Annotated in this window: 96 protein-coding genes, 2 tRNA genes, 1 pseudogene and 1 riboswitch; of the genes and pseudogenes, 48 read left to right on the forward strand and 51 right to left on the reverse strand. The window is 69.3% G+C overall.

Annotated elements, in window-relative coordinates:
• Positions 1 to 851: 851 nt before the first annotated feature.
• From AB0C16_RS28410 to AB0C16_RS28420, 3 genes are read left to right on the forward strand one after another with little or no spacing between them, the layout of a single operon-like run.
• Complete coding sequence (locus AB0C16_RS28410) at positions 852 to 1325, forward strand: replication initiator (RefSeq protein ID WP_357687226.1); 474 nt, start codon at positions 852 to 854, stop codon at positions 1323 to 1325.
• Positions 1322 to 1507, forward strand: a complete 186-nt coding sequence (locus tag AB0C16_RS28415; protein WP_357687056.1) for a helix-turn-helix domain-containing protein — start codon at positions 1322 to 1324, stop codon at positions 1505 to 1507. The genes AB0C16_RS28410 and AB0C16_RS28415 overlap by 4 nt, the downstream gene beginning before the upstream one ends.
• On the forward strand, positions 1504 to 2766 hold the full coding sequence (locus tag AB0C16_RS28420) for a site-specific integrase (RefSeq protein WP_357687058.1): 1263 nt from the start codon (positions 1504 to 1506) through the stop codon (positions 2764 to 2766). Before AB0C16_RS28415 ends, AB0C16_RS28420 begins: the two co-directional genes overlap by 4 nt.
• 509 nt (positions 2767 to 3275) lie before the next feature.
• On the opposite strand, the gene AB0C16_RS28425 is transcribed toward AB0C16_RS28420, so the two are convergent.
• The 3 genes from AB0C16_RS28425 to AB0C16_RS28435 form a co-directional block, all read right to left on the reverse strand.
• Positions 3276 to 4172, reverse strand: a complete 897-nt coding sequence (locus tag AB0C16_RS28425) for a hypothetical protein (RefSeq protein ID WP_357687060.1) — start codon at positions 4170 to 4172, stop codon at positions 3276 to 3278.
• Complete coding sequence (locus AB0C16_RS28430) at positions 4169 to 4642, reverse strand: hypothetical protein (protein ID WP_357687062.1); 474 nt, start codon at positions 4640 to 4642, stop codon at positions 4169 to 4171. The genes AB0C16_RS28425 and AB0C16_RS28430 overlap by 4 nt, the downstream gene beginning before the upstream one ends.
• A 392-nt stretch (positions 4643 to 5034) precedes the next feature.
• A complete protein-coding gene (locus AB0C16_RS28435) occupies positions 5035 to 5253 on the reverse strand; it encodes a hypothetical protein (protein ID WP_357687064.1) in 219 nt (72 codons plus the stop codon).
• Positions 5254 to 5453: 200 nt separating this feature from the next.
• Between AB0C16_RS28435 and AB0C16_RS28440 the strand changes: the two genes are divergently transcribed.
• From AB0C16_RS28440 to AB0C16_RS28455, 4 genes are all read left to right on the forward strand, one after another.
• Positions 5454 to 6104, forward strand: a complete 651-nt coding sequence (locus tag AB0C16_RS28440; RefSeq protein ID WP_357687066.1) for an XRE family transcriptional regulator — start codon at positions 5454 to 5456, stop codon at positions 6102 to 6104.
• On the forward strand, positions 6101 to 6592 hold the full coding sequence (locus AB0C16_RS28445; protein WP_357687068.1) for an NUDIX domain-containing protein: 492 nt from the start codon (positions 6101 to 6103) through the stop codon (positions 6590 to 6592). The genes AB0C16_RS28440 and AB0C16_RS28445 overlap by 4 nt, the downstream gene beginning before the upstream one ends.
• Before the next feature lie 10 nt (positions 6593 to 6602).
• Positions 6603 to 6833 carry a hypothetical protein gene (locus tag AB0C16_RS28450; RefSeq protein ID WP_357687070.1) on the forward strand — a complete coding sequence of 77 codons (231 nt, stop codon included), beginning with the start codon at positions 6603 to 6605 and terminating at the stop codon, positions 6831 to 6833.
• A gap of 69 nt (positions 6834 to 6902) precedes the next feature.
• Complete coding sequence (locus AB0C16_RS28455; RefSeq protein ID WP_357687072.1) at positions 6903 to 7520, forward strand: DUF1801 domain-containing protein; 618 nt, start codon at positions 6903 to 6905, stop codon at positions 7518 to 7520.
• Positions 7521 to 7634: 114 nt separating this feature from the next.
• On the opposite strand, the gene AB0C16_RS28460 is transcribed toward AB0C16_RS28455, so the two are convergent.
• Positions 7635 to 7802, reverse strand: a complete 168-nt coding sequence (locus AB0C16_RS28460; RefSeq protein ID WP_357687074.1) for a hypothetical protein — start codon at positions 7800 to 7802, stop codon at positions 7635 to 7637.
• Positions 7803 to 8221: 419 nt separating this feature from the next.
• Between AB0C16_RS28460 and AB0C16_RS28465 the strand changes: the two genes are divergently transcribed.
• A complete protein-coding gene (locus AB0C16_RS28465) occupies positions 8222 to 8497 on the forward strand; it encodes a hypothetical protein (RefSeq protein WP_357687075.1) in 276 nt (91 codons plus the stop codon).
• Positions 8498 to 8541: 44 nt separating this feature from the next.
• On the opposite strand, the gene AB0C16_RS28470 is transcribed toward AB0C16_RS28465, so the two are convergent.
• From AB0C16_RS28470 to AB0C16_RS28480, 3 genes are all read right to left on the reverse strand, one after another.
• A complete protein-coding gene (locus AB0C16_RS28470; protein WP_357687077.1) occupies positions 8542 to 8958 on the reverse strand; it encodes a DUF6292 family protein in 417 nt (138 codons plus the stop codon).
• A gap of 178 nt (positions 8959 to 9136) precedes the next feature.
• The gene (locus tag AB0C16_RS28475; RefSeq protein WP_357687079.1) at positions 9137 to 9598 is read right to left on the reverse strand and encodes a hypothetical protein; all 462 of its coding nucleotides are present in this window, start codon (positions 9596 to 9598) and stop codon (positions 9137 to 9139) included.
• A gap of 124 nt (positions 9599 to 9722) precedes the next feature.
• Positions 9723 to 9941: a hypothetical protein gene (locus AB0C16_RS28480; protein ID WP_357687081.1), complete on the reverse strand. Its 219-nt coding sequence runs from the start codon at positions 9939 to 9941 to the stop codon at positions 9723 to 9725.
• Positions 9942 to 10265: 324 nt separating this feature from the next.
• Here AB0C16_RS28480 and AB0C16_RS28485 point away from each other — a divergent pair, with 324 nt between their 5' ends.
• The 6 genes and pseudogenes from AB0C16_RS28485 to AB0C16_RS28510 all read left to right on the forward strand — a co-directional run bounded on the left by AB0C16_RS28485 (position 10266) and on the right by AB0C16_RS28510 (position 14590).
• Positions 10266 to 11111 (forward strand): GntR family transcriptional regulator, encoded by an 846-nt coding sequence (locus AB0C16_RS28485; protein ID WP_357687083.1) that lies wholly within the window; start codon positions 10266 to 10268, stop codon positions 11109 to 11111.
• 108 nt (positions 11112 to 11219) lie between these two features.
• A complete protein-coding gene (locus tag AB0C16_RS28490; protein WP_357687085.1) occupies positions 11220 to 12014 on the forward strand; it encodes a GNAT family N-acetyltransferase in 795 nt (264 codons plus the stop codon).
• Between the two features lie 428 nt (positions 12015 to 12442).
• The gene (locus AB0C16_RS28495; protein WP_357687087.1) at positions 12443 to 13213 is read left to right on the forward strand and encodes a TNT domain-containing protein; all 771 of its coding nucleotides are present in this window, start codon (positions 12443 to 12445) and stop codon (positions 13211 to 13213) included.
• A 224-nt stretch (positions 13214 to 13437) separates the two neighbouring features.
• Positions 13438 to 13533 (forward strand): annotated as a pseudogene (locus AB0C16_RS28500) (CDP-alcohol phosphatidyltransferase family protein); the annotation flags it as partial.
• A gap of 25 nt (positions 13534 to 13558) precedes the next feature.
• Complete coding sequence (locus tag AB0C16_RS28505) at positions 13559 to 14404, forward strand: NUDIX domain-containing protein (protein WP_357687089.1); 846 nt, start codon at positions 13559 to 13561, stop codon at positions 14402 to 14404.
• Positions 14405 to 14503: 99 nt separating this feature from the next.
• Positions 14504 to 14590: transfer RNA gene (locus AB0C16_RS28510), tRNA-Ser, on the forward strand.
• A gap of 1 nt (position 14591) precedes the next feature.
• Here the strand turns inward: AB0C16_RS28510 and AB0C16_RS28515 are convergent.
• On the reverse strand, positions 14592 to 16820 hold the full coding sequence (locus AB0C16_RS28515; protein WP_357687091.1) for an AAA family ATPase: 2229 nt from the start codon (positions 16818 to 16820) through the stop codon (positions 14592 to 14594).
• A 114-nt stretch (positions 16821 to 16934) separates the two neighbouring features.
• Here AB0C16_RS28515 and AB0C16_RS28520 point away from each other — a divergent pair, with 114 nt between their 5' ends.
• Together AB0C16_RS28520 and AB0C16_RS28525 are read left to right on the forward strand one after the other, a co-directional pair.
• A complete protein-coding gene (locus AB0C16_RS28520; RefSeq protein ID WP_357687093.1) occupies positions 16935 to 17891 on the forward strand; it encodes an NAD(P)H-quinone oxidoreductase in 957 nt (318 codons plus the stop codon).
• 5 nt (positions 17892 to 17896) lie between these two features.
• A complete protein-coding gene (locus AB0C16_RS28525) occupies positions 17897 to 18400 on the forward strand; it encodes a bacterial proteasome activator family protein (protein WP_357687095.1) in 504 nt (167 codons plus the stop codon).
• Here the strand turns inward: AB0C16_RS28525 and AB0C16_RS28530 are convergent.
• Positions 18391 to 19197, reverse strand: a complete 807-nt coding sequence (locus AB0C16_RS28530) for an HAD family hydrolase (RefSeq protein ID WP_357687097.1) — start codon at positions 19195 to 19197, stop codon at positions 18391 to 18393. The two genes, AB0C16_RS28525 and AB0C16_RS28530, sit on opposite strands and share 10 nt — an antisense overlap.
• A 221-nt stretch (positions 19198 to 19418) precedes the next feature.
• Between AB0C16_RS28530 and AB0C16_RS28535 the strand changes: the two genes are divergently transcribed.
• Both AB0C16_RS28535 and AB0C16_RS28540 read left to right on the forward strand, forming a co-directional pair.
• Positions 19419 to 19622, forward strand: coding sequence for a cold-shock protein (locus tag AB0C16_RS28535; protein ID WP_043619750.1), 204 nt, complete (start codon positions 19419 to 19421; stop codon positions 19620 to 19622).
• A 167-nt stretch (positions 19623 to 19789) separates the two neighbouring features.
• Positions 19790 to 21154, forward strand: a complete 1365-nt coding sequence (locus AB0C16_RS28540; protein ID WP_357687099.1) for a hypothetical protein — start codon at positions 19790 to 19792, stop codon at positions 21152 to 21154.
• On the opposite strand, the gene serS is transcribed toward AB0C16_RS28540, so the two are convergent.
• The 4 genes from serS to AB0C16_RS28560 are packed head-to-tail and all read right to left on the reverse strand — an operon-like array spanning position 21118 to position 24990.
• Positions 21118 to 22380 carry a serine--tRNA ligase gene (gene serS / locus AB0C16_RS28545; RefSeq protein WP_357687101.1) on the reverse strand — a complete coding sequence of 421 codons (1263 nt, stop codon included), beginning with the start codon at positions 22378 to 22380 and terminating at the stop codon, positions 21118 to 21120. The two genes, AB0C16_RS28540 and serS, sit on opposite strands and share 37 nt — an antisense overlap.
• Before the next feature lie 38 nt (positions 22381 to 22418).
• Positions 22419 to 23342, reverse strand: coding sequence for a prephenate dehydratase (pheA, locus tag AB0C16_RS28550; RefSeq protein ID WP_357687103.1), 924 nt, complete (start codon positions 23340 to 23342; stop codon positions 22419 to 22421).
• A 2-nt stretch (positions 23343 to 23344) separates the two neighbouring features.
• Complete coding sequence (locus tag AB0C16_RS28555) at positions 23345 to 23773, reverse strand: DUF4446 family protein (RefSeq protein WP_357687105.1); 429 nt, start codon at positions 23771 to 23773, stop codon at positions 23345 to 23347.
• Positions 23774 to 23790: 17 nt separating this feature from the next.
• Positions 23791 to 24990 carry a glycosyltransferase 87 family protein gene (locus AB0C16_RS28560; protein WP_357687107.1) on the reverse strand — a complete coding sequence of 400 codons (1200 nt, stop codon included), beginning with the start codon at positions 24988 to 24990 and terminating at the stop codon, positions 23791 to 23793.
• Positions 24991 to 25048: 58 nt separating this feature from the next.
• Here AB0C16_RS28560 and AB0C16_RS28565 point away from each other — a divergent pair, with 58 nt between their 5' ends.
• Positions 25049 to 27673: a hypothetical protein gene (locus tag AB0C16_RS28565; protein WP_357687109.1), complete on the forward strand. Its 2625-nt coding sequence runs from the start codon at positions 25049 to 25051 to the stop codon at positions 27671 to 27673.
• On the opposite strand, the gene mptB is transcribed toward AB0C16_RS28565, so the two are convergent.
• The 3 genes from mptB to AB0C16_RS28580 all read right to left on the reverse strand — a co-directional run bounded on the left by mptB (position 27555) and on the right by AB0C16_RS28580 (position 30330).
• A complete protein-coding gene (gene mptB, locus AB0C16_RS28570) occupies positions 27555 to 29075 on the reverse strand; it encodes a polyprenol phosphomannose-dependent alpha 1,6 mannosyltransferase MptB (protein WP_357687111.1) in 1521 nt (506 codons plus the stop codon). The genes AB0C16_RS28565 and mptB overlap by 119 nt on opposite strands.
• A gap of 123 nt (positions 29076 to 29198) precedes the next feature.
• Positions 29199 to 29921, reverse strand: a complete 723-nt coding sequence (locus AB0C16_RS28575) for a glycosyltransferase (RefSeq protein ID WP_357687113.1) — start codon at positions 29919 to 29921, stop codon at positions 29199 to 29201.
• A gap of 61 nt (positions 29922 to 29982) precedes the next feature.
• Entirely contained in the window at positions 29983 to 30330 is a 348-nt protein-coding gene (locus AB0C16_RS28580) for an STAS domain-containing protein (RefSeq protein WP_189127379.1), read from the reverse strand.
• Between the two features lie 224 nt (positions 30331 to 30554).
• Between AB0C16_RS28580 and AB0C16_RS28585 the strand changes: the two genes are divergently transcribed.
• On the forward strand, positions 30555 to 30959 hold the full coding sequence (locus tag AB0C16_RS28585; protein ID WP_357687115.1) for a hypothetical protein: 405 nt from the start codon (positions 30555 to 30557) through the stop codon (positions 30957 to 30959).
• 59 nt (positions 30960 to 31018) lie between these two features.
• Here the strand turns inward: AB0C16_RS28585 and AB0C16_RS28590 are convergent, their stop codons facing one another.
• Both AB0C16_RS28590 and AB0C16_RS28595 read right to left on the reverse strand, forming a co-directional pair.
• The gene (locus AB0C16_RS28590; protein WP_357687117.1) at positions 31019 to 32134 is read right to left on the reverse strand and encodes a HAMP domain-containing sensor histidine kinase; all 1116 of its coding nucleotides are present in this window, start codon (positions 32132 to 32134) and stop codon (positions 31019 to 31021) included.
• Between the two features lie 67 nt (positions 32135 to 32201).
• Complete coding sequence (locus AB0C16_RS28595) at positions 32202 to 32900, reverse strand: response regulator transcription factor (RefSeq protein ID WP_357687119.1); 699 nt, start codon at positions 32898 to 32900, stop codon at positions 32202 to 32204.
• 94 nt (positions 32901 to 32994) lie between these two features.
• Here AB0C16_RS28595 and AB0C16_RS28600 point away from each other — a divergent pair, with 94 nt between their 5' ends.
• From AB0C16_RS28600 to yidC, 3 genes are read left to right on the forward strand one after another with little or no spacing between them, the layout of a single operon-like run.
• A complete protein-coding gene (locus AB0C16_RS28600; protein ID WP_357687121.1) occupies positions 32995 to 33168 on the forward strand; it encodes a hypothetical protein in 174 nt (57 codons plus the stop codon).
• A gap of 1 nt (position 33169) precedes the next feature.
• Positions 33170 to 33391, forward strand: coding sequence for a DUF6412 domain-containing protein (locus AB0C16_RS28605; protein ID WP_357687123.1), 222 nt, complete (start codon positions 33170 to 33172; stop codon positions 33389 to 33391).
• A 48-nt stretch (positions 33392 to 33439) separates the two neighbouring features.
• Complete coding sequence (yidC, locus tag AB0C16_RS28610; RefSeq protein WP_357687125.1) at positions 33440 to 34087, forward strand: membrane protein insertase YidC; 648 nt, start codon at positions 33440 to 33442, stop codon at positions 34085 to 34087.
• Here the strand turns inward: yidC and AB0C16_RS28615 are convergent.
• Entirely contained in the window at positions 34071 to 34589 is a 519-nt protein-coding gene (locus AB0C16_RS28615; protein WP_357687228.1) for an ATP-binding protein, read from the reverse strand. The genes yidC and AB0C16_RS28615 overlap by 17 nt on opposite strands.
• 56 nt (positions 34590 to 34645) lie before the next feature.
• On the reverse strand, positions 34646 to 36523 hold the full coding sequence (locus AB0C16_RS28620) for a PAS domain S-box protein (RefSeq protein ID WP_357687127.1): 1878 nt from the start codon (positions 36521 to 36523) through the stop codon (positions 34646 to 34648).
• A gap of 85 nt (positions 36524 to 36608) precedes the next feature.
• Between AB0C16_RS28620 and AB0C16_RS28625 the strand changes: the two genes are divergently transcribed.
• Positions 36609 to 37169, forward strand: a complete 561-nt coding sequence (locus AB0C16_RS28625) for a methylated-DNA--[protein]-cysteine S-methyltransferase (protein WP_357687129.1) — start codon at positions 36609 to 36611, stop codon at positions 37167 to 37169.
• On the opposite strand, the gene AB0C16_RS28630 is transcribed toward AB0C16_RS28625, so the two are convergent.
• From AB0C16_RS28630 to AB0C16_RS28650, 5 genes are all read right to left on the reverse strand, one after another.
• Positions 37147 to 38481 (reverse strand): cytosine permease, encoded by a 1335-nt coding sequence (locus AB0C16_RS28630; protein WP_357687131.1) that lies wholly within the window; start codon positions 38479 to 38481, stop codon positions 37147 to 37149. The genes AB0C16_RS28625 and AB0C16_RS28630 overlap by 23 nt on opposite strands.
• Positions 38472 to 38585, reverse strand: a riboswitch (TPP riboswitch). It overlaps the preceding gene by 10 nt.
• Positions 38586 to 38720: 135 nt before the next feature.
• Positions 38721 to 41033 carry an excinuclease ABC subunit UvrA gene (locus AB0C16_RS28635; protein WP_357687133.1) on the reverse strand — a complete coding sequence of 771 codons (2313 nt, stop codon included), beginning with the start codon at positions 41031 to 41033 and terminating at the stop codon, positions 38721 to 38723.
• Positions 41034 to 41134: 101 nt separating this feature from the next.
• On the reverse strand, positions 41135 to 41404 hold the full coding sequence (locus AB0C16_RS28640; protein ID WP_357687135.1) for a hypothetical protein: 270 nt from the start codon (positions 41402 to 41404) through the stop codon (positions 41135 to 41137).
• Between the two features lie 147 nt (positions 41405 to 41551).
• A complete protein-coding gene (locus tag AB0C16_RS28645) occupies positions 41552 to 41875 on the reverse strand; it encodes a rhodanese-like domain-containing protein (RefSeq protein WP_357687137.1) in 324 nt (107 codons plus the stop codon).
• Positions 41872 to 42306 carry a helix-turn-helix domain-containing protein gene (locus AB0C16_RS28650; RefSeq protein ID WP_357687139.1) on the reverse strand — a complete coding sequence of 145 codons (435 nt, stop codon included), beginning with the start codon at positions 42304 to 42306 and terminating at the stop codon, positions 41872 to 41874. The genes AB0C16_RS28645 and AB0C16_RS28650 overlap by 4 nt, the downstream gene beginning before the upstream one ends.
• A 77-nt stretch (positions 42307 to 42383) precedes the next feature.
• Between AB0C16_RS28650 and AB0C16_RS28655 the strand changes: the two genes are divergently transcribed.
• Entirely contained in the window at positions 42384 to 43808 is a 1425-nt protein-coding gene (locus tag AB0C16_RS28655; RefSeq protein WP_357687141.1) for an MFS transporter, read from the forward strand.
• Here AB0C16_RS28655 and AB0C16_RS28660 read toward each other — a convergent pair whose 3' ends face one another.
• Both AB0C16_RS28660 and AB0C16_RS28665 read right to left on the reverse strand, forming a co-directional pair.
• On the reverse strand, positions 43809 to 44687 hold the full coding sequence (locus tag AB0C16_RS28660; RefSeq protein WP_357687143.1) for a DNA-formamidopyrimidine glycosylase family protein: 879 nt from the start codon (positions 44685 to 44687) through the stop codon (positions 43809 to 43811).
• A 51-nt stretch (positions 44688 to 44738) separates the two neighbouring features.
• A complete protein-coding gene (locus AB0C16_RS28665) occupies positions 44739 to 45344 on the reverse strand; it encodes a transcriptional regulator (RefSeq protein ID WP_357687145.1) in 606 nt (201 codons plus the stop codon).
• Between the two features lie 23 nt (positions 45345 to 45367).
• On the opposite strand from AB0C16_RS28665, the gene AB0C16_RS28670 reads away from it, so the two are divergent.
• Complete coding sequence (locus AB0C16_RS28670; RefSeq protein ID WP_357687146.1) at positions 45368 to 46027, forward strand: GPP34 family phosphoprotein; 660 nt, start codon at positions 45368 to 45370, stop codon at positions 46025 to 46027.
• Between the two features lie 25 nt (positions 46028 to 46052).
• Here AB0C16_RS28670 and AB0C16_RS28675 read toward each other — a convergent pair whose 3' ends face one another.
• The gene (locus AB0C16_RS28675) at positions 46053 to 47069 is read right to left on the reverse strand and encodes an LCP family protein (RefSeq protein ID WP_357687148.1); all 1017 of its coding nucleotides are present in this window, start codon (positions 47067 to 47069) and stop codon (positions 46053 to 46055) included.
• Between the two features lie 515 nt (positions 47070 to 47584).
• Here AB0C16_RS28675 and AB0C16_RS28680 point away from each other — a divergent pair.
• Positions 47585 to 48931, forward strand: coding sequence for a hemolysin family protein (locus AB0C16_RS28680; protein ID WP_357687150.1), 1347 nt, complete (start codon positions 47585 to 47587; stop codon positions 48929 to 48931).
• Positions 48928 to 49944, forward strand: coding sequence for a hemolysin family protein (locus AB0C16_RS28685; protein ID WP_357687152.1), 1017 nt, complete (start codon positions 48928 to 48930; stop codon positions 49942 to 49944). Before AB0C16_RS28680 ends, AB0C16_RS28685 begins: the two co-directional genes overlap by 4 nt.
• A gap of 222 nt (positions 49945 to 50166) precedes the next feature.
• Here the strand turns inward: AB0C16_RS28685 and AB0C16_RS28690 are convergent.
• A tRNA-Leu gene (locus AB0C16_RS28690) sits at positions 50167 to 50249 on the reverse strand.
• A gap of 199 nt (positions 50250 to 50448) precedes the next feature.
• On the opposite strand from AB0C16_RS28690, the gene AB0C16_RS28695 reads away from it, so the two are divergent.
• From AB0C16_RS28695 to pknB, 7 genes are all read left to right on the forward strand, one after another.
• Positions 50449 to 51189 carry a DUF3662 and FHA domain-containing protein gene (locus AB0C16_RS28695; RefSeq protein ID WP_357687154.1) on the forward strand — a complete coding sequence of 247 codons (741 nt, stop codon included), beginning with the start codon at positions 50449 to 50451 and terminating at the stop codon, positions 51187 to 51189.
• 17 nt (positions 51190 to 51206) lie between these two features.
• Complete coding sequence (locus AB0C16_RS28700) at positions 51207 to 51677, forward strand: FHA domain-containing protein (protein WP_357687156.1); 471 nt, start codon at positions 51207 to 51209, stop codon at positions 51675 to 51677.
• The gene (locus AB0C16_RS28705) at positions 51674 to 52948 is read left to right on the forward strand and encodes a Stp1/IreP family PP2C-type Ser/Thr phosphatase (RefSeq protein WP_357687158.1); all 1275 of its coding nucleotides are present in this window, start codon (positions 51674 to 51676) and stop codon (positions 52946 to 52948) included. Before AB0C16_RS28700 ends, AB0C16_RS28705 begins: the two co-directional genes overlap by 4 nt.
• On the forward strand, positions 52949 to 54343 hold the full coding sequence (locus AB0C16_RS28710; RefSeq protein ID WP_357687160.1) for an FtsW/RodA/SpoVE family cell cycle protein: 1395 nt from the start codon (positions 52949 to 52951) through the stop codon (positions 54341 to 54343).
• On the forward strand, positions 54340 to 55800 hold the full coding sequence (locus tag AB0C16_RS28715; RefSeq protein WP_357687162.1) for a penicillin-binding protein 2: 1461 nt from the start codon (positions 54340 to 54342) through the stop codon (positions 55798 to 55800). Before AB0C16_RS28710 ends, AB0C16_RS28715 begins: the two co-directional genes overlap by 4 nt.
• A gap of 21 nt (positions 55801 to 55821) precedes the next feature.
• Positions 55822 to 57222, forward strand: a complete 1401-nt coding sequence (locus AB0C16_RS28720) for a serine/threonine-protein kinase (protein ID WP_357687164.1) — start codon at positions 55822 to 55824, stop codon at positions 57220 to 57222.
• 83 nt (positions 57223 to 57305) lie between these two features.
• On the forward strand, positions 57306 to 59147 hold the full coding sequence (pknB, locus tag AB0C16_RS28725) for a Stk1 family PASTA domain-containing Ser/Thr kinase (protein WP_357687166.1): 1842 nt from the start codon (positions 57306 to 57308) through the stop codon (positions 59145 to 59147).
• A 152-nt stretch (positions 59148 to 59299) separates the two neighbouring features.
• On the opposite strand, the gene AB0C16_RS28730 is transcribed toward pknB, so the two are convergent.
• The 3 genes from AB0C16_RS28730 to AB0C16_RS28740 are packed head-to-tail and all read right to left on the reverse strand — an operon-like array spanning position 59300 to position 60670.
• On the reverse strand, positions 59300 to 59872 hold the full coding sequence (locus AB0C16_RS28730; RefSeq protein WP_357687168.1) for a gamma-glutamyl-gamma-aminobutyrate hydrolase family protein: 573 nt from the start codon (positions 59870 to 59872) through the stop codon (positions 59300 to 59302).
• Positions 59869 to 60027, reverse strand: a complete 159-nt coding sequence (locus tag AB0C16_RS28735) for a hypothetical protein (protein ID WP_357687170.1) — start codon at positions 60025 to 60027, stop codon at positions 59869 to 59871. Before AB0C16_RS28735 ends, AB0C16_RS28730 begins: the two co-directional genes overlap by 4 nt.
• A 1-nt stretch (position 60028) precedes the next feature.
• Positions 60029 to 60670: a class E sortase gene (locus AB0C16_RS28740; RefSeq protein WP_357687172.1), complete on the reverse strand. Its 642-nt coding sequence runs from the start codon at positions 60668 to 60670 to the stop codon at positions 60029 to 60031.
• A 144-nt stretch (positions 60671 to 60814) separates the two neighbouring features.
• Here AB0C16_RS28740 and AB0C16_RS28745 point away from each other — a divergent pair, with 144 nt between their 5' ends.
• Positions 60815 to 61060, forward strand: coding sequence for a cell division protein CrgA (locus tag AB0C16_RS28745; RefSeq protein ID WP_357687174.1), 246 nt, complete (start codon positions 60815 to 60817; stop codon positions 61058 to 61060).
• Between the two features lie 33 nt (positions 61061 to 61093).
• On the opposite strand, the gene AB0C16_RS28750 is transcribed toward AB0C16_RS28745, so the two are convergent.
• Complete coding sequence (locus AB0C16_RS28750) at positions 61094 to 61975, reverse strand: rhomboid family intramembrane serine protease (protein ID WP_357687176.1); 882 nt, start codon at positions 61973 to 61975, stop codon at positions 61094 to 61096.
• Between the two features lie 77 nt (positions 61976 to 62052).
• On the reverse strand, positions 62053 to 62577 hold the full coding sequence (locus AB0C16_RS28755; RefSeq protein ID WP_357687230.1) for a peptidylprolyl isomerase: 525 nt from the start codon (positions 62575 to 62577) through the stop codon (positions 62053 to 62055).
• Between the two features lie 233 nt (positions 62578 to 62810).
• Between AB0C16_RS28755 and AB0C16_RS28760 the strand changes: the two genes are divergently transcribed.
• From AB0C16_RS28760 to AB0C16_RS28775, 4 genes are all read left to right on the forward strand, one after another.
• Positions 62811 to 63248 (forward strand): hypothetical protein, encoded by a 438-nt coding sequence (locus AB0C16_RS28760; RefSeq protein ID WP_357687178.1) that lies wholly within the window; start codon positions 62811 to 62813, stop codon positions 63246 to 63248.
• A gap of 239 nt (positions 63249 to 63487) precedes the next feature.
• Positions 63488 to 64039, forward strand: coding sequence for an RNA polymerase sigma factor (locus AB0C16_RS28765; protein WP_357687180.1), 552 nt, complete (start codon positions 63488 to 63490; stop codon positions 64037 to 64039).
• Positions 64036 to 64647 carry a hypothetical protein gene (locus AB0C16_RS28770; protein WP_357687182.1) on the forward strand — a complete coding sequence of 204 codons (612 nt, stop codon included), beginning with the start codon at positions 64036 to 64038 and terminating at the stop codon, positions 64645 to 64647. The genes AB0C16_RS28765 and AB0C16_RS28770 overlap by 4 nt, the downstream gene beginning before the upstream one ends.
• Before the next feature lie 123 nt (positions 64648 to 64770).
• Entirely contained in the window at positions 64771 to 65154 is a 384-nt protein-coding gene (locus tag AB0C16_RS28775; RefSeq protein ID WP_357687184.1) for a Rieske (2Fe-2S) protein, read from the forward strand.
• A gap of 118 nt (positions 65155 to 65272) precedes the next feature.
• Here the strand turns inward: AB0C16_RS28775 and AB0C16_RS28780 are convergent, their stop codons facing one another.
• The gene (locus AB0C16_RS28780) at positions 65273 to 66079 is read right to left on the reverse strand and encodes an MBL fold metallo-hydrolase (protein ID WP_357687186.1); all 807 of its coding nucleotides are present in this window, start codon (positions 66077 to 66079) and stop codon (positions 65273 to 65275) included.
• Between the two features lie 134 nt (positions 66080 to 66213).
• Between AB0C16_RS28780 and AB0C16_RS28785 the strand changes: the two genes are divergently transcribed.
• Complete coding sequence (locus tag AB0C16_RS28785; protein WP_357687188.1) at positions 66214 to 66804, forward strand: dihydrofolate reductase family protein; 591 nt, start codon at positions 66214 to 66216, stop codon at positions 66802 to 66804.
• On the opposite strand, the gene AB0C16_RS28790 is transcribed toward AB0C16_RS28785, so the two are convergent.
• The 10 genes from AB0C16_RS28790 to AB0C16_RS28835 all read right to left on the reverse strand — a co-directional run bounded on the left by AB0C16_RS28790 (position 66783) and on the right by AB0C16_RS28835 (position 71943).
• Positions 66783 to 67118, reverse strand: a complete 336-nt coding sequence (locus AB0C16_RS28790) for a gas vesicle protein K (RefSeq protein WP_357687189.1) — start codon at positions 67116 to 67118, stop codon at positions 66783 to 66785. The genes AB0C16_RS28785 and AB0C16_RS28790 overlap by 22 nt on opposite strands.
• Positions 67099 to 67341, reverse strand: coding sequence for a gas vesicle protein (locus AB0C16_RS28795; RefSeq protein ID WP_357687191.1), 243 nt, complete (start codon positions 67339 to 67341; stop codon positions 67099 to 67101). The genes AB0C16_RS28790 and AB0C16_RS28795 overlap by 20 nt, the downstream gene beginning before the upstream one ends.
• Positions 67328 to 68113, reverse strand: a complete 786-nt coding sequence (locus AB0C16_RS28800; RefSeq protein ID WP_357687193.1) for a GvpL/GvpF family gas vesicle protein — start codon at positions 68111 to 68113, stop codon at positions 67328 to 67330. The genes AB0C16_RS28795 and AB0C16_RS28800 overlap by 14 nt, the downstream gene beginning before the upstream one ends.
• Entirely contained in the window at positions 68103 to 68492 is a 390-nt protein-coding gene (locus AB0C16_RS28805; protein ID WP_357687231.1) for a gas vesicle protein, read from the reverse strand. Before AB0C16_RS28805 ends, AB0C16_RS28800 begins: the two co-directional genes overlap by 11 nt.
• Before the next feature lie 8 nt (positions 68493 to 68500).
• A complete protein-coding gene (locus AB0C16_RS28810; protein ID WP_357687195.1) occupies positions 68501 to 68920 on the reverse strand; it encodes a gas vesicle protein in 420 nt (139 codons plus the stop codon).
• A gap of 43 nt (positions 68921 to 68963) precedes the next feature.
• Positions 68964 to 69188, reverse strand: coding sequence for a gas vesicle protein GvpG (locus tag AB0C16_RS28815; RefSeq protein ID WP_357687197.1), 225 nt, complete (start codon positions 69186 to 69188; stop codon positions 68964 to 68966).
• A 29-nt stretch (positions 69189 to 69217) separates the two neighbouring features.
• A complete protein-coding gene (locus AB0C16_RS28820; RefSeq protein WP_357687198.1) occupies positions 69218 to 70021 on the reverse strand; it encodes a GvpL/GvpF family gas vesicle protein in 804 nt (267 codons plus the stop codon).
• A gap of 1 nt (position 70022) precedes the next feature.
• A complete protein-coding gene (gene gvpJ, locus AB0C16_RS28825; protein WP_357687233.1) occupies positions 70023 to 70430 on the reverse strand; it encodes a gas vesicle protein GvpJ in 408 nt (135 codons plus the stop codon).
• Positions 70431 to 70483: 53 nt separating this feature from the next.
• Entirely contained in the window at positions 70484 to 71701 is a 1218-nt protein-coding gene (locus AB0C16_RS28830) for an SRPBCC family protein (RefSeq protein ID WP_357687200.1), read from the reverse strand.
• Positions 71702 to 71793: 92 nt separating this feature from the next.
• A complete protein-coding gene (locus AB0C16_RS28835; protein WP_357687202.1) occupies positions 71794 to 71943 on the reverse strand; it encodes a hypothetical protein in 150 nt (49 codons plus the stop codon).
• A gap of 82 nt (positions 71944 to 72025) precedes the next feature.
• Here AB0C16_RS28835 and AB0C16_RS28840 point away from each other — a divergent pair, with 82 nt between their 5' ends.
• A complete protein-coding gene (locus AB0C16_RS28840; protein WP_357687204.1) occupies positions 72026 to 72493 on the forward strand; it encodes a hypothetical protein in 468 nt (155 codons plus the stop codon).
• Positions 72494 to 72582: 89 nt separating this feature from the next.
• Here AB0C16_RS28840 and AB0C16_RS28845 read toward each other — a convergent pair whose 3' ends face one another.
• From AB0C16_RS28845 to AB0C16_RS28855, 3 genes are read right to left on the reverse strand one after another with little or no spacing between them, the layout of a single operon-like run.
• Complete coding sequence (locus tag AB0C16_RS28845; RefSeq protein ID WP_357687206.1) at positions 72583 to 74121, reverse strand: ParB N-terminal domain-containing protein; 1539 nt, start codon at positions 74119 to 74121, stop codon at positions 72583 to 72585.
• A 34-nt stretch (positions 74122 to 74155) separates the two neighbouring features.
• Complete coding sequence (locus AB0C16_RS28850; protein ID WP_357687207.1) at positions 74156 to 75265, reverse strand: NlpC/P60 family protein; 1110 nt, start codon at positions 75263 to 75265, stop codon at positions 74156 to 74158.
• Complete coding sequence (locus AB0C16_RS28855) at positions 75262 to 75570, reverse strand: hypothetical protein (RefSeq protein WP_357687209.1); 309 nt, start codon at positions 75568 to 75570, stop codon at positions 75262 to 75264. Before AB0C16_RS28855 ends, AB0C16_RS28850 begins: the two co-directional genes overlap by 4 nt.
• A gap of 123 nt (positions 75571 to 75693) precedes the next feature.
• Here AB0C16_RS28855 and AB0C16_RS28860 point away from each other — a divergent pair, with 123 nt between their 5' ends.
• Complete coding sequence (locus tag AB0C16_RS28860) at positions 75694 to 76059, forward strand: YciI family protein (protein ID WP_357687210.1); 366 nt, start codon at positions 75694 to 75696, stop codon at positions 76057 to 76059.
• Positions 76056 to 76595, forward strand: coding sequence for a GNAT family N-acetyltransferase (locus tag AB0C16_RS28865; RefSeq protein WP_357687212.1), 540 nt, complete (start codon positions 76056 to 76058; stop codon positions 76593 to 76595). Before AB0C16_RS28860 ends, AB0C16_RS28865 begins: the two co-directional genes overlap by 4 nt.
• Before the next feature lie 22 nt (positions 76596 to 76617).
• Here AB0C16_RS28865 and AB0C16_RS28870 read toward each other — a convergent pair whose 3' ends face one another.
• On the reverse strand, positions 76618 to 78405 hold the full coding sequence (locus tag AB0C16_RS28870) for an NAD(P)/FAD-dependent oxidoreductase (RefSeq protein ID WP_357687214.1): 1788 nt from the start codon (positions 78403 to 78405) through the stop codon (positions 76618 to 76620).
• Positions 78406 to 78547: 142 nt separating this feature from the next.
• Between AB0C16_RS28870 and AB0C16_RS28875 the strand changes: the two genes are divergently transcribed.
• Positions 78548 to 78697: a hypothetical protein gene (locus AB0C16_RS28875; RefSeq protein WP_357687216.1), complete on the forward strand. Its 150-nt coding sequence runs from the start codon at positions 78548 to 78550 to the stop codon at positions 78695 to 78697.
• A gap of 10 nt (positions 78698 to 78707) precedes the next feature.
• Here the strand turns inward: AB0C16_RS28875 and AB0C16_RS28880 are convergent, their stop codons facing one another.
• Positions 78708 to 79628 carry a hypothetical protein gene (locus AB0C16_RS28880; RefSeq protein ID WP_357687218.1) on the reverse strand — a complete coding sequence of 307 codons (921 nt, stop codon included), beginning with the start codon at positions 79626 to 79628 and terminating at the stop codon, positions 78708 to 78710.
• 231 nt (positions 79629 to 79859) lie between these two features.
• On the opposite strand from AB0C16_RS28880, the gene AB0C16_RS28885 reads away from it, so the two are divergent.
• Complete coding sequence (locus AB0C16_RS28885) at positions 79860 to 81818, forward strand: C1 family peptidase (RefSeq protein ID WP_357687220.1); 1959 nt, start codon at positions 79860 to 79862, stop codon at positions 81816 to 81818.
• Between the two features lie 222 nt (positions 81819 to 82040).
• On the opposite strand, the gene AB0C16_RS28890 is transcribed toward AB0C16_RS28885, so the two are convergent.
• The gene (locus tag AB0C16_RS28890) at positions 82041 to 82892 is read right to left on the reverse strand and encodes a DUF72 domain-containing protein (protein ID WP_357687222.1); all 852 of its coding nucleotides are present in this window, start codon (positions 82890 to 82892) and stop codon (positions 82041 to 82043) included.
• Between the two features lie 834 nt (positions 82893 to 83726).
• Here AB0C16_RS28890 and AB0C16_RS28895 point away from each other — a divergent pair.
• Together AB0C16_RS28895 and fmdA are read left to right on the forward strand one after the other, a co-directional pair.
• Positions 83727 to 84392: an AmiS/UreI family transporter gene (locus tag AB0C16_RS28895; RefSeq protein ID WP_357687235.1), complete on the forward strand. Its 666-nt coding sequence runs from the start codon at positions 83727 to 83729 to the stop codon at positions 84390 to 84392.
• A gap of 70 nt (positions 84393 to 84462) precedes the next feature.
• Positions 84463 to 85710 carry a formamidase gene (gene fmdA / locus AB0C16_RS28900; RefSeq protein ID WP_357687224.1) on the forward strand — a complete coding sequence of 416 codons (1248 nt, stop codon included), beginning with the start codon at positions 84463 to 84465 and terminating at the stop codon, positions 85708 to 85710.
• Positions 85711 to 86214: the final 504 nt, after the last annotated feature.

Raw genomic sequence — 86214 nt, forward strand, 5'->3', positions numbered from 1 at the left:
TCGCCCGCCTCATCGTGCCGGCCGCCAGCGCCGTCGAGCATGTCCTGGCCTGGTCCAGATTCCGGCAAGCCCACCAAACCCGCGCTCTTATCAGCCACTACCGCCGACGAGGCGACTTGTTACCACGCGATCTACGGATGTAGTACCGGGCGCGTCCGTCAGCTCGTTCACCACAGCGACGGCGGCCGCCTCCTCGACGCCCGTCGCGTTATCCGCCATGCCGTCCAACTCGCCTTCCGGTTCGCTCGCCTGCTTGCCGATTACTTCAAAGGCTCACCTGCCTGCGTCAGCGCCCTTTCGGGTCCGGGCACCAGACCCGGTATCCGGTCAGTTATCCGCCTGGGCGGCCGACGAAGGAGCCGACCCCTTGCATGCCCGCGGTTTCCTGTCGCCTTTCGGCCACCGGCGTTTGCTTCTCAGGCATCCTGTCCCGCCATGGATCTAGTGGTCCTACCCGGTTGTGAACAGGCCGGGACCATGACGGGGTTTCCACGTTCCGCACGCATGAGCCGCGGCCGGATTGGGTGCCCTCTTTACCCCGGGGACGGTGATGCTCTCCGGCCACCACAACCTCCATGACCGGCACCCGCCGCTTCCCATCGGCAATCCCTCCCCCGCTCCTCGTCCCATCTCGCGGGGGTGTACTTGACGAGGCATCATCGAGGGTTCACTCACGTTCACCCGCCCGGCCTTCCCCTCGCCCTTCGGCCACAGATGGAGTGCGGCCTTCCGAACTTCTTCCCTGAGCTTCGTACCCCACCGATACCAGCGGCGACGCACGTCAGGGCGGAGACGGGCCATGAGCACAAGCCCGGGGTTACACCTTCGCTATCACGCGAACCTCCTTCGACATAACCCACTCATCGCGTGCGACCTCGTGTCGCACCATCGCCAAGTACGCCACCAAAGCGGCCGAGTGCGTTGGCACCCTCGACCGCCGCATCAATCCCCTGGACAACCTCGACGCCTACAACCTCCGCGACCACCCCAAACGGCTCATCACCGAATGCATGAGCCTGGGCGCCATCGACGAACTCAAAGAGCTCCGGCTCGCCGAGTGGGCCCACATGCTCGGCTTCCGGGGCCACTTCTCCACGAGGTCTCGCAACTACTCGACCACCCTCGGCGCACTCCGGGCGGCCCGCGAACACCACGCCCGCGACGACGACATCACCACCGGCCGCCTCCCCCTCTTCGAGGAGGACGCCGTCCTCGTCATCAGCGAATGGCAGTACGCAGGCAAGGGTCACTCCGCAGGAGACCAACTCCTCGCCGCCGCTCTCACGGGAACCGTTCCTCCGCGAGTAATGGAGGTGGGCACTTGATCAGCGGGATCGGCGGAGACCGGATGTGGGACGTACACCGGCTCTCCGACTTCCTGGGCGTGCCAGTTGCCACGATCTACCAGTGGCGCTACCTCGGCAAAGGGCCGAGAGGCTGCAAGATCGGGCGTCACGTGCGCTACTTCGCGGAGGACGTCTACGCCTGGGTGCGTGAGCAGTCATGACGGTCTACGACAGGTGGCACAAGTCCAGGCCGCGCCCCGGAGACTCCAAGTGTCCCGAGCACCAGCGCGTGCCGTCGTCGGATCACGGCAAGGGCGAGCGCTGGCAGGTTCGATGGCGTGATGACCACGGCGAGCAGCGGAAGAGGAACTTCGACAAGAAGAGCGCCGCCGACGCTTTCGATGCGAAGGTCAAGAACGAGCTGGCCGTGGGAACGTACGTCGACCCCAGTGCCGGCAAGGCCCTCTTCCGCGTGTGCGCCGAGGAGTGGCTGAACGCGGCGCCCTTCGACGAGGCCGTTCACGATCAGGTCGCCATGCGGCTGCGTAACCACATCTATCCGGTGCTCGGGAACCGTGAGATGCGTGTGCTCGCCAACCGGCCCTCGATGATTCAGGCGTGGATTCGCGGGCTACAGGGCGAGCTCGCGCCGTCGTACATCAAAGTGCTGCTCGCGCATGTGTCGGCCGTGTTCTCCGCCGCTGTGGATGACGGCCTCGTCGCCAAGAACCCATGCAAGGCGTCTGTGGTGAAGCCGCCCGCGATATCGCGCGAGAAGGTGAAGCCCTGGACGTACGAGATGGTGAACGGCATGCGCGCCGCCCTCGGTGAGCGGTACGCCGCGATGGTGGACGTCGGCGCGGGCCTCGGGCTTCGGCAAGGCGAGATCATCGGTCTGGCCGTGGACGATGTCGATTTCCTGCGCCGCGTCGTCCACGTACGGCGGCAGGTGAAGTTGATCCGCGGGCGGCGAGTGTTCGCTCCCCCGAAGGGCGGCAAGACGCGGGACGTACCGCTCCCGGACTCCGTAGCCCTTCGACTGTCGGCCCACTTCGCTGCCTTCCCGGCCGTCGATGTCGCGTTGCCCTGGATGGCGCTGGCCGGCAAGCCCGTGACGCACCGGCTGATCTTCTTCTCGCCCAATGACAACGCGATCCACTGCACGTACTTCAATCAGGGACAGTGGCGACTCGCCCTCGTGCGCGCGGGCATCGTGCCCGCACCTCCCAAGGGTGAGATGCCGGAATCGCACCGCGAGCACGGGATGCACGCGCTGCGGCACTTCTACGCTTCCGTGCTCCTCGATGGCGGCGAGAGCATCAAGGCGCTCAGCGAATACCTCGGCCACCATGACCCCGGCTTCACGCTGCGGACGTACACGCACCTGATGCCGTCGAGTGAAGACCGGACGCGGAAGGCCGTCGATCGAGTCTTCGGGGCACAGGTGCCGTGTGCCCTTGGTGTGCCCGCATCCGGCTGAGCAGCGCCCGGACCGCAGGTCAGGGACGCGCGAATCAACTACCAGCACTTCAGCAAGGGCGGCGGCTGAGACCAGGGGCGATGTCACCGCTCTGGGCCTGACCTGCCAACTGCACAAGGGAGCGTGCGCCCTGAAGCGACCGTACGTGGCGCCGATTCGCAACATCCCACACGGCCCCCACGGATGCGGAACAACGGAGGTACCACAGTCACTCAGTTAGTCACGCACCCCCGCCAGCGAGCTGCCAGCGGGGAACGGGGTCCGGCGGTCGCCCGGGGTTTGCAGCGTCCGGACTCGGGCCCGCTATCACTCGGCACGGGCCCTGCATCCTGGCCAGAGGACACGACTACCCCGCCGGGGATTGGTGGCCCCGCCCGAGCCTGGGGGGCAGGGCCGGTCCGGCAACTTCAGGGGGTGAACTGCCGGACGTCCTGGGGTGCCGCCTATTGCAGCGGACAGGCGTCAGCGACGTGCCGGTTCAGGCAGCAGAACACGCCGTTTAGGTCCCTCTACTCCCGGACGATTTCGCGAGCGTAGACCAGCCAGCAGCGGCCCGCCTCGGCAGCGCGGGCACGCACCTCACGCGTCTCCTCGGGTCCGTGCATGGCCTTGTAGACGCGGAACAGCGTCCACAGCGCGGCGAGTCCGGCGACCGCCTCGCGGGGCGCGGTCCTCCAGGCGGGCACCGTGGACAGCAACTCGTCCACCTGGGCGGGGCTGTGGCCAGCCTGGATGAGGCGGGGCGCGAACAGCGCGCAGTCGATCCATGCCGCACCTCGGACGGCGAAGGACCAGTCCAGGACGTGGACGCGGCCTCTCGCGACGAGCAAGTTGCCCGCGGACAGGTCGTAGTGCAGCAGCGTGTCGCCGCGCAGTTGCTCGACCGAGAACTGCTCCAGCGCCGCGGCGTACAGCTCCCGATCGTCCAGAGCGCCACCTTCGAGGAGGTGACGGGCCTTGGCCTGGAGCGAGGCCACGTTGTGCGAGACGGGCATGGCGCCGTTCGGACCGGGCGTGAGCAGCCTGCCGAGCAGCGCCAGAGTGTCGAGCACCGCGGGCAGGTCCGGCGAGCCGGGCAACAGGTCAGCGTGGCGGCTGTTGTCGTTGACGAACTCGAACACCATTACGTGCCAGCCGTCCACGGTGCCGCGCCACAGCATGCGCGGGGCCGGCACCTCCTCCGGAAGGGCACGGTTGGCCCATTCCTCCCGTAGGTGCAACGCCGCAGCGCTGCTGCCCATCTGGACGGCCTTGAGGAACACGCTGCCGGTCTCGGTGTGCAGCCGGGCGGCCAGGCCGGGCATGATGCCACTGGTCGCGGTCTCCGCTTTCAGCACCGGGCCGCACTGCTGTTGCACGGTGTCGCGGACGGTCTCGGGGAGGTCTTCCCAGTGGGGGCGGGTCATCGCGATATGCCTCCGTTCGGCGTCGGGTCGTCGTAGCAGCCCTGGTGGCACTGGCTGCATTCGGCGGGCAGCAGCCACAGGTCGGTGTCCAGTGGCATGCCCGACGAGCGGATGGCTTGCACGGTCGCGCCGAGCCGTTCCAGGCGTGCCGCGTGGCTGATCTCGCCGGGCTGGTCCGGGGCGTGGTGGATGAATCGGCCTGCCACCTTCTGGCAGAAGTCGGCGTAGGCGGCGGTGTGCAGGATGTACGCGTGCCAACCTATGTCCACCTGCGGGGACGGGGCGAGTGCCGCGCCAGGGTTGAGCGCGCACGCGTACAGGAAGGCGAGCGCCTGTTCCATGGTCCGCTCGGCGTGCTCGATGGTCATGTTGTGGTCGCGGGCGATGTCGGCGGCGAGCCGGTCGAACAGGTCAGGGCTGATCAGGTTGCGGGCGATGACGGGCTCGGCGCCCGCCGTCTTGGTGGTCATGTGCACTCCCTTGGGGGTTACCACGTGCTGGCACTTGCTGAGGGCTGGACATCTCCTCCTCTGGTCCGGCTGGTTGGATGGCCCCGCACGACGCGCCCTCGCCCTCGTGTGCGGGACCACCCGGCTTACGGTGGCCACGTGTAGGCCCCTGGCGCTGTGCACGAGGGACGTCTGACGGGCGAGCGCCGAAGCCGGCGACGGCGCATCGGGTCGTTCGATCAGCGACTCGACCCCGGCGGCACGCATCCCCTGCGATACCTGCCGCCGGAGTCGAGCAGTCCACTGGCCGGTCACCGGGTCGTGGTGGATCTCCCAATCCGGATAGGTGGTGCGCAGCGCGGCCACCTGCCGGACGGCTAGGCGGGCGTCGCACTCGACCGGCAGAGGCCCAGTCAAAGCACCCCCCGTGACCGTTCCAGAAGACCGTCCTGGACGCGGAGCCGACTGGCCAGATCGGCGGTGTCGTCGGCGGCGACGGTCTGCGCCAGACCGGCGCCAATCTCGTCGTCACGGAGTCGCCGGTGGCGGGTCGCGTAGCAGCATCCAGCGTTGCTACGCCAGATCGTCCACTCGTCGTAGGCGGCACGCAGGTTGGCGAAGACGCTGCTCATGGACGCAGGATCTAACCGACCGGGCAGACATCGCTGCGACACCACTGGACATCTGCGGACACCTTCCAGTCAACTAGATGGCATCTGATGTCCTACGGCAGGATGCGGCCATGGTGAACGAACGCCTACGCCGGACCATGCTCCGCGCAGGGCTCGACCCCCAACAACTAGCTGACGCGGCACAGGTCAGTGTGAAGTCCGTGGAGCGATGGCTACACGGCACGTCCGTCCCGTACCCGAAGACCCGCTATCGGGTGGCGGCCATCCTCGAAGAGGACGAGTCGTACCTGTGGCCGGAAGCCATCGACAAGGCGTCGCTCGTCGGGGCGGAACTCGTCGGCAGCTACCCGCGTCGTAACGACGTGCCCCGCCATCTGTGGACGGAGACGCTTCGCAACGCCGAACGCAACGTCGACCTGCTCGCGTTCGCCGGGCTGTTCCTGACGGAGGAACACCCTGACTGGATTCCGACGCTCGCCGCGAAGGCGAAGGCGGGTGTCCGGGTGCGGCTGCTGCTGGGCGACCCGCACGGCCAGCAGTTGGCGTCGCGCGACACCGAGCACCAGATCGGCGGCGGCGTCGCCGGCCGGGTCGCCGCGGTACTCGCCTACTACGGACAGCGCATGCCGCCCTCGGTGCAGGTGCGGCTGCACGACACCCCGCTGTACAACAGCGTCTACCGGTTCGACGACGAGATGCTCGTCAACGTCCACGTGTACGGGCTCCTAGCTGCGTATACGCCGACCTTGCACTTACGCCGCCTGGACGGGGCATGGTTCAACACCTACTTGGAATCGTTCGAGCGGGTGTGGGCATCGGCCCGGCCGTGGGAACGAGGTGGCGCAACGTGAAAAGGAGCCGGCGCATCGACCACTGGCGGGACTCGGACGCGCCGAAGCCGACCAGCCGTAAAGCCTCAGCGAGCGTGTTCGTCCTAGACGAGCAGGGGCGGGTGCTGATGCTTCGGCGCACCGACAACGACCTGTGGACCATCCCCACTGGGGGCGTGAAGAAGGGCGAGACGGTCGCTCAGGCCGCGGTGCGAGAGTGCCAGGAGGAGACGGGGCTCAACGTGGCGGTGACCGGCCTCGTCGGCGTGTTCTCCACACCAGACCACGTGATCGTCTACATGCACGGCGACAAGGTGGACGAGGTGCGGCAGCCCATCAACGTGTGCTTGCGTGCCCGCGTCGTCGGCGGCGGCATCCGCCCGGAGCCGGCGGAGGCGCGAGAGGTGCGGTGGGTCGAGCCCGACCAACTCGACGACTACAGGATTCATCCCGCGATCCGGTTGCGGATAGACCACGGACTCGAGGATGAGGAGCCGTACATCGGCTAGCGTCAGCGCCATGGCCGTCGTCTTCTGGGTGCTGCTCGGGATCGCCGTCGCGCTCTGGATCGCCGCCAGTGCCACCACCACCGGACGCCCGGTCTGGCCGTTCGCCCCATGTCTCCGCTGTGAGGGCAAGGGACGGTGGAAGATGGCCGATCGGTCCAGCTTCTCCAAGGGGCGGCACAAGCACGTCTACTGCTCCGTGTGTAGATCAATGGGGGTACAGGTTCGCCTGTGCTGGCGATGACCGGCGCGAGCTACGAGTCGGCGGCTCGGCGTGGCAACTCGTTCACCGGCGCCTCGTGGTGGTTGGGGTATGGCTGAGCTCTTCCCCTTCCACGGCATTCATCCACTCCCGGTCCGCTCGGCCTGCGCACGGGTGTCCGGTGTGGCGGCGTTACGGCCGTCCAATTTGACGGTTCACGCTGTCATGTGTCCCCATGTGCCCTACGAACTCATTGTCGTACTGGCGTGGGAGCATGACTTCATGGCGACATCAAAACAGCCGGTGACGGTCCCGACTGACGCCAGCGTCGACGACTTCCTGGACGCGGTCCCCGACGAACGCCGGCGGGCCGACGCGGAGCGCCTCTGCACGATTCTGCGCGAGGTGACCGGCGAGCCCGCAGTGATGTGGGGCCCGAGCATCGTCGGCTTCGGCAGTTACCGCTACACCTACGAAAGCGGGCGCACGGGCGACTGGCCCCTGGCGGGCTTCTCGCCGCGGAAGCAGCATCTCGTCGTATACCTGGTGGGTGGGTTCGAGGAACGACACGCATCGGTGCTCACCCGGCTGGGCCCACACAAAACCGGAAAGGGATGCCTCTACCTGAAACGGCTCGACGACGTCGACGAGAGCGCGCTGCGCGAGCTCATCGACCGCACGGCCCGGGTGCACAAGGGCGTCGACCGAGCCAGCAAACGCCAACGATAACCGCTACCCGTCCCGGAGTTATGAACTTCCCGGCATGGCCCGCTTGCTGGCCGTGCGCGGCCGGCGGCCTGTTCTTCGTACGCCGCACCGACCGCGGCAAGACAACCCCGAAGATCACAGAATGATCGTCAGGCTTATGGTGAGCGGCCCTGGCAGGCGCATCAGCCAACCGAGGAATCCGACTCCGATGGCCGAAATCGCCGCGGCGAACGAGAGCAGCAGGGCCGCCATGCCGAGCGCCGCGGGAGACCGGGGCGAACCCTCACTGGTCGCGTGGCTCATGACGGACGCTCCCAGGAAAGAGGCGGTGATGCGGAGACCGCTCCTGGTGTGGTGTGGCGACACCTGGGAGCGAGGAGTGGGGGTCTCGGCGCCGAGATCCTCACTGTGCTGCCGCATCGCACTCACCTGCCCGGCCTTGAGGCACACCTCATGCGCTTCGATAGGCGGACGCTACCGCCAGGTATGCGGTTCGTACATATGAGTCACCAATGAGGAGTGCACAATGTAGTTGTACCGTAAGTAGTTGGTATGAATGGGAAGTGGGTATGATTGGCACGATGGTTGACAATTAGTCACTGCGAATGCATGCTTTGTGCGCACCTGCGACACCACTGATGCTCCAGTCCCCGCAGAAGCCGCATTATCGCATCACGCACTCTGACCTGATCAAATCAGTTGTCGGAACGAAGGATTCCCTCATGACCGCCTCGACCGACACGTCCCCGGCCGCGAGTTCGCCAGACCCCCGGAAAGACGTTTCGCCGCAAGGACGGCGGGTGACCGTCAATCTCACATCACGCGCCAACGACGCCCTCGACAGAGCCGCGGATCTGACCGGACTGTCGAGGACCGACACCATCAATCGCGCACTTCAGGTCTACGCCTATATCGAGGAGATCGTTAACGCCCAAGGGGGGACCCTCTACGTCCGCGAGGCCAACCAGACCGAGCTGGTGCAGTTGCGATTCGTCTAGCCCGGGTGGGGCCCATTCCTCCCTTCACCCGGGCCGAACGCCGGCTACCAGATCATGGTGCGGAGCTTGTCGTCCAAGCCGTCACGCACGTCGGCGCACGAGCGATACTTCACGTGTTCTGCGACCGTCCTCGCCTTCAGTCGCCAGGCCACCTCGTTTCCACTAGGGAGAATCCCCCCTCCCAGACCCGCGGCCGCACTCAGGCGTGTCCTGACGCCCTGGCATCCCGATTCGAAAATGCCGTGACGCCACCCCGTCTCTTCGTCCCACACCAACGCGAGTGGTTGGTGCGCACCGTCGCGGATGATCACCGTCGCGTCTCTCGGGTCGGCCGGGTCGAGCCAGCTCCGATCGATCCGCACGCCTTGGCCGGAGAGCTCTCCGACGACCTGGCTGACGTAGCCGTGAGTGAGATCGACCCACGGGTCCGGGTGGTGCATTGCAATGAGGTTGTCGCCCACAACGACATCCCTTCTGTTTGCTTAGGACGATTATGCACCAAATCACGTCGAGTAGCTTTTTTGTCCGACTTGTATCAGCAAAAGCGAGGTGCTGTAATGGCGCGCCCGCTGACTTACGGCAGTCCGCAGAGGCGCGGGATCAGGCCGGCATAGGGGCCGACGAGGCTTTTCTTTCAGGTCAAGGCGAGGGCTCCGGCAAGACCGGGGTCGTGCCGTCGGCGGAAGGCCTGTAGAGGCTACGCAAGAGCAATACGGTGTTCGCGGAGAAGACGACAATGAAAACGGCCGTCGCGAGCATCGCGAGAAGTGGGCCCGGGACCCGGCAGGCCCAGCCCAGCAGGGCGAGCATCATCGAGGGGATCGTGGCCGCGAGCGAAACCGTCAGGACGGTCACGCCGATCGCCGCCGGAGAGCGCGAATCCCCCTCCGACGCCACTCGGCTGATCAGCGTGACGCCCAGCACGGAGAGCGAGACATGCACGCCGGTCCGACTCCGCACCGCGTTCAGGTCCGCGTGGGCCGAGGCGGTCTCCTCCGTCAGGTCGACGCTCGGCAGCGGAGCCTGAGCCCGCAGGGCCGTCCGCTGTCCCTTGGAGGTGCTCTCGGACGGCCGGATGGTCTTCGCGCTCGCACCGCCCATCCGCCTGGAGGCTGAGCGTGACACCTCGGCGGCCGGTCTCCCTTGGCGCCTCTTCGGCATGTCCCCTCCTTCCGATGTCCGCCGGCATCCGCCACATGCGGGCGGGTGCCGGGGCGCCGACACTTCAGGAATGATTCATTCCGTCACGAGCGTAGTAGCCGGTCACCCACTCGCTCGCCTTGGTCGCCAGGTCGCCGGATGGCTCGAAAGGCGCCGCGAGCCGGCCCGTCCGATCGAAGCCGGCGGCACGGTCGCGCTTCCGGACGCCGACCACGGAGAGCACGAAGGCTCCGAGGGCCGCGCCCACGAGCAGAGCCACCACCAGCGCCAGGATCATGATCATTGGACTGCTCCTCGTTCTCGTCTCGGGGTTGTCCAGGTCGCTTCGTGTGCCGAGTTTCTGGAGTGACTTGACTCCATCGACGGGGGTGCTGGGCTAAGCTCACCCATACCTCTCCTGGGGCTTGTCAGACCAGCGCCTACATGCCCAATGGTCTGCGACATAGGCTTTTGGCCAACTTGTAGAACCATGGGTCTCATACCAACCTTTCGCCGCTACCTGTCGTTTTACCTGCGGACGAAGGGAATGAAACAAAAAACTGGGACTGTCTGACCTACCCATAAAGTAAGGGCAAGGCATATCATAGGCCTCGGACTGGTCGTCAGTATGGTTGGTATCTTTGCGGAGGCGCAGATGGGTGGACCGAAATACCGGGAGATCGCCGAAGACCTCCAGCGAAGGATCAAGAGCGCGGAGTGGTCGACCGACACACCGCTGCCCACCGAAGCCGAATTGATGGAGCATTACGCTGCGTCCCGAAACACCATTCGAGACGCAGTCAAATGGCTCACCAACCGCGGACTGCTGCTCACACGATCCGGTCGTGGCACCTATGTGGTCGGCAAGATCGAGCCATTCGTGGTGACCATGTCGGCCGACGACGCCCAGAGCGGTCCGGGCGGCGGTGAAGGCGCCGCCTACCGCGCGGAAGTCAAGGTAAGCGGCCGGGACGCGGCGGACAGCCCTCCTCGCGTGGAGATCCAGCAGGCCGATCTCGACAAGGCGCGCCTTCTCGGGATCGACGAGCGGTCGTTGGTGGTGAGCCGGCATCAGCAACGGCGCATCGACGGAAAGCCTTGGTCCCTGCAGACCTCGTTCTATCCGTACGACTTCGTGCAACGTGGGGCCGACGCGCTGGTCAACGCCGCCGACCTCACACAGGGCGTGGTGAGATACCTCGAGGACACACTCGGACTGGTACAGGTCGGGTACGAGGACCACATCACCGCACGGCCGCCGGACGACGAGGAAATCAAGTTCTTCCGGCTCTCGGACAATGCGAGCGTGGCCGTGATGCAGGTCAACCGGGTCGCCTTCGACGAAAGCGGACGGCCAATGCGTTTGACCGTCACGACCTATCCCGCCGACCGGAACGAACTCATGTACAAGATGAGTACCCATGTGCCGAAAAGCGCACTGACCGGCGGATCGGTCGACGGGGCAAGCTCCTAGCTTCCACGCTCGAATTCATCGGTACGGCATGTCGAGTTTCCCGCTGCACACCTTCCGGCCCCCGAGGTTCGATGTGCGCACCTTCGAAACACAATCTCAGGGGTTTGAATGGACGACATCTTCTACATCAGGCGAGCCGAGCCACACGATGTGGAGAACATCATCGGGCTCATCGACCGCACGGCGAGCTGGCTGCGGACGAAGAAGACAGATCAATGGGCCACGCCGTGGCCGTCGCGCGAGGGCAGAGACCAGCGTGTCCGCGACGGCGTCCTGAGCGGCAAGACCTTCGTGGTGTGCCGCTCGAAACGTTGGCCGCTCTCTCGCGGGCTGATGGCGACCATCACGCTCGACTACGAGCCCGATCGCAAGGTCTGGTGTTCCGACGACGACAGCGAGCCGGCGCTCTACGTCCATCGCCTGGTGGTCGGCCGCGCGCACGCGGGCAAGGGCATCGGCTCCGACCTGCTCCACTGGGCGGCTCGAAGCGCCCATGGCGCGTGGGGCGCGACGATGCTGCGGATAGACGTATGGACGACCAATTATGCGCTGCACGATTACTACCGTGGCGAGGGATTCGCCTATATCGGCGACTCTGACGGCGCGGTGGAGGACGGCCGTAAGTCAGGCGCCCTTTTCGAGCGCGGCACCACCGTGAGCCTGGCGGTCGACACGCCACGACTGAGGATCATCCCCCCGAAGGACGGCACCCCTCTCCTGCGCAGTGTTGTCTCCGGCATTGAGCGGCCGTCTCGTAAGGGCGACGCGGCGAGAAACGCTCCGTACGCCGTTCAGCGCGACATTTCGCCCAGCTTTGCCGCTCGCGCGACCGGGTGGGCCCGGCGCGAATTCGGCAGATTCACGGCTCGCGGGCTCACCGCGAAAGGCCGCCCGGGTCTGTAGCCCGGCCATCGCATACGACCGGGTGAGCGGTCCGGCCATCGCATACGACCGGGTGAGCGGTCCGGGCCGTCGATGCCACGCGTGAAGCGTAGCCAGGCGGGTTCCGCCCCCGTCAATCCCCCCGCCCAACCCCCCTGCCGAGTCCCCCGAAGGGCCTCCATCGCGCCTTCTCCATTATTCGCCGCCGAATTGAAGAAATCGCCACATACCGCCTTTCTTCATCTTTCGACTGGCCGCGAGGCGCAGCTTTTTGACGCTCTGGCGAATTCCTTGCGCTGCGTATGAAGAATGGCCGGGTACGCACGGATCCAGCGCATCCAGAGCATTCACGCGAAGAGACGGTGATTACCGCTCGGCATCTTCCGTGATTTGCGAATTGATGCGGATATGTCCGATCGCACTCCGTGTGAGTTCTTTCAGGAGAGTCCGTGCATCCCTTTTCACGGCGAGCGCCGCTGGTCGCCGCCTTCGCCATCGCCGCCGCGTCCTTCTCCGGCGTCCCGGCCCAGGCCGCCACGTACACCCCCGTCCCCAATCCGCCCACGCTCACCACGCAGGACGCGAAAACGCGCCACGCCAAGGCCGGCCCCTCGATCGTCCGCCACACGAGGACGGCCCGAGAGCCTGTCACCGCGATCTGCGGCCCGCCCTACGTGCTCGGCGACCCGAACCTCGGCCCGAAGTATCTCCCGCGCACCAGCTGGCTCGGCTCGATCCTGCGCGGCTACGTCCGCTACGGAGGTCTCCCCCCGACGACGTTCCTCGACCGCTACCGGACCGTCGACGGGTGGCGCTACCCGCAGGACTTCGGCTTCGCCCATGCCGGGGGGTACTCCAACGCCAAAGCACTCATTTCCACCGTGACCCTTGCCAAGGGTCTGAAGCTCGACCGTTTCGGTGGCGAGAACGGCGCCTTCCTCGCTCCGTACGGCACGCCGTTCGTGAAGCGGGCTCTGCCACCGAGCAGTCTCAACACGTTCAGCGGCGATCCCCAGCATCTGTGCAGCTACCACGCATACCAGGTGGAGATTCCGTTCCAGGTCGACGCCGGCCCGGCCGCCTCGGCCTTCCAGCAGCGAGGTGTGGGGCAGCAGTACCACACCCTCGTCAAGTACATCGAAGGGTCGGTGGGCAACGACAAGGGAGAACTGCCGATCAGCTGGCTCATCGACCACGGCTACCTCAAGCGCCTGAACTGAGCGGGACGGACTCGGATCAGATCTGATCGCCCTCCTGGCTGCGTCGGCGGCCAGGAGGGCGTCGTCCACAGCCCGTGAGTACGCGGCGGCGACACCTCCTAACCACGCCGGGCTCCCTCCGCCGCTCAGGCCGTTGGTCCTCGAGTCGTAGAAGACGCGGATGCAGGCCGCCTTGAGCGTCTTCCGCGTGTGGAGCGGTAAGCGCATCACCTGCCGACCGAGCATTCCGCCGCGTCCGCGACTGGCTGCGCGCGCACCGGGTGCGCGCACACCTGGTCAGCGGCATCGAGTTCCAGATGGCGGTGTTCATCGTCATACCGGGCCGGAGGCTGAGAGAATCTGCCCATGGCTGCCAAGGACGGCGACGGCTGGACCGAATGCGAGCAAGGGCACCGGCACTGGGGGCTGCACGGTGCCTCCGGGCTGCTGGCCGTGCACCATGACGAGTCCGGCGTCCCGTACGTGCTGATGCAGAAGCGATCCTGGTGGAGTCACCACGGCGGCACCTGGGGGTTGCCGGGCGGCGCGCGTGACAGTCACGAGGACGCCGTGGCCAGCGCGCTGCGCGAGGCCCGCGAGGAGGCCGCGCTCGGAGGTGACGGCCTGCGGGTGCAGGGCGTCTACCTCGACGATCACGGCGGGTGGACGTTCGAGACGGTGATCGCCGAGTCGTCCGAGCTGCTGGCCGCCGTGCCCGCCAACGGCGAGAGCGCCGAGATGCGGTGGCTGCCGCTGCCCGAGATCAGCGGGAGGAAGCTGCATCCGGGGTTCGCCGCGACCTGGGACAGGATCCAGCCCGAGCTCCAGCCGGAGACCCTGGTGCTCGACGTGGCCAACATCATCGGCGCACGGGCCGAGCACGGCTGGTGGAACGATCGGCTGGGCGCCGCGACGCGGCTGCTCAACGAGGTCTCGGTGCTCCGGCTCGCCCACCCGGTGCTCGCGCAGTGGTATCCCCGGATCGTGGCCGTCGTGGAGGGTGCCGCCAGGGAGGCGCCGGCCGTGACCGGGGTGCAGGTCGTGGCCGCGACGGGCAGCGGCGACGACGCGATCGTCGACGTCGTACGGCAGGCGCGGCCGTGGGAGCGGGTGCTGGTCGTGACGGCGGACCGGGGGCTGAAGGAGCGCGTCACCGAGCTGGGGGCGCGGACCACCGGCCCGAAGTGGCTGCTGTCACAGCTCGGCGGCTAGTCCAAGACCACGTTCGGCCCCCCGCACCCGACGCCGAGATCCACCGCCGCCCGAACGTACCCCCACTGCCACCACAGCCGCTATGGTGGTGTGCGCACTGGAGGGTTCGCATAGTGGACGAGTGCAGCCGCCTTGAAAGCGGCCAGGTCAGCGATGGCCTCGTGGGTTCGAATCCCACACCCTCCGCTTACCCCCGGCTTCCCGCGAAGCCGTCGCCGACACACGCCGCCAGTTGCAGATAGGCCTCGCGGGTGGCCTCCTGCAGACGTTCGAGGTCGATCTCGGCGCCCTCCTCCAGATGCGGGTCGTACGGCACGCGGATCACCGCACGGCACCTGGCGGCGAAATGGGCCTCCAGCTTCTTGATGTCCACCGCCGACTTCGAACGCGGCCTGACGCTGCAAAGCACCACGGTCGCTTCGCTGACCAGGTCACCGTAGTGGTGGGCCTCCAGCCAGTCGAGGGTCGCCGAGGCCGCGCGGGCGCCGTCCACCGACGGCGAGCTGACCAGCACGATCTGGTCGGCCAGGCCGAGCACGCCGCCCATGGCCGAGTGAAGCAGCCCGGTGCCGCAGTCGGTGATGCAGATCGAGTAGAAGTTCTCCAGCACCTGGGAGATCGACTGGTAGTCGACGCCGCTGAAGGCCTCCGACACCGACGGGTCCCGGTCGGAGGCGAGCACCTCCAGCCGCGAAGGCGCCTGGGAGGTGAAGGCCCGGATGTCGACGTACCTCTTGACCTGGTCGCGCTCGTTCAGCAGGTCACGCACGGTCGCCGAGGTCTCCAGGACCAGCTTGTCGGAGAGCGTGCCCCGGTCGGGGTTGGCGTCGATCGCGATGACCCGGTCTCCGCGCACCTGGGCGAGCGTCGCGCCCAGTCCGACCGTGGTCGTGGTCTTGCCCACCCCGCCCTTGAGGCTCAGCACGGCCACGCGGTGGTGGCCGGTGGCGACCGGGGTGCGAGCCCTGGTCAGCAGCTCGCGGCGGCGACGGACCTCCGGCGCCTCACCGGGCTTGATCCAGCCGCCCGACGCCTTGTAGATCACGCGCCGCCAGCCATTGGCGGGGGCGTTTCGGCGGCCGCGGAGCAGCGTCTCGGGGTCGAGACTCTCGGCGGTCGGCCTGCCGGTCACGGGCGGGCGCGGCGGCGCGCTGAACACCGGCACCGGGGCGGGACGCCGGTGCCGCTCGGGCACCGGCGGCTCCGGCCGGGGCTGGCCGTAGGTCCGCGGCTCGTCGAAGCTGGGTGACTCCTGCTGGTCGAGGGGCCGGGCCCGGCGCGAGGCCCTCGTGGATCTCGGCTGGTCGGCGAGCCGGCCGGTGGCCTGGTCAGCGGCCTGGTCAGCGACGGACCGCCGGTCCGGGGACCTGGCCGGCTCGGCGGAGCGCGACCGGTCGGCCGGTGACGGATCGACGGCCTGAGACCGGTCGGACGGCGACAGGTCGAAGGGCAGCGGCCGATCGAACGGCTGACCGGCGGGCCGGTCGGCAGGCTGGTCGAAGGGCCGGTCAGCGGGCCGGTCAGTGGATTGATCGAAGGGGCGGTCAGTGGGCCGGCCGAAGGGGTGGTCGGCGGGCTGGTCGGTGGGTTGGTCGACGGTCCGGTCCGCCGGGGGCGACAGGTCGAACGACCGCGACCGGCCGAAGGCCGGCGGCTGGTCCAGGGGCCCCGGCCGGGCCGGGGAACCCGGCTCGCCGGATGACGGGGCCGCTTCCTGCGAGGAGCCGCCGGATCGCGACCCGCCATAACCGCCGGGCTCGTCGAAGGAGCGCGGCCGCTCGGACGTGTCCTCGGGATCGGAGGTCCGGGACGACTCGGGTGAGGGCGCATCGAAGGCGCCGCGCCGGGGCTCGCCGGCCGGACGCCTGTCATCGAGCGTCTCCGGCGACTGCGGCCACTCGGGCGGCTCCGGCCACTTCGTCTCGTCCATCTTGCCGGGGCCGGCGGCCATCTTGCCGGGGCCGGGGCCGGCGGCGGAAGCGGGGTCGGTGAAGGAGATCGTGTAGGTGTCGGTGTCGTCGGGCCGGGGCAGCGGCTTGAGCGGGGCGAGGAACGCGTCGTCCGGCCTGCCCAGGCTCAGCGGCGGCCCCCCGGGCGCGGTGTCGTCCTTCGAGCCGGCCGTCTCCAGCCACTCGGCGGCCTCGCTCTCCCCGTCGGGAAGCGTCTCCGCAGCCTGCGAGCCGTAGACGGAGTCGACCGCGGCGCGGAACAGCGGCGGGGTCGGCGTGTCCTGCTGGGAGGGCACCGACAGCCATGGATCCTGGGGGTACGGCGATGCGACGGGCTCGTCGGAGGCGGCCGCCGGAGACCCCGGAGCCGGAGCGCTGACCTTGACAGGTGCTTCGTCGGTCTCCTTGATTGCGTCCAGCCAGGCCAGCTGTTCCTCGAGCGATTCTTCGCGATCGTGTCTTGCCACCGTGTTCCCCCTCTGGTGGGTCTAAAGGGGCAGCAAATACCTTGCAGAGTAACGCCATGTGTTCCCATGAACGCGGCCAACCCACAACTTCCTTGCCCGGCTACATTGGGTCGCATGCGAGCCATCGAGATCGCCCAGGCAGGCGGGCCAGAGGTCCTGGAGTGGCGCGAGGTGCCCGATCCGCGCCCTGAGCGGGGCGAAGTCATCATCGACGTGACGGCCGCCGGGGTCAACAGGGCCGACGTCCACCAGCGCAAGGGGTTCTACGATCCGCCGCCGGGCGCCTCTCCCTACCCGGGCCTGGAGGTCTCCGGTGTGGTGGCCGAGACCGGCGCCGACGTCGAGGGTTTCGCCCCGGGTGACGAGGTGTGCGCGCTGCTGAGCGGCGGCGGCTACGCCGAGCGGGTGGCCGTGCCGTGGCAGCAGGTGATGCCGGTGCCCGAGGGTGTGTCGCTGGTGCGGGCGGCGGCGCTGCCCGAGGTGGCGTGCACGGTCTGGTCCAACGTGTTCATGCTCGCGCGGCTGCGCCGGGGCGAGACGCTGCTGGCGCACGGCGGGGCGAGCGGCATCGGGACGTTCGCGGTGCAGCTGGCCAAGGCGCTCGGCTCGCGGGTGATCACGACCGTCGGGTCGGCGGCCAAGGCGGAGCGTCTCAGGGAGCTGGGCGCCGACGAGGTGATCAACTACCGCGAGGAGGACTTCGCCGACAAGGCGCGTGCCGATGTGATCCTCGACATCATGGGCGCCAAATACCTGTCCGGCAACATCCGGGCGCTCAACAGCGGCGGACGGCTCGTGATCATCGGGCTGCAGGGCGGGCGCAAGGCCGAGATCGACCTCGGCGCCCTCCTCGCCAAGCGGGCCGCCGTCCACGGCACCACGCTGCGCGCCCGGCCGGCCGACGAGAAGGGCGCGATCGCCCGCAGCGTCGTCGACAACGTGTGGCCGCTGGTCAGCGCGGGTGCGGTGCGCCCGGTGGTCTACGCCGAAGTACCCATGTCCGAGGCGGCCGAAGCCCACCGTATGTTGGATTCCGGCGAACACATCGGCAAGATCCTGCTAGTACGGTGAGAGTTATGAATGCAGAGGACAACAACACCCCCCATATCGTGGTGGTCGGTCCTGACTTCCAAGGCAAGGGCGAAGACGAGCGATCGGTGGCAAACCTGGTCGAGCAGCCCGCCAAGGTGATGCGCATCGGCAGCATGATCAGGCAGCTCCTCGAGGAGGTCCGCGCGGCTCCCCTCGACGAGGCCAGCCGTAAGCGCCTGAGGGAGATCCACGAGTCCTCCATCAAGGAGCTCGAGGACGGCCTGGCGCCCGAGCTGGTCGACGAGTTGGAACGCCTGTCGCTGCCGTTCACCGACGACAACGGCGCCCCGCCCAGCGAGGCCGAGTTGCGCGTCGCTCACGCGCAGTTGGTCGGATGGCTCGAAGGGCTGTTCCACGGCATCCAGACCACGCTGTTCGCGCAGCAGATGGCGGCCCGTGCCCAGCTTGAGCAGATGCGCAGGGCGCTGCCCGGCGTGCCCCATGACGACCAGCCACGGCCACCCGGCGGCTCCGGCCCCTACCTGTAGAGCTTCTCGAGCACCCGGGCGACGCCGTCGTCGTTGTTGGCCGCCGTCACGTGATCGACCGCGGCCAGCACCTTCGGATGCGCGTTCGCGACCGCGTAGGACGTCCCTGCCCACGCCAGCATGGGCAGGTCGTTCGGCATGTCCCCGAATGCGATCACCTGTGACGACCTGATCTCGTGCCGCTCCGCCAGCACGGCGAGGGCCGTGGCCTTGGTCACGCCGTGGGCGCTCATCTCGATCAGGCTCCTGCCGCTGGAGTGCGTGGTGGTCACCAGGTGGCCCACGAGGTCGTCCACGGTGGCGTGCAGCCTGTCGGGATCCATCCGCGGGTGCAGGGCCAGCAGCTTGACGCACGGCTGCGCGGTCAGTGTCGTCACTCCCACGCGCAGCCCGCCGACGGCCTTGCTGTCCCAGCCGCCGAGCGGGAAATCCGACTCATGCGCAAATCCGCCTTCGTACTCGACCGAAAAGGCCAGTTCGGGCACGTTCGCTCTTAGCTGAGAGACGACTTCCTCGAGCACCGGAGCGGAGATGACGTGAGATTCAACTATCTCCTCGGTATGCAGGTCATAGGTCAGCGCTCCGTTCGCGCAGATGGCCAGGCCACGGTGGCGTACGGCGCCGGCGACGCCGCTCATCCACCGGGGCGGACGCCCGGTCACGAAGACGAGCGCGGCACCGGAGTCCTCGACCATGGCGAACGCCGCGGCCGTGCGGGGAGAGACGGTTCCGTCCGTGCGCAAGGCGGTGCCGTCCAGGTCGGTGGCCACCAGACGTGGCGTGGGAGAGCTCTGCATAACAGGTTCTAGTTTGCCTGGAGATGCCGCTGACCAGAAATCTTCGTAGGGAGGGGAACACCAACCCGCCAGAATGGTGTTAGATGAATGGCGTTGTATTAGCTGATCCCGTAGTGAAAACCAGCATGAGTTGTCTGAGCCACCCCGGGTGCTTGCTGTACGACACACCGGGATTCGCGAGGTGCGGGTCCCATAGATTCACATCCTGAGGGAGAGCTTTTATGGCTCAGGGAACCGTCAAGTGGTTCAACGCCGAGAAGGGCTTCGGCTTCATCGCCCCGGACGGCGGTGCGCCGGACGTGTTCGTGCACTTCTCCGAGATCGTCGGCAACGGCTACCGCAGCCTTGAAGACGGCCAGCGGGTCGAGTTCGAGATCACGCAGGGCCAGAAGGGGCCGCAGGCCTCCCAGGTCCGTGCCATCTGACCTGTAGCAGCGAGACAGACCGGGGTTCGCTTCCAGCGGACTCCGGTCTTTCGCGTTCGGGGCGATGACGGATCGGTCACAGGTGTGGCTCGACTCACACCCGGCCGAACCAGCGGCCCCTTCCGGTCATCGACCCATACATGAGGCATGCGTGGTTATGTCACCCCGTGACGGTGGTCGCGGTCATCGTCCTCCTACTCAACGACCACCTGCTCAAGCAGGCCCACCCCGGGTTCGTCACCGGCAAGCTCAGTGACTTCGCCGGGCTGATCGTCGCCCCTCCGCTTCTGGCGCTGCTGCTGTGGCGCCGGGCCGACCTCGCGGCCACCCTGCTGACCGGAGCGCTGTTCACGCTCGTCAAGACGACGGAGACGGGCGCTGAGACCGCCTCCCACCTCTGGACCCTGGTGGCCGGTCCTTCTCGCGTCCTGGCCGATCCCACGGACCTGCTGGCGCTGCCCGCGCTCGGGCTGGCCTGGTGGGTGCGCCGGCGGAGCCTGCGGGCGGACTCCGGGCGGTGGCGGGCGCTGGTCACGACACCACTGGCCGTGCTCGCCGTGGCGGCCACGTCAGCCGCGTCACCGCCGCCCAGCGCCGACTCCGTCCAGGCGGATGACCGGCGCATCGTCGTCCACCTGGACGACGCGTACGAGAGCGACACCGGGGTGAGGGGCCTGGTCTCCGAGGACGGCGGGGTCACGTGGTCCGAGTGGTACCTGAGGCGGGATCGGCCGCCACAGAGCGCCGCCTGCGTGCCGAGGCAGGCACAGCGCTGCTACCACGTCCTCGACGGAAGGGCCGTGGCCGAATCGGACGACGGCGGCACGACCTGGCACGAGTCGTGGAAACCAGCCGCGGACCGGCCTGACCCGGAGGCCGGTCAGCGCCCCGACGACCGTCCGCGCCCCCGTGCGCTCGCCGTACAGGCCAGGTCCGGGGGGCACGTGGTGGTGGTCGCCAACGGCGTCGACGGGATCCTCGTCCGGGACGTCTCGGGCGCGTGGCGGCAGGCGGGCTGGCCTCAGTTCGTGTCGGGCGTCGTGCCGCCCGAACCCATGGATCCGGTGCGAGAGGAACGCCGGATCGCGTTCTTCTTCGCGATCACCGTGCTGCTGGGCGCCATGGGCGTCGGGCTGAGGCAGTTGCGGACGCCTTACACGATCTTCGCCATGGTCGGCCTGGGCGGGTTGCTCTACACGGTGCTGGAAGCGCTGGACGACGGGCCGGGGTTCGCCCCCGGGAAGTTGCTCCTCGGCGGCTCGGTGACGCTGATCGGGATCCTCATGTGCGTCGTGCTGGCCGCGGCGGGGCGCACCCGGCCCACCGCGGCGCTCGTCGGCCTGGGAGCCGCTCCGCTCGTCTACGGCAGCGTCTACGGGCCCTTCCACGGCTGGACGCAGGGTGTGCCCGACTCGTACGGCGTGGCCGTCGCCGCGGCCGTCGTGCTGACCGCGGGCGTCGTGGCCGCGGGCGGCGCGCTCATCAGGCGCGACGCCTACTTGGCCGGCTCCAGCACGTCGAGGCCCACATAGGGACGCAGCGCCTCGGGCACCACGACCGAGCCGTCGGCCCGCTGGTGGTTTTCCAGGATCGCGACGATCCACCGGGTGGTCGCCAGCGTGCCGTTGAGCGTGGCCAGGTGCTGGGGCCTGCCGTCCTTGTCGCGGTAGCGGACACCCAGCCTGCGGGCCTGGAACTCCGTGCAGTTGGAGGTCGAGGTCAGCTCGCGGTAGCGGCCCTGGGTCGGGATCCACGCCTCGCAGTCGAACTTGCGGGCCGCCGACATGCCGAGGTCACCCGCCGCCGTGTCGATGACACGGTAGGGCACCTCGATCTTGGCCAGCATCTCCTTCTCCCACGCCAGCAGCCGCTGGTGCTCCTCGCGGGCCTCCTCAGGGCGTACGTAGGAGAACATCTCCACCTTGTCGAACTGGTGGACGCGGATGATGCCCCGGGTGTCCTTGCCGTAGGAGCCGGCCTCGCGCCGGAAGCACGACGACCAGCCCGCGTAGCGCAGCGGCAGCTCGCCGCCGCCGAGGATCTCCTGGGCGTGGTAGCCCGCCAGCGACACCTCGGAGGTGCCCACCAGGTAGAGGTCGTCCTCGGGCAGGCGGTAGATCTCCTTGTCGTGGGCCACGTGGAAGCCCGTGCCCTGCATGGTCTCGGGCTTGACCAGCACCGGAGTGATCATCGGCACGAACCCGGTGGCGATCGCCTGCTGCATGGCCATGTTGAGCAGGCCGAGCTGCAGGCGGGCGCCGACGCCCTTGAGGAAGAAGAACCGCGAGCCGGACACCTTGGCGCCCCGCTCCATGTCGATGGCGTCGAGCCGCTCCCCGATCTCCAGGTGGTCTTTCGGCTCGAAGTCGAACTCGCGCGGCTTCCCATGGGTCTCGAGCACGACGTAGTCGTCCTCGCCGCCGTGGGGCGCGTCCTCGTCGACGATGTTGGGCACCGACTGCAGGACCTCGTCGAGCTCGGCGGCCAGCTTCTCGGCCTCCGTCTCGGCGCCCTTGACCTGGCCGGCGAGCTCCTTGGCCCGCTGCAGCAGCGCGGCCTTCTCCTCTCCCTGCGCCCTGGAGACCGACTTGCCGAGGCTCTTCTGCTCGGCGCGCTGCGACTCGAATCGGGTCAGCGCGGCGCGACGGCGCTCGTCGAGGTCGAGCAGCGTGTCGACGACGGAGTCGTCCTCACCGCGGGCACGCTGCGACGCCCGTAGCCGGTCGGGGTCCTCACGAAGGGTACGCAGGTCAATCACAAGGAAAGGCTACCGGCGCGCGGTGGCCGCCCGCTCCTCTATTGGACCCGCCCAGCGCGGATTCGGGCGAGCCACCGGCCCGCCTCGGCGAACTCGGCGTCGGCGGTGCCCCGCTTGATCTGCGGCGCCACCCCGTCGGCACGTGGGTAGCTGCCCAGGAAACGCACCTCGCCGCAGATGCGGTGCAGCCCGGCGATGGCCTCACCGACGCGGGCGTCGGCGACGTGCCCCTCGAAGTCGAAGTGGAAGAAATAGCGGCCGATGCCGTCGCCGGTGGGCCGCGACTCGATGCGGCTCAGGTTGACGCCCCGCACCGAGAACTCCGTCAGCATCTCCAGCAGCGCGCCCGGGTGGTCGTCGGCCAGGAACACGACGAGCGTGGTGCGGTCGGAACCGGTCGGCTCGGGCAGCGCGCCCGGCCGGCTCACCCTGACGAACCTGGTCACGGTGTCGGACCGGTCGCCGATGTCACCGGCGAGCTCCACCAGCCCGTAGTGCTCGCCCGCGATGCGGGCGGCGATCGCCGCGTCGTACGGCGAACCGGGCAGCGCGACCTCCTGGGCCGCGGCCGCCGTGGAGGGCGCGGACACCACGACCGCGTCGGGCAACTCGCGGGCGACGTAGGCGCGGCACTGGGTGATGGCCGCGGGATGCGTGTAGACCCGCTTGATGTGCGGGAGCTCCGTGCCGGGCCTGGCCAGCAGCGAGAATCGCACCGGAAGCAGCAGCTCGGCCGTGATCAGCAGCGGCTCGCCCCACGCGAACTCGTCGAGGGTGGTCGTGATCGCGCCCTCGAGCGAGTTTTCCAGCGGGACGACCGCACCGTCGGCCTCGCCACTCCGCGCGGCGTTGAGCGCCGCGGTGACGTTCGCGCAGGGCAGGCGTTCGGCGTCGGGCTCCAGGAGCCTGAGGGCCTCTTCGGTGAAGGTGCCCTCCGGTCCGAGATAGGCGAGTCTGGGCATGGTTACAGAGTATCCGCAGGTTGGCGAGGTACGCGCGACTTCGTGATGACCGGTCCCAACCCGAGACGGGCGGCTCGCACCGCCTCCTCCTCTTCCGGCGACAGCGGCTGCTCGCCGCGCCCGCCCACCACCGCGCGCACATAGGTGCGGGTCTCGGAACGCCCGTTGATCGAGGTCAGTACGATGCCGTCGCCCAACGAGTTGATCATCGCGACCGAGAAGGAGAGCCTCCCGGTCATCTCCTCGAGCGCGTCGTAACGGCACACGGCCACGTCGCGGATGGCCTTGAGATCGCCCTTGCCGTCGCTCACCTGCCTGGCCAGCAGCAGCCGGCAGTGGTCGGCCGCGCCCCTCGCCTCCCGCAGCGCCAGGCAACCGGCGGTCACGCCCGCGATCCCGGCCAGGGCGGCCAGCCATACGGTAATCAGCACGACACCGAGGGTAGTGGCTAGACCGTGACCGGAGCCGCCGTTTCCGCACGTCGTGCGGGCAGCCAGGACGCCAGCAGCCAGACCAGCGCCAGCGCGCCCAGCCCGTAGGCGTTCTGCACGATCTTGCCCAGGATCGGGCTGACGAGCGGGATCTCCGCCGCCTTCAACGCCACCCCCCACCACGGGATCGGCAGCACGTAGTAGAGCCACACCCCGGCCGCCACCCGCAGCCTGACCGGGTCGCGCCCGTCTCCCACGATCGCGCCGAGCACCACGACCACCCAGGCCAGGTGGTGGATCCAGGCGACCGGCGACAGCAGCACCGCCATCAGCCCGACCAGCCCGACCGCCGCGACCGGATCCTTCGCCCGGGCCGCGCCGCGGAAGCCGTACCAGCCGACGAGCGCGACGAGCGCCAGCCAGAGCACCGACGTCAGCGCGTCGGGAAGGTACAGGCGGATCAGCATGCCACGGATGGACTGGTTGGTGGTGGCGGCGTTGGCGCCCAGCCGTTCGGGGTCGAGCAGCGCCGAGAACCAGAAGTCGGCGGCGTCCTGCGGGATCACCGCGAACGGCACCAGCGTGAGCAGCGCCGCCGTGAACGCCGCCATGAAGAACGTCCGCCACTGCCGCGTCACCAGCAGGTAGATCAGGAAGACGCCCGGGGTGAGCTTCACCGCGGTCGCCAGCCCGATCAGGAACCCCCGCGGCCACCACGGCCGCCTCGCCACGCAGTCGGCCAGGCACAGCGCCACGAGCAGGATGTCCACCTGCCCGAACCGCACCTGATCGCGGATCGGCATGAGATAGGCACACGCCACCATCAGGAACGCGAACACCCACGGCGCGTGCCTGCCCAGCACCTTGCGGAAGGAGTAGGCCACGGCGACGCCGAGCGCCACGTAGATCCCGGCCGTCCACACCCACTGGGCCGCCTCCCACGACAGCATGGCGAGCAGCGCGGCCAGCAACGCCGCGATCGGCGGATAGGTGAACGGGAGCAGTTGCGGCGCGGGTGTGAAGAACTCGTAGACGGCGCGGCCCTCGAGGATCATCTGCCCGCCGGTGCGATAGACGTCGAGGTCGACCAGGCGTTGATCGTCGGGGTTCGTCAGCCAGTGGCGCACGAGGGGCGTCACCGCCACGGCGATGACCAGCACCGCGACCGCCCACGCCCACCATTGCCGCCGGATCGACGGCTCGTCGCCACCTGTCACGGTCTGGCACGTTACCGTGGCTCTGATTTACCGGAGCACGACACTGGGGGTCCCGCACATGCCGCACGTCACCTTCCGTGCGCCCTCCAGTCCCGTACGGCTCGCCGTCCCGCGACGCGCAGCCCACCCGGCCTCCTGGGCCCTCACCGCCCTTCTGGGCATCATCCTGACCGTCCTCCTGCCCCCGGCCACCGCCCACGCCACCCCCTTCACGGGCACCACCCTCACGGGCACCACCCTCACGAACCCCAGAGCCTCGCTTCCCGACCACCGGGCGGCGCTCGCCGCACCACCGGCCCACGACCGGGCGGCACGCGCCGCAGGTTCGGCGGCAAGGCTCGGCACCCCGGCCGCCTTCGGCGAGCGCGCGGTGGCGGACGTCGACGCGCTGGGCGACGGGCAGGAGGCGGCCCATCGCAGGCTTGGGACCGACGGGCAGGAGGCGGCCCATCGCAGGCTTGGGACCGACGGGCAGGCGGCGGCCCATCGCAGGCTTGGGACCGACGGGCAGGAGGTGGCCCATCGCAGGCTTGGGACCGAGGGGCAGGAGGCGGCCGAGGGGCGGGTGGCGCTCGTCGGGGTGCCGGGGCTCGAGTGGAGCGACCTCGACCAGGCGCGTACGCCGAACCTGTGGAAGCTCGTCGCCCAGGGCGCGTCCGCGTCCCTTTCGACGCGGGCCGTGCCGCCTCCGGACCGTGGCGTCACCTGCCCGACCTCCGGCTGGCTCACCGTCTCGGCGGGCCAGCGGGCAGGCACGGCGGGCAGAGGCTGCCTGCCCCGGCCGGCCCCCCGGTCCGTCGGAGAGGGCGCCATCGTGCCGGGGTGGGCGGAGCTGGCCGCCTACCAGTCGCGGACGGGCTACGACGCCCGGGTGGGCACCCTCGGGCAGTTGGTCGTCGATGCCGGCGGGAAGGTGGCCGCCATCGGCGCGGGCGCTGCGCTGGCCGCCGCCGACAAGACCGGAAATGTCGCCAGATACGCCGACAACCCGGAGTCCCTGCCCGACCTCACCCCATACCACCTGATCGTCCTCGATGCCCCCGAACTGGCCACCGCCTGGGCCGGCCGGCCGCTGGACGAGTATGGCGTGCCCACCTCGATGCCGGCGGCGACCAGGCAGGCGGCCGTAGCCGAGGCGGACCGCCGGATCGGCGCCCTGCTCGGCCGCCTGCCCGCCGGCACCACCGTCCTGGTGGCGGGCATCTCCGACGTGACCCCGAACGCCCACCTCCACGTCGCCCTGGCCACCGGCCCCTCCCCGAGCGGTGAGCCGTACCGGCACGGGCACCTCACCGCGACCTCCACCCGCCAGGACGCCCTGGTCACGATCACCGACCTGACCGCGACCGCGATCGCGGCGCTCGGGCTCGAGGTGCCGCGCGAGGTCGTCGGGCGTGCCTGGCAGGACAACGGCCCCGCGCCGGCCACGCCCGCCGAGACGGTCAAGGAACTGGCGGACGGCGATCTGGCCAGTCAGGTGCTGCGTGAGGTGCGCGGGCCGTTCTTCGCCGTCTTCGTCACGGTGCAGCTCCTCTTCTACCTCTTCGCCGCCCTGGCCCTGCGCCGCCGCCGCGGCTCTGCGTCGCCGCCCGTCCAGGACTCCGCGAGCTCCTCCCGGCTGCTGGCCACCGTGCAGGTCGTGGCCGTGGTCAGCGGCGCCATCGCCGTCTCCACGTTCCTGGCGCAGCTCGTGCCGTGGTGGGGCCTGCCGGCCCCGATGCTCGCGCTGATCGTGACGATCCTCGTGATCGCCGGGCTGATCAGCGCCCTGGCGTTCGCCGGCCCGTGGCGCACGCATGTGCTGGGCCCCCTCACCGTGGTCGCGGGCGTGACCTCGGTGGCGCTGCTCCTCGACGTGATGACCGGCTCGACGTTGCAGGTGAACGCCGTGACCGGCTACGAGCCCGTCACCGGAGGCAGGTTCTACGGCTTCAGCAACATCGCCTTCGCCGTCTACGCCACCGGGACCATCCTCGCGCTCGCGGGGGTGGCTCAGTGGTTGCTCGGCAGGGGCGCTCCCAGGCTCGTCGCGGTGCTGGTCTGCGGGGTCTACGGCGCGCTGGCGGTCTTCGTCGACGGCTGGCCGTCGTGGGGCGCGGACTTCGGTGGCGTGCCCGCCTTCGTGGTCGGGCTGGCCGTCTTCCTGATCATGCTCAGCGGCCGCCGAGTCTCCCTGGTCAAGCTGCTGCTGGTCGCCGTGGCCGGCGCCGTGCTCATCGGCGGGATCGCCGTCTCCGACTGGCTGCGCCCCGCCACTCAGCGGACCCACCTGGGCAACTTCGTCCAGCAGATCATCGACGGCCAGGCCTGGACCGTCATCGGGCGTAAGTTCGGCGCGATGATCGGCGTGACTGTGGGGAACTGGTCACTGACCCTCCTCTCACTCGTCGCCCTCGCCTTCCTCTTCCTGGTGCTCGACCGCCCGTCTCGCTGGGGCGCCTCGGCGCTCGGCCAGGCCTACGCCGTCGCGCCCACGCTCCGGGCAGGTCTGCTGGGCGCCCTCACCTGCGCCTTCATCGGCTTCCTCATCAACGACTCGGGAATCGCCATTCCGGCCATGGCCCTCACGGTGGCGGTGCCGCTGGCACTGGCGGCCTCCGTACGCGCCCTCCAGCTCGCCAAGCCCACCCCACCAGGCCAATCGTCAGCCCCAACAGCAACCACGGAACGACCTGAGCCCTGACGACGGTTCTGAGCCACTCGAGGTCCTGCGGCTGCCCGACGACCCGCGCCGGAAGGTAGGCGAGGGACAGCACGAGTAAGTGCAAGGCGAGAAACCCGTCCAGGGCCGAGGCCGCCACCAGCGCGAGCATCGCGAACGCCAGCCCGTCGTACCAGGGCAGGACGTAGGGCGTCGCGAACACGTACGCGCAGACCAGCACGGCCGCCACGACCTCGGCGGAGAGACCGCCCTGCACCCCACCGGCGGACGGCGCCGACGGTGTCGCGCCCGGAGCGCGCGAGGCCAGGCGGAACAGTGACCAGGCCACCAGGGCGAGCACCAGCAGCGAGCCGACCTGGATCTCGCCACGGTAGGCCCTGCCCACACCCACCAGCTCCTGCAGCCAGCCCTGCACCAGCTTCCAGAACGAGGCGTGCGAGATGGACTTGCTGGTGCGGGTCACCGGGGCGACAGCGTCGGCGCCGACGACGGCGTAGCCGACCACCACCACCGCCACGGCGGCTCCGGCCATCAGCGCCAGCTGGACCGGCCGGCGGCGCAGCTCCCAGGCGGGCCCGAGCGCGACCAGCCCGGCGTTGAGCTTGATGGCCACGCCCAGCCCCAGGAGAACCCCCGAGCCGAGCGGGCGGCTCCTGGCGAGGAGCGCGGCCACCATGCACGCGATGGCCAGCGTGTCGATGTGCATGCCGGCGACCAGTTGGTAGAGCAGGAGCGGGTTGGCCGTCCACAGCAGGGCCGCGCGCAGCCGTCTGGCGGGATCGTCGCGGGTGAAGCGGTCGATCAGCAAGCCGGTCACGATGAACGCGGCGGCGTTGAACAGGGCCAGGACGAAGATGGTGAGCCTGACCGAGTCGCCGCCGCCCCAGCTCGCCAGGCCCTGGACGGCGGTCGCCACGGGGCCGTAGACGCTCGGCTCCTCGCGCCACGGCGCCTCGACCGCGTCGGCGATCGGGTCGCCACTGAGATCGACCGCGCCATGGGTGTAGGGGTCGACACCGAGAACCACCATGCGCCCGTAGGCGGCGTAGTTGAGATGGTCGCCCGACCCCGACGGCGGCAGGAACGCGAGCAGGGCGGCGACGACACACCCCACCAGCACGAGAACCCGCGCGGCCGGCATCCCGGCGGGGGGCGGCAGGCGGCGGATGGCGAGGAGAGCCGCGAGCAGGCCCAGCCCGCCGAGAAGGAGGGCCACCGCGGCCAGGACGACCACGAGATAGGGGCTGGGGTGGAGGACCAGAGAGTAGGGCGGGTGCCAGGCGGGGCCGCCGAGTGCGGGGACGAAGGCGGACGGACCGAGCAGGCCGAGGCTGATCGTCAGCAGGATCGAGCCGCAGATCGCCGCCATGGCCAGCCTCGGGAGCAGGGTGGACGGCTGGCCGCTCCGCGTCTCCGAAGTCACCCGCAAATTCCAGCACACTCACCACAGCGCTCACGCCCGCCGTCCCCAACCTGTGGATAACTCCGGACGCGGGCACCGTGTGGAGAGGTCAGGGCGGCTTTTGCCTGGTTTGCCTGCCGCGCATCAGCGCTTGGGGCGGAGTTTGTTGAGGTTTTGGGTGATTACCGGCTCTCGGGCGGCCAGAGCGAGAGCCACATCGCGCAGTTGCCGGGCGCGATGGAGCTGGGCACGCCAGTCGGTGCCCGTCGCTCGATGACTCATCTCCACCTCGACCTCCACCACGCGGTAGCCCTTGCGCAGGAGGTCGATGGTCAGGCCGGTCTCCACGCCGAAGCCGTGAGCCAGGGGGCGGGCCGCCTCGAAGGCGTCGCGGGTCAGGCAGCGCTGGCCGTTGAGGGGCTGCGTCGCCGCGAACCCCGTGGCGCGGCGGATGCCGTCACGCGAGAGCCTGACGACCATGCCGTGACCGCCGAGCTTGACCCGGGTGGCGAAGACGGCGACGGTCATGTCGGCCCTGCCCTCGCGCACCGGCTCGATCAGGGCGGCCGCCGCCCCGGCGGTCTCCCCGAGGTCGGCGTCGAGGAAGACTAAGTGGCGCGGGACGTCGCCATCGAGCAACCGCACGGCCTCGGCCCCCGACTCCATGGCGGCCGCCTTGCCGCGGTTGCGGCTGTGGCGCACGACCCTGGCTCCGGCCGCCCGTGCCACCTTGCCCGTCTGGTCGGTCGAGCCGTCGTCGACCACCACGACAAGGTCGACGCCCGGCAGGGCGAGGGCCGCCGTGACGGTGGCCCCGATGCGATCCGCTTCGTCCTTGGCCGGGACGATCACCGCTGTGTCGCTCACCACACCTCGCTTGTCAGGCGAACCGCCCGGCCGGCCGGGCGCACGCCATGTCGGGTCGCCGTCATGAGCCCTCGGCGATGAGGAACTCCTGCGGCACCTCGTCGTGCACGGTGAAGACCGAGTCGAGGCCGGTGACCTGCAGGATCTTGCGTACGGCGGGGCGAGGGGCGGCGACGTCGAGGGCGCCTCCCTGCTCCTTCATGCGTTTGAGCGCGGACAGCAGGACGTTCATCCCCGTGGAATCGCAGAAATCCACGGCGGACATGTCGATGACCACGCGGCTGGGCCCCTCCTGCAGCAGCCGAGTGAACTCGGACTGCAGGTGAGGTGCCGTATAGAGGTCGATTTCGCCGGTGATCGCAACGAGTGCATGCCCGGCATGTGATCGAGTCGAGACCTTGAGCTCCACAGGGGCAGGCTAGCGGCGCCGAGGCTTCCGGTCACGTTGTCACGCCGAGAGGGGAACCACAGCTTTTTGTCATCCGTTTAGGCTCCGCGGCAACGCAGAGTACGCGAAACTTGACGTTGTGACACCGGCATGGCCGGAAGTGGGGCGGCCCGGCACCTCCGCATCCGGTCACCACCTCACCGCGAAGGAGGGGCTGGGGCCGAGATCCACGGGCCCGAGTATCAATGAATACAGAACGCCATCCGGAAGATCCTCAGCGCCGACGACTCCGCGAACACCTGGAGACCATCTTCATCCGCACCGACAAGGCCGCCTCGTGGCACGACGAAGCGGATCGCCTGCGTGGCCTGGTCAACCACGAGGGTTACGTGCCCGTCCGCACCAAGCTCGCGGCCGAGGACCTCGACTTCCTCGCGGGCGCGCGAGAGGACCTGCTCGCGTTCTCGGAGCTGGGGCTGCGCCTGCTCGACCTGCACCAGCCGCGCGACGCGGGGGGCATCACCAGCGACGCCGCCCATCCGATCCTGCGCTGCCGGAGCTGCATGTGGCGGTGGCCTTGCCCGACATTTCGGGCAATGTCCGAGTCGTTCGGCTCAGCGCCCGACACCATCCTCCCGGAGTCCGCCTGAAGCACCGGCACCCGCCCGCCGCACCGGGCAGTCCAAGAGCGGCCCGACGGCCGGCCACATCAGCCGACCGGCCCGCCGACCAGGGGGAGGCGGATCTCGAAACGGCACCCGGGACCATCGTTGACCACGTCGATCATCCCGTCGTGGGCCTCGACGATGCCCTGGGCGATCGCCAGCCCGAGCCCCGCCCCTCCGTCCTTGGTCGGGGTCCGCGCGGCCTCCCCCCGGAAGGCGACGTCGAAGACCCGCGACAGATCGTCATCGGGTATCCCACCACAACTGTCCGAAACCGACAGGCAAGCCATCCCGGCGTCGACCGCCGCCCGCAGCACCACCGTGCGGTCCGACGGCGTGTGCCTGATGGCGTTGACCACGAGGTTGCCCAGAGCCCGCCCCAGAGCTCCCGCGTCGGCCTCCACCGGCACGGCCTCGGTGGCGTCCGCGGTCAGGCGCACACCTTTCGCCCTGGCCAGCGGCTCGGCCCCGGCGAGCGTGTCGGCCACCAGGTCGGCCAGGCCGATCCGGGTCCGGGAGAGGCGCAGCGCCCCGGCGTGGATCCGCGACAGCTCGAACAGGTCGTCCACCATCGCCGACAGGCGCTCCACCTCCAGCTTGATCTGCGCGTGGTAGCGGCCGACCGTCTCGGGATCGGCCACCACCCCGTCCTCCAGCGCCTCCGCCATGGCGCGCATCCCGGCCAGCGGGGTGCGCAGGTCGTGGCTCACCCAGGCCACCAGCTCGCGCCGGGCGCCTTCCAGCGCGCGTTCGCGGGCGTTCGCCTCCTGCAGGGTGTTGGCGATGGTCTGCAGCTCGGCGGGCAGCCCCCGCGGCGCGACGAAGGGCAGGTCGCGTACGGCGGCGACCAGCCGCCTGCTCTCGCCCACGACCCGCCGGGCCAGCACGAACGCGACTCCCAGGCCCACCAGCCCGCCGACCACGACGACGCTGAGCACGATGTCCCTGACCGAGCCGTCGATGATCATCTTCAGCGTGATCGCCACGACGCCCGCCAGGGTCGCCACGATCGAGACCACCATCACGACGCCGAGCATCATCGCGATGGAACGAGTGCGCAGCCGCCACATCACCCCGACGCCGAGCAGAGCCACGAGCAGCCCCAGCCCGGCGGTGACCGCCACGATCACGCCCAGGTCGTTGACCACCGTGGCACTCACCTCCAAGCCGTGGGCGCCCACCCCGGTCAGGCCGCCCACCGAGACGCCCGGTCGGCGATCAGCCTGTTCATGCCCCCGTCTCCAAGGGTTCGTACCTGTACCCCACACCCCATACCGTGACGATCCTGCGCGGCTCGGTCGGGTCCGGCTCGATCTTCTCCCTCAACCGCCTGACGTGGACGGTCACCGTGGAGGAGTCGCCGAACGACCAGCCCCACACCTGGTCGAGCAGGGCGGACCGGCTGAACGCCTGGCGGGGGTTGCGCATCAGGTAGGCCAGCAGGTCGAACTCCCGCGCGGTCAGCATCACCTCGTCGCCGCGCAGCCGCACCTCGTGAGCTCCCACGTCGACCAGCAGGTCACCGTCACGCAGCACGCCCGTGCCGCCCGTGACGGACGCGCCGCGCGCCCGTCGGAGCACCGACTGCACCCGCAGCGCCAGCTCGCGCGGGCTGAACGGCTTGGTCACGTAGTCGTCGGCGCCCGTCTCCAGGCCGACCACGCGGTCGATCTCCTCCCCCAGGGCGGTCAGCATGATCACCGGCACCGGCCAGCGCTCCCTGAGCTTCTTGCAGACCTGCAGGCCGTCGATCTTGGGCAGCATCAGGTCGAGCACCATCAGGTCGGGCGGCCGGGCCAGCGCGCGCCGCAGCGCCTCGGCGCCGTCGCCCACGCACTCGACCTCGTGCCCGTCGCGCTCCAGGTATCGCGCCACCACCTCCGACACGGTCGGATCATCGTCGACCACCAGGATGCGCGTATTCACAGCCTCACGGTACGGCGGGGCGAGGCCGAACCGACACCCACGTCATCGGTTCGTAAGCCTCGCGGATCATGCCCGCAGGACGTACGGTGGGCTCATGAGTCGAGTCATCATGCTCGTGCTGGGCGCTTTGCTGGCGCTCTTCGTGCTGTTCAACTTCATCCTGCCCATGGTGCTGGGCCTGCTGAAGATCGCGCTGATCATCGGGGTGGTCGGCCTGCTGGTCTTCATCGCGGTCACCATGGTGGGCAAGTCCTCTTCGTCGCGCTGACATGACGCTTTTCCTGCTCGACCCGTGGCTCATCGGCGTCACCATGATGGCGATCATGCTGCTGGCCGTCTGGGCGGCCAGGGTGCTGCCCGTCGCCCGTCGTGAGGCGCCGGGCTTCCCGCTGGTCTACTCCCGGCGCACCGCCTTCCAGCGCCAGCGTGACCCAGACGCGGCCGGACGCCCGCGTCCACGAGCACCCTCACCGAGCCCCGCTTCCCGGTAAGCGGGGCTCGTTCGCGAGCCCTGATCCATCTTCCTGATCGAAGGGCTCATGATCGATTCTCTTGTCGCGTTCGTCATCGGCATCGCCGGGGGCGACGCCGCTCTCGCCATCGTGCTGTTCACACTGGCCGTACGTCTCCTCCTGCTGCCGCCGGCCGTCAGGCAGGCGCGCCACGCGCGGGTCAGGGAGCGGCTGGCGCCGAAACTCCGCGAGCTGCGCGAGCGGTTCGCGCGCGACCCGCGGCGGCTGAGCGAGGAGGCGTCCGCGCTCTACGCGAAGGAGGGCACCTCGCCGTTCGCCGGGATTCTTCCGGGGCTGGCGCAGTTGCCGTTCACGTGGTTGATGTACCGGGTCGCCACGCATCCCACCGCGCTGGCGGGGCACGATCTGCTGGGCGCGCCGCTGGGGCAACAGGCGGCCGGCCTGATCGCTAATTACGGTCTGATCAGTTGGCCGGTTTCGGTCTTTGCTGCGGTCATCGTGCTGATGGCGCTGGTGGCCTGGCTGTCCGCACGGACGATACGGGCCTCGATGCCGGAAGGGCAGCCGGAGCCGCTGCGCAAGGTCATGCCGCTCCTGCCGTTCGGCTCGGTTCTGGCCGCCGCGGTGCTGCCGCTGGCCGCGGGGCTCTACCTGCTCGTCTCCACGGCGTGGACCGCGGGCGAGCGCGCGGTGCTGGCTAACCGGCCTCTCTGAGGGCGTGGACCTGCCCGTTCAGCGTGCCGTCGGGAGCGGGCAGGATCGCCCACACCGTCGTCGTGTCACCCTCGTGGCGAACCCCCCAGCTCTCCGCGACGTACTCGACGATGCCCAGCCCCCTGCCTCCCAGCGAGGACAGGGTGGGGCGGCCGGCGCGTGGTTCGGTGGCCGCGCCTCCATCGCTCACCGCTACCTCGATGTGGTCCTCGTTTCGCAGCCAGGCCACCTTGACCATGCCTGACGGCAACGGATGCGCGTGCCGCAGCGCGTTGCTGAGAAGCTCGCTGACCACCAGAACGGCATCGTCTATGGCGGAACTGAAAACCCCGCAATCCCGCAGGTCAGTGCTCAGACGCTGGCGGGCAACGGCGACACTGGACGGCGCGTACGGCAGCAACACCACGCTTGACACACCCACCTCCCCGTCTCCCAGTGCCCCCCGCGGGAACACTCCCCGGTACGACCGAAATGCCCCGTTCCTTGGCCCCAGAAACCGCATCCCGATCACAGCTTGTACACATTGGACGATAGATGAGCGCAACCGTGACCACCTCGTTACCGCATCGGTGTGTCGGTTCCGATAGTGGAAGCGGCTGCCAGGACGAGGCGCATCCGGGTGCCTCCTCCGAAGCGGGGATGGGCACTCACATCGCCGCCCTGGGCCCTCGCGAGGCTGCGCACGATGTAGAGGCCGAGGCCGACGCCGCCGAACCTCCTGCGGTCGCCGCTGTCGACCTGGACGAAGCGTTCGAAGACCCGATCGCGGTCGTCCGGGGCGATGCCGACCCCTTCGTCGTCGACGACCACGACCACCGAGTCGTCCTCGGGCCAGGCCTCGACGCTGATCAGCCCGCCCTTGGGTGAGTACTTGAACGCGTTCTCCAGCAGCTGGCCGAGCACGATGTCGGTGGCCAGCGCGTCGCCCATGACGGGCGGCAGCCCGTCTGGGATGACCACATCCACCCGGTGCTTGTCGGACAGCACGGGCAGGCCCAGCGTGGCGGCGTGGATGCGTTCGGCCAGGTCGAAGGATTCGATCCGCACCGGCACCTCGTCGGCGCCCGCCCTGGAGCCGAGCAGCAGGTGATCCATCAGCTGGCCCAGCGAACGGGCCCGCTCGGCGATCGTGTGCACGGCGGAGCGGCGCTCGGGGTCGCTCATTTTGTCCCAGCGCGAGTCGAGCGTGCTGGCGAAGCCCCGCACGATCGTGATCGGGGTGCGCAGCTCGTGGCTGGTGGTGGCCAGGAAGAGGTCCTTGGCCTCCTCCAGCTCCTTGGCCCTGGTCACGTCGCGGAAGTCGATGACGACCTCGCCGGTCTCCTCGATCTCCGCGCTGACCACGTCGAGCCAGCGCCCGGTCTCCAGCTGGAAGGTCATCTTCTCGCCCGGCTCGGGCAACGGGAAGGGCAGCGGCCCGCCCAGCACGGCGTCGGCGGGCAGCGCGGTGAGCTCGGCCGCGGCGGGGTTCCACTGGGTCACCAGGCCCGCGCGGTCGAGCACGGCGATGCCGTCGGCGCTCGCGTCGAACACCGCCCGCTCGTGCGCCCGCTGGCGGACCGCCTCCTGGTAGGCCATGGTCTTGCCCACGGCGATGCCGGCATGCCCGGCGAGAAGTTCGAGCAGCTCCAGCTCCAGATGCCCCGGCTTGCGCTTGGCGAACAGCGCGTAGAGCGCGCCGTAGGGGCGGCCGCCGACCGCGGCGAGGCCGAGGGCGATCGTGTGCAGCCCGTTGAGCCGGGCCCACACCAGGTCGCCGAGCCCGTTCGACTCCAGCAGGACCGTCTTGCCGGTGCGCAGCAGCCTGTCGACCAGGCTCGTGCGGAGATCGGCGGTCGCGTCCCTGAGCGAGTCGGGCAGTTGGTGCGCGCTCACCAGGCGCAGCCGCTCGCCCTCGATGAGCACGAACCCGCCGGCGTCGGCGCCGGTCAGCTCGGTCAGGCTGGCCGCGATCCGGTCGAGCACGGCCGGCAGCTCCAGCTCGGCGTTGATGTCGCCGACCACGTCGGTGAGCCGGCGCACCAGCCTGGCCCGGCGCGCCATGCGCTCGCGCGCCGCCTCGTCGGCCTCCGTCAGGTGGTGGACGCACACGTAGCCCGCCACCGAGCTGCCCATGAGCAGCGCGCTCGTGTCGACCCTGAGATCGACCACGCTGCCGTCGCGGCGTAACCGCTTGGTGCGGAGCGTCACCTGGCCGCCCGTGCGCACGTGTTCGAGCACCGCGTTGTGCTCGGCGGTCAGCTCCCCCGGCACGATCGGCGCCCTGCGGCCCAGCAACTCGCCGGCCGTCCAGCCGAAGAGCCGCTCCGCCGCCGGGTTCCAGGCCAGCACGGTCTGGTCCCGGTCGAGCGCGATGATCGCATTGGGCGAGCTGTGGAGCGCCGCGCGCGCTATCTCGTCGTCACTCCCGGCCCAGTCGTCACCCACGCCTCCCATAGTGCCTGCGGTGCGGTGCTTCCGTCGGGCGATCCGTCCGATACGCTGCGGTCACGGCCTCTCCGGGCGGGAAGTAGGTGAGGGAATGCCGGGCGGCGACATCGACGCACTGCTCAGGGTCACCTCCACCACCTACCGCGGGGAGGCGCCGCCCGACATCGCGTTCGGCACCTACGACGGGGCCGTGGGCAGGCTGGTCCTCGCGGTGTCCGGCAAGGGCATCGTGGCCTGCAGCTTCGACGACGAAAACCTCGTGTTCGAGCGGGTGATCAAGCACGTCGGCACGTTCATCGGGCCCGATCCGGGGCGGCTCGACCCGGTGCGCAGAGAGCTCGACGCCTACTTCTCCGGCCGGCTGAGAGCCTTCGCCAGCCCGGTCGACCTGGTCCTCGCCACCCCGTTCGCCCGTACGGTGCTGCAGAAGACGATGGCGGTGCCCTACGGCACGACCACGACGCTGGCCGAGATCGGCGAGCGCATCGGCCGCCCGCGCGCGCTGCGCGCGGTCGGCAACGCGGTCGTCTCCAACCCCGTCTGCGTGATCGTGCCGTGCCACCGGGTCGTCCCCGGCGAGGCCGTGCTCGGCGACTACCCCGGAGGCGCGGCCGCCAAGCGCCACCTGCTCACCGTCGAGTCGCGCGCCTGAGACCGCCGCTCGCCAGCGTCACCAGCGCCGCCACCAGCGCCGCGCCGAGCGCGCCGTTCATCCACGGCTCCCTGGTGAAGCCGATCGCCTCGCGCGCCGCCGCCCAGAAGCCGTCCCACTGCTCGACCGTCGGGGTCGAGGTGGTCAGCCAGTAGGCGGCGAAGCCCAGCGCCCAGGGCAACAGCATGGACCACCGGGAAGGGGCGTCCTCCTCGGTGTTCCACCGCCGGGCGCCGCCGAGCAGGAAGTAGTCGACCGCGAGCACCGCGAACATCGGCACGAACACCGCGCCGATCACACCGAGGAACGCGCCGTACGACGCCACGTTGACGACCAGCGCGATGGCCGTGGTCAGCACACCGATCGTGATGGAGATGACCCGCCGGTCGACGCGCGGCATCAGGTTCTGCAGCGACATCGTGGTGGAGTAGACGTTCGCGAACGACTGGTCGGCCTCGCGCAGCACGAGCACGGCGAAGAACAACGCGCCCAGCGGCGCCGCGACGAACGGCCCGAACACCGCGGTGTTGTCGGCGGTCACCGCGGCCGTCCCGGCGATCGCCACCGCGTAGACGCCGAGCCCGAGGCAGGCCACCTGGGCCAGTGTGTAGCCGCCGACCACGCCGGTGAACGCCGCCCGGCTCGACCTGGAGTGCCGGGCGAAGTCGGCGGCGATAGGCACCCAGGAGACCGACAGCGCGATCACGTAGTCGACGGCCGGGGCGAACGCCGTCCACGACCCCCCGGCCTGCGGTGTGGCCTCACCCAGGAAGTCCACCGCGAACCAGATGAGCGAGATGATCACGGCGATCGTGACGTAGCGGCGGAGCAACCGGACCGCGCCGAGCGGCCAGATGCTCAGCGCGGTGGTCAGGATGCCCGCCACGACCACCCACACCGCGTACGGCACGGCGTCGCCGAAGACGGCCATCGCGCCCATGGAGATCACCCAGAGCTCGAAGGCGCCCCAGCCGATCATCTGCACGATGTTGAGCACGGTCGGGATGTAGGACAGCCTGGCCCCGAACAGGCCGCGGAGCAGCACCATCGACGGCCGCCCGGTCTGCGTGCCGGGGATGGCGGCCAGGCCCACCATGGTCGTGCCGATCAGGCTGCCGACGAACGCGGCCACCAGCGCGGCGGTCACGGTCAGCGGTGCGTCGCCGAGGGGGTTGAGCAGGAACAACGCCCCGGAGAAACCCAGCAGGCTGACCGCCAGGTTGGCCCACAGGGCGCCCTGGTCGAGGAGTCCGAGGGTCTTGGGGGGCTCTCCGTCGAGGGTCAGGGGGACTTCGTCGACGACAGAGGACATCGCACTCTCCCTACGCCGGCATTACCCGGACAGGTTCATGCGGTCGGCGACGGCCTCGGTCGCCCTCTCAGCCCGGTGCGCCCCGAGCTCCCGCGTGGGGATGGATCAGCGAACCGAGATCACCCCAGCTCGCGCCCCCATGATGCACCATTCGTCCGAGATCGGCCACCGCCGGGCGAGGCGCGGTCGTGCCACGAGACGAGCCCGCGCGCGTCTCACGATGTCCGCGTGCGCCTCGGTCAGGTGCCGACATAGGCCGCGAGGTGCTCGCCGGTGAGGGTGGAGCGGGCGGCGACGAGGTCGGCGGGTGTGCCCTCGAAGACGATCCGGCCGCCGTCGTGGCCGGCGCCTGGGCCGAGGTCGATGATCCAGTCGGCGTGCGCCATGACCGCCTGGTGATGCTCGATGACGATGACCGACTTGCCGGAGTCGACGAGCCGGTCGAGCAGGCCGAGCAGTTGCTCCACATCGGCGAGGTGGAGGCCGGTGGTCGGCTCGTCGAGGACGTAGACGCCGCCCTTCTCGGTCATGTGGGTGGCCAGCTTGAGCCGCTGCCGCTCGCCGCCGGACAGCGTGGTGAGCGGCTGGCCGAGGCTGAGGTAGCCGAGCCCGACGTCGGCGAGCCGGTTGAGGATGGCGTGCGCGGCCGGCGTGCGCGCCTCGCCGGCCCGGAAGAACTCCTCGGCCTCGGTCACCGACATCGCGAGCACCTCGCTGATGTCGCGGCCGCCGAGGTGGTGGTCCAGCACCGATGCCTGGAACCGCTTCCCCTCGCACTCCTCGCAGGTGGTGGCGACGCCGGCCATCATCGCCAGGTCGGTGTAGATGACGCCGGCGCCGTTGCAGTTGGGGCAGGCGCCCTCGGAGTTGGCGCTGAACAGCGCCGGCTTCACACCGTTGGCCTTCGCGAACGCCTTGCGGATCGGGTCGAGCAGTCCGGTGTACGTCGCCGGGTTGCTCCGTCGCGAGCCGCGGATCGCGCCCTGGTCGATCGACACCACACCCGCGCCGGCGGGGATCGACCCGTGCACGAGCGAGCTCTTGCCGGAGCCGGCCACGCCGGTGACGACGACCAGCACCCCGAGCGGGACGTCGACGTCGACGTCGCGCAGGTTGTGCGCCGCCGCGCCGCGGATCTCCAGCGTGCCGGTGGGCGTCCGCACCGTCTCCTTGAGGGCGGCCCGGTCGTCGAAATGGCGGCCGGTGAGGGTGCCTCCGGCCCGCAGCCCCTCGACGGTGCCCTCGAAGCAGACGGCGCCGCCCGCCGTACCGGCGCCGGGGCCGAGGTCGACGACGTGGTCGGCGATCGCGATCGTCTCCGGCTTGTGCTCGACGACGAGCACCGTGTTGCCCTTGTCCCGCAGCCGCAGCAGCAGGTCGTTCATCCGCTGGATGTCATGGGGGTGCAGGCCCGTGGTGGGCTCGTCGAAGACGTAGGTGACGTCGGTGAGCGAGGAGCCGAGGTGGCGGATCATCTTGGTGCGCTGCGCCTCGCCGCCCGACAGCGTGCCCGACGGCCGGTCGAGCGAGAGGTAGCCCAGACCGATCTCCACGAACGAGTCGAGGGTCTGCTGCAGCGTCGCGAGCAGCGGCGCCACCGACGGTTCGTCGACGCCGCGGACCCATTCGGCCAGGTCGCTGATCTGCATCGCGCAGGCGTCGGCGATGTTGATGCCCCCGATCCGCGAGGCGCGGGCCGCCTCGTTGAGCCGGCTGCCGCCGCACTCGGGGCAGGTGGTGAAGGTGACCGCCCGGTCCACGAACGCCCGGATGTGCGACTGCATCGCCTCCCGGTCCTTGGAGAGGAACGACTTCTGGACCCGCGGGATCAGCCCCTCGTAGGTCAGGTTGATGCCGTCGACCTTGATCTTGGTTGGCTCCTTGTGGAGGAGGTCGTCGAGCTCCTTCTTGGTGAACTTGCGGATCGGCTTGTCCGGGTCGAAGAAGCCGCAGCCGCTGAAGATGCGGCCATACCAGCCGTCGACGCTGTAGCCGGGGATGGTGAGCGCGCCCTCGTTGAGCGACTTGCTGTCGTCGTAGAGCTGGGTCAGGTCGATGTCGGTCACGCTGCCCATGCCCTCGCAGCGCGGGCAGGCGCCGGCGGGCAGGTTGAAGCTGTAGTGGAACGACGGCCCGGCACTCGGCTCGCCGAGCCGGCTGAAGACGATCCGCAGCATCGCGTTGGCGTCGGTGGCGGTGCCGACGGTGGAGCGGGAGTTGGCGCCCATCCGCTCCTGGTCGACGATGATCGCCGTTGTCAGCCCCTCCAGCAGGTCGACCTCCGGCCGCGCCAGCGTCGGCATGAAGCCCTGCACGAAGGCGCTGTAGGTCTCGTTGATCAGCCGCTGCGACTCCGCGGCGATCGTGCCGAACACCAGCGAGCTCTTGCCCGAGCCGGAGACGCCGGTGAACACCGTCAGCCGGCGCTTCGGGATCTCGACGCTGACGTCCTTGAGGTTGTTCTCGCGCGCGCCCTGCACGCGGATCAGATCGTGGCTGTCGGCTACGTGCAGCGCAGGCGACTGCGTCTCCGTCCTCGTGGCCGTGCTCATCGTGTCTCCAACTCTTACGGGGGATCTGTTACGGGGATCTGTTATGGGGATCTGTTGCGCGGGCCGCCTTGGCGGTCTCCGTCGGCGTCGTCTGGCTCGATCTAACCAGCTTCGAGCAGTACGTCTGGTTCTCGTTCGCGGGCACGGTCGTGGCGACACTCCGCTGTCCACCTGATCGGCGGTGTCGGCCGGGGTGACGCCACCGGCGTCGTGCGCGGCTCCGTCACGGTGCCGTCCGTGCGGATCGTGGCCGCGGTCGCCGGACGGCTCAGCGCGGTTCCATGGATCAGGTTGCCCGCGGGTTCGCGGACGACGCAGTCGCGAACGCAGGACGGCTGCCCGGTGGGCTCCTGGACGGAGGTGGTGTCCATGGCGGTCACGCTAGGTGCGGCCAGGGGGCCGGCGCTTCTCGATTCCTGATCGGTCTGCGCCGCCGCGGGTCATCGCCCGCAGGTCGCCTCACAGCCGGATGCGCCCCGAGCTCCAGCGGTAGGTGGGATTGGGCATCAAGCCATCGATCACGCCACGAAGGGAGTCTCCCCCGTCTCGCTGACCATCGGCCGCCCGGCGAACTCCCACGACTGCATCCCGCCACCGACGTTGACCGCCTCGCGCCCGAGCTGGTTGAGCCAGCCCGCCACCTGGAGCGATCGGCCGCCGGACCGGCAGACGACGTAGATCTTCCGGTCTTCGGGCACCTCGGCGACCCGGATCTGGATCTCGGTCATCGGGATGTGCACGGCTTCGGGCGCGTGACCGGACACCCACTCGTCGCGCTCGCGCACGTCGAGCAGGAAGACGTCGGCGGGCAGGTCACGTGCGTCGATCTCGGGAACGGTCATGCGTCCATCATCTCGCGCCTGGCGTCGTAGTCGGCACGGGCCGCGGCGATCTCCTGCTGATGCTCCTCGGTCCAGGTGACCAGGGTCTTGATGGTCTCGTGCAGGGTGCGGCCGAGCGGAGTGAGGGCGTAGTCGACGCGGGGCGGCACCACGGGGTGGACGGTGCGCGTCACCAGGCCGTCGCGTTCGAGGTGACGCAGGGTCACGCTGAGCATGCGCTGGCTGACTCCGTCGATCTCGCGGCGGAGCTCGGTGAAGCGCAGGCTCCGGCAGTCGAGCAGGGCGATGACCAGCAGTGACCACTTGTCGGCGACACGGTCGAGGATCTGCCTGACCTCGCAGTCTTCTCTGGTGTCCCACTGCCTGACGTCGTAATCGTCGTGGACGGTGCTCTCGCAGTAACCGGGTGACTTGAAAGTGCCGTCTTCCATGGGACCTCATGCTGCCGCAGGATGCTGACGGTTACAAGAGATAACCGACATCACGACAAGTAACCGGGGGTTGAACCATGCCTGCGACCGAACGCCTGTCCGGGCGCGCGCTGGGCGCGCTGCTGGTCCTGTGCGGGGCCATCTTTCTCGAAGGCATCGACGTCGCCATGCTGAACGTGGCACTGCCGTCGATCAGGGCCGACCTGGGGCTCTCCACCGGCATGCTGAGCGGCGTGGTCAGCGCGTACGTGCTCGGCTACGGAGGCTTCCTGCTGCTCGGCGGCCGGGCGGCCGACCTGCTGGGGCGGCGCCGGATGTTCCTGCTCTGGCTCGGCGTCTTCCTGGTCTTCTCCGGGCTGGGCGGGTTCGCGACGGAAGGGTGGATGCTGCTGGTCGCCAGGTTCGTGACCGGGGTGGCCGCCGGTTTCATGACGCCCGCCGGGCTCTCGCTGATCACCACGACGTTCGCCGAGGGCAGGCAGCGCAACAAGGCGCTGCTCGTCTACGCGGGCACCGCCGCCGCCGGGTTCGCGCTCGGCCTGGTGATCGGCGGGCTGCTGACGGCGATCGGCTGGCGCTGGGTGTTCTTCGCGCCGGTCATCCTGTCGCTGCTGCTCCTGCTCGTCGCCGTCCCGGTGCTGAGGGAGCCGCCCGCGGACCGCCGTCCCGTGGGCGGCTTCGACCTGTTGGGCGCCGTGTGCGTGACCGGCGCGATGATGCTGCTGGTGTACGGCGTCGTACGGCTGGAGCACCCGGGTGAGGGCCTGGCGCTGACGGCCGGTGCGTTCGCGGGCGGGCTGGCCCTGCTGGCGGCCTTCGTGGTGACCGAGCGGCGGTCGGCCGCGCCGCTGGTCCGCCTGGGCCTGCTCAGGTCGGGCCCGCTGGTGCGGGCGAACCTGGCGGCGATGCTGCTCACCGTCTCGTTCTTCGGCTTCCAGTTCCTCGTCACGCTGTACCTCCAGGAGCTGCGTGGCTGGTCCGCGATCCAGACCGGGCTGGCGCTGATCGCCGCGGCCGCCGACGTGGTGCTGGCGCCCACGCTCACCCCCTGGCTGGTCAACAGGTACGGCAACGCCCGGGTGATCCTGAGCGGGCTGGTCGTCGGGCTGGCGGGCTACGCGTTGTTCCTGGGCGTCGGCCTCGACTGGACGTACGCCGCCATGCTGCCCTCGATGCTGCTGATCGGCACGATGTTCGCGTTCGTCTACGGCCCGCTCACGATCGTCGCGACGGACGGCGTCGCCGAGCACGAGCAGGGCCTGGCCGGGGGGTTGATCAACACGTCCTTCCAGTTCGGCGCCGCGCTCGGGCTGTCGATGGTCACCGCCGTCAACGTGGCCGTGCTGGGCGCCGGCGGCACTCCCGAGGCCGGGCTGCGGGCCATCCGGGCCGCGCTGGTCGTGCCGGTGGCCGCCACGCTGCTCGCCGCGCTCGTCATCGCGTTCGGGCTGCGTGGACGGGTCGCACCGCCGGCCGGGCGGCGGCAGGCCGTCGGGGTGTAGTCACTTCAGCAGGCGGGACAGGCGGCGGTCGGCCAGCGGCTTGCCGCCCGTCTGGCAGGTGGGGCAGTACTGCAGCGAGGAGTCGGCGAAGGAGACCTCGCGGATGGTGTCGCCGCAGACGTCGCAGGGCTGGCCGGTGCGGTTGTGCACACGCAGGCCGGACTTCTTCTCCGCCTTGAGGTCCTTGGCCGCCAGGCCGTGCGCGCGCTCGACCGCGTCGCGCAGCGTGCTGACGATGGCTTCGTACAGGTCGGCGACCTGTGCCTCGGTGAGGGTGGCCGCGATCTTGAACGGCGACATCCTCGCCGCGTGCAGCACCTCGTCGGAGTAGGCGTTGCCGATGCCCGCGATGATCTTCTGGTCGCGCAGCAGGCCCTTGATCTGGGTGCGGTTGCCGCCCACGATGCCCTGCAGGGTCGCCACGGTGAAGGATTCGTCGAGCGGGTCGGGGCCGAGCGCCGCGACGCCAGGCACCTCATCCGGATTTTTCGTGACATAGACCGCGAGGCGCTTCTGCGTCCCGGCCTCGGTCAACTCGAAGCCGGGCGCCAGCCCCTCGTCGTCGGGCGCGAGCCGTACGCGCACCGCGAGAGGCCCCTTCCCCCGGCGGACCGGCTTGGCGCCCGAGAGGTCGTCACGCCAGCGCAGCCACCCGGCACGGGCCAGGTGGAAGACCAGGTGCAGCCCGTCGCAGTCGAGATCGAGGAACTTGCCATGCCTCGACACACCCGTGACGGTCAGCCCGCCGAGCGCGCTGACCGGCGGGTCGAACGTCTTGAGCGCCTGGAACGCGACCACGTCGACGCCCAGGATGGTGCGGCCCACCGCCTGCTCGCGCAGGAACCCGGCCAGTGACTCGACTTCGGGAAGCTCCGGCATGCCACCAGGGTACGGCGCGCACCGCACTGTCCACAGCCTGTGGAAATCTTCCTAAGGCACGTCCCAGAACGCCAGCTCGTGGGCCATGCCCTCCACGAACAGGGCCTCGGCCCGTGCCGGATCCGGATCGGCCTCGTCGATCATCTCGCCGATCCGCCTGGCCAGGGCCGCGAATCCGGGATCGGCGTACGTGTCGACCCAGGCCCGGTATCGCGGCTCAGCAGGCGGGTTCTCCGCCAATATCCGGCCAAGCGTCGAATATCCCCACATGCATGGATAAAGCGCCGCGAGCCCGTCCCCGTAGTCCGCCGCCGACTCCAGCAGGAACGACGTGTAGGCCGCGCACGCCGGCCCCTTGCGGGCCCCCTCCAGATCGGCGCCGAACCCCGCCGACAACGACCGGTGCAGGTCGAGCTCGTCGTGGAAGGTCGCGTGGGCCAGGTCCACGAGATCGCCCAGGTGCGCGGCGGGCGCCTGCCAGGCCAGCCGCGCGAAGACCCGTACGTAGTCGTGCAGGAACAGGTAGTCCTGCTCCAGCCAGGACCGGAAGACCGGCTCGGGCAGATCACCGCGGCCGATGCCGACCACGGTGGGGTGCGCGAGCTGGGCGTCCAGGAGCGGGCGTCCGACGGCGTGCAATCTCTCAGCAATGCTCATGAACGGCACGTTAGTGTCGAAACATGAACGTGACGATCGCGGAGGAACTGCTGCTCCTCGCCTACACCGAGGACGAGGGCAAGCAGCTCATCGGCGCCTCCCAACTCGATCCCGCGCTCGCCGGCGCGATCCTGGCCGAGCTCGCCGTCAACGACAGGATCGAGCTGTCGGGCAAGAAGGTGTCGGTCAAGGACCCCACCCCCCTCGGCGACGAGGAGCTCGACGCCACGCTGGCCCGCATCACGGCGGAGGGCAAGGAGCGCAAGCCCGTCTGGTGGGTCCAGAGGCTCCACTCCACCAAGCTGCGCAGGCGCCTGCTGACCAGGCTCGCCGAGTCGGGCGTGCTGGCCGAGGACCGGGGCAAGGTGCTCGGCGTCTTCCCCACCACGCGCTGGCCGGAGACCGACGGCTCGGTCGAGGCACAGGTCAGGGAGCGGGTCGCCAGTGCACTCGGCGGCGCGGACCCCGACGCCCGCACCGCTGTGCTCATCGCCGTCATGCACGCGGCCAAGCTGGACCGCAAGGCGTTCCCGGGAGCCGACAAGGACCGCGTCAAGGAGATCGCCGAGGGCGCGTGGGCGGGTGACGCCGTCGCCAAGACCATCGCGGCGATCAACTCGGTCATCGTGATCGCCGCGACCTCCGCCGCCGTCTCGGCGGCCGCCACGGGCTCCAGCGGCTGACGTGGTGGCGGACCGCACCGGGGCCTCAGCCCGCGTCGAGGATGTCCTTCGGCACCGGCCTGTCCTCGGCGAGCGCGTCGAAGAGGGCGAGGGCCTTGGTCCGGTCCCACTTGACCGCCGTGCCGCCGTCGACGCTCTCGTTACCGCCGAACGGGACGACCGTGGTCACCGGGCTGTCGCCCATGGCCAGGCCCAGCGAGAGCATGTCGAACGCGCCCGTGCCCTCGTCGACCGCGACCGCCTCGGTGGCGCTCATGGCCAGCGGGATCGAGGTGAAGGGGTTGATCAGGACGCCGGGGCTGGCCGCCTTCTTCACCACGGCGGACAGGAACTGCCGCTGACGCTTGGTGCGTTCGAAGTCGGGCAGCGCGCCGCCCTTGCGGGTGCGTACGTAGCCGAGGGCCTGGTTGCCGGTCAGGACCTGCTTGCCCTTCTTCAGCTTGAGCCCGGCCAAGGGGTCGTCGACGGCGGCGCGGACGTCGATCTCGACCCCGCCGACCGCGTCGACGATGTCCACGAAGCCGGCGAAGCCGATCTCCATGTAGTGGTCGACGTGCACTCCCGTGGCGGTCTCGACGGTCTTGACCAGCAGGCTCGGCCCGCCGATGGCGTAGGCGGCGTTGAGCTTGTGACGGCCTTTGCCCGGGACGGTGACCGCCGAGTCGCGCGGCAGGCTGACCAGCGTGGGCCTGTCGCCGCCGTCGGGGATGTGCAGCAGCATCATCGAGTCGGTGCGCTGACCGGCCGCGCGGCCCGTGGCGAGCTTGCGGCGCTGGGCGGCCGACAGGCCCTTGCGGCTGTCGGAGCCGACGAGCAGCCAGTTGGTGCCCGGGGTGTCGGCGACGCGGCCCTCGTAGTCGTCGAGCACGTTGTCGATGCCGCCCAGCCGGGAGTCGATCCAGAAGAACAGGCCGATGCCCGTGACCAGCAGCAGCACCACGAAGGCCGCGACGATCTTGAGGATCGTGCGGACCGACGGCCGCCGTCGCGGCGGCCTGGGCCCGGAGGGCGAGCGCTCGCCGGGAGACCGCAGCGGCTTCACCGGACTGCTCCCCGAACGCTGGCGACCGTACACGCGCCCGCCGGACCGGGGCGGGTCTCCGGCGGGCGGCATCGCGGACGACCCGGACGAGCCGGACGACCCGGACGACCCGGGCGGTCTGGGCGGTCCGGACGAGCCGGGCGGCACCGGCGCGGACGGGCGCTGGTGCGCGGGGGCGCCACCGGACCGCAGGCCACCGTCCGGCCTCGGGGGCAGCGGACGGCCGTCACCAGGCGAGCGCATGGCCCGCGTCCGCTCGTCCTCAGACACTTCGATCTTCTTCCCCTCGGTTGCCATAAACGCTACGTCGATCCGCCGACCAGTGAAGACCCGTCACCAAGGTTTTCCCATGGAAAAGTACGCACAGCTTGCACATAGCCGCTCCGGAAACATAGACGTGATCCGAGTCGTTACGTTTTGTGGACCAGTTCTAGCGAAAGGATGATCGTGTCCGCCTCGGACCCATGGAGTAGTCGCCCGTGCACGAGCACGGGTTCCCCTGAGAGCTCACCGCGGTGAGCGCTTATCTGGGCCTGGTGGCCCTCTTCCTTCTCACCGCGGCGACCGGCTACTTCGTCGCCCAGGAGTTCGCCTTCGTGGCCGCCGACCGGGCCGTCCTGCGTGAGCAGGCCGCCGCCGGCGACAAGGCCGCGGCCAAGGCCCTCCAGGTCACCTCCCGCCTCTCGTTCATGCTCTCCGGCGCGCAGCTGGGCATCACGGTCACCGCGCTGATCGTCGGCTTCCTGGCCGAGCCCGCGATCGCCACACTCGTACGCCCCCGGCTCGCCGAGGCCGGGCTCTCCGAAGGCGTCATCGCCGGGCTGTCGGTGACCATCGGCGTGTTCGTCGCGACCGTGGTCCAGATGGTCCTGGGCGAGCTGGCGCCCAAGAACCTCGGCATCGCCCGGCCGGAGGCCGTCGCCAAGTTCCTGGCCGGGTCGACGCTGGTCTACCTCGCGGTCGTCGGCCCCGTGGTCCGCCTGTTCGACTCGGCGGCCACCGGGCTGCTCAGGCGCGTGGGCATCGAACCCGTCGAGGAGGTGGAGCACGGCGCGACCCCCGAGGAGCTCTCGCGGATCATCGCCGAGTCCACCCGGGCGGGCGAGCTGCCCCCGCGGCTGTCGGAGCTGCTGGAGCGGGCGCTGGAGTTCGGCGACCGCATCGCCGAGGAGATCATGGTGCCGCGCCCCCGCGTGGTGGCGCTGCGCGACGCCCAGCCGATCTCGGAGCTCATCGACGCCATGCGCGAGTGCGGCCACTCCCGCTACCCCGTGCTCGGCGACGACGGCGACGTCGTGGGCGTGACGGGCGTCCGCGAGCTGCTGGCCGCCGGCCTGGAGGACGGCCGGATCAGGGACGTCACCCGGCCCGCCCCTCTGGTGCCCGACTCGCTGCCGCTGCCGGCGGTGCTCGACCAGATGCGCACCGCCAAGGACGACATCGTCTGCGTCATCGACGAGTACGGCGGCCTGGCCGGCGTGATCACCATCGAGGACCTGGCCGAGGAGCTCGTCGGCGAGCTCGTCGACGAGAACGACCCCGAGCCCGCCGGCGCGGTCGAGCGGCCCGGCGGCGTCTGGGACGTGCCCGGCCGGCTCAGGCTGGACGAGGTCGAGCGGGCCACCGGCATCGCGCTGCCCGAGAGCGACGACTACGACACGCTCGCCGGGCTGGTGCTGGCCAAACTCGGCCGGCTGCCCGACGCGGGCGACACGGTGATCGTGGCCACGACGCCCGAGACCGACCCGTTCGTGGAGGACGACGACGAGCATCTGGCCGAGTTGACCGTGCTCTCCCTCGACCGCCGGGTGCCCGACTGGGTGCGGCTGGCGCCGGTGCAACACGCGGAGGCCACCCGATGACGCTGATCCTGCTCAGCCTCGCGCTGCTGGCCTTCAACGCGCTGTTCGTGGCCGCCGAGTTCGCCTTCGTCTCCTCCCGGCGCCACCGCCTGGAGGAGATGGCGAGCGGCGGCAACCGTATGGTCAGGATCGCCGCGAAGTCGGCGGTGGGCGGCGGCCGGCAGCTGTCGCTCATGCTGGCCGGCGCGCAGCTCGGCATCACGCTCTGCACACTGGGCCTCGGCTACGTCACCGAGCCGGCGATCGAGCACTTCCTGGAGCCGGTCTTCGCCACGCTCGGCGTGCCGGAGCCGCTGCGGGTGCCGATCGCGCTGACCTTCGCGCTGGCGCTGGTGACGTTCCTGCACATGGTGATCGGCGAGATGGCGCCCAAGTCGTGGGCCCTCACCCATCCCGAACAGGCGGCCATGGTGCTGACACTGCCCTTCCGGGGCTTCGTGTGGCTCATGCGCCCGCTGCTGTCCACGCTGAACGGCCTGACCAACCTGATCCTGCGGATATTCGGCGTGCAGCCACGCGACGAGCTGGCCACCACCAGGACCCCGCGGCAGCTGGCCATGCTGGTCGGCGAGTCGGGCCGGATGGGCCTGCTCGACCGGGAGGAGCACGACCTGCTCACCCGGGCGCTGCGGCTGCAGGCGGAGGGCATCGAGCGGCTGATGGTGCCGATCGACCGGGCCGTCATGGTCCCGGCGTCGGCCGGCGCCACCCGCATCAGGGAGGTCGCCCGGGACAGCGGCCACCTGCGGCTGCTCGTCGGCGCTCCCGGCGACGTCCAGGGGGTGCTGCACGTGCGCGACGCGCTGCTCCAGCCCGACCGGACGGCGGGCGAGCTGGCCCGTCCCGTGCCCAGGCTGGCCGGCGCCACGCAGGTGCCGGAGGGTGTGACAGCGCTTCAGGAGGCCCGGGCGCACCTGGCTCTGGTCACCGGACAGGGCGGCGTGGTCGTGGGCATGGTGACCCTCACCGATCTGCTCGGCGAGCTGCTCGACACGCGCACGATGGCGGCCTGAACGAGCGGCGCGCGATAGCGGCCAGAACCCCGGGAATGTGGTCAAAAACACACCGCCCGGCCGATAGTAATCCGAAAGTGGACTGCAACCGGCCGGGCCTACATTCCTCACGAGGGCGTGAGCCGTACACAGGTTCTTGAAAAGAAGAAGCCCCAGCTCTTGCGAACCGGGGCTGTCGTTCGTCAGTGTGGGTCTGCCGAATTCATCGGCCGTACCGCGATGTGGGCGAGGAGGGATTTGAACCCTCACGTCCTTTCGGACACACGGACCTGAACCGTGCGCGTCTGCCGTTCCGCCACCCGCCCTGAGTGGGTGCTGAGAAACAGTAGCACGGAACAGCCGCTGGTACTGAACCCGGATACGATCGCATAAGACACGGGAGCGGAGGAGCTGGGCGCGACAGCCGACGAGCGCCGGGATCACCGCGACGGTGGGACGAGCGGGCACCAGGCATGAGAGCGTCTGGAGGCCGCGATCATATGCACGGAGGAAGGGAGGTACCCGGTGGGAGTCCTTCAGCGCTTCGAGCGAAGGCTCGAAGGCTTGGTTGAGGGGGCCTTTGCGCGGGCGTTCAAATCTGACCTTCAGCCGGTCGAGGTCGCCAGCGCGGTTCAGCGGGAGATGGATGAGCGTGCGGCGATCGTCGCTCAGGGTCGCACGCTCGTGCCCAACGACTTCGTGGTTGAGCTGTCCACGACCGACAGCGAACGGCTTGAGGTCTACGCCGACAGCATCAGCCACGAGCTGGCCAACCTTGCCAGGGAGTACGCCAAGGAGCAGGGCTACTCCTTCGTGGGACCGGTCCGGGTCCGTTTCGAGACCGCCGCCGACCTCGCTGTGGGCTTGTTCCGCATCAGGTCAGGCGTCATCCGCGGCGCGACGGTGGAGCAGGACGAGATTCGCCAGCCGGCGAGCGACCTGCCTCCGTCGAGGCCCAACGCGTTCGGCGGGCGGCCCAGGCTGCTCGTCTCCACCCAGGACGATCCTCAGGGCGACCGCTCCTACGAGCTCACCACCCCGGTGACCTTGCTCGGGCGGGGCACCGACTGCGACCTTCGCCTGGTCGACCCGGGGGTCTCCCGCCATCACGCGGAGCTGCGCGTCGAGGGGCAGCAGGTCCACCTGGTCGACCTGGGATCGACCAACGGCACATTCGTCAACGGCCAGCCGATACGCAGGATCGAGCTCCAGAACGGCACGCGAGTGACTCTGGGGCGCACGACTCTGGTGTTCCGGCGCGATTGAGGGTAGACAAACGGTCCATGTCCGAGCTCACGCTGCTGCTGATCCGGCTCGCCTTCCTGGCGGTGCTGTGGTTCTTCGTCATTGCCGCAGTCGGCGTGATCCGGACTGACTTGTTCGGATCCCGTACGGCTCCCGTCGGCCCACGCAAGAGTGCGAAACCATCCAAACCAGTGGCAAAGCCGAAGAACAAGAAAGGCGAGCCACGCCAGCTTGTCGTGACAGGTGGCCCGCTCCAAGGCACCACCATTAATCTCACGGAGACGCCCATCACCATTGGCCGGGCGAACGACGCCACACTGGTAGTCAGCGATGACTACGCTTCCAGCCGACATGCCCGGCTCTTTCCCCAGGACGGTCAGTGGATCGTGGAAGATCTCGGTTCGACCAACGGCACGTATCTCGACCGCTCGAAAGTCACCCGCCCGACCCCGGTGCCGCTCGGTGTTCCGATCCGCGTCGGCAAGACAGTCATTGAATTGCGCAAATGACCATCGCACTCCGCTACGCCGCCCGCTCGGACGTCGGCCTCCTCCGCGAAGGGAACGAGGACTCGGCGTACGCTAGCGGCCGCCTGCTCGCCGTCGCCGACGGCATGGGCGGGCACGCACACGGCGAGGTGGCGAGCTCCGTCGCCATCGCCGCAATGGCCTCTCTCGAAGAGGCCCAGCAGGGCGGTGACCTGCTCAACGCCATCGAGGCAGCCGTACGCGACGCCAATCGCAAGCTGCACGAGATGGTAGGTCGGGACCCGAGCCTCAAGGGCATGGGCACCACGCTCACCGCCATGCTCTGGAACGGCACCCAGGTGGCCCTGGTGCACGTCGGCGACTCGCGCGCCTACCTGCTCAGACGCGGGGAGCTCTACCAGATCACCCACGACCACACGCTGGTGCAGCAGCTGGTCGACGACGGGCGCATCACCCCCGAAGAGGCCGCGACACATCCGCAGCGCTCGATCCTGCTGCGGGCGCTCGACGGCAGCGGCGAGGTCGACCCCGATCTCACGCTGCGCGAGGCGCAGGTGGGCGACCGCTACCTCCTCTGCTCCGACGGGCTGTCGGGCGTGGTGAGCGCGGAGACGCTGCACGCCACGCTGACCAACATCGACGACCCCGAAGAGGTGGTACGCCAGCTCATCGACCTGGCCAACCGGGGCGGCGGGCCCGACAACATCACCTGCGTGCTGGCCGACGTGCTGGAGATCACCGACGGGCAGCAACCGCCCGCCGACGTGGCCGTCGTCGGCGCGGCGGGCATGAACCGCCTGCGGTCGAGCCCCCAGGACACCTCCCCGGGGCGCGTCGGCACGGTGACCGCGCCCCAGCCGGTGATCACCGACGACGACTACGAGCCGGGCGCCCAGGCGTCCCGGCGGCCGGTCAAGCGCCGTCGGGTGTGGCCCGTGCTGGTCTCCGTGCTGGGCTTCGGGGCCGCCGTGGTGGGCGTCGGCGGCTACTTCGGCTGGCAGTGGACCCAGGAGCAGTTCTTCGTCGGGGCCAGGGGCGACGAGGTCGTCGTGTTCCAGGGGATCCCGCAGGAAGTGGGCCCGTTCCAGTTCTTCTCGGTCGCACAGCACACCGGCAAGCCCTTGTCCAAGCTCTCTCCCCCCGATCAGGCCCTGATCAAGGACGGCATCGAGGTCACGAGCGTCGCTGAAGGCATGACGAGGATCAACGGTTTGAAGTTCACGACTGAACAGAAGGCGACGCCGCCCGCGAGCACGTCACCGTCCCCCACCGCGACGAAGACGCAGCAGTAGATGAGCGAAGTGGCCGCGTCACCCGTCCCCATGCCCGCCAAGCGGCGTGGGGCGCAGTTGGCCATGCTCGCCTTCGCGGTGGCCATCGTCATGGGGGCCTACGCCAATGTGGGCCTGGCCATCGACGGCCAGATCCCCGCGGGCATGCTGACCTACGGCTTGAGCCTGGGCGGGCTGATGCTGGCCGCCTACCTGGTGCTCGCCAAGTTCGCCCCCTGGGCCGATCCCCTGATCCTCCCGCTGGTGACGCTCATCAACGGGTTGGGCCTGGTGATGATCTTCCGGCTCTCCGAGTCGGATTCGCCCTTGCCTTCGGCCAAGCTCGCCTCACCCAGCTCCCAGCTGCTGTGGACGTTCATCGGCGTCCTGCTGTTCAGCCTCACCCTGATCTTCCTGCGCGATCACCGCGCGTTGCAGCGGCTCACCTACACCGCCGGCGCGCTGGGCCTGTTCCTGCTGGTCTCGCCGCTGATCCCGTTCCTCGGGCAGGAGATCAACGGCGCCCGCATCTGGATCGGCATTCCCGGCCTCGGCCAGCTCCAGCCCGCCGAGTTCGCCAAGCTCGCGCTGGTCGTCTTCTTCGCCGGCTATCTGGTGGCCAAGCGCGACGTGCTCGCCCTCGCCGGGCGCCGGCTGCTGTTCATCGACCTGCCGCGGGCCCGCGACCTCGGCCCCGTGCTCATCACCTGGGGCGTCAGCCTGGGCGTCCTGGTCATGCAGAAGGACCTGGGGTCCTCGCTGCTGCTGTTCGGCACGTTCGTCGCGATGCTCTACATCGCCACCCAGCGCAGCTCCTGGGTCATCATCGGCATCCTGCTCTTCGCGGGCGGCGCCGTTCTGGCGGGCATGGTCTTCAATCACGTCCAGCAGCGCTTCGAGGTCTTCCTCAACCCCGGCGATCCGGCGCTCTTCGACGCGGTCGGCGGCAGCGGGCAGCTCATGCAGGGCCTGTTCGCCATGGGCTCCGGCGGGATCCTCGGGACCGGGCTCGGCCAGGGCCACCCCGAGATCATCCCGCTGGCCTTCTCCGACTTCATCTTCGCCGCCACCGGCGAGGAGTTGGGCCTCACCGGGCTGATGGCACTGCTCATGCTCTACGCGCTGCTCGTCGAACGCGGCCTGCGCACCTCGATCGCGGCTCGCGACCCGTTCTCCAAGCTGCTGGCGGCCGGCCTGTCGTTCCTGCTGGCCTGGCAGATCTTCATCATCGTCGGCGGCGTCACCAACCTCATCCCCCTGACCGGCCTGGTCACCCCGTTCATGTCGCAGGGTGGCTCGGCACTGCTGTCCAACTGGATCCTCATCGCGCTCCTGGTACGCATGTCGGACGCGGCGCGGCGGCCCCCGCCCCAGGCGATCCAGAACGAAGGAATGACGCAGGTGTTCCAGCGATGAACAGCCCGATCAAGCGCGCGGCCGTGGCCTGCCTGGTGATGTTCGCGCTGTTGATGATCAACGTGAACTACCTCCAGGCGGTTCGCGCCGAAGGCCTGTCCGAGGACGCCCGCAACACCCGCAACTACTTCGAGCGCTACGCGGTGCAGCGGGGGCGCATCACGGCGGGCGGCAAGGTGATCCTCGCCCAGTCCAAGGAAGCCTCGGGCGACTTCAAGTTCCTCAGGGAATACCCCGACGGCAAGCTCTACGCCCACATCACCGGCTTCTTCTCGCCCGAGAGCGCCTCGGGCATCGAGGCGGCCCGCAACAGCCTGCTCGACGGGTCCAGCCCCGACCTGCTGCTGCGGCGCAGCATCGACCTGTTCACCGGCGAGCCCACCAGGGGCGCCAACGTCGACCTCACGATCAACCCGAAGGCGCAGAAGACCGCCTACGACGCGCTGCGGCAGAGCGGCAAGCGGGGGGCCGTGGTCGCGCTCAACCCCAAGACGGGCGCGATCCTGGCGATGGTGTCGCTGCCCACCTACGACCCCGCCGAGCTGTCGGGCACCGACAAGGGCAAGGTGTTCGGCCGCTACGACGAGCTGGCCAAGGAGAAGTCCCAGCCGCTGCTCAACCGCAACATCGACCGCACCTACCCGCCCGGCTCCACCTTCAAGGTGGTCACGGCCGCGGCGTTCCTGGAGGACGACTCCAGCCGCGGCCCCGACACGGTGGTCGACGCGCCGCAGGTGCTGCGGCTGCCGGGCACCAGCACCACCCTGCCCAACTACGGCGGCGCGGCCTGCGGCGGCGGGCAGGTGCCCTTGATCTACGCTCTGGAGAAGTCCTGCAACACGCCGTTCGGCAGCATCGGCATGGACCTCGGCTACGACAAGATGCGCGAGCAGACCGAGAAGTTCGGCATGGGCCAGCAGCTCGGCATCCCGATGTCGGTGGCCAAGAGCGACTTCGGCCGCAAGGAGGACCAGGCGGCGGTCGCCATGGCCTCCATCGGCCAGCGCAGCAACCAGATGACGCCGCTGCAGATGGCCATGATCGCCGCGGGCATCGCCAACGACGGCACGGTCATGAAGCCGTACCTCGTGAACAAGATCACTGACGCGAAGGGCGACTCGGTCGAGGAGGCCGAGCCCGAGGAGCTGACCGAGGCGGTCAGCTCCGAGACGGCCGGCGAGCTGCGCGAGATGATGGTGAGCGTCGTCGCCAACGGCACCGCCAACCGGGCGCAGGTCCCCGGCGTGCAGGTGGCGGGCAAGACCGGCACCGCGGAGACGGCTGACGGCCAGCCGCCGCACGCGTGGTTCATCTCCTTCGCGCCGGCCGACGACCCGCAGATCGCCCTCGCGGTCCTGGTCGAGTCGGGGGCCGCCAACGTCGGAGCCGAGGCGACGGGCGGCGGCACCGCCGCGCCGATCGCGAGGGCGGTGCTGGAGGCGGTGCTGAACAAGTGATTGACGGTAACGTGCTGAATCATGCGGCTCGGTAACCGCTACCATCTGCTCTCCCGCATCGCCATGGGCGGTATGGGGGAGGTTTGGCGTGCCCGGGACGAGCTGCTCGCCCGCGAGGTGGCCGTCAAGGTGCTGCGCGCCCACATCCACGCCGACCCGACGTTCCGCGAGAGGTTCCGCAACGAGGCGCGGATCACCGCCGCGCTGGCCGACCCCGGCATCGCCCAGATCTTCGACTACGGCGAGCAGGACGACGTGGCCTACCTCGTGATGGAGCTGGTGCACGGCGAGCCGCTGTCGGCCATCCTGGCGCGCAACGGCTCGCTGGGGCCCGAGGTGGCGCTCGACGTGCTCCACCAGACGGCCAGGGCACTGCACGTCGCCCACTCCGCGGGGGTCGTCCACCGCGACATCAAGCCGGGCAATCTCCTCGTCACGCCCGAGGGCACCATCAAGGTGACCGACTTCGGCATCGCCCGCGCCCTGGAGGCTGCGCCGGTGACGCAGACCGGCACGGTCCTCGGCACCGCCCAGTACGTCAGCCCCGAGCAGGCGCAGGGCCTGCCGCTCACGCCCGCCACCGATCTCTACTCCCTGGGCGTGGTGGTCTACGAGTGCCTGGCGGGGCGCACCCCTTTCCGAGCCGACAGCCAGGTGGCCATCGCGCTCCAGCACCTCAACGAGCAGCCGCCGCCGCTGGGCGTCGACGTGCCGGCCCCGGTGCGCGAGCTGGTCATGGTGTTGCTGGCGAAGGAGCCGGCGCAGCGTCCCCAGTCCGCGTCGGAGCTGGCCGACCGGGCCAACGTGCTGCGGGAGTCGCTGGCCGACGCCGGGCAGGGCGCCGAGCTCAGCATGCTGACCGATCCGGGCGGCTTCCCGGTGCGCGAGCGGGACGACAGCTGGCCGGACGACAGCTGGCCGGCCGGTAGCGAGCGCGACCACCGCGGGCCGGACGACGGCGGGCCGACCAGCGACTTCCGGCCGGCGGCCACCATGCTGCAGGCGCCGCGGCCCAGGCGGCGCAGGCATGCCCGGGCGGTGGCGGCGGTCGCCACGGCGGGCTGCGTGGCCGCGGTGGGGTTCAGCGCCATGATGCTGGCGCAGCGCGACACGCCCGCCAAGCCGCCCGATGTCGCCGAGCCCACGCAGACGGTGGTGACACCCAGCCAACGGCCGTCCAAGACGAAGACACAGACTCGCCGAACCCCGGTGGTTACGGTGAAGTCAACGCGGCCGGTACCCTCGCCGTCGGCTACGGTAAGCAAGTCGGCAACGCCTACCAGACAGCCGACGCCGAAACTGACGCCGACACCGACCCCGACGCCCACGCCCACCCCAACGCCCACCAGTACACCGACAACTCCGACACCTAGCGCCTCGCCGGACCCGGGTGAGACAAACCCGCCGAAGGAGGAGACGTGATGCGCCACGGGGTCGATGATGGACACCGGCGGCCCCCCGAGCAGGCCGGTACCCCAGATGAACGGTAAGGGACAGTGCAGGAAATGACTCAGCCTCGGCTACTCGGTGGTCGTTACGAGCTCGACGGTGTCGTCGGGCGCGGCGGCATGGCCGAGGTGTATCGCGCCCGAGACATCCGGCTGGACCGCATAGTCGCGATCAAGACCCTCCGCTCCGACCTCGCACGTGACCACACCTTCCAGGCTCGTTTCCGTCGTGAGGCGCAGTCCGCCGCGTCGCTGAACCACCCTGCCGTGGTCGCGGTCTACGACACGGGCGAGGACGTCTCCGAAGGCGCTCCCGTGCCCTACATCGTGATGGAGTACGTCGACGGCCGGACGCTGCGCGACCTGCTGCGCGCGGACCGGCGGCTGCTGCCGGAGCGCGCGGTCGAGCTGGTCGACGGGATCCTGCGCGCGCTCGACTACAGCCACCGCGGCGGCATCGTGCACCGCGACATCAAGCCGGCCAACGTGATGATCACTCGTGCCGGCGACGTCAAGGTGATGGACTTCGGCATCGCCCGTGCGATGGCCGACTCGGCCGCGACGATGACGCAGACCGCGCAGGTGATAGGCACCGCCCAGTACCTGTCGCCCGAGCAGGCGCGCGGGGAGCGGGTCGACGCCCGCAGCGACATCTACTCGACCGGTTGCGTGCTGTACGAGCTGCTGACCGGCCAGCCGCCGTTCACCGGTGACTCGCCCGTCGCGATCGCCTACCAGCACGTGCGCGAGGAGCCGATCCCGCCGTCGCAGATCGACCGTGAGATCCCCGCCTGGGCCGACGCGATCGTGCTCAAGGCGATGGCCAAGGACCCGGCCCACCGCTACCAGAGCGCCAGCGAGATGCGGGCCGACATCCAGCGGGCCATGTCCGGCATGCCGGTCGACGCCCAGACGATGACGATGACCGGCAACTACGGCCAGGGCACGCGCATGATGACCGCGACCCAGGCGGCGACGGGCCCGGCCACCCAGCGCGGCGGGATCCCGGCCTACGAATACTCCGACGGCGAGGGCGGCGGCCGTGGTGGCCGGCGCCGGGCCAACAGCGGCGGCGACAACCGAGCACTCAAGACGGCGGCGTGGATCATCGTCCCGCTGCTCGTGATCGGCGCGTTCATCGGCATCGGCTACGCGTTCCTCAGCTCCAACGAGACCCCGGCCGCCCAGCCGGTCACCGTTCCGGAGCTGGCGACGCAGACGCTGAGGTCCGCGCAGTCGCAGCTGACGGCGCTCGGCCTGAAGTTCGAGGTCGTCCAGCAGTTCAGCTCCGACGACGACAAGGGCACCGTGATCAAGACCGATCCGGCCGGGGGCACCGAGGTGGCCAAGGACTCGACGGTCAAGTTGTTCGTGTCCAAGGGGCCCGAGCAGGTCAAGGTGCCCGACGGGCTGATCGGGGCGTCGACCGAGGACGCCAACCAGATCCTCGAGGAGCTGGGACTGAGCTCCACGGTCAAGACCAAGGTCTCCAGCAAGCCGCAGGGCAAGGTCATCGAGACCGATCCCAAGGCCGGTGAGCAGATCGAGAAGGGCGGCACCGTCACCCTCTACGTGCCCAAGGAGATGACGGCCGTCCCGAGCGTGATGGGGCTGACCGAGCAGGAGGCCAGCAAGCTGCTCAAGGCCGCCGGCTTCAAGGTCAGGGTCGTTCCGCAGGCCAGCGACGTGGCTCAGGGCACGGTGATCCAGCAGAACCCCGGTGAGGGCGCCAAGCTCAACCCCGGCACGACCGTCACGATCGTGGTCTCCACGGGCCCCGACACGACGCCCACGGAGCAGCCGACGGCCGATCCTGATCCGTCGATCCCCACCGACGAGCCCACCACGGAGGATCCGCCGATCGAGGACAACCCGATCGGCGACGACCTCAGCGGCTGACGAAGGCCCTGGGGCCGCCCTCCGAGATCGGAGGGCGGCCTCGCCGTTTCCTGACTCGCCGTTACCTGAGTCGTGAGACAGCAAAACGCCCCCGCCGCTCGGGGGCAACGGCGGGGACGTTCATTGGTGAGTCGTCCGGCGGGGGCCGGGTGTTACACGATCGCGCGCAGCCAGTTGGCGAGCAGCCGGTGACCGTGCTCCGACAGCACGGACTCGGGGTGGAACTGGATGCCCTCGATGGGCGCCTCACGATGGCGCAGGCCCATGATCACGCCGTCGGGGGTGCGGGCGGTCACGTCGAGCTCGGCGGGCACGGTGTCGGGGCGTACGGCGAGCGAGTGGTAGCGGGTCATCCGCACCGGGGAGGGCAGCGTGGCGAACACGCCTCGGCCGTCGTGGGAGACGGGGCTCGTGCTGCCGTGGACGAGCTCGGGCGCGCGCGAGACGGCGGCTCCGTAGGCGACGGCGATGGCCTGGTGACCCAGGCAGACGCCGAGCAGGGGCAGCCCGTTGCGGGCGGCGTGGCGCACCAGGGGGACGCTGACGCCCGCCGCCTCGGGGGTGCCGGGGCCGGGGCTGATCAGCACGCCGTCGAAGCCGTCGGCGTCGCTCACCCGCACGTCGTCGCGTGGGCGCACGTCGCAGGTGGCGCCCAGCTCGCGCAGGTATTGCACGATCGTGTGGACGAAACTGTCGTGGTTGTCCACGACCAGCACACCGGTCATCCGAGTACGGTCACCTCGTCGAGTGTCACGGCGGGCTCCAGCAGCGGGAACACCGCATACCAGAGTACGGCCACCACGATGGCGACCAGCACGGCGGCCACCAGCAGCTTGACACCCGTGTTGCCCGGCAGCCTGCGCCAGAGCCAGCCGTACATGTCAGTCCTTCCTGAGTTCGAGCCGCTTGAGCACGCCGTGGACGATGAGCCGCTGGGCGGCGGAGTATTCGGGGTGGCAGGTGGACAGCGTGATGACGGCCCGGGTGGGGCGGGCGCCGGGCCTGCCGGGCACCGGCGCGATCACCTCGACCGCGTCGGGTTGCACGATCTCCCGGGTGGTCATCCGGTAGGTGTAGCGGGCCTCACGGGCGTCGACGATGATCTCGTCACCGCGTCTCAGCTCGGCGAGCCGCTTGAACGGCGCGGCGTACGTGGTGCGATGACCCGATACAACGAAATTTCCGATCTGTCCGGGTTGGGCACTGCCGGGGTAGTGGCCGGGGCCCTTCTTGAGATCCTCGGTCCCGACGCCCTCGATGACGGCGTAGCGGTAGTCGTGGCCGAGACGCGGGATCCGCAGCATGGCCACCGCCTTTCCGAGCTGGATCTTCCCCAGGCGCGGCGGGCCGGCGGCACCCGGAGGCGCGCCGGCGGGACGTTCCTCGGTCAACTGACGTTGCAGCAGCACCTGCTGGTCCTCGGTGTAGGCACCGGTGCCCCAGAGCAGGTAGGCGCAGAAAAGCAGGAGTATCAGGCCCGCGGTGATGCTCGACTCCCCCACGGCCCGCAGCATGGCCCTCATCCGATCAAGCGTATGCGGGGTCGATCCGCCGGCCCGGGATCGCCATGTCGTGCGCGTGGCGACTATCCTGGGCCCCGCTACGACTACGCTTACCGAAGAGCCTGTGGACGATCCGGAAGCCCAGGCCCTCAGCAGGAGTTACCAGTGCCCAAGTCCAAGGCTCGCAAGAAGGCGGTCTACACCCCGCCGCAGAAGTCCCAGCAGCTCAAGGTCAGCCCGCGCTGGCTGGCTCCAACGATGGTCGCGGCATGGATCATCGGCGTCCTTTGGATCGCCACCTGGTACGTGGCGCCCCGGGCCCCCTTCATCGGTGACCTCGATGCCTGGAACCTGCTGATCGGGTTTGTTTTTATCGTCTTCGGTGTGGTGCTTTCCACCCGCTGGCGTTAGTTCTTTCCACAGTTTTTCCACAGGCTGGGGATGTCAGCCGGAGCCTCCGACGATGGACGCGGTGCGCACCATCACGAGCAGCCCGAGCACGGCCACCGCTCCCACGATCGTCAGCACCTGCCAGCGGGTCCTGTTGGTCTTGGGGGCGTAGACCAGCGCGGCGGCCAGCAGGGTGCCCACGATCAGTCCGCCGACGTGGCCGGTCCAGCTGATGCGGAGGCCCGAGAACGCGGGCAGCACGAACGTGATCACCAGGTTGAGCACGATGACCACGGCGATGCCCCGCACGTCGAGGTTGAGCCGGCGACCCACCACGAAGACCGCGCCGAACAATCCGAAGACCGCTCCCGAAGCCCCCACCGTCAGGGTGTTGAGCGGGTCGAGCCACAGGTTGAGCACCGAGCCGCCCAGGGCGCTCAACAGGTAGAGGGCCACGAAGCGGCCGTGGCCGAAGGCCCGCTCCAGGTAGGGGCCGATGACGTAGATCGCCCAGCAGTTGAAGAGCAGGTGGATGGTGCTGGCGTGCACGACTGACGCCGTCAGCAGCCGGTGGTATTGGTCCAGATGGGCGACGCCGTTGGGCCACATGCCGAGCGCCACACTGACTGTCTCGCCCAGCAGCAACGACGCGCCGAAGACCAGCACGTTGACGGCCAGGATGGTCCAGGTCGCGTAGGGGGTGTGGACGACCGCGCCGCCGAAGGCGGTCTTCGCCTGCCGGATGCCCTTGTTGCCCTCGGCCACGCACTCGGGGCACTGGAACCCGACGGCGGCGTCACGCATGCAGTCGGGGCAGATGGGCCGGTCGCAGCGCTGGCAACGAACCCAGGTCTCCTTGTCGGGATGCCGGTAACACGTCGGCACCGCCTCTGCGGGCTCTTGGTGCGGAGGGGGGCTAGGCGGCTGGCTGGTCATGACCGCAGCCTATGGCCTGATGGACGGTGCCGCGTGTGCGGCGGAGCTCCGTGCCAGGCCGCCCAGCCCGCTCCCGCTCAGCCCTGGACGCGGTCGATCGTGAGCGACTCGATCACGACGTCCTCGACCGGCCGGTCACCGCGTGCGGTGCGGGTCTTGGCGATCGCGTCGACGACGTCCTGGCCCTCGACGACCTCGCCGAAGATGGTGTGCTTGCCGTTGAGGTGTGGTGTCGGCACGACCGTGATGAAGAACTGCGACCCGTTGGTGCCCTTGCCGAAGCGGATGCCCGCGTTGGCCATGGCCAGCAGGTAGGGCCGGTTGAAGTAGAGATCGGGATGGATCTCGTCGTCGAACTCGTAGCCGGGGCCGCCGATGCCCTGACCGAGCGGGTCACCGCCCTGGATCATGAATCCGGAGATCACCCGGTGGAAGATCGTGCCGTCGTAGTAGCGACCGGTGCTCTTCTCGCCGGTGCCCGGGTGCGTCCACTCGCGGCCGCCCTCGGTCAGCTCAACGAAGTTTCGCACCGTCTTGGGAGCCTGATTAGGAAAGAGCTCCACCTTGATATTGCCACGATTTGTCTGCAGGTTTGCGATCAGCTTCTCAGCCACGAGACAGCTGCCCCCCTCTATGCACAGGGTTGGTTTTGAGGTGTTTTGATGACTATGGCCGTACGGCCTTCTGGGCCATCCTCCCACGGCCCGCCATGATTGAGCCGCCTCGTACCGGGCAGGTCAGGCTCGGGGCCCCACCGACAGGGGAGGTTGTTGTGTCCCTGACACTGAGAAAACGCCGCGTGGTCATAGAGGTTCCCGCCACGTGGGTGGGCCGAATGAAGGCCCAGGCCGTGCAAACCGGTCAACGCATGGCGCCGATGGCGGACCAGGCCAAGTTGGCCACCGCCCAGCGCATCGAGGAAGCCCGCTACTGGGCCGCACCCAGGCTGGAAGACGCCGCACACCGGGTAGAGGATCAGTTCGCCCCCAGGGTCAGCTCGTTGCTGACCACGGCGGCGCACAAGATCGACCCCAGTCCCGCGAAGTCGCGGCGCTGGCCGGTCATGGTCCTGTTCACCGGGGCGGCGCTGGGTGCGATGGGTTACATGTTCTACCGTCGCAACGCTCAGCAGTGGACGGAGCACATGAAGGACTCCGCCTCGGACGCTTCGCGCTGGGTGAGTGAGAAGGCGGGCCGAACCGCCGACTCCACGGAGCAGGCCACCTCCAAGGTGTCCGACAAGGCGGACGAGGCAGCTCGCAAGCTGCCCTGATCCGCCGGCGAAAGTGCGCCTCCGCGTCCGCGGGGGCGCACTTTCGCGTTCCGCGTGTGTCACCGACGCCAATGTGGGTTCGAGTACGACGGGCTCGTGGGCCACGGGCTGCTTGAGTACTGGGCGCCGGGTCCGCACCCGTCGTCCCCCACGTAATCCCTCCGGAGAGCCCGGCGCTTGTAAGCCTTTCGACGGTTCTGACCAAGTAAGGGTGTAGATCGACGAGGGGAGCATGGCCGGTGCGTCGTAAACAGGCGAAGATCGCCACAGATGCCGTGGCGTTCGAGGCCTTCTACCGGCGTCACGTCGACGGGATCACGCGATTCCTGGCCCGCCGGATCGATGATCCGCACACGGTCGCCGACCTGGTGGCGGATGTGTTCCTGGCGGTGTTCGACTCGGCCCACACCTACCGGCCGAGGCTGGGCAGCGAGGTCGCCTGGTTGTACGGCGTGGCCCGCAACACGCTCTCGGCCGAGCGGCGCCGGGCGTTACGGGAGTCACAGCTGACCGACCGCGTGAGCAGGCGACGGCCGCTGGACACCGATGACATCGCCCGGCTGGAGGAGCGGATCGACGCGGAGCAGCCCGCCAGGCGGGCCTTCGAGGCCATGGCCGGACTGCCGGAGGGCGAGCGGGCCGTGCTCGAGCTGGTCGTCATCGACCAGCTGACGGTCACGGAAGCGGCGGCCGCCCTGCGCATCCGGTCGGGGACCGCCATGGTGCGGCTGCACCGCGCTCGCCGGACGCTGAAGGAACTGCCCCTCGTCATGGAAGGAACCACGGGATGAGTTTCGAGGAGCAGTTGCTGATGGATCTGAAAGCCGAGTTCGCCGCGCGTGAGGAACGACGTCGTCGCACGGGTCGCCGCCTGTTCACAGGGGCGGCGGCGGCCACGCTGGCAGCGGCGGCGGCCATCGCGGTACCGCTGCTGACGGCGGGAAGCCCCGCGTACGCGGTGAGCGAGAACACCGACGGCACGATCACCGTGCTGATCAAAGAGTTCAGGGACGCCGACAAGCTGGAGCAGGACCTGAAGGCGATGGGCGTCACCGCTGACGTCACCTATCTCAAGCCCGGAAAGGCCTGCGAGATGGACCGGGGCCGGCTCACCGAGGGCACGATGCCGATGACCGTCCAGAAATGGACGGATTCTGTTCACCACAAGGCCGCGAGCCTGACCGGCGACAGGGTCGACATCGATCCCGACCACATCGGGAAGGACCAGACCCTGGTGATGGAGATCGCCGAGACCGACGACCACACCTCCGACAAGCCACGGGACATGCTGCGATTCCGTGGCCTGCTGATCGCCGGTCCGGTCAAGCCGTGCACGGTCATCGACGCGGACTACGAGCTCCGCGGCGGCCCCGCGCGCCAGTCGCCCGCGGGAAGCTGAACACCGCCCCTCCCACGGGCGCCTTGGCCCGCAACCTGGTCGACCACGTGGTACGGCTGATCGCCCGGTTTCGGTGAACCGGCAGGCGACCTTCATCCGTGTGGAAGGTTGAAGGAGGCAATCATGCTCACACGCCGTGCATTGATCACCCGGAGTGGCGCCGCGGGCGCAGGAGTCGTCTTCCTGTGGACGAGCCCGGCCGAAGCGGAGTCGGAGGCCGCGAAACCGATCCTGGCCAGGACCAAGAACATCCCAGTAGGCGGCGGAAAGATCATCAAGGGTAAGTACGTGATCACCCAGCCGAAGAAGGGCGTCTTCCGGTGCTTCAGCGCCATATGCACCCACCAGGGCTGCGCGGTGGCGAGCGTGAGCCACAACCGGATCAACTGCCCGTGCCACGGCAGCAGGTTCAGCGCCTCCACGGGCAAGGTGATCAACGGTCCGGCCAAGCGGCCGCTCACCCGTAAGCAGATCAAGGTGGCGAAGGGAGTGATCCGGCTGGCATGACCAGGTGGCGGGCACCGGCCTGAGGGTCGGAGTCAAGCAGGTCTGAGGGATCGGGTCGGGCAGGTCTGAGGGAGCGCAGGTCTGAGGGATCGAGGTCAGGCAGGTCTGAGGGATCGGGTCAGCCCGGGAGACCGTCGAGTTGCAGGAAGGCGCGCTCGATGAGCTTCCGGGTGACGTCCTCCGGGTAGGGGAAGCGGCCGATCAGGTCGCGCAACCCCTCCACGTGTGCCCGCCTCGCCAGCTCGGCCGAGGCGACGAGGTCGGCGCGCTGGCTCTCCACGAACGTCCGGCCGACCACGGCGCCATGACCGGGCACGATCACCTGGTCGGGCAGCTCGGCCAGCATCGCGGCGGTCGTGGCGGGCCAGTCCAGCGGGTACGAGTCGCCGAACGCCGGAGGCGCCCCCTCTTCGACCAGGTCACCGACGAACACCACTCCGGCGTCGGGCACCTGCGTGACGACGTCGTTGCTGCTGTGGCCGAGCCCGAAGTGGCGCAGCCGCACGGCCCGGCCGCCGATGTCGAGCGTGGCCCCGGTGGCGAAGGTGTGGTCGGGTGGCACGATCTCCACCTCCTCCACCTCCTCGCGGCGCTCCGGCGGCAGGAAGCCGGTCACGTTGGCCCGCTGCTGCTCGCCGTACAGCTCGATCTCCTCGACGCACCTGACGTGGCCCCAGATCTCGGCGGGACGGAACAGGGCGTTGCCGAAGAAGTGGTCGAAGTGGGAATGGGTGTTGACGACCGTCCAGGGGCTGCTCGTGATCCTCCTGATGGCCTCGATCAGGTCGGCGGCCTCACGGTGGGACATGCGGGTGTCGACGACCAGGCAGTGCCCGTCGCCCACGACCAGGCCCACGTTCAGGTCGAACGACTCGTGCCGGCGGACGTAGACCCGGTCGCCGACCTCCTGCCACTGCTCGTTCATGGCACGAAACCTTACTGATTAGTCGATCACTCCTGAACGAATCCACGCATCCCGTGTCGATCCGGCCAGGGTCCGTTCGTACAGAGGGTGAGCGCCCTCCAGGTGGGCGCCCCGGAACGGAAAGGACCCCGATCATGCGGAAGATCAGCGTGTTCAACAGCGTGACCTTGGACGGCGTCATGCAGGCGCCCGGACGGCCGGACGAGGACCCGCGTGACGGGTTCGAGCACGGCGGCTGGGCGCAGCCGTACAACGACCCGGTCATGGGACAGGTGGCGGGCGAGGGGATGTCCCGGTCGGGCGCCCTGCTGTTCGGGCGGCGGACGTACGAGGACTTCGCCGCCGTGTGGCCGAACCAGCCCGAGCCCAACCCCTTCACGGCGGTGCTCAACCGCATGCGCAAGTACGTGGCGTCGACGACGCTGCGCGAGCCGCTGCCGTGGGTCAACTCCACGCTGCTCAAGGGTGACGCGGTGGAGGCCGTGGCCCGGCTCAAGGAGGAACCGGGCGACGACCTCGTGATCCTGGGCAGCGGGGAACTGATCCGGTCATTGACGCGGCACGACCTGATCGACCAGTACGTGCTGCTGATCCACCCGTTGTCGCTCGGCTCCGGGCGCCGGATGTTCGAGGCCGGCCTCGCTCCGGCCGCGTTCCGGCTCGTCGACTGCAAGCCGACGACCACCGGGGTGCTGATCGCGACCTACCAGGCGGCCGGCGGCTGATCGGCCGCCGGGAGGAGGGTGCCGAGCGGTCCGAGGTCGAGGTTGAGATCCGACGGCGACAGGTCGAACCGCTCGCACAACTCGGTCATGGCCTCCTCCAGGCGCATCAGGGTCAACCCGACCGCTTCGAGTTGCTCGGGGCTCAGGTCGCCCTGGTCCATCCGGCGCACACACTGGCGCTCCACCAACTGACGGACGAGCTCGACGAGGGTGAGCACGAGGCGGCTGAGATCACGCTCCACGGAGTCGGCGTCGGTCTCCAGCCGCCACTCACCCGGCTTCGAGCCGCGCCGCTCACTCCTCGACGCCGTCATGGCGCATCCCTCCGTCGATCGCGTCGGTCTCCCGTACGGACACGAGCAGCGCGCGCAGCGAGATCCGTACGAGATCGATGCCGGAAATGGACAGGACCACATCGCCCGTCACGACCACCCCGCACGCCAGCATGCGGTCCAGCAGGTCGACGAGCGCCACCCGTTCGACGGGCAGGCGGCCCTGGGCGGCGAGGCGCCCGCCCCGCGGCTCAGGGAGCGGCACCGCGCGCCGCCTCACCCTCCAGCGCCGTGAACGAGTAGGGCGCCCAGGGGCCGACCAGCTCCACGGTGACACCGTCGCCGTCGAGGCCGCCGAGCACGCGGGCGAACTCGTCGGCACGATCCTCGTCCACGAGGTAGGCGCCGTTGAGCACCATCTGCTCCTCGCGGCCGGAGAGCTGGGGATCCTGGGCACGATGGAGCCGGCCCTCGACGGCGACGGCCATCAGGGCCTCGTGCACGGCCTCGGCCCGCGCGGCCGCCCGCCGCCACGCCGCCTCCCGGCCGCGCAGGCCCGCCCGGCGGCGTTTCAGGTAGGCCAGCCCCGGCCGGTCGTCCTCCGGACCGCTCTCGTCCGCGGGCGCGCTCTCGTCCGGCTCGGCGTACGCCTTCACCGCCCACTCGGACCGGCCCGCGACGCGGGAGAGCACCGCGACGAACCCGTCATGCCGCTCGTCGAGCAGGTGACGGAGCTGGTCTTCGCCGTGGTAGACGGTCACCAGCCGGACCGGGGCCGTGGGAAGCACCCGCGCGACGGCCTCCACCACCTGGTGGTGGCCGCGGGCGGTCTCCTCCAGCCAGGTCAGATCCTCCATCGAGCGCCGCAGCCGCTCCTCGCCGAACTCGTCCAGCGAGACCAGGCTGTAGAGAGCGACGAGACCCCGGTGCGCGAGAGAGCGCACCGGCAGGCCCGACACGCCGGTCAGGCCCTCCGGACAGGCGTGGTCTTCGTCACGCGTGACCGCGTAGAGGTAGACGCCCTCGTCACTCGGCATGCTCGGCCGCCTCCGGCGAACGCTCGCGGACCCGCCCGCCCCGGCCCTCCCCGCTGCGCAGGGCCAGCGTCTCCTCCAGCGCCGAGAGCCGCCGGCGCAACCTGCGGTTCTCGTCGGCCAGCTCGCGGTCGCCGCCGGTGAGCCACGGATCGTGCTCCCACCAGTCGATCCCCATCTCGCGAGCCGTGTCGACCGAGGCGATCAACAGGCGCAGCTTGATGGTCAGCAGCTCGATGTCGAGCAGGTTGACCCGGATGTCGCCCGCGATCACCACGCCCCGGTCGAGCACGCGTTCCAGGATGTCGCCGAGGTTGGCCGACTCCCGCCCGCCGGGAGTGCCCGGAATGGAGGACTGACGCAGGTAGGGGCTCGACCTCATCGGGGCGGTCACTGGGCGCCCTCGCCGACGTCGCTGCTCCCCCGCTTGTAGCGGCGTACCCGGCGGTAGGCCAGCAGGTCGCCCTCCATGTCGAATTCGGCCTCGTACAGGGCGAGGATGTCTCCGGACGACGGGATCCGCCGGTCTTCGACGATCTCCACCCCGACCAGCCATCCGTCGTCGGTCGGCTCCACCAGGGTGACTCCTTCGGCGTCCTTGCCGGTCAACTTGCTGATCTGGCTCAGCCCGACCGCGCCGGCGTCGGCGGCCGACAGCTCCCGCGACCGCTTTCGCGGCTCCTCGGCGTCCTCTTCCTCAACGTCCGCTTCCTCAACGTCCGCTTCCTCAACGTCCTCTTCCTCAACGTCCTCTTCCTCGACGTGGTCGTCCGTCCTGTCGTCGTGCTTGGTTCCATGCCTGACAGGCACGAAATCACCCCCGCTTCCCCCGAGTGCGGCACCGCTTGGGGCCTCACTGACCGAGCATCCCCCGCAGAATCTCGTCCACCGCCCGGGTCTCCTCCTCCTCGGAGATCCGGCCGGCGGCCCTGGCCTCCTCCACCTCCTCCAGGCGGCGCCGAACCGCCGCCGGGTCGTGGAGCTCGCGTTCGACCTGGTCACGCAGGAGTTCGCCCAGCTTGACAACCCCGTAGACCGGCGCGAGCGGCCAGCCAAACAGCAGCGTCCCCAATCCCATCAGATCTCACTCCTCCCGCTCGTCACCCTTCACTCCGCGGTGGTCGCCACGAAGTCGTACGGCGCCAGCGGGCCGAGGAGACGGAGCTCGACGCGTCCCGCCCATTCGCCGGCCAGCTCGTCCAGGACCTGTTCGAGCTCGGCCTGGCGGCTGCTCTCCATGAGCAGGGCGACGTGCGCGGCGTCGCGCTCATGCGTGGGTTCGCGGATGGCCACCGCCTCGCACAGATGCTCGACCTCGTCGAGCAGTGTGTCGGTGTCCAGCTCGCGCTTGGCCGCGATCATCTGTTCGATGATCTCCCCGAGCCGCATCCGGGCGTTCCGGGTCAGCTCCTCGGGACGGCCGTGGATCTCCTTCCTGAGCCGGGCCGCCTCCTTGTTCGCGTTGAGCACCTCCAGCAGGATCGCCCGCTCGACGTACCTGGCCTTGACCACGTACTCCGCCCGTCCCTCCAGCTCCTCCAGAGCGTCCCGGAACTCGTCGTGGTAGGGGGTCAGCAGCTCCTCGACCACCGCTTCGGGGCTCGTGAGCACCGCGCCGAAGCGCAGCGGCAGCACGGGCACCTCGGCCGCGGTATCGTCCAGCAGCTCCGCGTGCCTCTGGAGATCCTTCGGCCTGCCCAGCGGGCGGTCCACCCGCACGTCACTCACCAGGGCGCCGATCTCGCGATAGGTCAGCAGCTCCACCTGTCCGGGCGGGTCTCCCACCCCCTGGGTGCCCGGGGTCACCTCCACATCGCCGGGTACGATCCCGTACACGTAGGATCCGACGCCGTTGCCGCTCGCGTCGGCATCGGCCTCCTGAGCTTCGGCGGACCGCATGCGTCGAGACACCTCACTCCTCCTCTCGCCGGTGCGCACGGCGTGGCTTGTCTTCACGCTCGGTGGAGGTGCCGGCCACGAGGTCCTCCAGCTTCTCGCCAGCCGCCTCCAACGTCCCCTGCACCGTCTCCTTGCCCTGCTCCACGGCCCGCCCCTGCTTGACGTCCTTGACGAGCTCCGGCAGCCCCTTCTCGCCCGTCTCCGAAAGGTCCAGCCGGTTGACCGCCTCCGCGAAGCGCAGGTAGGTGTCGACGCTGGCCACGACGATCCGCGCGTCGATCGTCAGCACCTCGATGCCGACCAGCGAGACGCGGACGAAGGCGTCGATGACCAGGCCCTTGTCGAGAATGGTGTCGATGACGTCCGCCAGGGCCGTCGCGGAACCACCGCCGGCCGCCGTTCCGCGATTCGCGGGTTGCATGGTCATGTCGTGTCCCCTGGTGATCGCCGGCCGGGTCTTCCACCGGCCGGGTCCTACTCGGCGCGGGTGTTGCGCCGCCGGACCGGGCGTTCCCGCTGGCGAGTGCTTCCCCTCTCGGAGCGGCGCGCGCTCGCGGGCCTCCGCTCGGGCTCCTCTTCTTCCTCTTCCAGTTCCGCCTGTTCCGGCTCTGGCCGTTCCGGCTCTGGCCGTTCCGGCTCTTCCTCTTCTTCCTCGAACCCCTCAGCGGCCTCTTCGCCCTCCGGAGTGGCCGCCTCGGGCTCACGGTCCTCTTCGGGCCGCTCTTCCTCCGTGCCCTCGGCCTCCTTTTCCTCCCGCAGGGCCGTTTCGTGGTCCTTGACGACCTCGCTGTCGCGGATCTCCCCCCGCCAGCCCTCGCCCACCTGGTCCGGGTGCAACAGGAGATGCGACATCACGTGCCGCCTGAAGTGCTTGAGTTCGAGCCGTACCCGTCGCCCCTGGGCCCGCCACAGGTTGCCGGTGCGCTCGAACAGGCCCTGCGGGTGGTACTCCAGCACCACCAGGATCTTGGTGAGATCAGGAGTGGCCTCGTGGAACGTCACAGCCCCGTCGACATGCCCCTTCGGGCCCTCGGATCGCCAGATGATGCGCTGGTCCGGGATCTGCTCGATGATGTGCGCCTTCCAGCTCCGGTGCGACCAGAAGATCTGCGCCTTCCAGCTGAGCTCCTCGTCGGAGTCCTGCTTGACGTTCTCGACCTTCTTCATGAAGGTCGGGAAGTCCTGGAACATGGTCCACTGGTTGTAGACCAGGTGTCGGGGGGCGCCGACGTCGATCGTTTCCACGATGTTGGTGACCTTCTCGTGGCCGCCCTTCCCGCCTTTGCCCCCCTTGCCACTGAACAGCCCTTTCAGCGCGCCTTTGACCCCGCCTTTCAGGGCGCCGCCCACCACGCCGCCGGACCCCGCCGAACCGGCCACCGCGCCGAGCAGGCCCTTCCCGCCGCCCTCGGCGTAGTCGGTCAACCGTCCGGTGAGCCCCTCGATCCTGTCTCCGGCGGAGCTGAGCATCCGCTGGCCCGCCGCCTGGAGCAGGTTCCGAACTTCCTGCTTGAGCCGGTCCGTCGGCAGGCCGGCGGCGAGCCCTTGGCCGACGTCCTGAACCGACCCGGCGACTCCCTGGCCGGTGTCCTTGACCGTCTCGGCCGTTTCCGCGGCCTTCCCGGCCGCTTCCTGACCGGTTCGCCGCACCGCTTCCTTGAGCCGTCCGGCTCCCGCTGTTTCTTCAGCCACCTGCCTCACCTCCGTGAGCGGCCGATCCGTGGGACAACCGCATTTGCCGCTGCGCCGGTCTCCCCCGACTTCCCCCTGAGCGCGACAAAGAATCAAATATCGGCGAAAAGTAGGACAGAATTGGCGCGAGAGAAACCGGTGATTTGCGGCCGCCGGAGCGCTTCGGCGTGGCACACCCCCCATCGCCGCTTGATCGACATAATGAGACGAACGGCCTGTTCAGAACGGGTGTCCTCGTCCACGGCCGCCATCGTCACCGGCGTTTCCGCCGCTCCGCGCGAGCACACCGCCGATGCTTGGGCGTCCGTCCGTCAGGAGGAAGAGATGCGTGCCTTCTTGGGAATGGCACTGGTCGCCGCTCTGGTGATGGGCCCGGGCCAGGCGGCCGGGGCACGCACCGACCCGCCGACCACCGACGATCAGCCTAAGGACGACTGGAAGAAGCTCACCTCGCTGCGGGTCCTCCCGGAGTGGCCTCGCCAGAACGACGTCGTCCGGATCTTCGTGCACTGCCCTACCGAGGCGAACCACGCGATCATCGGCTCCACCGCGTTCACCCTCAAGGGCTCATGGCGGCTCTACCGGGAGGTGGGACTCGGGCTCTCCGACCGCGGGCTCGGCCGCCGCAGCGTCATCATCTCCTACTACGCGCTCCCCGGCCATCACCAGGTCCGGATGAAGTGCGTGAAGGTCACCATCAACCACAAGACCCGCATCCGGAAGATCCGGGTGATCAGCCGGTGCACCGTTCCCCTGACCGTCCGCAGGTTCAGCCTCTCCCGGTTCTTCTGAAGGATCCAGGTCGGCGAGCAGGCCGGGAACGGGGCGGTGCCGGCGCGGTTCCGGCGGCGGCCGCCAACGCGACTCGATCTCCTGCCGGTTCAGTCGCCGCCCGGGCGGCGGGCGGCCCGCTGCGCCATCCAGTCTGGAAGCATGCGCTTGCTCAGATCCCATCCCTCAAGCACGTCGCGGATATTCCGGTAGCCCAGGTAGGGAAGTTCGACCTCCCGGTACGGGATCTCGTCCAGCACACCCTCTGCCGCTCGCAGCCGGTGATTGCCGTCGACGACGAACATCCTCCCCTCGTGTGACACCACGGCGATCGGCCGGCCTTTGTACCCGTCTTTCCGCATGCTCTCCCGGAGGATCACGATGTTCTTCTGGCCGTACTCGCTCGCGGGCGGGTCGGTGGGTTCGAGGTCGTACGGCGAAGCCTTCCGAACATCCTGCGGCGCCGCCTTCGCCGCCTGGGCCGGTGCGGCCTTCGCGGCTTGAGGTGGCACCACGACCGGTGGCGCCGGTTTCCCGGCGGCGGGGCGGCGGGCGCGGAGGATGCGGCGGAGGCGCGTTTCCACGCCCCGGACCAGGGCGTTGCCGAGGAACCGTTCGATTCCGTGCCGGAAGACGGCCAGGCAGCGCTGGGCGATGCCCCGGAGACCGGCGATGACCACCCGGATGTTCAGCAGCGCGACGCCCCCGGCGAAGGCGGCGGCCACGAGGACGGCGGCCATGAGGCCCGCCAGCACCAGGAAGGTCCGTTTGACGACCTCGACGACGGTGGCGGACACGTCATGGAGGTCGGCCAGCGCGTGCAGGGTGGTGGCGAGGCTGGGCAGGTGCCCGGAGTCGTCGCCCTGATGCTGGTAGTCGGTCCAGAAGGCGGTGGCCGCCGTGATGTCGTCCCCGGCGTTGTTCGTGGTGGCGTGCCCGATGGCGTAATGGGCGAGGGGGATGACATCGGTGGTGAGGGAGTGCCCGCAGGCCCGGTAGGCCGCGGCGCACTCGCGCAGCCGGACCTCGTCCTCGGTGGGCCACGGGACACCCAGCATCGCGAAGGCGGTCTCCAGCGCGGGCGGGAGCATCAGCCCGCGGTCCTCGCCGCCGCTGGTCGCGGGGACGGCCACTCCGGCCACGTCTTCCTCACCGCGCCCCGTCCCGCCGGCCGGGAAGGCGGGCGAGCCTGGTGGGGCCTCGACCGCGGAGGGCAGGGTCGAGGTGGCCGTCCCCGCGACCGACGTCGTCCCTGCGAGCGACGTCGGGCCCGCGGCCGACGTCGGGCCCGCGAACGAGGTCGGGCCCGCGAGCGACGTCGGGCCCGCGAGCGACGTCGGGCCCGCGAGCGAGGTCGTCCCTAGGGCCGAGACGGCGACCAACGCGGCGTGCTGGGCGGCGGCGTGGCGGTCGGCCATCGCCTGGAAGCCCGCGCCGCTCGCGCCGAGGTTGGTCCGCAGGTGTCCGCAGGCGTCGCCGAGCAGTTCGTTGACCTGGTCCATGACGATGCCGATGACGCCGATGCCCCAGGGCGAGCGGGTGCCGCCGGCGGTGGCTGCCAGCAGAGCCTCGGTGTGCCGGCCGAACAGCTCGGCCGACTCCCCCAGCCCCCTGGAGGCTCGGACCAGCGACGCCTCATGTACCTGCATCGTCCCCGTCCGTTGGCATGAGGTGTGCGGGCCGTCAGCTGTTTCCCGGCCGGGTGAAGCCCAGCCGTGGGGATCCGTAGTTGCCGTAGTCCGAGATCTTGACCACGGTGGTCGAGTTGGGGGCGTGGATCATCGTCTGCTTCTCCGGATCGAGCACGATGCCGACGTGGTCGGCGGTGCCGTCTCCGTCGTTGTCGAAGAAGATGAGGTCTCCGGCCTGGACGTCGCCATCGGGGATGCGTGGTCCATGCAGCCACTGGTCCTGGGCGACCCGGGGGAGGTCGATCCCGGCCGCCTCGTACGCGCGGAGCGTCAGGCCGGAGCAGTCGAAGCTGTTCGGGCCCTCCGCGCCCCACACGTAGGGGTCGCCGAGTTGCGCGAGCGCGTAGTCGAGGATCTTCTGGGCTTCGGGGTTCTTGGCGAGATCCTTGGCGTTCGCCGGCACCTGGATCTCCTCCGGCCGGTAGGTGCGGCTGCCCGAGCCGCCGCCTCCGCCGTTCTGCGCGCCGTTGCCGTTGTCCCCTGCCAGTTGGGTGGTGCCCCTCTCCTTGAACTTCGGGTCCACGATCCAGTGCAGCTGGGGATTGTTCTTCGGATAGAAGTCCTGGTCACCGGGGGCGGGGATGGCGGTGAAGAACTTGACGTCGCCGGCGTGCTTGTCGATTTCGGTGGTGGCCGCGTCGACGGCGTCGATCGCCCGCTGTTTCGGCCCGGCGGCCCGCCCCAGGGCGTCCTGCACCTGGGATCTGATGAGCGACATCGGGATCGAGGTGTCGGACTTCTTGCGCTGCTCGTCCAGCCAGGTGCGCTTCTCGTCGTAGATCGTCTGGACGTCACGCCTGGCGCTCTCCAACGCGTTACCCGCGGCGTCGATCTTGTCGGCACTGCTGGTCAAGGCATTGCTCAGCTGCGTACCGTACTGGGGATATTTCGCCATATAGGTGGTGAAGTTTTCGGCGGCGCCGCCATTCCAGGCGTCGTCCACCGTGTTGACCGCACGCTTGAGGGCACCGGTGTGGGCGGTCACGTCGGTCGCCAACGTCCGCCAGCGCTTCGAGATCTTCGCGATCTCGCCCTGGTCGGCGGTCAGGTCATCGATGATGCGCCGGATGGGGGCGAGGTAGGTGTCCCAGATATCGCTCACGTCTGCACCCGATTGTCCGGATTGTCTGGGTTATCCGCCCGCTTGATATTCGTGACTACCTGGTGCAGGGCTCCCTCGACGCCTTTGAGGTTCTTCTGGGCGTGCCGGGCCTCGGCGTCGATCTTCTCTTCCAGCTTGCCGACGGCGGCGGCGAGTTTGCCTGACTTGCCGCCGAGTGTTCCGAAACAGGAAAGGCTGACAGCCGGAGGAGCCTCGTCGGCCATGCTCTTGAACTGGTTGGAGATACTCAACGCCCTGTCGGCGCAGCCACTCAGGGCATCAAAGTAGATACCGAAGCCTGCCACCAGAGCCTCATCCTCTACGCCCCATAGACAACAATTGCCCCATTTAAGGTAGCACCCAGCGATCAAGAAAGGAGGAGTATCACGGCGGCGTGGTGCCCGATCGACGACAAGGAGGGATTCCTCATGAAGCAGTACCTGCTCAGCGTCTACCAGCCCGACGGAGACCCTCCGCCGCCCGAGGCCCTGGAGCCGATCATGCGGGAGCTCGACGCCCTGGGCGAGGAGATGAGAGCGGCCGGCGTGTGGGTCTTCTCAGGCGGGCTGCACTCCCCGGGCACGGCCACCGTGCTCCGGCTCCAGGAGGACGAGGTGCTCATGACCGACGGCCCCTACACCGAGGGCAAGGAGCACATCGGCGGCTTCACCGTCATCAGCGTCCCCGACCTGGACGCCGCGCTCGCATGGGGGCGCAAGATGGCCCGGGCGGTGGCACGCCTGCCGATCGAGGTGCGCCCCTTCCAGGGTGAGACCGAGGACCGCCACCCATGATCACCTGGCGGCGGCTGGACGAGCGGGACTTCCCCATGCTGAGAGGGTGGCTCCGGCAGCCGCACGTGGCCCGATGGTGGAACCACGAGACCTCGGCGGAGGCCGTGGAGCGCGACTTCGGCCCCGTGGCCAGGGGCGAGGAGCCGTCCGAGGACCTGCTCGCCCTGGTCGACGGCCGGCCGCTCGGCCTGGTCCAGCGGTCGCGGCTGGCCGACTACCCCGACTACCTGGCCGAGTTGGCGGCCATCGTCGACGTGCCCGAGGGCGCGGTGACCATCGACTACCTGATCGGCGATCCCGAGCAGGCCGGCCGGGGTCTCGGGACGACCATGATCCGCTCGGTCGTCGAGCGCACCTGGTCCGAGCTTCCGGACGCGACCTGCGTGCTGGTGCCCGTGTCGGCGGCCAACCGCCCGTCCTGGCGGGCGCTGGAGAAGGCCGGGCTGCGCCGGATCGGCGTGGGCGACCTGGAGCCGGACAACCCGCTCGACGACCGCGTCCACTACCTCTACCGGGTGGACCGGCCGAGCGGATGACGAGCCGATGACGAGCCGATGATCAGCGGAACTCGAGGCCCTCGAACCCGCCGGACGCGCGCCACCCGTCGAGGTAGCTGAAGTACGCCATCGCTCCGTGCGGGTAGCCGACCATGAGCCGCGCTCGCGGGCCCGGGTCCTGGCCCTCGTTGTTGTAATAGCCCGGCGTGCAGTCGGGCGACCCCAGCAGCATCCCGGGCCCCGACAGCAGCAGCTCGACCCAGGCGTTCTCGGCCTCCTCGGAGACCTCGATCTCGTCGAACCCGTGGTCGAGCGCGTGCCTGACCAGCACGGCGATCGTCCGGCCGGCCTCCGTGAGGTTGTGCGGGATGTTGGAGATGAGGTTGGCGCCCTGCGTCGGCTGCACGATGAAGGCGTTCGGGAAATGACGCACGTGGATGCCGTGCAGGGTCCGCATGCCCTCGGCCCAGTGCTCGGAGAGCTTGACGCCGCCGCGACCGGTCATGTCGTAGCCGGTCCGCCGCGTGTGCTCGGTGCCGACCTCGAAGCCGGAGGCGTAGATGACGCAGTCGACCTCGTATTCTCGGCCGGCGACGACCACGCCGGTCTCGGTGATCCGCTCCACGCCCTTGCCGTCGGTGTCGACCAGGTGCGTGCCGGGGACGTTGAAGGCCTGGAGGTACTCGTCGTGGAAGCAGGGCCGTTTGCACAACTGGCGATACCAGGCCTTCAGCTTCTGGGCGGTCTCGTGATCCTCGACGACGGAGTCGACGCGGGCCCGGATCTCCTCCATCTTCTCGAAGTCGGAGTCCTCGAACGCCTCCAGCATCCTGGCCACGTTCCGGTCCTCGGGCGGTAGCGCCATGATCTTCGAGCGGACCCGCCGGGCGATGTCGGTCCAGCCGTCCATCACCAGGTCCTCCGCGGGCAGGCCGCCCGCCTGGTTGGCGGTGAAGCTCTCCAGCCAGCGCTGCTGCCAGCCCGGCGTGGCGATCTCGGCGAACCACTCGGGATCGGTCGGCCGGTTGTCGCGCACGTCCACAGAGGAGGGCGTGCGCTGGAAGACGTACAGCTCCTCACAGGCCCGCGCCAGATGCGGCACGCACTGTACGGCGGTCGCGCCCGTGCCGATGATGGCGACCCGTCTGCCGGCCAGCCGGTCCATCGGCGCCCCCGACGGATCGCCGCCCGTGTAGTCGTAGTCCCACCGGCTCGTGTGGAACGAGTGCCCCCCGAACGACTCGATTCCCGGGATTCCCGGCAGCTTGGGCACGTGCAGCGGGCCGGTGCCCATGGCGACGAACTGGGCGGTGAACTCGTCGCCCCGGTTGGTGCGGACGATCCAGCGGGATCGGCCCTCGTCCCATTCGAGGTCCCGGACCTCGGTGTGGAACAGCGCGTTGTCGTACAGGCCGAAGTGCTTGCCGATGCGCCGGCAGTGTTCGAGGATCTCGGGCGCGTGCGCGTACTTCTCCGTCGGCATGTGGCCGGTCTCTTCGAGCAGCGGCATGTACACGAACGAGGCCGTGTCGCACTGCGCGCCCGGGTAGCGGTTCCAGTACCAGGTGCCGCCGAAGTCGCCGCCCTTCTCGATGAGGCGAACGTCGCCGACGCCCGCCTCCCTGAGCCGCGCGCCGGTGACCAGCCCGGCGAAACCGCCCCCGATGAACGCGACCGTCACGTGGTCGGTCTTCGGCTCGCGCTCGACCCTGGGGGTGTACGGGTCGTCCAGGTAGTGCGCGAACCGGCCGGTGACCTGGAGGTACTGGTCGTTGCCGTCGGGACGGAGACGCTTGTCGCGTTCCTCGAGGTATTTCCGGCGGAGGGCATCTTTGTCGATGACGGGCATGCGTGCTCCGGAGGTGGTGTCCACGATTGCCGGATGCCGGGCGGCGTCCGCTGCACAGCAATTCCAGAATGTCATTCGGGAATCACATCCGACAAGTGCCGCCCGTTGCTTTCAGGCCATCGTCCTGGGTAGGGGAGCGCACATGACCAGACTCATCGATCGGGTACGCGCGTATCTGGGCAGTTCCCAAGGCAAGGAGGCCGTCGAGAAGGCCAAGCGGATGGCCCACGACCCGCAGAACCAGCAGAAGGCCAAGCGGTTCCTCGACAAGTTCCGCCCGCACCACCACTGACCCGCCGCCGTCAGCGCAGGACCTGTAGCAGCGCCTGGTTCCTGGCCGCGACCGGCTCGGACAGGCGCTGCACCACGCGGCCCGTCCTGTCCAGCACCACCAGGGTGTTGCCGGCGCTGCCGGCCACCCTGACCACCAGCCGCCCGTCGGCCAGGTGGAAGGCGCCGATCTGCCGGCCCTTCACCCCGATCGGCACCTTGCGCCCGGTGACCGTGTCGACCAGCGTCGGCGTGAACCACTCCGGCCACGTCCCGTCGCCGCCGGGGTCACTGGCCCGCAGCGTCCGCACGACCACGTATCTGCCGCCGGGTGACAGGCTCTGCACGTGGCCGGCCAGCGTGACACCCTTGACCTTCGCCGCCTTCCCGGTCTTCACGTCCAGCCGGTAGACGCCCTCGGTGGTGCCGGCATAGCCCGCGAGGTAGCGCCCGTCGGGCGACCAGGCCAGGTGACACACGCCGCGTGTGCTCCCGAGCACGCGCTCGCCCGTGCCGTCGGCGTTGACCGCGCTCACCGACCCCGCCGGATTCCGGCCGACGTGCACGTACGCCACCCGCCGCGAGTCGGGCGACCAGACGGGAGACAGGCAAGGGGTGCCGCCCTGCAACCCCCTGGCCGCGGTGGTGACCTTGGCGCCCTCGCGCACCCGCAGCAGCCCACCGGCGGTGATCCAGGCGACCTTGCGCCCGTCGGGCGAAGCGGCGAACTGCGGGCTGTCGCCCGGCCTGGCCAGCACGGTCGAACCGGCGCCGGGCCCGTACTTCGAAACCGTGTAACCCCGCTGGTGGACGGCGTACACGGCGGCCCCGGAGATCGGCGCCGACACCTCGGCAACCGTGGCGACCCGGGCGGCGGGAACGGCCGCCGCGGCCGGGGCGGCGGCCAGCAGCACGCCGGCGCCGAGCGTCATCGCGGCCAGGGTCTTGTGCATCTCGAGGTTCTCCCAACGCAAAGGTCTGCTACGTGTTCGATGCGCGAGGAGTGCTCGGGGTTTACCGCAACAGAACGAACAGAATTATCTCCTGCGACAGCAGCACCACGGACATACCGGGCCACCCGGGAGCGAGCTCCGCGGGGTTAGGGGAATTCCCGAGCCCGCCCCTGGGGCCACACCGCCACCTGGCCCTCTAGCTTCACAACACCGGCAAAGGCAGGAGGCGGCATGGCCACGACGATTCCCCCTGGAACGGTCCACATCCCGGGCGTCGACACGTTCGACGCGGGCGTGATGCCCGACCCGTTCGACGAGCGCGACCTCATCTACCGGCCGATGCTGGGGACACTCCCCGACCGGCTCGACCAGCGCGACGGCAGGTACGTCATGCTGCAGCAGGGCAACTCCTGCACCGGTCACGCCCTCGCCGCCGTCGTCAACACCCGGCTCGGCGGCTGGCACGTCAGCCCGTACATGCTCTACCACCTGGCCCGGAGGTACGACGAGTTCGACGGCGAGGAGGACGTGGGGTCGTCGCTGCGCGGCGCGCTCAAGGGCTGGTACCACCACGGCGTGCTGCCGGAGCAGGCGTGGCCCGACCTGGTCACGTCACCGGCGCCGGATCTCACCGACGCCGGGGTGCGGGCCGAATGCGGAAAAATCCCCATCGGCGCGTACTACCGTGTCATGCCGCTGCACCTGGACGACATGCAGTCCGCGATCGCGGAGCTCGGCGCCGTGTGCGCCTCCGGCCTGGTGCACGAGGGGTGGATCACGCCCGAGGTCGAGCAGCACGACGGTGACAAGATCCACGTCATCCGCCGCCGCGACGGCCACCAGCCACTGGGCGGCCACGCGTACGCGCTGGTCGGCTACAACGACGTCGGCTTCCTCGTGCAGAACTCCTGGGGCACCTCCTGGGGCAAGGGCGGCTACGCCACGCTCCCGTACGAGGACTGGCAGGAGACCGCCTACGACGCCTGGGCCGCCCGGCGCGGAGTGCCCGGCACCCCGCTCGCGTCCGGCGCCCGGATCACCGGAGGGGCCGGCGGCGAGCGTACGGTGTCGGCGCCGGGCCCGGACCCGCTCCTGCTCTCCAAGCACGTCGTGAACCTCGGCAACGACGGCCGCCTCTCGACCGGCGGCAGGTTCGCCAGCTCACCCCAGCAGATCGACGGCCTGTTCACCGCCATGGCCGACCAGCACGCCCGTTGGGAGCGCGAGCGGCCCGGCTACACGACGCGTCAGATCGTGTTCTACGCGCACGGCGGCCTGACGAGCGAAGCCAGCGGGCTGTCGATCGCGCAGGCGAACCTCGGCTGGTGGCTCAGGAACGGCGTCTACCCGGTGTCGTTCGCCTGGCAGAGCGGCCCGGTGGAGACGCTGCTCAACCAGCTGGGCGACCTGGTCGGGGCACGGCTCCCCGCCGGGCTCGGCTTCGACTTCGCCGAGGCGGCCGACCGCGCGGTCGAGATCCTCGCCCGGGTCAACTTCACCTGGGCCTGGCGGCAGATGAAGCAGAACGCCGCCGCGGCCTCGGCGAACCAGACCGAGCCCGTACGGTGGGATGCCCTCAGGTCGGACAACCCCGGCGCCACGCTCACGGCCCTGCGGTTGCGCGACTACCTGAGCCGGCACCCGAACACGAAGCTCCACCTGGTCGGGCACAGCGCGGGCTCGAACTTCCTGGCCGCCCTGTGCGCCCGGCTGGACAACCTGGCGATCCCCATCGAAAGCCTGACCTACCTGGCTCCCGCCCTCCGGGTGGACGAGTTCAAGGCCACGGTCCTCCCGCTCATGCGGAGCAACCGCATCCGGTCGTTCGCCAGCTTCGCGATGAGCGACTCGCTGGAACGCGACGACGTGTGCGGGGCGGGGGCGGTCACGATCTACCGCAAGTCGATCCTCTACCTGGTCTCCCGCGCCTTCGAGGGCGCGCGCGACGGCGGCGAGGTGCCGATCTTGGGCATGGAGAAGTTCGCGGACCAGGCACTGCGGACGGCGGTCACGGCCAACCGCGGGACCATGGTGTTCGCCCGCTCGTTCACGCCGTTCACCAGCCGCTGCGACGCGGCCTCCCACGTCTCCTTCGACGCGGACACGGCCACGATGACATCGGTGCTGCTCCGCATTCTCGGCAAGGACCAGCTCATCGGCCCGGAGAACTTCTACCAGCGCATCTCCTAGAGCGCATCTCCTAGGCAGACGTTCCGGACCACAGCGCCGCCGCCGGCGACGATCCCGCCGGCGGCGGCCTAGGTCGTGGCGCGCTCCTTGGTGGAGTCGCCCCGGCTCTGGTTCTTCGCGCCGCGCACGCGGCCGACCACCACCTTCGCCTGCTGGTCGATGAGCGTGTCTGGTTCGCACGGCTTACCCGGGTCGGAAGCCGGCAGGTCGGAAGCCGACGGGTCAGAAGAGGGACAGCGGCTCGGCCGGCATGGGCTCGGGCAGGGGTTCGAGCTCGGGCAGCCGGCTCCGCACGTCGTCGTGGAAACGGCGGGCGAGCATCAGCGCGTCGGCGTTGTCGGGGGTATGGATGAACACGGTCGGCGAGCGGCCTTCGCGCAGCCATTCGGTGACCGTGCCGACCCAGGGCTGCCAGCCCTCGACCGTGCGCGCCGTGGCGTCCCGGCCGAGATAACGCACGATCGGACGGTCCGTCAGAGCGGACGACCGGCGCGGCACGCGTGGCTTCTTCGTCCACGCGTCCCGTTCGGCGTCGCTGGTCGGAGGGCTCTGGAAGAAGGCGGTGGTGTCGAACGGGATCCACTCGGCTCCGGCCCGGGCGAGCACCTCTTCGAGCAGCCGTCCGGAACGCTCGTCCTCGAAGAACGCGCGATGGCGGACCTCGACGGCATAGCTGTGCGAACGGGGAAGCCGGTGAAGGAAGGCCGCCAGGGCGCCGAGATCGGCCGGAGCGAACGATCCCGGCAACTGGACCCAGAGGGCGTGGACCCGCGGCCCGAGCGGCTCGATCGTCTCCAGGAACGACCGGAGCTCCTCGTCGGCGCCGGCCAGGCGACGCTCGTGCGTGATCGGCTTGGGCAGCTTGACCACGAACCGGAAGTCGGGAGAGCTCTGCCGCGCCCACGATTCCACCGTGCTCCTCGCCGGCGTCGCGTAGAACGTCGTGTTGCCCTCCACCGCGTTGCACCAGGTCGCGTAAGACCGCAACCGTTCGCCGGGAGGCAACGGATGAGGCAGGAAACGCCCCTGCCACGACGCGTGAGTCCACATCGCGCATCCCACATGAAGCCGCATGACCCCGACGCTACCGAAGGTCCTTCGAGAGGTTCGACCCCGAATCCGGGGGCGGCGCGGACGGGGGTGAAGCCGCCACCCGTCCGGGATCGGCCACCGGACAGCGGGGCGGACCGTCCCCGGAAAGCTTCGGTGACGGCTCACTCCCAGAGGGTTCAAAGGTCCGGAAATTCTCACGCGTCATCGGGAAATCGCCTCCGGCCGGCCGTAAAGATGTGGCCACGTCGAATGGCGCTGCGGACACGTTTCAGCTCGGTACCGGCATTTTTCGGCGGCTTTACGGCGTCGCCGCCGACCTTGACACGGGGTTGGCCCGGAGGATTGTCTGAAAGTGCGGCCCGAATCACCCGAGAAACCGGTGATCGGAATGTGCTTTTGCGAATGGCCGGAGAAATAACGGGCCCGACCTATGGCGGGGATGCCTATGGCAACCTACGAATATCACTGCACTGATTGCGGGCGATTCGAGATACGCCTGCCCATGGGGACCGCGACGCCGGTGTCCGACTGTCCCGTATGCCACTTCCCAGCTCAGCGCGTCTTCTCCTCGCCGCACCTCAGCCAGGTGCCCTCGGCCGTGGCGACCGCGCTCGCCCGGGAGGAGCAGGGCCGGGAGTCGCCAGAGGTCGTCACGAGCATGCCTTCCGCGCGGCGCCCCCGGCAGCCGCAGCACCCGGCGCTGTCGCGCCTGCCTCGGCCCTGACCGAGCCCTGACCGGTTCTGGCCAACCGGCCTTGACCGGCGTCGTCTCTCGTGGCCTGGCTCGATCGATCGGCGTGGACGATGCCGCCAATCGGAAACCATCCATCACGAGCACAAGGAGGTGCGTTGCTGATGGGAGCCGTCGGGCTACTCTACGTCGGCGCCGTGCTCTTCCTGAACGGGATGATGCTCCTGAAGAAGATCGACCCGCGTGCGGCGGGCATCTTCAACCTCTTCGTCGGGGCCATGCAGGTGATCACGCCTACCGTGCTGATCATCTCCAATCCCGGCAGGCCGGCGGAGATCCTCACCGCATCGGGCATCTATCTCTTCGGTTTCACCTATCTCTATGTCGGGATCAACCTGCTGGGCGGATTCGACACCACGGGAGTCGGCTACTTCTCCCTGTTCGTGGCCATCATGGCGCTCGGCTACTCGTACGCGAGCTTCCAGCTCCTGGGCGATCCGGCGTTCGGCGTCATCTGGCTTTACTGGGCCTTCCTGTGGTTCCTCTTCTTCCTGCTGCTGGGCTTGAAGCGTGAGCAGATCACCACATACACCGGCTGGGTCACGGCGATCCAGGGGTGGGTCACGGCGGCGATCCCCGCGTTCTTGATCCTCACCGGCTACTGGCAGAACCCTGGCCTGTACGCCGTCATCCTCGCCGTGTTCGGCCTGGTGGTCTTCATCGGACTGTGGCCGCTGACACGGCGGAGAGAACCCACCGCCGCGACGCCGGGTTCGGGCGACGAGACGATGGGCGCCCGCGACCAGAGGCATCGCCCCCGCTGGACCTAGCTAGCACCGCGAACGCAGAGGAGGTGTCGCGACCGGTAAAGGACGCCACTGTCAAAGAAAGGCACTCATCATGCCCAAGGTCGTATTCAGCATAGATCAGTCGATGTCTATGCGTGATCAGAAAATACCAGGCCACAACCGCTGGCATCCAGATATTCCCGTGGCCGACATGGTGCGCCCCGGAGATGAATTCCGAATCGAATGCAGGGAATGGACCGACGCCCAGATCGGCAACAACGACTCCGCGAACGACGTACGGGACGTCGACCTGACCGTCGCGCACGTGCTGAGCGGCCCCATCGGGGTGGACGGAGCCGAACCGGGCGATCTTCTGATCGTCGACATTCTCGACCTCGGCCCCGTTCCGCAGCAGATCGGGGAGGCGCCGGGACAGGGTTGGGGTTACACCGGCGTGTTCGCCAAGGCGAACGGCGGCGGATTCCTGACTGACTACTTCCCTGATGCGTACAAGGCGATCTGGGACTTCCACGGAATGACCGCCACATCCCGTCACATCCCAGGTGTGCGGTTCACCGGCATCACCCACCCCGGGCTGGTCGGCACCGCGCCGTCACCCGAGTTGCTCGCGTCCTGGAACCGCCGGGAGCAGGCGCTCATCGACACCGATCCGCAACGCGTACCACCGCTCGGACTGCCGCCAGTGGCCGACAACGCCATCGCCGGCATGGCGAGCTCCGATGTCATGGAGCGGGTCGCCTTCGAGGGCGCTCGCACCGTCCCGGCGCGGGAGAACGGCGGCAACCAGGACATCAAGAACTTCACCCGAGGGGCCAGGGTCTTCTACCCGGTTCTGGTGAAGGACGCGAAGCTCTCTGGAGGTGACCTGCACTTCAGCCAGGGCGACGGCGAGATCACGTTCTGCGGCGCTATCGAGATGGGCGGTTACATCGACCTCCACGTCGACCTCATCAAGGGCGGCATGGAGAAGTACGGCGTCACCACCAACCCGATCTTCATGCCGGGGAACGTCGAGCCCAGGTATTCCGAGTTCCTCTCGTTCATCGGGGTCTCGGTCGACCACGACACCGACACCAACTACTACCTCGACGCGACGGTGGCCTACCGCAGGGCCTGCCTCAACGCCGTCGAGTATCTCAAGAGGTGGGGCTACACCGGCGAACAGGCCTACCTGATCCTCGGGTCGGCCCCGATCGAGGGGCGTGTCAGCGGAATCGTCGACATCCCCAACGCATGCTGCTCGCTCTACCTGCCCACCGGGATCTTCGACTTCGACGTGCGGCCGAACGCGGAGGGACCCGTGAGGATGGACCGCGGGCAGTGCGCCGTGACGACCTGATCGCCACGGCATGACGGCCCGCGAGCCGTCACCCGGCTCCCGCCGCCGGTTGCCGGAAATCAAAACCCTGCCTGGAACAAATCCAGGCAGGGTCTCGCCGTTCATTAGAGGGCGTCTGGCTGTACGGGACTTCTGGTCTTACGGGACTTCACGGCTTCACGGCTCTCACGGGCGCGCCTAAAATTCTGGCAAAACTATCACTAAAATCTTCCCGGTTCCGCCGGAGCGCGATCCGATCGCCTATATCCCCTTCCGCACCAGGTCCGAGCCCTGTTCGCCCCCGCCAAGGGGTCCGGCCGACCGCGCTTCGGGCTACCCGGCGAACGCTCGACACGGCCCATGAGTATGACAAATCACGGTATCCATTCAGGCCTGTGATTGATCAGGCGTTTTGGGGTGGCATCCAAGGGTTCCCGGCCAGCGCGTCACGGAGAGCATCGAGTGGGTGGACGCCGTGGTTGCGGGCGGTGCCGAGGTAGGAGCGGATCAGGCAGTAGCGGGCAG

Origin of the sequence: Nonomuraea sp. NPDC048916 (genome assembly GCF_040649575.1) — a bacterium.
Taxonomy (GTDB): Bacteria; Actinomycetota; Actinomycetes; order Streptosporangiales; family Streptosporangiaceae; genus Nonomuraea.

What these genes read in the sequence shown, in the direction of transcription:
- AB0C16_RS28420 (WP_357687058.1), top strand. Translation starts at nt 1,504, where the DNA reads ATGACGGTCTACGACAGGTGGCACAAGTCCAGGCCGCGCCCCGGAGAC.
- AB0C16_RS28425 (WP_357687060.1), bottom strand. Translation starts at nt 4,172, where the DNA reads ATGACCCGCCCCCACTGGGAAGACCTCCCCGAGACCGTCCGCGACACC.
- AB0C16_RS28430 (WP_357687062.1), bottom strand. Translation starts at nt 4,642, where the DNA reads ATGACCACCAAGACGGCGGGCGCCGAGCCCGTCATCGCCCGCAACCTG.
- AB0C16_RS28435 (WP_357687064.1), bottom strand. Translation starts at nt 5,253, where the DNA reads ATGAGCAGCGTCTTCGCCAACCTGCGTGCCGCCTACGACGAGTGGACG.
- AB0C16_RS28450 (WP_357687070.1), top strand. Translation starts at nt 6,603, where the DNA reads ATGGCCGTCGTCTTCTGGGTGCTGCTCGGGATCGCCGTCGCGCTCTGG.
- AB0C16_RS28455 (WP_357687072.1), top strand. Translation starts at nt 6,903, where the DNA reads ATGGCTGAGCTCTTCCCCTTCCACGGCATTCATCCACTCCCGGTCCGC.
- AB0C16_RS28460 (WP_357687074.1), bottom strand. Translation starts at nt 7,802, where the DNA reads ATGAGCCACGCGACCAGTGAGGGTTCGCCCCGGTCTCCCGCGGCGCTC.
- AB0C16_RS28465 (WP_357687075.1), top strand. Translation starts at nt 8,222, where the DNA reads ATGACCGCCTCGACCGACACGTCCCCGGCCGCGAGTTCGCCAGACCCC.
- AB0C16_RS28475 (WP_357687079.1), bottom strand. Translation starts at nt 9,598, where the DNA reads ATGGGCGGTGCGAGCGCGAAGACCATCCGGCCGTCCGAGAGCACCTCC.
- AB0C16_RS28480 (WP_357687081.1), bottom strand. Translation starts at nt 9,941, where the DNA reads ATGATCATGATCCTGGCGCTGGTGGTGGCTCTGCTCGTGGGCGCGGCC.
- AB0C16_RS28485 (WP_357687083.1), top strand. Translation starts at nt 10,266, where the DNA reads ATGGTTGGTATCTTTGCGGAGGCGCAGATGGGTGGACCGAAATACCGG.
- AB0C16_RS28490 (WP_357687085.1), top strand. Translation starts at nt 11,220, where the DNA reads ATGGACGACATCTTCTACATCAGGCGAGCCGAGCCACACGATGTGGAG.
- AB0C16_RS28505 (WP_357687089.1), top strand. Translation starts at nt 13,559, where the DNA reads ATGGCTGCCAAGGACGGCGACGGCTGGACCGAATGCGAGCAAGGGCAC.
- AB0C16_RS28520 (WP_357687093.1), top strand. Translation starts at nt 16,935, where the DNA reads ATGCGAGCCATCGAGATCGCCCAGGCAGGCGGGCCAGAGGTCCTGGAG.
- AB0C16_RS28525 (WP_357687095.1), top strand. Translation starts at nt 17,897, where the DNA reads ATGAATGCAGAGGACAACAACACCCCCCATATCGTGGTGGTCGGTCCT.
- AB0C16_RS28530 (WP_357687097.1), bottom strand. Translation starts at nt 19,197, where the DNA reads ATGCAGAGCTCTCCCACGCCACGTCTGGTGGCCACCGACCTGGACGGC.
- AB0C16_RS28535 (WP_043619750.1), top strand. Translation starts at nt 19,419, where the DNA reads ATGGCTCAGGGAACCGTCAAGTGGTTCAACGCCGAGAAGGGCTTCGGC.
- pheA (WP_357687103.1), bottom strand. Translation starts at nt 23,342, where the DNA reads ATGCCCAGACTCGCCTATCTCGGACCGGAGGGCACCTTCACCGAAGAG.
- AB0C16_RS28565 (WP_357687109.1), top strand. Translation starts at nt 25,049, where the DNA reads ATGCCGCACGTCACCTTCCGTGCGCCCTCCAGTCCCGTACGGCTCGCC.
- AB0C16_RS28585 (WP_357687115.1), top strand. Translation starts at nt 30,555, where the DNA reads ATGAATACAGAACGCCATCCGGAAGATCCTCAGCGCCGACGACTCCGC.
- AB0C16_RS28600 (WP_357687121.1), top strand. Translation starts at nt 32,995, where the DNA reads ATGAGTCGAGTCATCATGCTCGTGCTGGGCGCTTTGCTGGCGCTCTTC.
- AB0C16_RS28605 (WP_357687123.1), top strand. Translation starts at nt 33,170, where the DNA reads ATGACGCTTTTCCTGCTCGACCCGTGGCTCATCGGCGTCACCATGATG.
- yidC (WP_357687125.1), top strand. Translation starts at nt 33,440, where the DNA reads ATGATCGATTCTCTTGTCGCGTTCGTCATCGGCATCGCCGGGGGCGAC.
- AB0C16_RS28615 (WP_357687228.1), bottom strand. Translation starts at nt 34,589, where the DNA reads ATGCGGTTTCTGGGGCCAAGGAACGGGGCATTTCGGTCGTACCGGGGA.
- AB0C16_RS28620 (WP_357687127.1), bottom strand. Translation starts at nt 36,523, where the DNA reads ATGGGAGGCGTGGGTGACGACTGGGCCGGGAGTGACGACGAGATAGCG.
- AB0C16_RS28625 (WP_357687129.1), top strand. Translation starts at nt 36,609, where the DNA reads ATGCCGGGCGGCGACATCGACGCACTGCTCAGGGTCACCTCCACCACC.
- AB0C16_RS28630 (WP_357687131.1), bottom strand. Translation starts at nt 38,481, where the DNA reads ATGTCCTCTGTCGTCGACGAAGTCCCCCTGACCCTCGACGGAGAGCCC.
- AB0C16_RS28635 (WP_357687133.1), bottom strand. Translation starts at nt 41,033, where the DNA reads ATGAGCACGGCCACGAGGACGGAGACGCAGTCGCCTGCGCTGCACGTA.
- AB0C16_RS28640 (WP_357687135.1), bottom strand. Translation starts at nt 41,404, where the DNA reads ATGGACACCACCTCCGTCCAGGAGCCCACCGGGCAGCCGTCCTGCGTT.
- AB0C16_RS28645 (WP_357687137.1), bottom strand. Translation starts at nt 41,875, where the DNA reads ATGACCGTTCCCGAGATCGACGCACGTGACCTGCCCGCCGACGTCTTC.
- AB0C16_RS28650 (WP_357687139.1), bottom strand. Translation starts at nt 42,306, where the DNA reads ATGGAAGACGGCACTTTCAAGTCACCCGGTTACTGCGAGAGCACCGTC.
- AB0C16_RS28655 (WP_357687141.1), top strand. Translation starts at nt 42,384, where the DNA reads ATGCCTGCGACCGAACGCCTGTCCGGGCGCGCGCTGGGCGCGCTGCTG.
- AB0C16_RS28660 (WP_357687143.1), bottom strand. Translation starts at nt 44,687, where the DNA reads ATGCCGGAGCTTCCCGAAGTCGAGTCACTGGCCGGGTTCCTGCGCGAG.
- AB0C16_RS28665 (WP_357687145.1), bottom strand. Translation starts at nt 45,344, where the DNA reads ATGAGCATTGCTGAGAGATTGCACGCCGTCGGACGCCCGCTCCTGGAC.
- AB0C16_RS28670 (WP_357687146.1), top strand. Translation starts at nt 45,368, where the DNA reads ATGAACGTGACGATCGCGGAGGAACTGCTGCTCCTCGCCTACACCGAG.
- AB0C16_RS28685 (WP_357687152.1), top strand. Translation starts at nt 48,928, where the DNA reads ATGACGCTGATCCTGCTCAGCCTCGCGCTGCTGGCCTTCAACGCGCTG.
- AB0C16_RS28700 (WP_357687156.1), top strand. Translation starts at nt 51,207, where the DNA reads ATGTCCGAGCTCACGCTGCTGCTGATCCGGCTCGCCTTCCTGGCGGTG.
- AB0C16_RS28705 (WP_357687158.1), top strand. Translation starts at nt 51,674, where the DNA reads ATGACCATCGCACTCCGCTACGCCGCCCGCTCGGACGTCGGCCTCCTC.
- AB0C16_RS28710 (WP_357687160.1), top strand. Translation starts at nt 52,949, where the DNA reads ATGAGCGAAGTGGCCGCGTCACCCGTCCCCATGCCCGCCAAGCGGCGT.
- AB0C16_RS28715 (WP_357687162.1), top strand. Translation starts at nt 54,340, where the DNA reads ATGAACAGCCCGATCAAGCGCGCGGCCGTGGCCTGCCTGGTGATGTTC.
- AB0C16_RS28720 (WP_357687164.1), top strand. Translation starts at nt 55,822, where the DNA reads ATGCGGCTCGGTAACCGCTACCATCTGCTCTCCCGCATCGCCATGGGC.
- pknB (WP_357687166.1), top strand. Translation starts at nt 57,306, where the DNA reads ATGACTCAGCCTCGGCTACTCGGTGGTCGTTACGAGCTCGACGGTGTC.
- AB0C16_RS28730 (WP_357687168.1), bottom strand. Translation starts at nt 59,872, where the DNA reads ATGACCGGTGTGCTGGTCGTGGACAACCACGACAGTTTCGTCCACACG.
- AB0C16_RS28735 (WP_357687170.1), bottom strand. Translation starts at nt 60,027, where the DNA reads ATGTACGGCTGGCTCTGGCGCAGGCTGCCGGGCAACACGGGTGTCAAG.
- AB0C16_RS28740 (WP_357687172.1), bottom strand. Translation starts at nt 60,670, where the DNA reads ATGAGGGCCATGCTGCGGGCCGTGGGGGAGTCGAGCATCACCGCGGGC.
- AB0C16_RS28750 (WP_357687176.1), bottom strand. Translation starts at nt 61,975, where the DNA reads ATGACCAGCCAGCCGCCTAGCCCCCCTCCGCACCAAGAGCCCGCAGAG.
- AB0C16_RS28760 (WP_357687178.1), top strand. Translation starts at nt 62,811, where the DNA reads ATGAAGGCCCAGGCCGTGCAAACCGGTCAACGCATGGCGCCGATGGCG.
- AB0C16_RS28770 (WP_357687182.1), top strand. Translation starts at nt 64,036, where the DNA reads ATGAGTTTCGAGGAGCAGTTGCTGATGGATCTGAAAGCCGAGTTCGCC.
- AB0C16_RS28775 (WP_357687184.1), top strand. Translation starts at nt 64,771, where the DNA reads ATGCTCACACGCCGTGCATTGATCACCCGGAGTGGCGCCGCGGGCGCA.
- AB0C16_RS28780 (WP_357687186.1), bottom strand. Translation starts at nt 66,079, where the DNA reads ATGAACGAGCAGTGGCAGGAGGTCGGCGACCGGGTCTACGTCCGCCGG.
- AB0C16_RS28785 (WP_357687188.1), top strand. Translation starts at nt 66,214, where the DNA reads ATGCGGAAGATCAGCGTGTTCAACAGCGTGACCTTGGACGGCGTCATG.
- AB0C16_RS28790 (WP_357687189.1), bottom strand. Translation starts at nt 67,118, where the DNA reads ATGACGGCGTCGAGGAGTGAGCGGCGCGGCTCGAAGCCGGGTGAGTGG.
- AB0C16_RS28800 (WP_357687193.1), bottom strand. Translation starts at nt 68,113, where the DNA reads ATGCCGAGTGACGAGGGCGTCTACCTCTACGCGGTCACGCGTGACGAA.
- AB0C16_RS28805 (WP_357687231.1), bottom strand. Translation starts at nt 68,492, where the DNA reads ATGAGGTCGAGCCCCTACCTGCGTCAGTCCTCCATTCCGGGCACTCCC.
- AB0C16_RS28815 (WP_357687197.1), bottom strand. Translation starts at nt 69,188, where the DNA reads ATGGGATTGGGGACGCTGCTGTTTGGCTGGCCGCTCGCGCCGGTCTAC.
- gvpJ (WP_357687233.1), bottom strand. Translation starts at nt 70,430, where the DNA reads ATGCAACCCGCGAATCGCGGAACGGCGGCCGGCGGTGGTTCCGCGACG.
- AB0C16_RS28840 (WP_357687204.1), top strand. Translation starts at nt 72,026, where the DNA reads ATGCGTGCCTTCTTGGGAATGGCACTGGTCGCCGCTCTGGTGATGGGC.
- AB0C16_RS28845 (WP_357687206.1), bottom strand. Translation starts at nt 74,121, where the DNA reads ATGCAGGTACATGAGGCGTCGCTGGTCCGAGCCTCCAGGGGGCTGGGG.
- AB0C16_RS28860 (WP_357687210.1), top strand. Translation starts at nt 75,694, where the DNA reads ATGAAGCAGTACCTGCTCAGCGTCTACCAGCCCGACGGAGACCCTCCG.
- AB0C16_RS28865 (WP_357687212.1), top strand. Translation starts at nt 76,056, where the DNA reads ATGATCACCTGGCGGCGGCTGGACGAGCGGGACTTCCCCATGCTGAGA.
- AB0C16_RS28870 (WP_357687214.1), bottom strand. Translation starts at nt 78,405, where the DNA reads ATGCCCGTCATCGACAAAGATGCCCTCCGCCGGAAATACCTCGAGGAA.
- AB0C16_RS28875 (WP_357687216.1), top strand. Translation starts at nt 78,548, where the DNA reads ATGACCAGACTCATCGATCGGGTACGCGCGTATCTGGGCAGTTCCCAA.
- AB0C16_RS28880 (WP_357687218.1), bottom strand. Translation starts at nt 79,628, where the DNA reads ATGCACAAGACCCTGGCCGCGATGACGCTCGGCGCCGGCGTGCTGCTG.
- AB0C16_RS28885 (WP_357687220.1), top strand. Translation starts at nt 79,860, where the DNA reads ATGGCCACGACGATTCCCCCTGGAACGGTCCACATCCCGGGCGTCGAC.
- AB0C16_RS28890 (WP_357687222.1), bottom strand. Translation starts at nt 82,892, where the DNA reads ATGCGGCTTCATGTGGGATGCGCGATGTGGACTCACGCGTCGTGGCAG.
- AB0C16_RS28895 (WP_357687235.1), top strand. Translation starts at nt 83,727, where the DNA reads ATGGGAGCCGTCGGGCTACTCTACGTCGGCGCCGTGCTCTTCCTGAAC.
- fmdA (WP_357687224.1), top strand. Translation starts at nt 84,463, where the DNA reads ATGCCCAAGGTCGTATTCAGCATAGATCAGTCGATGTCTATGCGTGAT.